We start from the raw sequence: 114,195 nt of genomic DNA, 5'->3' as shown, positions 1-114,195 counted from the left end.
TTGATAGGCCAGATCTGGAAGCCCGGTAACGGGTGGAGGTGACTGGTACTAATAGGCCGAGGGCTTGTCCTCAGTTGCTCGCGTCCACTGTGTTGGTTCTGAAACCACGAACAACCCCGTCATGCCACATGGCGGTGCGGTTGACAGTTTCATAGTGTTTCGGTGGTCATAGCATGAGGGAAACGCCCGGTTACATTCCGAACCCGGAAGCTAAGCCTCATAGCGCCGATGGTACTGCAGGGGGGACCCTGTGGGAGAGTAGGACGCCGCCGAACTAATCTTGATGAAGAGCTGGTCCCTGAACTTCGGTTCAGGGACCAGCTCTTTTTTGTTTTGCGTTACTTGCCGTTCACGTTGCGCGGCCAACATCCGGAGACATGAGGACAGTTGGGATGTTGCGCGCCGCCGGCATCGGTGCCGGTGACGAGGTCGTCGTGTCCGCGTACGGCGACGCCGAGGCCGCCGAAGCAGTGGTCCTCGCGGGAGCGATGCCGGTCTTCGCCGACATAGAGCCGGCGTCGTACTGCCTCGCCCCTGACGCCGTTGCCGCCGTGGTGAGCCCGCGTACGGCCGCCGTCATCGTCGAGCACCGCTTCGGGAACCAGGCCGACGTACGGCGCCTTCGTGACGTAGGAGAACGGCAGGGGCTGCTGGTACTGGAGCGGAACGAGTCGGAGGCTCCGGGGGACGGGCTCGCCCGTCGGCGGGCGCATGCCGCGTACCTCAGCGGACGGCTGAGCGGGGTCATGACACCCGAGGGCGGCGAGAAGCACAGCTATCAGCAGTACGTCGTGCGCGTGCCGGGGAACGGGCGGCCCGACCGGGACGCCTTCGCGCGGGCCGTGCGTGCCCGCGGCGTCAACTGCTGGGTGCCGGTGAAGACACCGGTGCACCGGCTGCCGCAGTACCGGCGGGACGTATGCCTGCCGCAGACCGAGAGGGCCGCCGACGAGACGCTGGCTCTGCCGGTCGACGCCTCCATGTCGCGCCGGGACCTACAGCGTGTCGTCTCCGCCTGCAACGCCCTCGGCGGCCTCCTGCAACCGGCCTTCTGAGGACACCCCGCAGCCCTATGACGGTGTCTTCAGGGTGTGCTTTTTGAAGAACCGCCACATTGCGTCAGTGGCGTTGACACCGGCCTTTGGATCGGACATGTCGCCGCCCGCGCCGTTCGGCCAGGAATGGCCCATCTTCGGCAGCCGGTGGACGACCACTTCGGAGCCGTCCCTGCATTCGGCCGTCGTCTTCTTGATGCCGTTCTTGAGCCGCTGCCGGTCGCTCGGCACGCAGGACAGGCGTTTCTGCCAGGTGTTGATGCCCGCGTCCATTCCGGCGTAGTGCTCGTCCAGGCCGCCGATGAAGGTCATCACCGACACCGGCGTCCTCGGCATGTAGGACTTCTTCTCCGCGTCCGTGCCCAGGTAGCCGCCGCTCACCGGGGCGATGGCCGCGAAGGTGCCGGGGAGTTCCACGGCGAGTTTGTACGCCATGTCGCCGCCGTTGGAGATGCCTGTGGCGTAGACGCGCTCGGGATCGGCTTGCCGGCTTCCGATCAGCCTCTTCGTGATCGTACGGATGAAGCCGACATCGTCCTCGGTGCCGCAGCAGATCGCGGCGTTGAAGCCGCGGTTGAGTCCGTCGGGGTAGGCGACGAGGAAGTTCTCGTCGTCGGCCTTGGAGTTCAGGCCGCTGATCTCCGCCATGGCTTTGCCGTCGGACGGATAGGGGTGCATGGCGATCACGAGGGGCAGTTTCCCGGCGCGGGCATGACCGGGCGGGGTGTGGACCCTGTAGACGCGCTTCTCGCCTTTCCAGAGGAGTGTGACCTTCTGGTCGCCGGGGCGGGGCGTGGGAGTGGACGTCGGCTTCTTGGCGGGCCCCGGTCTCGGGTCCGCGGAGCCGTTCGGTGAGCCGCAGGCCGCCAGAGGCACAAGCAGAGCCGAGGTCATGAGCAAGGACGCGAAGCGCGTACGGAGTCGGGGCGACATGCGCGCAGGGTGGCAGCGAAGGCGAGGGTGGTCCAGAGGAATGGGCGGTTCGAACGGGTGCGGAATTCAGGTATGATCTATTCCGTTGCCGCGGGGAAAACCCCCGAGCGCAGCAGGCCCCTATAGCTCAGTCGGTAGAGCGTCTCCATGGTAAGGAGAAGGTCAGCGGTTCGATTCCGCTTGGGGGCTCAATTGATGAAGGCCTCTGCCCTGTTGGGCGGGGGCCTTCAGTGCGTTCAAGGTCGATCGCGGCCGGGGCCGGGGCACCCGGAGGTGCCCCGGGCGCGGTCAGTCCTTCTGGAGGCCGGGGACGCGCATCGCGAGGATCGCCATGTCGTCGGACGGGGCGTCGGAGGCGAAGCGCTCCACCGCGCGCATGATGCGGGCCGCCACCGCGCCGGCCGTCAGGCCCGTGCACGTCGTGAGAACGTCCGCGAGGCCGTCGTCGCCGAGCATGCGGGTGCCCTCACGGCGCTCGGTGACGCCGTCGGTGACGCAGAGGAGGACGTCGCCGGGGTCGAGCGTCATCGTCTGCTCGTACAGTTCGAGGTCCTCCATGACACCGAGCAGCGGCTGCGGTTCCGCGTACGGCTCGACCGTGCCGTCCTGGCGCAGGCGGAGCGGGAGGGGGTGTCCCGCGCAGACGATCTTGAGGATGGCCGAGCCGTCCTCCTGGGGCCACAGCTCGCCGTACAGGAGCGTCAGGAAGCGGCTGCGGGCGCCCTCGTCGAGGATCGCGGCGTTCAGGCGCTCCAGGACCGCGGGGCCGCCGAAGCCCTCGCGGGCGAGCAGGCGCAGCGCGTGCCGGGCCAGGCCCGTGACGGCGGCGGCCTCCGGGCCCGTGCCGCAGACGTCGCCGATCGCGAAGCCGTAGGCCCCGTCGCGGATGGGGAAGAGGTCGTAGAAGTCGCCGCCGACTTCGTTGCCCTCGCCGGCCGCGCGGTAGATGACGTCGACCTCGACGCCCGGGACCTGCGGGAGACCGGGCGGCAGCAGGCTGCGCTGGAGGGACTGGCTGATGGCGGTGCGCTCGGAGTAGAGCCGGGCGTTGTCGAGGGCGAGGGCGGCCCGGCGGGAGAGATCTTCGGCCAATTCCAGGATCTCCTGGCGGAAGTGCTCGTCGGAGGGCTTACCGAGAGTGAGCATACCGATGACGCGGTTGCGGGCCACCAGGGGCAGGACGACCGTCTCGCCGCCCACCGCGGACGCCGTGGAGAGGGTGGTGCCGATGCCCGAGCCCACGGTCATGGGTTCGCCGAGGCCAAGGCTGCGCATGGAGGTACGGAGCGCCGCTTGGTGCGCGGCCTCGGAGGGGGCCGCCCAGATGCGGGCGCCGGGGGTGGGGACCGGGTCGGGCGGGGCGATCTTGGAGAGGAGGGCCTTGAGGCCGTCGATGCGATCCTCGTCCTCGTGCAGGACGTACGAGAGATAGGGCTCGGCCGACTGGTCGGCGATGGTGTAGACGGCGCACCAGGTGGCGAGCGTGGGGACCGTCATCTGGGCCATGAGGGCCAGGGTCTGGTCGCGGTCCAGGGTGCCCGCGAGGAGGTCGGAGGCCTCGACGAGGAACGAGAGCGAGCCGCGGCGGAGCCGTTCGAGCTCGCCGAGGCGCGCGGACTCCACGGCCAGGGCGATGCGGTCGGCGGCGAACTGGAGGCGCAGGGCCTCTTCGTTCGAGTACCGGTCGGGGGACTCGGCGGCGACGCCGAGGGAGCCGGTGAGGCGGCCCTCGACCTTGAGGGGGACGGTGACGACGGAGCGCATGCCCGTGCCGCTGAGGAGCGGGACGGCCCCGGGGACGACCGTGAGGTCCTCGTGGACGGCCGGCATGCGGGCCGAGCCGTAGCGTCCGGGGCCCGCCTCTACGGGGACGCGGGCGAAGCGCTGGGTGGCCGACGGCAGGCCCGTGGAGGCGCGGACCTCCAGCTCGGTCTCGTCGTCGGTGGCGAGGAGGAGGAAGGCGGCGTCGCCGTCGAGCATGTCGCGGGCGCGCTCGACGGTGCGCTGGAGCAGGCCGTCGAGGTCGTCGGGGGCGGGGGAGCCGATGAAGACCTCGAAGGGGTCCGTGGCGTTCGGCTCGTTGAGGGTGGCCTGCTCGGGTGCCGCGCCGCGCAGGGGCGTCTGGAGCACGGCGCGCTCGTCGTCCCGTACGAGGAGGCAGACCGTGGACGGCTCGCCGTCGGTGTCGCGGACCCGCAGGTGGGAGGCGTATACGGGGATCACGCGGCCGTGGGAGCCGCGGATGCCGTAGCTGCCCTCCCAGCGTGAGAGCTGGAGGGCCTCGGCGATGCCGGTGCTGGTGCCGGGGGTGTGCGGCCAGGCCGCGAGGTCGTTCAGCGGTTTGCCGAGGATCTTGTCGGCGGCGTAACCGAAGAGGTCCTCGGCGTCCTCGTTCCAGGCGGAGACCGCGCCGGCGCTGTCGATCTGGATGACGGCGACGCGGACCCTGCCGTCGGCGACGGGGAGCAGCTCGGCGGGGAGCGCGGGGCCCGCGGTGCGGGTGCCCACGCGGCGGTGGGGGAGGTCGAGTTGGAACCAGACCTGCTTGTGCGTGGGCGTGTACTCGACGCCCCAGCGGGTGGCGAGCGCGGCGCAGAGCTGGAGGCCGCGGCCGCCCTCGCGGTCGGGGCTGCCCATGTTCACGGAGGACTGCTGGAGCGGGATCTCGCGTTCCGGATAGCGGTCGGAGACCTCGATGCGCGCGGCGTCCTCGGTGCGCAGGCAGAGGACGTCGGCCGCGGTGCCCGCGTGCACGACGGCGTTGGTGACCAGCTCGCTGGTGAGGACGACGGCGTCGTCGACGATGTCGGTGAAACCCCAGCCCTGCAAGGTGTCACGGACGAAGGCGCGGGCCGTCGCGACGGAACGCCCGACGGGGTCGAAAGTCGCAGCCGCGCGTGCGGTGATCACAGCACTCCTCGTACGAGTATCGACGCCCAGTTCTCCCGAACTCATGGTGCGGCCGCCCCTCCGATGCCCGCTTGTTCGTGTACCACCGCCCTGGCCGGGCAGGACCGGGGTGGTTGGACAGCCGGATGCAAGGTTACTTACCTTCGCCGTCCATGCTGATGCCGGTCGTCAGTGTTTTCCGCCCGGAGGGTGTGCGGACGGTGTGCGAAGCTGCCGAACTGTTATGGCCTGGTTCGGCCATGGTGAAACACTGGGCAAGCTTCATGGAGACAGCCCGAGCAGCTCAAGCAGTAGGTCGACCCTTGCGGGAGGGACACAGTGGAGTCTGGCGCAGCGACGCGGGGCACTGACACGCGCGCGAAAGACGGACAGTCCCTGAACAAACAGCGCAAACCGCGCCAGGGAGCACAGGCCTCCGTTGACGCGGCGGCCCTGAACAGGCTGCTCGCGGCCCTGGCGGCGATGCGGGACGGCAACTTCCGTAAGCGGCTCACGGTCTCCGGCGACGACGTCATGTCGGAGATCGCCGCGGTCTTCAACGAGGTGGCCGACCGGAATCTGCACCTGACGGGTGAGCTTTCGCGGGTGCGGCGCATGGTCGGACGTGAGGGAAAACTCACGGAACGACTGGAGAGCGGAGCGAGCGAGGGCTCGTGGGCGACCGCCATCGACGCGTCGAACGCCCTCGTGGACGATCTCGTACGTCCTGTCTCCGAGGTCGGCCGTGTCCTGTCCGCGGTGGCGGACGGCGACCTGGAGCAGCGCATGGAGCTGCGGGCGCAGGGGGCCGACGGGAACGGGCATCCGCTGCGGGGCGAGTTCCTGAAGGTCGGGCGTACGGTCAACAACCTCGTCGACCAGCTCTCCACCTTCACCGACGAGGTCACGCGTGTGGCCAGTGAGGTCGGTACGGAGGGCAAGCTCGGCGGGCAGGCCAGGGTGCGCGGGATGTCCGGTTCGTGGAAGGACCTCACGGACTCCGTCAACACGATGGCGTACCGCTTGACCGCACAGGTGCGCGACATCGCGCTCGTGACGACGGCCGTGGCGAAGGGTGATCTGTCCCGAAAGGTCACGGTTCATGTCGCCGGCGAGATGCTGGAGCTGAAGAACACCGTCAACACGATGGTGGACCAGCTCTCCTCGTTCTCGTCAGAGGTGACGCGCGTCGCCCGCGAGGTGGGCACGGAGGGCGAGCTCGGCGGCCAGGCGCAGGTGCCGGGTGTGGCGGGCGTGTGGAAGGACCTCACCGATTCGGTGAACCTCATGGCCGGCAATCTCACCGCTCAGGTGCGCGGGATCGCGCAGGTCACGACGGCGGTCGCGAACGGCGACCTGTCGCGGAAGGTCACGGTCTCCGCGCGCGGCGAGGTCGCGCAGCTCGCCGAGACCATCAACCAGATGACCGAGACGCTGCGGACCTTCGCGGACGAGGTCACGCGCGTGGCCAACGAAGTGGGCGCGGAGGGGCAGCTCGGCGGCCAGGCGAACGTGCCGGGTGCGGCGGGCACCTGGAAGGACCTCACCGACTCGGTCAACACGGTCTTCCGCAACCTCACCACGCAGGTGCGCGACATCGCGCAGGTGACGACGGCGGTCGCGAACGGCGATCTGTCGCAGAAGGTCACCGTCGACGTCGCGGGCGAGATGCTCGAACTGAAGAACACCGTGAACACGATGGTGGACCAGCTCTCCGCCTTCGGATCGGAAGTCACGCGCGTGGCGCGGGAGATCGGCGTCGAGGGCGAGCTCGGCGGCCAGGCACAGGTGCAGGGCGCGGCCGGTACGTGGAAGGACCTCACCGACTCGGTGAACACCGCGTTCCGCAACCTCACGGGCCAGGTCCGCAACATCGCGCAGGTGACGACGGCGGTCGCGAACGGCGATCTGTCGCAGAAGGTCACCGTCGACGTGTCCGGCGAGATGCTCCAGCTGAAGAACACCGTGAACACGATGGTGGACCAGCTGTCGTCCTTCGCCGACCAGGTCACGCGGATGGCGCGGGACGTGGGCACCGAGGGACGGCTCGGCGGTCAGGCGCGCGTGGACGGCGTGAGCGGCACCTGGAAGGACCTCACCGACTCCGTCAACTTCATGGCGGGGAACCTGACGTCGCAGGTACGGCAGATCGCCCAGGTCACCACGGCGGTGGCGCGCGGTGACCTGTCCCAGAAGATCGAGGTCGACGCCCGGGGCGAGATCCTGGAGCTGAAGAACACCATCAACACGATGGTCGACCAGCTCTCCGCCTTCGCCGATCAGGTGACGCGGGTGGCCCGCGAGGTGGGCACGGAGGGGCGCCTCGGCGGTCAGGCGCAGGTGCCGGGCGTGGCCGGTGTGTGGCGCGACCTGACGGACTCCGTGAACGGCATGGCGGGCAACCTCACCGCCCAGGTGCGCAACATCGCGCAGGTCGCCACGGCGGTGGCCCGCGGTGACCTGTCCCAGAAGATCGACGTGGACGCCCGCGGCGAGATCCTTGAGTTGAAGAACACCCTGAACACGATGGTGGACCAGCTCTCCGCCTTCGCGGAGCAGGTCACGCGGGTCTCCCGCGAGGTGGGTACGGACGGCATCCTCGGCGGCCAGGCCGAGGTCCAGGGCGTCTCGGGCACCTGGAAGGACCTCACGCAGTCCGTGAACGGCATGGCGAACAACCTCACCCTCCAGGTGCGGAACATCGCCGAGGTCACGACGGCCGTCGCCATGGGAGACCTCTCCAAGAAGATCACCGTCGACGCCAAGGGCGAGATCCTCGAACTCGTCACGACCGTGAACACGATGGTCGACCAGCTCTCCTCGTTCGCGGAGCAGGTCACGCGCGTGGCCCGCGAAGTGGGCACCGAGGGGCAGCTCGGCGGCCAGGCGCGGGTGCCGGGCGTCACCGGCATCTGGAAGGACCTGAGCGACAACGTCAACCTGATGGCCAACAACCTGACCAGCCAGGTGCGGAACATCTCCCAGGTCTCGGCGGCGGTCGCCAACGGAGACCTCACCAAGAAGGTCACGGTCGAGGCGCGCGGCGAGGTGGCGCAGCTCGCCGACACGGTCAACACCATGGTGACGACGCTGAGTTCGTTCGCGGACGAGGTCACGCGCGTGGCCCGCGAGGTGGGCACCGACGGCATTCTGGGCGGCCAGGCGCGCGTCCCTGGCGTCTCCGGTACGTGGAAGGACCTCACCGAGTCCGTGAACTCGATGGCGTCGAACCTGACCGGACAGGTCCGCAACATCGCGATGGTCACCACCGCGATCGCCAAGGGCGACCTCACCAAGAAGATCGACATCGACGCCCGGGGCGAGATCCTGGAGCTCAAGACCACCATCAACACGATGGTCGACCAGCTCTCGTCCTTCGCCGAACAGGTCACCAGGGTCGCCCGCGAGGTGGGCACCGAAGGCCAGCTCGGCGGGCAGGCACGCGTGCGTGACGTGGACGGGACCTGGCGCGACCTCACCGAGTCGGTCAACGAGATGGCCGGAAACCTCACGCGTCAGGTGCGGGCCATCGCGAAGGTCGCGACCGCGGTGACCCGCGGCGACCTGAACCTGAAGATCGAGGTCGACGCGGCGGGCGAGATCCAGGCCCTCCAGGACAACATCAACACCATGATCGCGAACCTCCGCGACACCACTCTCGCCAACAAGGAACAGGACTGGCTCAAGGGCAACCTGGCCCGGATCTCCGGTCTGATGCAGGGCCGCCGCGACCTGGAGGACGTCGCCTCGCTGATCATGAGCGAGCTGACGCCCGTGGTCTCCGCGCAGCACGGCGCGTTCTTCCTGGCGCTGCCCACGGACGACGCCAAGGACCTGGGGGCCGACCAGGAGGACGCGTACGAGCTGCGCATGCTGGGCAGCTACGGCTACTCCATGGGGTCCATGCCGACGTCGTTCCGGCCCGGCGAGACCCTGATCGGCACGGCGGCGAAGGAGCGGCGCACGATCCTCGTGGAGAACGCGCCCTCGGGCTATCTGCGGATCGCCTCCGGCCTCGGCGAGGCGCCGCCCGCGCAGGTCATCGTGTTGCCGGTGCTCTTCGAGGGAACCGTCCTCGGTGTGATCGAGCTGGCCGCGTTCCAGCCCTTCACACAGATCCAGAAGGACTTCCTCAGCCAGATCGCCGAGATGATCGCGACGAGCGTCAACACCATCAGCGTCAACACGAAGACCGAGGTGCTGCTCAAGCAGTCGCAGGAACTGACCGAGCAACTGCGCGAGCGCTCGGCGGAGTTGGAGAGCCGGCAGAAGGCGCTCCAGGACTCCAACGCGGAGCTGGAGGAGAAGGCCGAGCTGCTCGCCCAGCAGAACCGCGACATCGAGGTCAAGAACACCGAGATCGAGGAGGCGCGGCAGGTCCTGGAGGAGCGCGCCGAGCAGCTCGCGGTCTCGATGCGCTACAAGTCCGAGTTCCTGGCGAACATGTCGCACGAGCTGCGCACGCCGCTCAACTCCCTGCTGATCCTCGCCAAGTTGCTGGCCGACAACGCGGACTCGAACCTCACTCCCAAGCAGGTGGAGTTCGCCGAGACCATCCATGGAGCGGGTTCGGACCTGCTCCAGCTGATCAACGACATCCTCGACCTGTCGAAGGTCGAGGCGGGCAAGATGGACGTCTCCCCGACGCGCATCGCCCTGGTCCAACTCGTCGACTACGTAGAGGCCACTTTCCGGCCGTTGACCGCGGAGAAGGGGCTCGACTTCTCCGTACGGGTGTCCCCGGAACTGTCGGCGACCCTGCACACGGACGAGCAGCGGCTGCTCCAGGTGCTGCGCAACCTCCTCTCCAACGCGGTGAAGTTCACCGACTCCGGAGCGGTCGAACTGGTCATCCGGCACGCCAACCGCGATGTGCCCGACGCCATCAGGGAGCAGCTCCTGGAGGCGGGGTCGCTGCGGGACGCGGGGGCCGATCTCATCGCCTTCTCGGTGATGGACACCGGCATCGGCATCGCGGCCAGCAAGATGCGCGTGATCTTCGAGGCGTTCAAGCAGGCCGACGGCACGACCAGCCGCAAGTACGGCGGCACGGGGCTCGGCCTGTCCATCAGCCGGGAGATCGCACGGCTGCTCGGCGGTGAGATCTACGCTCAGAGCGAACCGGGCCGCGGCTCGACCTTCACGCTGTATTTGCCCCTGCACCCCAGCGAACTGCCTCCGCAGGGCTACTCCCAGCTGGCCCCCGTACCCGGCGCGCCGGAGCTCCCGGCCCTGGAGGAGGGCGCCGGAGCCGAGGCCACGGCTCAGGCCGAGGGGACCCGGCCGCGGCCTGAGGCGCCCGCCCCGCCCGCTTCGCTCTTCCGGCGGCGCAGGCGAACCGCGTCCGCCCCGGAGCAGCAGCCGGCACTGCCGGGCAAGCAGCCCGGGGCCCCCGCGCCGGAGGAGCACGCGCAGGAGCCGTGGCCCGCGGCGAGCCAGGAGACGGCTCCCGGCAGGCCCAGCTTCCGCTTCGGCGGCGAGAAGGTGCTGATCGTCGACGACGACATCCGCAACGTCTTCGCGCTCACCAGCGTCCTGGAGCAGCACGGCCTGTCGGTGCTGTACGCGGAGAACGGCCGCGAGGGCATCGAGGTGCTCGAACAGCACGACGACGTCACCGTCGTCCTGATGGACATCATGATGCCGGAGATGGACGGGTACGCGACGACGACGGCGATCCGCAGGATGCCGCAGTTCGCCGGGCTCCCGATCATCGCGCTCACCGCGAAGGCGATGAAGGGCGACCGGGAGAAGGCGATCGACTCCGGCGCGTCGGACTACGTGACGAAGCCGGTCGACCCGGATCATCTGTTGTCGGTGATGGAGCAGTGGATGCGCGGTCAATGACCGAGAACCGGCTTCGTCACGCGGAGTTGCTGACACAGTGTGGTGGAGGTCGTGTAGAACGGCGGTATTCGGGGAACCTTCTGGTCTCCCACCGCGTTTCTGCTACGTGCACAGTGACATCGCGGTGACAGGGTGTGGCGACAGGCGGGGTGCGGCTACCATGACCGGCACAAGGACGGGCGGCGCAAGGGAGTCGTCCTCTGGGGCGGCACCCGGTGTTTCGCCGGGGCGAGGAGGGCGGGCCATGGTGCAGAAGGCCAAGATCCTCCTGGTCGATGACCGGCCGGAGAATCTGCTGGCGCTGGAGGCCATCCTCTCTGCGCTCGATCAGACACTGGTGAGGGCATCGTCCGGGGAGGAAGCGCTCAAAGCACTGCTGACGGACGACTTCGCCGTCATCCTGCTGGACGTGCAGATGCCAGGAATGGACGGTTTCGAAACCGCGGCGCACATCAAGCGGCGGGAGCGGACCCGGGACATCCCGATCATCTTCCTCACCGCCATCAACCACGGACCGCACCACACCTTCCGCGGTTACGCTGCGGGTGCGGTGGACTACATCTCCAAGCCGTTCGACCCGTGGGTGCTGCGCGCGAAGGTCTCGGTCTTCGTCGAGCTGTACATGAAGAACTGTCAACTGCGCGAGCAGGCGGCGCTGCTGCGCCTCCAGCTGGAGGGCGGCGGCAAGCCCGCGGCGGGTGACGCGAAGGAACCGGCCGGACTGCTCGCCGAGCTGTCGGCGCGGCTCGCGGCCGTCGAGGAGCAGGCCGAGGCGCTCTCCAAGCAGCTCGACGACGAGTCGGCGGACGCGGCGGCGGTCGCCACCGCGGCTCATCTCGAACGCAAACTGACCGGCCTGCGCCGCGCCCTTGACGCCCTGGAGCCCGGTACCGGCAGCGGCGCCCCTTCCGTCCCCTCGCAGAACTGAGGCGGCGCGTCGCCCGGCGGGCCCGGTGAGCTTCCGTCAGTTCCCCGCCGCCGCAGGGCGACACAGACGGGTGAAGCAGTAGGCACACGTGTCCACAGAGGTCGACAAAGGTAACCTCACACACATGGCCTCACGTCAGCCCGCAGCCAAGAAGACGCCCGCGAAGAAGGCGGCAGCGCCGACGAAGGCTTTGGCGAAGAGGCCCGCCGCCAAACCGCCCGCCAAGAAGGCGGCAGCGAAGAAGGCGCCGGCGAAGAAAGCCGCCGCGAAGAAGCCCGCGCCCAAGCCGGCACCCAGCCCCACGGGGGGCGTGTACCGCATGGCGCGCGCCGTCTGGCTCGGCATCGCGCACGCGGTCGGAGCGATGTTCCGCGGCATAGGGCGCGGCGCCAAGGGGCTCGACCCCGCGCACCGCAAGGACGGCCTCGCGCTGCTGCTGCTCGGCGTCGCGCTGATCGTCGCCGCGGGCACCTGGTCGAATCTTCGGGGCCCGGTCGGTGACCTGGTGGAGATCCTGGTGACCGGCGCCTTCGGCCGTCTCGACCTGCTCGTGCCGCTGCTGCTCGGCGCCATCGCCGTACGGCTCATCCGCCACCCCGAGCGGCCCGAGGCGAACGGCCGGATCGTGATCGGCCTCTCCGCCCTGGTCATCGGCGTCCTCGGCCAGGTCCACATCGCGTGCGGCTCACCCGCCCGCAGCTCCGGCATGCAGGCGATAAGGGACGCGGGCGGCCTCATCGGCTGGGGCTCGGCCACGCCCCTGATCTTCACCATGGGCGAGATCCTCGCGGTGCCGCTCCTTGTGCTCCTCACCGTCTTCGGGCTGCTCGTCGTCACGGCGACGCCGGTCAACGCCATCCCGCAGCGGCTGCGGACCCTCGGCGTCAGGCTCGGCGTGGTCCATCCGGAGCCCGAGGCCGAGCTGTACGGCGACGACGAGGAGCGCTACGAGGAGCAGTGGCGCGAGGCGCTGCCCGCGCGGTCGCGGCGCCGCGCTCCGGCGCCCGACGCGTACGCCCCCGACCAGGCCGAGGAAGAGGCGCTCACCAAGCGCCGCAGGCCGCGCAGGGCCCCCGTACAGCCGGACATGAACCGGCCGATGGACGCCGTGGACGTGGCGGCAGCGGCGGCCGCCTCGCTCGACGGTGCCGTGCTGCACGGGATGCCGCCCTCGCCCCTGGTCGCCGACCTGACGCAGGGCGTGTCCGGGGAGCGCGAGGACCGGCGGGAGGAGCAAGCGCAGCCCGACGAGCGGGAGCGCACGGCGCCCGTGCCGAGCGCGCGCGCCACGGAGGCGCCGGCGCGCGACGCGGACGCCCCGGTGCCCGGCAAGCTGAAGAAGAAGCGGCAGAACGCGCAGGGAGCAGCCGAGAGCGCCGTTCCCGACCTCACCAAGTCCGCGCCCGACGCCCCCCGCGACCTGCCGCCGCGCGCCGAGCAGCTCCAGCTCGCCGGGGACATCACGTACTCACTGCCCGCGCTCGACCTGCTTGAGCGCGGTGGCCCCGGCAAGTCCCGCAGCGCCGCCAATGACGCGGTCGTGAGCTCCCTGTCGAACGTCTTTACGGAGTTCAAGGTCGACGCCAACGTCACCGGCTTCACCCGGGGGCCGACGGTCACGCGCTACGAGATCGAGCTGGGCCCCGCCGTGAAGGTCGAGAAGATCACGGCGCTCGCCAAGAACATCGCGTACGCCGTCGCGTCCCCGGACGTGCGGATCATCTCGCCCATCCCCGGGAAGTCCGCGGTCGGCATCGAGATCCCGAACTCCGACCGCGAGATGGTCAACGTGGGGGACGTGCTGCGGCTCGCGGACGCGGCCGAGGACGATCACCCGATGCTGGTGGCGCTCGGCAAGGACGTCGAGGGCGGCTTCGTCATGGCGAACATGGCGAAGATGCCGCACATCCTGGTCGCCGGTGCCACCGGCTCCGGCAAGTCCTCGTGCATCAACTGCCTGATCACCTCGATCATGATGCGGGCGACCCCCGAGGACGTACGGATGGTCCTGGTCGACCCCAAGCGCGTCGAGCTCACCGCGTACGAGGGCATCCCGCACCTGATCACGCCCATCATCACCAACCCGAAGAAGGCCGCGGAGGCGCTCCAGTGGGTCGTGCGCGAGATGGACCTGCGCTACGACGACCTCGCGGCCTTCGGCTACCGCCACATCGACGACTTCAACCGGGCCGTCCGCGAGGGCAAGCTCAAGACGCCGGAGGGCAGCGAGCGGGAGCTGCACGCCTATCCGTACCTGCTGGTGATCGTCGATGAGCTCGCCGACCTCATGATGGTCGCGCCGCGCGACGTGGAGGACTCCATCGTCCGCATCACCCAGCTCGCGCGCGCGGCCGGCATCCACCTGGTGCTCGCCACGCAGCGCCCCTCGGTCGACGTCGTGACCGGTCTGATCAAGGCGAACGTGCCCTCGCGGCTCGCCTTCGCGACCTCCTCGCTCGCCGACAGCCGGGTCATCCTCGACCAGCCGGGCGCGGAGAAGCTCATCGGCAAGGGCGACGGTCTGTTCCTGCCCATGGGGGCGAACAAGCCCACCCGTATGCAGGGCGCCTTCGTCACCGAGGACGAGATCCACGCGGTGGTCCAGCACTGCAAGGACCAGATGGCGCCCGTCTTCCGCGACGACGTGACCGTCGGCACCAAGCAGAAGAAGGAGATCGACGAGGACATCGGCGATGACCTCGATCTCCTCTGCCAGGCCGCTGAGCTGGTGGTTTCCACCCAGTTCGGGTCCACGTCGATGCTCCAGCGCAAGCTGCGCGTCGGTTTCGCCAAGGCCGGGCGGCTGATGGACCTCATGGAGTCGCGCAGCATCGTGGGCCCGAGCGAGGGCTCCAAGGCGCGTGACGTTCTCGTGAAACCCGACGAACTGGATGGCGTGCTCGCCGTGATCCGCGGGGAGGCTCACCCGTAAGGGTGTGGCAGGCAACCGTTTCCCCTCGACACACGTCAAGTTGAGGGAGAGAAGAGCATGATGTCGCACCATCGGTATGTCAGGCCATTCTGATGGCGTACAAAGTCCGTCCGTCCGGTTGCCCCACCCTTTCCGGGCCCCCCTAAACTGAACCTCCGGCAGGTGGCTACACGCTCGAAAGGCGCCCCCGTGTCCATCGGCAACTCCCCTGAAGACGACCGACCTTCAGACGACCGCCTCGACCGCCCCGACCGCCGGGCCGACGAGCCCTCCATCGGCCACGTCCTGCGCCAGGCACGCGTCAATGCCAGGTTGACGGTGGACGAAGTCAGTACGTCAACCCGGGTGCGTGTCCCGATCGTGCTCGCGATCGAAGAGGACGACTTCTCCCGGTGCGGCGGCGACGTGTACGCGCGCGGGCACATCAGGGCCCTGGCGCGCGCCGCCGGCCTCGATCCCGCCCCGCTGATCGCCCAGTACGACGCCGGGCACGGCGGCCACCCGCCCGCGCCCACACCGGCCGCGCCCCTGTTCGAGGCCGAGCGCATCCGCTCCGAACCGCGCAGGCCGAACTGGACCGCCGCCATGGTCGCCGCGATCGTCGCGGTGGTCGGCTTCGTCGGCTTCACCGCGTTCACCGGCGGCGACGACGAGAGCGGCGGCAAGAGGTCGATGGCCGAGGGTGCCGCCCCCGCCACCAGCAAGGCCGCCGAGAAGCCCAAGCCGAACAAGCCCGCCGACCCCAAGCCCGACCCCTCGGACAGCGCCATCGCCGGCGTCCCGCGCGACAAGGTCACGGTCAAGGTCACCGCCGCGGACGGCCGTAGCTGGATCTCCGCCAAGGACCACAGCGGCCGCACCCTCTTCGACGGCGTACTGGAAGCGGGCCAGGCCAAGACGTTCCAGGACAAGCAGAAGATCGACCTCATCCTGGGCGACGCGGGCGCGATCGAGCTGTACGTGAACGGCAAGCAGGTCGACAACGAATTCGAGCCCGGCCAGGTGGAGCGCCTCACGTACACGAAGGGCGACCCGGAGGTCGGCTGACCAGCCCCTCGCAGCCCGTGACCTGGGGCGTCGACCGGGCTGCGGTGACGGGCGGGTGAAGCGGCGCCGACCGGCGGCCGACCGCCCGGTAACCCTGGCGGCCGGGGTCGCGGCGCGGACAAAGTAGTCTTGAGAGCATGCCCGAACGCCGCACCGTCGCCCTTGTCACTCTTGGCTGCGCCCGTAACGAGGTGGACTCGGAGGAGCTCGCAGGCCGCTTGGAGGCGGATGGCTGGCAGCTCGTCGAGGACGCCGCGAACGCCGAAGTCGCCGTCGTCAACACCTGCGGCTTCGTCGAAGCCGCCAAGAAGGACTCCGTAGACGCCCTCCTCGAAGCGAATGATCTCAAGGGCCACGGCAAGACCCAGGCCGTCGTCGCGGTCGGCTGCATGGCCGAGCGGTACGGCAAGGAGCTCGCCGACGCGCTGCCCGAGGCCGACGGAGTGCTCGGGTTCGACGACTACTCCGACATCTCCAGCCGCCTCCAGACCATCCTGAACGGCGGCAGCGTCGAGGCCCACACCCCCCGCGACCGGCGCAAGCTCCTGCCGATCAGCCCGGCCGAGCGCCAGCTGGCCAAGGCGGACGTCGCGCTTCCGGGCCACGCGGACGCCGAGGCCCCCAAGGATCTGCCCGAGGGTGTCGCGCCCGCCTCCGGGCCGCGCGCGCCGCTGCGCCGCCGTCTCGGCTCCAACCCCGTCGCCTCCGTGAAGCTGGCCTCCGGCTGCGACCGGCGCTGCTCCTTCTGCGCCATCCCGTCCTTCCGCGGCTCCTTCATCTCGCGGCGGCCCTCCGACGTGCTCGGCGAGACCCGCTGGCTGGCCGAGCAGGGCGTCAAGGAGGTCATGCTCGTCTCCGAGAACAACACCTCGTACGGCAAGGACCTCGGCGACATCCGGCTCCTGGAGACGCTGCTGCCCGAGCTGGCGGCCGTCGACGGCATCGAGCGGGTCCGCGTCAGCTACCTCCAGCCCGCCGAGATGCGGCCCGGCCTCATCGACGTACTCACCTCCACGGAGAAGGTCGCCCCGTACTTCGACCTCTCCTTCCAGCACTCCGCGCCCGGCGTGCTGCGCGCCATGCGGCGCTTCGGGGACACCGACCGCTTCCTGGAGCTCCTCGGGACGATCCGCGCCAAGGCGCCGCAGGCCGGCGTCCGGTCCAACTTCATCGTCGGCTTCCCCGGCGAGAGCGAGGGCGACCTCGCCGAGCTGGAGCGTTTCCTCACCGGCGCGCGGCTGGACGCCATCGGCGTCTTCGGGTACTCCGACGAGGAGGGCACCGAAGCGGCCACGTACGCCGAGAAGCTGCCCCAGGACGTCGTCGACGAGCGGCTCGCGCACATCGCGCGGCTGGCCGAGGAGCTCACCTCGCAGCGTGCGGAGGAGCGGCTCGGGGAGACCGTAGAGGTCATGGTCGAGTCCCTCGACGAGGAGGACGGCCCGCTCGGCCGGGCCGCGCACCAGGCCCCGGAGACCGACGGCCAGATCCGCCTGACCGGCGCCGCGGCCGCCGACGGCGGGGCAGGCCTTGAGGTCGGCCGTATGGTCGTGGCAAAGGTCGTCGGCACGGAGGGCGTGGATTTGGTGGCCGAGTGTCTCGGGGAGGCCGGCAGATGACCGGAGTCCCGGCATCCGCGTCAGGCGGCTCCGGCGCCCAGGGCGCCGCGGGCGCCACGCCGGTGCGGGGCGGAAAGCTGGGGGCCGCGGCCGTCAACCAGGCCAGCCTCTGGAACGTGGCCAACCTGCTGACCATGGCCAGGCTCCTTCTCGTGCCCGGCTTCGTGATGCTGCTGCTCGGCAACGGCGGGTACGACCCGGCCTGGCGGTCGTTCGCCTGGGCCGCCTTCGCCGTCGCCATGATCACCGATCTCTTCGACGGACACCTGGCACGCACGTACAACCTGGTCACGGACTTCGGGAAGATCGCCGACCCGATCGCCGACAAGGCGATCATGGGCGCCGCGCTGATCTGCCTTTCCTGGCTCGGTGACCTGCCCTGGTGGGTGACCGGGGTGATCCTCGGCCGCGAGCTCGGGATCACGCTGCTGCGCTTCTGGGTGATCCGTTACGGAGTGATCCCGGCCAGCCGCGGCGGCAAGATGAAGACGCTGGCGCAGGGCACGGCCGTCGGGATGTACGTCCTGGCGCTGACCGGGCCGCTCGCCACGCTGCGGTTCTGGGTCATGGGCGTCGCCGTGCTGCTGACCGTGGTGACCGGCCTGGACTATGTGAAGCAGGCGATCGTGCTGCGCAGGCAGGGCCGGGCCGAGGAGCGCCTGGCGGCGTCGTCGGCGGAGGCCGGGCAGTGACGTCGGGAATGTCAGGAACGTCGGGAACCCGGCCTGCGGTCGCCGCGAGCGAGCTGGTGCGGCTTCTGGCCGCACGCGGCGAGACGCTGGTCGTCGCCGAGTCGCTCACGGGCGGTCTGGTGGCGGCCGAGCTCACGGCCGTTCCGGGAGCCTCCAAGGTCTTCCGGGGATCCGTGACGGCGTACGCCACGGACCTGAAGCGGGATGTACTCGGCGTCGACGGCAAGCTCCTCGACGAGCGCGGAGCCGTGGACGCGGAGGTCGCGCGGCAGATGGCCCACGGCGTACGCGGGATGCTCGGGGCCGACTGGGGGATCGCCACCACCGGGGTCGCGGGCCCTGAGCCACAGGACGGCCAGGCCGTGGGGACCGTCTTCGTGGCGGTCGCCGGACCGGCGACCGTCGCGGACAGTGGCCAAACGCGACCGGAAGTCACCGCTGCGGGGCTGGATCAAGCCGTAGGCGAGCCCGGGAAGGCGCCGACGGGCGGTTACGCCCTTGGCGGACCCGGCGGGAATGTGGCCGCCCTGCGGTTGAACGGTGACCGGGCGGAAATCCGTAGGGAGAGTGTACGGAGCGTGCTCACGCTGCTCCTTGAGCGGCTCTCGGGCGAACGGGCCGGGTACGGGCGGGCACAGGATACGGAACAGAACGGGGGGAATTGATGTTTGCAGCCCTGAGTGAACACGACATCGCTCCCCGCACGGCCGCCGCGCAAGGCGGTACGGTGGGGCGTGAAGGATGCGGCTACGCGGTCCGAGGAGGGAGCCACCGATGATTCTGCTCCGTCGCCTGCTTGGTGACGTGCTGCGTCGGCAGCGCCAGCGCCAGGGCCGTACTCTGCGCGAAGTCTCCTCGTCCGCCCGAGTCTCGCTCGGCTATCTCTCCGAGGTGGAGCGGGGGCAGAAGGAGGCATCCTCCGAGCTGCTTTCCGCGATCTGCGACGCGCTTGACGTACGGATGTCCGAGCTCATGCGTGAAGTGAGCGATGAACTGTCGCTCGCCGAGCTGGCTGAGTCTGCTGCGGCGGAACCGGTGCGCGCGCCGGTTCGCCCGATGCTCAATTCCGTCTCCGTGGCCGGTGTGCCACCGGAACGGGTGACGATCAAGGCGCCCGCCGAGGCGGTGGACGTCGTCGCGGCATGACGCCGAGCGCCATGTGCGTGTGAAGGTCCCGACCGGGTACCCGGTCGGGACCTTTCTCTTTCCCGGGGACCAAGGTCCTGTGTGGATTTCTCCTGACGGGATAGGAGATACCTCGAACGGTCGAATTGGCCTACTCAGCCGAATTGGCCTACTTATGCCATGGTGGCCATGGTTGTGACAGTTTCTCTCGATCGCTGATGATCTCGTTCGTCGATGATCTCTCGATCGCTGATGACTTGGAGGAGACAGATGTACGTCACCAAGAGCCCGCTGTCCGACGCGGATCAGAAGACGGTCGCGGAGGCGCTGCAGGGCGCGCTGGTGGACCTGGTGGACCTGTCCCTCGTGGCCAAGCAGGTGCACTGGAACGTGATCGGTCCGCGCTTCCGTTCGGTACATCTGCAGCTCGACGAGGTCGTGGACACCGCCAGGCAGCACTCCGACACCGTGGCGGAGCGCGCCTCGACGCTCGGCATCTCGCCCGACGGGCGTGCGGCGACGGTGGCGCAGAGCAGCGGTATCGGCAAGATCCCCGAGGGCTGGGTCAAGGACTCGGACGCCATCGGGGTGCTCGTGGACGCCCTCGGCGCGGTGATCACGCGATTCCGTGAGCGGGTCGAGACGACGGACAAGCCCGACCCCGTCACGCAGGACATCTTCATCTCCATCACGGCGGACCTGGAGAAGCATCACTGGATGTTCCAGGCCGAGAACAGCTGAGGCCTGGTGACGTCTTGGGTGGTGCGCCGTCGTGAACATGAGGTCGGCGGCGCGCCCTCCCAAGGGTGAGGCCGGCGGTACGCCCTCGCGAGGGGTGGTCCCGGGGGCTAGCGTCGGTCTCGCGCCGAGCGGGAGGTGGCAGCCGTGATATCCGTGAGCGGGACCGTCGCGTGGCGGGCGATACGTTGGGTGCCCGCTCTGGGGTTCGGTGCGCTGTGGTGGTGGGGCGTGCTGCGCCTCGCCCTCGCCCCCGACGCCGGGGCCCTTGAGGGAGTGGTCGCCGCCGGGGGGTGGGGGTTGAGCCTGCTTCCGGTCCACTGTGTGCCGGAGGCCAAGGCCGTGGGGGCACGGGCCTGGCGACGGCGTGAGCGGGGGCGCGGGCGGGGGTTCGGGGGGTCGGAATCACCACGGCATGGCGACGCCGCCGTTGGGGCGGAGGATCTGGCCGGTCGTGAAGGCTGAGGCGTCGGACGCCAGGTACAGCACCGCGTGCGCGATGTCCTCCGCTTCCCCCACACGGCCCAGCGGGGCCATACGTTTCATGATCTTCTCGGTACTTGCCTGGGCCTCGCGGTCGTGGCGATCGGTCATGGGGGTACGGATCCAGCCCGGCGCCACGGCGTTGACGCGGATGCCGTGCGGGCCGACTTCCGTGGCCAGGGTCTTGGTGAGCTGCACCACCGCCGCCTTCGCCACGCCGTAACAGAGGAGGCCGGGGGCGCCGGTGTCTATGGCTCCTGAGGCCATGGTGACGATGCTGGGGCCGACAGGAGCGGCGGGGCCGGCGGGGCTGGCGGGGGCGCCTTCGGCGGGGGTTCTGGTGGCCGCTTCGGAGGTTGCCCCGATCATGGTGCGGGCCGCGGCCTGGCAGGCGTACAGGACGCCCTTGAAGTTGATGTCCAGGACGCGGTCGAGGTCCTCGACGCGGGTCTCCAGGACCGGGCTGCTGTGCATGACACCGGCGATGGCCGCCATGATGTCGAGCCCGCCGCGGGGCGCGTTGGCCGCGGCGCTCGCGACGGCCTGATCGACCTGGGCCTTGTCGGAGACGTCGAGCTGGTGGGTGTGGGCGGAGCCGCCCGCAGCCTTGATGAGCGTGGCGGTCTCATGGAGTCCCTGCGGGTCGACGTCGGCGCAGTGGACGGTGGCGCCCGCCTCCGCGAGGAGCAGGGCCGACGCCCGGCCGATGCCGCTGGCGGCGCCGGTGACGAATGCGGTGCGTCCGGTGAGGTCGTACGCCGTGACGGGCATGACGGGACGGTACGACTGGACCTGACGGGGCGTCAACTACCGGTTCGGGCGGTTCCTTCCGGGGCCGGACCCCGTTGGCAGGTGGGGCACCAGTACGTGGGGCGGCTGCGGGAGCCGTCGCCCTGCTCGGCCAGGCGGATGGGGGTGCCGCACCGCAGGCAGGGGCGGCGCGCGCGGCCGTAGACGTAGAGGCGGTGGCCGGGGCGCGCGCGGCCGGTGGTGGTACGGCTCGGCTGGTTGCGGTTCACCTCGAGGAGCTTCTTCGACAGGGCGGGAACGTGGTGCGCGACCTCCTCCGTCAGCTCGCCCACCGTGGTCCACGGGGTGACGCCCAGGAGGAAGCAGAGCTCGCACTTGAACACATTGCCCACGCCCGCGAGGACCCGCTGGTCGAGAACCGCCTCGCCGAGGGCGCGCTCCGGTTCCGCCAAGAGGTTGGCCAGCGCCAGCTCGGGGTCCCAGTCCGGCCCGAGCAGGTCGGGGCCCAGGTGGCCCACGGCCTTCTCCTCCTCGGCGGTGCGGAGCAGTTCGAGTACGGGCAGGCGGTACCCGACGGCGGTGTGCTCGGCGTTGCCCACGATGGCCCGGATCTGGTGCGCAGGGCCGCCGCTCCACCGCTCGCCCGGGGCGAAGACCCGCCAGGAACCGTCCATGCGGAGGTGGGAGTGCAGGGTGAGCCCACCCTCGATACGAGTCAGGAGGTGCTTGCCACGCGGCGTCACGTCGAGGACGGTGCGCCCCGTGAGGTCGACGGTCGCGAGCTTGGGCACGCGGAGATCGGACCGCGTGATGGCACGCCCCGCGAGGGCGGCATGCAGCCGCTGAGCTGCCATGTAGACGGTATCTCCTTCGGGCATGCGTCATCTCCTTCGGGCATGCGTCAAGGGTGGCATGGCGGGGGCGGTGGGGCGTGGGAGGCGTGAGGGCGGCCGCGGGGATGGTCCGGGCGGTCATCGTGTGGGGCTGTGGGGCTGTGGTGCTGTGGTGCCGTAGAGCCGTAGAGCCGTAGAGCCGTAGAGCCGTAGAGCCGTAGAGCCGTGGTGCTGTGGAGCCGTGGCGTGGGCGAGTGACCCTTGTGGCGGCACGTGGCCTCCGGGTGCGTTGCCCCCCCGGCACACCGCCCCCGCGCCTCCTCTATGCCCGCAGCCGCAGCCCCCGGGGTGTGGCGTGGAAGCCTGCTCCTTCCAGGAGGGGGGCGAAGGGGGAGGTCAGGGCGGCTTCGGCGTTGATCCGCTCCACCGTGACCGTGCCGAGGGCGCCCGCTCGGGCGGCCGATGCCAGGGCCTCGGTGGCGGCCTGGAGGCGCTGGTCCCGTGTGACCGGTTCCTCGGGTGAGGCGGGCCAGGCCAGGAGGGTCTTGCCGCCGCGCTCCATGTAGAGCGTCAGGTCGCCGTCGACCAGGACGACGAGGGAACCCGCCTTGCGGCCGGGCTTGTGGCTCGAACCCGTCGGAGGCTCGGGCCAGGGAAGGGCGGCCCCGTACGCGTTGGCGGGGTCGGCGGCGGCGAGGACCACGGCTGACCGGGCGTCGGAGGGGCGTGTGCCGTCCACGCTCTCCCGGGAGTTCGCCGTGGCGCGCAGGCGGTCCACCGCGCCGTCCATCGCGAACTGGGCGGCGCCGAGTCCCTCCACCACATAACCCCGCCGGGCCTGCCCGCTGTCCTCGAAGGCGGACAGCACGCGGTACGTGGCCGAGAAGCCGCCCTCGACACCCTCGGCCGCCACGGCACCCCGCGTGACCACACCGTGCCGGTCCAGAAGGGTGCGCGCCAGGGCGTGCGCGCGCAGCGTCCGGTCGGGCTCGCGCGGGGGCAGCAGCGACCAGCGGCCCGCCACTGTCGGGGGGCCGGAACGGGAGACCGCACGGGCCGCCCCGAGGCCACCGGAGCGGGCGGCGGCGGTGAGGCTGCCGTAGCGTCCACGCGGGACGTTGCGCTTGGCGCGGTGAGCGGTGGCGCCCGCGGTACGGCCCGAACCGAGCAGGGAGCGCATCGGCGTGAGCGTGTCGTTCGTGAGCAGGCCCGACCAGGCCAGCTCCCAGATCGTGTCGGCCAGTTGCGGGTCGGACGCCTCCGGATGCGTGGTGGCGCGGATCTGGTCGGCGATCTGGCGGAAGAAGAGGCCGTACCCCCCGGAGAGGGTGTCAAGGACCGACTGATGCAGGGCGGTGAGCTCCAGCGGGTGCGGCGGCGGCAGGAGCAGCGGCGCCGCGTCGGCCAGGTAGAGGGAGACCCACCCGTCCTTGCCCGGCAGCGAACCCGCCCCGGCCCAGATCACCTCGCCGGCCGTGGTCAGCTCGTCGAGCATGGCCGCGTGGTACCCCGAAACGCGTGACGGCAGCACGAGCTTCTCCAGCGCGGACGCGGGCACGGTCGCGCCCTGCAGTTGCTCGATGGCACGGACCAGACCGTCGATGCCGCGCAGGCCGTGCCCGCTCAGGTGCTGCCACTGGGGCAGGAACTGGGCGAGCGCGGAGGGCGGCACCGGTTCCAGCTCGTGCCGCAGGGCCGCCAGGGAGCGGCGGCGCAGACGGCGCAGCACCGCGGCGTCGCACCACTCCTGGCCGATGCCCGCCGGGTGGAACTCTCCCTGTACGACACGCCCGTTCGCCGCGAGGCGTTGCAGCGCGCCCTCCGTGACCGCGGCTCCGAGGCCGAAGCGGGCGGCGGCGGCCGCGGTCGTGAACGGGCCGTGCGTGCGCGCGAAGCGGGCCAGAAGGTCCCCGAGCGGGTCCTTGACCGGCTCGGTGAACGCTTCGGGGACGCCCACGGGCAGGGCCGTGCCGAGGGCGTCGCGCAGCCGGCCCGCGTCCTCGATCGCCGCCCAGTGGTCGGCCCCCGCGACCCGGACCCGGATGGCCCGGCGGGCGGAGGCCAGCTCCTCGGTCCACTCCGGCTCGGCGCCGCGCTCGGCAAGCTCGGCCGCGGTGAGCGGACCGAGGAGACGCAGCAGGTCCGCCACGCCCTCGGAGTCCTTGATCCGGCGGTCCTCCGTACGCCACTGAAGCTCCTGCTCCAGCTCCGCGAGGACGTCCGCGTCGAGGAGCTCGCGCAGCTCCGCCTGGCCGAGGAGCTCCGCCAGCAGGTGGGAGTCCAGGGACAGGGCCGCCGCGCGCCGCTCGGCGAGGGGGGAGTCGCCCTCGTACAGGAACTGCGCCACGTACCCGAACAGGAGTGAGCGGGCGAAGGGGGAGGGCTCGGGGGTGGTGACCTCGACGAGGCGGACGCTGCGGGACTCGATGTCGCCCATCAGTTCCGTGAGACCCGGTACGTCGAAGACGTCCTGGAGGCATTCTCTGACCGCCTCGAGGACGATCGGGAAGGAGCCGAACTCGCTCGCCACCTCGAGCAGCTGCGCGGCCCGCTGCCGCTGCTGCCACAGCGGCGTGCGCTTGCCCGGGCTGCGGCGGGGCAGCAGCAGCGCGCGGGCGGCGCACTCACGGAAGCGCGCGGCGAACAGGGCGGACCCGCCGACCTGATCGGTGACGATCTGGTTGACCTCGCCCTTGTCGAAGACGACGTCGCCCGCGCCGACCGGGGCCTTCTCCGCGTCGTACTCGACGGAGGGCTCGGAGGGGTCCTGGTCGAGCAGGTCGAGGCTCATCAGGTCGGCGTCCGGCAGCCGCAGCACGATGCCGTCGTCGGCGTGCATGACCTGCGCGTCCATGCCGTACCGCTCGGTCAGACGGGCGGCCAGGGCGAGGGCCCACGGAGCGTGCACCTGGGCGCCGAAGGGGGAGTGCACGACGACCCGCCAGTCGCCCAGCTCGTCCCGGAACCGCTCGACGACGATCGTGCGGTCGTCCGGGATGTGCCCGCAGGCCTCGCGCTGCTCGGCGAGGTACGCCAGGACGTTGTCGGCGGCCCAGTCGTCGAGTCCCGCGGCGAGCAGCCGCACGCGCGCGTCCTCCTTGGAGAGGGCGCCGACCTCCCTGAGGAAGGCGCCGAGCGCGCGGCCCAGCTCCAGCGGGCGGCCCAGCTGATCCCCCTTCCAGAAGGGCAGTCGGCCGGGGACGCCGGGGGCGGGGGAGACGAGGACGCGGTCCCGGGTGATGTCCTCGATGCGCCAGGAGCTGGTGCCGAGCGTGAAGACGTCGCCCACCCGGGACTCGTACACCATCTCCTCGTCGAGCTCCCCGACGCGGCCGCCGCCCTTCTTCGGGTCGGCGCCGGCGAGGAAGACGCCGAAGAGACCGCGGTCGGGGATCGTGCCTCCGGAGGTGACCGCGAGGCGCTGCGCGCCCGGCCGCCCGGTGATGGTGCCCGCGACACGGTCCCACACCACGCGCGGACGCAGCTCCGCGAAGGCGTCCGAGGGATAGCGGCCCGCGAGCATGTCCAGGACGGCCGTGAACGCGGACTCCGGCAGCGAGGCGAAGGAGGCGGACCTGCGCACCACGGCGAGGAGATCGTCGACCTGCCAGGTGTCGAGCGCGACCATCGCCACCAACTGCTGCGCGAGCACGTCCAGGGGATTGGCCGGGATGCGCAGCGACTCGATGGAGCCGGTCCGCATCCGCTCCGTGACGACGGCGGCCTGCACCAGGTCGCCCCGGTACTTGGGGAAGACGACGCCGGTGGAGACCGCGCCCACTTGGTGACCCGCCCGGCCGACGCGCTGCAGCCCGGAGGCGACGGACGGCGGCGACTCCACCTGGATGACCAGGTCGACGGCGCCCATGTCGATGCCGAGCTCCAGGCTGGAGGTGGCGACCACGGCCGGCAGCCTGCCGGCCTTCAAGTCCTCCTCGACCTGCGAGCGCTGCTCCTTGGAGACCGAGCCGTGGTGGGCACGGGCAAGGACGGGCGGGGCACCCTTGGCCGCGCCGGCCTCGGCCATCAGCTCCGCGGGGGAGTGGTCCTCGGGGAGGGACTCACCGGTCGCTCTCTCGTACGCGATTTCGTTGAGGCGGTTGCACAGGCGCTCGGCAAGGCGGCGGGAGTTGGCGAAGACGATCGTCGAGCGGTGCGCCTGGACGAGGTCGGTGATGCGCTCCTCGACATGCGGCCAGATCGACGGGCGCTCCGCCTGCCCGCTCCCGCCCGTGCCGTCGCCCGCGTCGGCCGCCGGGGAGCCGCCCAACTCGCCGAGGTCCTCGACCGGAACGACCACGGAGAGGTCGAACTCCTTGCCCGAGGGCGGCTGAACGATCTCCACCTTGCGTTTCGGGGAGAGATAGCGGGCCACCTCGTCCACCGGCCGCACCGTCGCCGACAGGCCGATCCGGCGCGCGGGCTTCGGCAGCAGCTCGTCGAGCCGCTCCAGGGACAGTGCCAGGTGGGCGCCGCGCTTGGTGCCCGCCACCGCGTGCACCTCGTCGAGGATGATCGTCTCGATGCCGGTGAGCGCTTCCCGCGTGGCCGACGTGAGCATCAGGAAGAGCGATTCGGGTGTCGTGATCAGGATGTCCGGCGGGCGGGTCGCCAGGGCCCGGCGCTCGGCGGCCGGGGTGTCGCCCGACCGGATGCCCACCCGCACCTCGGGTTCGGGCCGGCCGAGGCGCACGGACTCCTGGCGGATACCGGTCAGCGGACTGCGCAGATTGCGCTCGACGTCGACCGCGAGCGCCTTCAGGGGTGAGACGTACAGGACGCGGCAGCGCTTCTTCGGGTCCGCGGGCGGCCGGACCGAGGCGAGCTGGTCGAGCGCGGCCAGGAACGCGGCCAGGGTCTTGCCGGAGCCCGTGGGCGCGACGACCAGCACGTCGGAGCCCTCGGCGATGGCCTTCCACGCGCCGGCCTGGGCGGAGGTGGGCGCGGAGAAGGCCCCCGCGAACCAACTGCGGGTCGCGGGGGAGAAACCGTCGAGGGCGCCGTCGGCGCCGGACGCAGAGCTGACCATGCCCCCCATCGTGCACCCCGCCACTGACAACGGCGCTGACCTGCGCGATCGGCGTTCCGCGGCGGTGCGGTCGCCCCGGCGAGAGAACCGCGCTTGCCGCAGCGGTTCTCCGCGTACACCCCGCCGCGGCCGGGCCCCGCCCGTTGCCGGGCTGCCCCCCGTTGCCACCGCCGCGGGCGGGCACCGCGTCCGCCGCTACCGCCGCAATCACCTGGCGGAAGACCGTCGAGCGGACGCCGAGAACGCTCCGTCAGCCGATGGCCCGTCCATACGCCCGGAGCGTGAGCAGGGCCTCGATGGTCACGATCGGGCGGGACTCCAGAGCCGTGCCCGGCGCCCACTGGCGCCACCGGACGGGCCAGCCGCCGTCCTCCTGCTGCTCCCGCTCCAGGAAGTCCAGCGAGCGTCGCATCTCGGCGTCCGTGAACCACGCGCGTGCCAGCGATTCGGGCGTCCTCGCGAAATCGTGCGCGAAGTGGTGCTCGCCCGGCGCGTACCCCGAAGACACCGGGTACGCGTCGAGGTCCGACGGATCGAGCGCCACGAGGCGCTGCTCGCGTACGAGACGGCCGAGCCGGTCGGCGGCCACCCGCGCGCGCGGGCGGTCGGGTACGCCGTCGAGGAAGGCGACGGCGGCATGGACCTCGTAGGGATGGGTCTTCTCCAGCGACTCGACGGCCGCCCAGCAGAAGTCCGTGGCCCGGAAGAGCCATGCGTGCCACACGTCGTTGCGGTGCAGGAGACCGACCACGGGTCCGGTGGCGAGCAGCTCGCCGGGCGGGTCGTCGACGATGGGAACGAACGGTGCCGCCGGGTAGCCCCGTTGGCTGGGATGGATCGCCGGGAGCGCGCCCTCGGGCGTCGAGACCGAGGTGAGGTAGCGGCACACGCGGTCCGCCCGCTGCCCGCCGCAGCGCCGGATGGAGTCCAGGACGCGCAGCGCGTGGCCGGCGTGCAGCGGCTGGCTGACGGGGCCGCGCAGGTCGGGTTCGAGCCCGTGGGCGTAGCCCCCGTCCGCGGTGCCGTACGCGTTCAGAGCGGCTTCCACGGCATCCGCGGTCTGTTTGCTGTCCCCACCGGCCGCCCCCGGGGCGAAGTGGTGTGTGAACCGTCGCTGCTCGAGGACGCGCGCGGTGAGCCAGACGAAGTGCTCGGCCCGGGCGACCGGGGGGAGTGCCGCATCGGGGTGTGGCACTGAGTCGGGGGATGCTCCGGTTTCAGCCATGGACCGACCGTAGGGCGGAAAGCGTTCTCGGTGAGCCCCCTGCGCCGGGCTGCACTCCCAGAGCGGGATACTGGAGGCATGCGGTTGACGGTCTTCTGGCAGCGGATGGCGGAGCACTTCGGAGCGGGGTACGCCGATTCCTTCGCGCGCGACCACGTGATGGCGGAGCTCGGCGGCCGTACGGTCCACGAGGCGTTGGACACGGGCTGGGACGCGAAGGATGTCTGGCGTGCGGTCTGCGCGGCCATGGACGTACCGCCCGAAAAGCGCTGAACACGGACGGTTCCGTGCCGCCGAGAGGCGCCACGCGCGCGTGAGCCCGTACCAAGATGCGGGGGTGGCGTCCGATCCCCCACGGCGTGGGCGAGACTGACCCCGTGGCACCCACAGACGAGACCGCGCAGGTCACCAAGGACACCGCTTCCCCCGGCACGACGCCGCCCGCACAGCCCCCCGGCGGGGCCGAGGCAGGGTTTGGCGCCCGCATGCCGCGGTGGCTGCCGCGTGCCATGGTGCTCGCCCTCGCGCTCATCGCCTGCTTCCAACTGGGCAGCTGGGCCTTCCACCAGCTCACCGGGTTGTTGATCAACGTGTTGATCGCGTTCTTCCTGGCGCTCGCGGTAGAGCCCGCGGTGAGCTGGATGGCGGCCCGCGGACTGCGCAGGGGCTTCGCGACGTTCATCGTCTTCATGGGTGTCGTGATCGCGAGCGCCGGCTTCGTCACCTTGATGGGCTCGATGCTCGCCAGCCAGATCGTGGACATGGTGGAGGACTTCCCCGACTACCTCGACAAGGTCATCAGCTGGACGAACCAGACGTTCCACACGGACCTCTCCCGTTTCGAGGTCCAGGACAGCCTCGTCCACTCCGACTGGCTGCGTAAGTACGTGCAGAACAGCGCCAGCGGTGTCCTCGACGTCTCCGCGCAGGTCCTCGGTGGCCTCTTCCAGCTCCTGACGATCCTGCTGTTCTCGTTCTACTTCGCGGCCGACGGACCGCGGCTGCGGCGCGCGCTGTGCTCGGTGCTGCCGCCGGCCAAGCAGGCCGAGGTGCTGCGTGCCTGGGAGATCGCGGTCGACAAGACCGGCGGCTATCTCTACTCCCGCGGTCTGATGGCACTGATCTCCGGGATCGCGCACTACATCCTGCTCCAGGCGCTGGACGTGCCCTACGCGCCCGTGCTGGCCGTGTGGGTGGGTCTGGTCTCCCAGTTCATCCCCACGATCGGCACGTATCTGGCGGGCGCCCTGCCGATGCTGATCGCCTTCACGGTCAACCCCTGGTACTCGCTCTGGGTGCTGATCTTCGTCGTGGTCTACCAGCAGTTCGAGAACTATCTGCTCCAGCCCAAGCTCACCGCCAAGAGCGTGGACATCCATCCGGCGGTCGCCTTCGGCTCGGTCGTCGCGGGGACGGCGCTCCTCGGAGCGGTGGGCGCCCTCGTCGCCATCCCGGCCATCGCGACTCTTCAGGCCTTCCTCGGTGCGTACGTGAAGAGGTACGACGTCACGGACGACCCCCGGGTGCACGGGCACCGGCGCCGGGGCGGGCCGCCCCTCGTCGAGCGCGTGCGGCGCGCCCTGCGGGGGCCGAACCGACCGGGGGCGGCGGCGGAGTCCGAGACGCGGCCGAAGCCGGACGAGCGGCGGTAGATCCCCGCTGCACGGGCACGCCGGCCCCTGCGGGAGGGGCGGCGTGCCACGCTTGACACCGAAATCGAACATCCATTCTCATGGGTTGTCCGACGGCGATTTTCCGCAGGTGGGCAGGGAGAACCCTGGCAGGCTCCGGAGGATTTCGGCGAGAGATGGCCTTCAGTTATCCACAGGCTGGACGGGCGTCGGGGCGGATTGTCAGTGGCAGGCGTTAGCGTCTTTGACGTGAAGCGATCGACTCAAGCAAATCGGGTGGAACCCATGGCAGGAACCGACCGCGAGAAGGCGCTGGACGCCGCGCTCGCACAGATTGAACGGCAATTCGGCAAGGGCGCAGTGATGCGCATGGGCGAGCGGCCGAACGAGCCCATCGAGGTCATCCCCACCGGGTCGACCGCGCTCGACGTCGCGCTCGGCGTCGGCGGCATCCCGCGCGGCCGTGTGGTGGAGGTGTACGGCCCGGAGTCCTCCGGTAAGACGACCCTCACGCTGCACGCCGTGGCCAACGCCCAGCGGGCGGGCGGCGCGGTGGCGTTCGTGGACGCGGAGCACGCCCTCGACCCCGAGTACGCGAAGAAGCTCGGCGTCGACATCGACAACCTCATCCTGTCCCAGCCGGACAACGGCGAGCAGGCTCTCGAGATCGTCGACATGCTGGTCCGCTCCGGCGCCCTCGACCTCATCGTCATCGACTCCGTCGCCGCCCTGGTGCCGCGCGCGGAGATCGAGGGCGAGATGGGTGACTCGCACGTGGGTCTCCAGGCCCGCCTGATGAGCCAGGCGCTCCGGAAGATCACCAGCGCGCTCAACCAGTCCAAGACCACCGCGATCTTCATCAACCAGCTCCGCGAGAAGATCGGCGTCATGTTCGGCTCCCCGGAGACCACGACCGGTGGCCGCGCGCTGAAGTTCTACGCCTCGGTGCGGCTCGACATCCGGCGTATCGAGACCCTGAAGGACGGCACGGACGCGGTGGGCAACCGCACCCGCGTCAAGGTCGTCAAGAACAAGGTCGCGCCGCCCTTCAAGCAGGCCGAGTTCGACATCCTCTACGGCCATGGCATCAGCCGCGAGGGCGGCCTGATCGACATGGGCGTGGAGAACGGCTTCGTCCGCAAGGCGGGCGCCTGGTACACGTACGAGGGCGACCAGCTCGGCCAGGGCAAGGAGAACGCCCGCAACTTCCTCAAGGACAACCCCGACCTCGCCAACGAGATCGAGAGGAAGATCAAGGAGAAGCTGGGCGTCGGTGTGAAGCCCGAGGCTCCGGCCGAGGAGCCGAAGCCGAGCGCGGACGCGGCGGGTGCGGCACCTGCCGACGACGCCGCCAAGACGGTTCCCGCGACGGCGGCCAAGGCCACCAAGTCCAAGACCGCGGCGGCCAAGAGCTAGGCCGTGACGCGACGAACCGACTGGGCGGACCACACCGCCCCCGAAAGCCGCCCCGGAGCCGCGGGGCGGGACCACGGGGACGGTGTGGAGCAGGAACGCGACGGCCGGGACGGAACCGGCACCCGCGAGGGTGGCGGGCGCGGCGGCGGGCGCCGGCGGCGGCGCGGCGGCTTCGGCGAGCACCAGGACAGCGGCCCCCCTTCCTCTTCGAGGGCCGAGAAGGGGGAGCCGTCGACCGCAGATCCTGCCGAGCGGGCGAGAGCGATCTGTCTGCGCCTGCTCACCGGCACCCCGCGCACGCGCAAGCAGCTCGCCGACGCGCTGCGCAAGCGGGAGATCCCCGACGAGGTGGCGGAGGAAGTGCTCTCCCGCTTCGAGGAGGTCGGTCTGATCAACGACAGCGCCTTCGCGGATGCCTGGGTGGAGTCCAGGCACCACGGCCGGGGCCTGGCCCGGCGTGCGCTCGCGCGGGAGCTGCGCACCAAGGGCGTGGAGTCCACGCTCATCGACGAAGCCGTGGGACAGCTCGACTCGGAGCAGGAAGAGGCGACGGCGCGCGAGCTCGTCGCCCGCAAGCTCCGCTCCACACGCGGCCTCGACCGTGACAAGCGCCTGCGCCGCCTTGCGGGCATGCTCGCCCGCAAGGGTTATGGCGAGGGCATGGCGCTCAGGGTGGTGCGGCAGGCCCTGGAGGAAGAGGGCGAAGACACGGAAGACCTGGGATACGAGGCGTTCTGAGCGCGCCGCCCCGACGGGGGTGGGGCGGCACGCTCAGCGACCCACGCATCCCGGCCCGCGCTCCGCGGGGTGGGGTTAACCCCCCTGCGGAGACGCGGGACCACCGCAGTGCACAGGTCCCTGTGCACAGGCGACTGTGTACGCATGGCACAGGAACCCGGCACATCCGAGGAGACGCGGGCCTCCGGCGCCGCAGTCGAGCGAACCACAGACGCGGCCCCGGCCCCGGCCCCGACCCCGGCCCGGGCTTCGGCCCCGGACTCGGCCCCGGCCCCGGACTCGGCCCCGGCCCCGGACTCGGCCCCGGCCCCGAACTCGGCCCCGGCTCCGGAGGAGCTGAGTGATCTCCGTGTATTGAAGGCGCTCGCGCAGCCGCGGCGGCGGCAGATGTTGCAGCACCTCACCGTGCATGGCCCAGCGACCTCGGCGACGCTCGCCAGAGCCCTCGGCCTCAACACCGGAGCTACCAGCTACCACCTGCGTGAACTCGCCCGCCACGGCTTCGTCGAAGAGACACCGGGCGGCCCCGGAGGAGAGCGTCCGGGTTCGGGCCACGGCCGCGAGCGCTGGTGGCGGGCCGTCCCCGGCGACCGGCGCTTTCCGCCACGCAGCCGGCAGACCCCTGAGACGCGGCTCGTCATCGACGAGCTCAACCGCCAGTCGTACGCCGCCGACCTGGACCTCTTCGAGCAGGCGCGGCGGGAAGGCGGAGCCGAACCGGGTGAGTGGGCCGACGCGTTCCCCTCCTCACAGGGCACGATCCGGCTGAGTCTCCCCGAACTCCACGAGTTCTTCGAGGAGTACATCGCGCTGCTCAACCGCTACAAACGGCCCGACCGCGACACCCCAGCCGACGCGCGCACCGTACTCACGCGCTTCTGGGCCTTCCCCGCACCCCGCGACAGCCGAGAAGAGACGGACACCCCATGATGCTGCGCTACGCCCTGCAGACGGTCCGGGACCGGAAGGGTGGATTCCTGGGTGCCTTCCTCGCATTGATGTGTGCCGCCGCGCTCATCACGGCCTGCGGCACACTCCTGGAGACCGGACTGCGCGGCACCGTCAAGACCGAGCGTTACGCCGCCGCGCCGGTGATCGTCTCCGCCGACCAGAACGTCCACCAGACCACCGTCAAGCACAAGAAGGGCAAGACCAAGGTCAAGCACAAGGCGAAACCGATCGCGGAACGGGCTTGGCTGTCGGCACGTGACATCGACAGACGCCTCAAGGAGACACCGGGCGTCGGCGCGGTGGTGCCGGAACTGACCTTCCTGGCCCAGCCCTTGACGGCTGGCGACGGAAGCGACGCCGACCGGCCCTCGTACGGTCACGCCTGGGAGTCCGCCGCGCTCACGCCGTTCCGGCTCGTCGAGGGCAGCCGGCCGCGCCACGCCGACGATCTCGTCATCGACCGGGACCTCGCCGACCGCGCCGGGCTGAGGCCCGGCGACCGTCTCACCGTCCAGTCGACGCAGAGCCCCCGCGGCTACCGCATCACCGGCATCGCCGCCCCCGCGCACGGAACCCTCGCCCACCAGACCTCGCTCTTCTTCTCCTCGGCAGAGGCCGAGCGGCTCGCGGCGCACCCGGGCAAGGTCACCGCCTTCGGCGTCGTGCCGAACGAGGGCACCAGCGTCGCCGACCTGGAGCAGGCCGTCACGAAGGCACTCGACGGGACGACCGCGCAGGTCAGTGCGGGTGACGACCGCGGGCCCGTCGAGTTCCTCGATGCGGCGGGCGCCCGCGTCAAGCTCGTCAGCATGGGCGGTGCCATGGGAGGCACGTCCTTGCTCGTCGGCGTCCTCGTGGTGGTCGGCACCTTCACGCTCTCCGTCCAGCAGCGCCACCGTGAACTCGCCCTGCTGCGTGCCGTCGCCGCGACACCGAAGCAGATCCGCAGGCTCCTGGGGCGTGAGGCGCTGCTCATCGGCGCCGTGGCGGGTGGCATCGGCGCGCTGGCCGGAATCCCGCTCGGCGGCGAGCTGCACGGACGGTTCGTGGACACGGGTGCCGTGCCCGCCACCCTCGAACGCACCGTCAGCGCTTTCCCGCCTCTCGTCGCCGTCGGCGTGACCCTGCTCGGCGCTCTGGCCGCGGCCCACATCGCCGGGCGCAGGATCGCCCGCATCCGCCCCGCCGAGGCACTCGCCGAAGCGCGCGTCGAGCGCACCCGGCTGGGCCGGGGCCGCCTCGTCGCCGGTCTCGTCCTGCTGACCGGCGGCATCGTCCTGATCGCCGTGCTGAGCATGCTGCGCACCGAAGCCGCGTCGACCCCGGTGACGTTCCTGGCCGTGGTGGTCCTCGCCTGCGCCATCGCCGCCCTCGGCCCGCTCGTCGTCCGCGCGGCGGCCGCCCTCCTGCGCGGCCCGCTCCGGCTGGCCGGCCCCGGCGGCAAGCTCGCCCACGCCAACCTTCGCGGCAACGCGGCCCGGATGGCCGCCGCCGTCACCCCTCTCGCCCTCCTCACCGGCATGACCTGCACCGTCCTCTTCGTCCAGCCCACCCTTGGCGACGCGGCCCGGGCCCAGGCCCGCGACGGCATCCGTGCGGACTGGGTGCTCGCCGGACAAGGCCCCGGCATCCCGGCGCAGGCCGCGCGGAAGCTGCGTACGGCCGAGGGTGTCGAGGCCGTCACCGAGGTGGTCCGCACCACCGTCCGCGTGGGGCTCGACAAATACCCGGCGCAGGGCGTCACTCCGGCAGGGCTCACCCGGACCTGGGATCCGGACGTCACCGCCGGATCCCTGGAGGGCTTCGACGGGAACAGCGTGGCCGTCAGCGAACTGGCCGCCGACCAGCTCGGTCTGCGGCCGGGCAGCACGCTCGGGCTCACCCTCGGAGACGGGACGAGGGCGAAACTGACCGTCCGTGCCGTGTATGCGCGCGGGCTCGGTTTCGGGGATGTGACCATGGCGCACGACCGAGTCGCCCGTCACGTCGACAACCCACTCGCCGCCACGGTCCTCGTCAAGAGCGACCGTACGAAGGAACAACTCGCGGCGGTCATCGGGAAGTTCCCGGGTTCAGGCCTCGACGTTCTCGCACCGGACGCGTTCGACGGTCTGGAGGCGAAGCGTCAGCAGGCGAATGCCGAGGTGAACCACCTGGCCATGGGGCTCGTCCTCGCCTTCACCGCGATCGCGGTGGTCAACACCCTCGCGATGTCGGTCTCCGAGCGCATCCGGGAGTTCGCGCTGCTGCGGCTCGTGGGCGCCACGCGGCGGCAGGTGCTGCGCATGCTGCGCATCGAGGCGCTGGCTGTCCTGTTCATCGGCACGGCGCTCGGCAGCGGGGTGGCGCTCGCCGTCCTGAGCGCGTTCAGCGTGGGCATGACGGGCAGCGCGGCGCCGACGGTGACGCCGTTGGTGTACGTCTCCGTGGTCGCTGTTGCCGGTCTCCTGGCCCTGACCGCCACCGCGCTGCCGGGCCGGGCCGCGCTCAGGCCGCTGCCGGTGAGCGTGGCGACGGCCAAGGAGTAGGAAGCGGGGAGGTCCAAGAAGTAGGAAGCGGGGAGGTAAGAGGCAGTACGCAATGGTGGGCGCCCCTTACCAAGGTGCGCCCACCCGTGTTCAGACGGTGACCGGAAGCCCCGCCGAGCGCCAGGCCTGGAAGCCGCCGTCGAGGTCGGTCGCGTACCGCATTCCCAACTGCCGCAGCGACACTGCCGCGAGGCTCGACGCGTACCCCTCGTTGCAGATGACGACGACACGCAGATCGTGGCCGGTGGCCTCGGGGGCACGGTGGCTGCCCTGCGGATCGAGACGCCACTCCAGTTCATTGCGCTCGACGACCAGCGCCCCGGGGATCAGCCCGTCGCGCTCCCGCAGGGCCGCGTACCGGATGTCGACGAGGAGACCCCCGGACCCGGCGATGTCGTACGCCTCATGAGGGGTCACGCGGTCCAGGCCGAGCCGTACGCGTTCGAGCAGTTCATCGATGCCGATCGGCCGCTCGCTCACTGCCAGTCCTCCGGGCGCTCCACGGACTCCAGGCGGAGCACGTCACCGGTGCGGGAGTAGCGGCGGATGCGCGGCAGGGGCGGGTAGTAGGCGTGCACGGACACGGCGTGTCCGGTCGTGGACTCGTTCAGCACCTCGTGCACGTGGTTGCGGCCGAAGGCGCGGCCCTCGCCGGCGGTGAGCTCCCGTTCCCGGTCTACGCCGTCCGAGAGCTCCAGGGTCTTCCAGCCGTCGGTGGGCAGCCTGGCGGCGAGGGAGTTCTCCTTGAGGGTGCCCGCCGCGGCGAGGAAGGCGCCGACCGACTCGGCATGGTCGTGCCAACCGGTTCCGGTGCCGGGCGGCCAGCCGATCAGCCATGCCTCGCTGCCGCCGGGGCCGTCGAGGCGCACCCAGGTGCGGCCCTCCGGGTCGAGCGGCAGCGAGGCGATGAGCGCGGTGTCGGCGGCGGTGCGGCGTACGAAGTCGAGGAGCTCGGCCGAGGTGGGACCGGCGGTGCGCGAGGGCGCGGGCGCGGTGGGGGAAGGTGCGGAGGAAGACACGGATACCGTCCTGAAGGTTCGCGAAAGGGCGCGCGAGCCGACCGGAGGGCGGCGTTCAGCGCGCGAGGGAGAAAGGCGAAGTCAGAGGGACGGGTGACACACGCAGCCCGCATAGCGGACGAGGTCCATATGGACCCTCCGCCACAGGCGCACATCGGTGTCGGTCACGATGCGGAGTAGACCACGGAGGTGCAGAGCGGTCAACTTCCGCCCAGCATGCGGTCCGATCGCGCGCCGCCCTGGCCGCGCCCCCTCGCGATGCACTCCCGCACGCCCCTCACTCGGCCCGCCGCACCGCCCCCGCCGCACTCTCCGGCTCCCCAGAGCCGTCCCGCTCGCCCGAACTGGCTTGCTCGCCCAGGCCGGACCCCTCCCCAGAGCCGGCCCGCTCGCCCGAGCCGGCCCCCGAGCCCCCGCCCCCGGCGGCCTCACGCTCCGCAGGCGCCTCCCGCCCCGCAGGCTTCGCCGGCCCGGCGCGCTTCGCAGGCCTCGCCCCGCCCACCGCCGACTGCGCGGCCGCGTACAGCTCCGCCGGGCGTACTCCGGCCAGCGCGGTCACCAGGTGGCCGTCGGGCCGTACGAGCAGGACCGAGTGCGCGGGCGCCCCGGGGTAGCTCTCCGCCACGAGCAGCTCGGCGTGGTGCGGCAGTGCCGTGACAGCGGCGGCGAGCCTCGGCATGAGCCCGGCCGACATCCAGTGCCGCCGCTCCCACACACCGGTCCCCGGGGCGACGAGTACGACGAGCAGATGGCCGCGCCCGAGCCGTTCCCGCAATTGGACGGAGGTGCCGTCGGGAGCCGTCACCCGCACGTCGGCCACCGACATGCCCGGCTCGGTGGCCACCACGACCTCGGACTCTGAAGGCGCGGGCGCCAGCGGAGAATCCGCGTACGACGCGGGCGCGCCGAGCGGACCGCGCCCCACGTGGCCGTCCGTGAGCAGCGCGTCGTGCCCGCGCGCGGCCCCCGGCACGAGCGAACGCAGGCCCTTGCCGCCGCGCAGTACCGGCAGCGACTGGTCGGCGGCGCGCAGCCGCGCGGTCACGCAGGCCCGCCGCTCGGCCTGGTAACTGTCGAGCAGCGCGTCGTGCGTTCCGTGGTGCCAGGCGAGCGCCAGCTTCCACGCGAGGTTGTCCGCGTCCCGCAGCCCCTCGTCGAGCCCCTGCGTGCCGAGCGCGCCGAGCAGATGCGCGGCGTCACCGGCGAGGAAGGCACGGCCTACCCGCCACCGCCGGGCCAGGCGGTGGTGGACGGTGTGCACGCCCGTGTCGAGGAGTTCGTACGGCGGTGTGGGGCCCTCGCACCAGCCCGCGAGGGTGGCCCGGATCCGCTGCACGAGGGCCTCGGGGGTCACGAGGTCGCCGCGCGGCGGAAGCAGCCAGTCGAGCCGCCACGCCCCCTCGGCGAGCGGGCGGCCCGTCACTTCCGGACCTCCGCCGCGCCACGGAGGCATCCGATGCAACAACGCCTCGCCCGGCCACGGAAGTTCCGTGCGCAGCGCCGCCACGGCGTGTCGCTCCACCGCCGTGCGCCCCGGAAAGCGGATGTCGAGCAGTTTGCGCACCGTCGAGCGTGACCCGTCGCAGCCCACCAGATAACTTCCGCGCCACCACGTGGCCTTGGGCCCGCGCGTGTGGGCGGTCACTCCGGAGGAGTCCTGCTCCAGGGAGTCGAGCTTGCTGTCCACCGCGACCTTGATGAGCCGCTCGGTGGAGATGGCCTCGCGCAGCGCCCCGGTGAGGACGTGCTGCGGCACATGCAGCGGGGTGGGGATCTCCTCGTCGAAGGAGATCTCGAGCATCACCTGTTTGCGCCGTACGGAGCGCCAGCGCGTCCAGCGCGCACCCAGTTCCAGGCCGCCCAGCGAGCGGCCCGCGAGCCGTTCCACGAAGGCGGCGGTGTCCTCGCGCAGAACGACCGTACGAGCCAGGCGCTGATCGTCCTTGCCGGGCCCTTCGTCCAGGACGACGGTGGGCACCGAGTGGCGGGCGAGCGCGAGGGCGAGGGCGAGCCCGACGGGGCCCGCGCCGACGACGATCACCGGGTCCACGGCGCACACCCTCCGGCCCGAAGGGCTCCGAGGTTCCGGGCTGCCCGGAGGCGCTGGACGTACGTACAGGAACTGACAGTTGGAGCCCGGTGCACGATCACAGAACGTATGCAACCCATTGCCGCTGCTTGCGTCAAGTGACGATGGCAATGGTGTGCACCGGGAAGCGGCAGCGCGGCCGGTGCCGGCAGAGGCAGCCGGGCCCGGACGGACGAGAGGGGGGCGGCCGAAGGGCCGCCCCCACACTCACCTGCGCCTACGAAGTGTCAGTTCGATTTACCGACCGGTCCGTCGGAGTCGCCGTGCGGCTTGCCGGAGTCGTTCCCCGGTCCCTCGGGGCCCTCCGGGTCACGCGCCGGCGTGGCCATGGGCGCGTCACCGGTCTCACCCGCGGCCGCGGCCGCGGGAGCGGACGGCGTGGCCGTGTCGAGGACGCTGGGCGCCTCGGCGGGCTCGGCGGCGGCAGCCACCGCGATGCCGGTCTTGGTACGGCGCCCGCGCTTCTCGATCCAGGTGGCGAGCGCGGAGAGCGCCAGACACATCGCCACGTAGATCGTGCCGACGACCATGATCACGGGGACGTAGATGTACTGGCCGTTGACAAGGGTGGTGTTGGCCAGCTGCCGGCCCGCGTAGAGCAGCTCCGAGTACGTGATGATGTAGCCGAGGGAGGTGTCCTTCAGCGTGACGACCAACTGGCTGATGATCGTCGGCAGCATGGACCTGACCGCCTGCGGCAGCAGCAGCATCGTCATCACCTGGGACTTGCGCAGTCCCAGGGCGTAGGCCGCCTCCACCTGCCCGCGCGGGACGGCGTTGAAGCCCGCCCGCAACACCTCCGCCTGCACCGCGCCGTTGTAGACGGCGAGGCCGATGACGAGGGCCCAGAAGCCGTTGTTCTCGCCGATGGCGCCCAGGTCGCCCTTGTAGGTGAGGAAGAGCACCCAGAGGGCGTAGATCGTGATCAGCAGCGGGATGGCGCGGAACAGCTCGATGAAACCGGTGGCCAGCCAGCGGACCGGCCGGTGGTCCGACGCGCGGGCGACCGCGAGCAGCACCCCGAGCGCCAGGGACAGCACGCCCGCGAACGCGAAGACCTTCAGCGTCGTGAGGATGCCGTCACGGATGGTCAGCCGGACGTTGGAGTAGTTGAAGGTGTTCCAGACCTCGGACGCGAAGTGGCCCCGGTCGGCGAGCCGCATGACCACGAAGACGACGAGGCCGATGATGGCGGCCGTGCCGACGACGGAGTAGACGCGGTTGCGCATCCGGGCCTTGGGGCCCGGAGAGTCGTAGAGAACGCTGGAGCTCATCGTGCGACCTCCAGGCTCCGCTCGAGCAGCCGGAAGAGGCCGCTGATGGTGAACGTGATCGCCAGGTAGCCGAGCGCCACCCAGAGGAAGAGCCAGGCGATGGCGAAGCCCTGGTCACTGAGGATCTTCTGCCACCCGAAGAGTTCCGTCACGCTGAAGGCGCCCGCGATGGCGGAGTTCTTCGTCAACGCGATGAAGATGCTGCTCAGCGGCGGCAGTACGGTCCGCACCGCCTGGGGCAGCACGATCGTGCCGAGGGTCTGGAAGAACGTCATGCCGATCGATCGGGCGGCCTCCGCCTGCCCGAGCGGCACGGTGTTGATGCCGGACCGCACGGCCTCGCAGACGAACGACGAGGTGTAGACGCTGAGCACGATCAGCGCCTTGGTCCACGGGTCGAGGCCGAAGTCGAAGACCTGCGGCACCGCGAACCAGATGGTGAGGAAGAGCAGCGTCAGGGGGGTGTTCCGGAACAGGGTGACCCAGGCGGTGCCGAAGAACCGCAGCGGCGGAACCGGCGAGACGCGGAAACCGGCGAGCACGACGCCAAGGAACAGCGCCAGCACGCTGCTGGCCACGGTCAGCCAGACCGTGCCTATGAAACCCTCGCGGAATTCCGCCAGATGGTCGAGCAGTACATTCACGGGGATGTCCTCGTGGGCGGCAGTGGTCGGGCAGGGGACGCCGGCCCCCGCACACACCACGATGCGTACGGGGGCCCGGTCGACTCACTGCCGGGGAGTGGAACGGAAGGTCGGCGGTCAGTAGCGCTCGAGGGCCGGCGGCTCGGTGAACTCCGAACCGGAGAGGCCGAGCGTCGCGTCGTACGCCTTCTTGTAGTCGCCGTTCTTCTGGTGCGCCTCGACGGCGTCCGCGACGGCGTCGCGCAGAGCCTTGTCGTTCTTGCTCATGCCGATGCCGTACGGCTCCTTGGTGAAGGGCTTGCCGACGACCTTCAGCGCCTTCGGCTGCTGCGCGGCGTAGCCCTTGAGGATGGCGTCGTCCGTGGTGACGGCGTCGACTTCCTTGTTGATGAGCTGCTGCACGCACTCGGAGTACTTGGCGAGCTCGACGGTGTCGGCGCCGTACTTCGACTTCTTGATCTCCTGGAGCGGCGTGGAGCCGACGATCGAGCAGACCTTCTTGCCCTTGACGGAGTCAGGACCGGTGATGCTCTTGTCATCCTGACGGATGAGAAGGTCGGCGCCGGCGACGAGGTAGGGACCGGCGAAACCGACCTGCTTCTTGCGCTCGTCGTTGATCGTGTAAGTACCGACGTACAGGTCGACGTCGCCCTTGGAGATGGTGGTCTCGCGGACGCCGGAGTCGATCGTCTTGAACTCGATCTGGTCGGGCTTGAAGCCGAGGTCGGCCGCGACCATCTTGGCGATCTCGATGTCGAAGCCGGAGCGCTTGCCGGCGCTGTCCTTGAAGCCCAGGTACGGCTGGTCGTCCTTGGCGCCAATGACGATCTTGCCGGCCTTCTGCGCCTTCTTCAGCACCGCGGAGTCGACCTTGACGCCCGACTTCACGTCGTACGTGGGCAGCTTGGGCGCGTTCTTGCCGCCGGTCGGGTCCTTCGGCTTGTCACCGGCCGTGCCCTCCTCGCCACCACAGGCCGTGGCGGTCAGCGAGAGGGCGGCGACAACGGCCGCGGCGGCTGCGGTCTTGCGGAACTTCATGGTGAACATCCTTTGCTTCGGCTGGTCGTGAGTGGACGCGGTGGCCAGGGTTGCCGTAAGCGTCAGTGCTTGAGGATCTTCGACAGGAAGTCCTTCGCCCGGTCGCTGCGCGGGTTGCTGAAGAACTGGTCCGGCACGGCCTCTTCGACGATCCGCCCGTCCGCCATGAAGACGACACGGTTGGCGGCGGAGCGGGCGAAGCCCATCTCATGGGTGACGACGATCATCGTCATGCCGTCGCGGGCGAGCTGCTGCATGACCTCGAGGACCTCGTTGATCATCTCCGGGTCGAGCGCCGACGTGGGCTCGTCGAAGAGCATCACCTTGGGGTCCATCGCCAACGCGCGGGCGATGGCCACGCGTTGCTGCTGGCCGCCGGAGAGCTGCGCGGGGTACTTGTCGGCCTGGGTGGCGACGCCCACGCGGTCCAGCAGCTGGCGCGCCTTCGCCTCGGCCTCCGCCTTGCCGATCTTGCGCACCTTGGTCTGGCCCAGCGTCACGTTCTCGAGCACGGTCTTGTGCGCGAAGAGGTTGAACGACTGGAAGACCATGCCCACGTCCGCACGGAGGCGGGCCAGCTCCTTGCCCTCCTGGGGCAGCGGTTTGCCGTCGATCGAGATGTCTCCCGAGTCGATCGTCTCAAGGCGGTTGATGGCGCGGCACAGTGTCGACTTTCCGGAGCCGGAGGGGCCGATCACCACGACGACCTCGCCTCGGGCGATGGTCAGGTCGATGTCCTGGAGGACGTGCAAAGCGCCGAAGTGCTTGTTGACGTTCTTCAGCACGACCAGGTCGTCCGCCCCGGGCGGTATGGCGTCCTTGGTCACCGATACTTCGGTCACGGCTTGTTGCTCCATCCTCCTCGGTTGGGAGGACAGTAATAACCCAGTGCGACCAGCGTCATTACATCTGAGGGGAAATTGAGCATAACGATCCGGCCGCAACCGGACACACCGTGTGAAGAGGGTCCACGATGTGCGTACCGGCTGGATAACGGAACGTGTCCGTGACCCGAACGCTCTTGACGTGGTCCTCGTCCATCGGCGTGGATGCGTTGGGGCGTACGCGCGAGTACCGGCCATGAAGGAACGACGGATGAACTGGAGGGGACCCATATGCGACTGCTTCTCGTAGAGGACGACGATCATGTGGCCGCCGCCCTCTCCGCCATCCTGGCCCGCCACGGCTTCGACGTCGTGCACGCCCGCAGTGGCGAGGAGGCCCTACAGGCGCTGCTCCCCGCGGAAACGGAAACGCCCCCCTTCGGAGTGGTGCTTCTCGACCTCGGGCTGCCGGACCAGGACGGCTACGAAGTCTGCGGCAAGATCCGCAAGCGCGGCTCGATACCGGTGATCATGGTGACGGCCCGCTCGGACGTGCGCTCGCGCATACACGGCCTCAACCTCGGAGCCGACGACTACGTGGTGAAGCCGTACGACACGGGGGAGCTCATCGCCCGTATCCACGCGGTCATCCGGCGCCCCGCCCCCGGCAGCGCCGCGGAGACCGGCGACAGCAAGCTGCGGCTCGGCACCGTGCACATCGAACTGCCCACCCGGCAGGTCAGCGTGGGCGGCTCGGTCATCCAGCTGACCCGCAAGGAGTTCGACCTGCTCGCCCTCCTCGCCCAGCGTCCCGGAGTGGTGTTCCGCCGCGAGCAGATCATCAGCGAGGTCTGGCGCACCAGCTGGGAGGGGACCGGCCGCACGCTGGAGGTGCACGTGGCCTCGCTGCGCTCCAAGCTGCACATGCCGGCCCTGATCGAGACGGTGCGCGGCGTCGGCTACCGGCTCGTCGCCCCGTCCACGTAGCCGGAACGGGCACAGGTGCGCTCTCGACTCCTCCCGCTGCTGATCGTCCTGATGGCGGGCGTACTGCTCGCGCTCGGTCTGCCGCTGGCCGTCAGCGTCGCCGCGGCGCAGCAGCAGAAGGTGGTCGTCGACCGCATCGACGACACGGCGCGCTTCGCGTCCCTCGCCCAGTTCGTGACCAAGCGCCCGACGGGCTCACGCGTGCGTGGAGGCACCGACGAGCGCCGCGAGACGCTGCAGAAGGAGCTCGACGACTACTACGAGGTCTACGGGATCAGGGCGGGCGTCTTCTACCGCGACGACGGCCCCATGGCCAGCGCGCCGGCCTCCTGGTACCTGCCCGCCAGGGGTGAGGTCCGCGAGGCCTTCCAGGAGGCGCTGCGCTCCCGCGGCAGCCACGACCCCGAGCAGGTGTGGCCCTGGCAGCGCGGACGCCTCGCCGTCGCCTCCCCGGTGATCAGGGACGGGGACGTCGTCGCCGTCGTCGTCACGGACTCACCGACGGGGCGCATGCGGTCCAAGACAGTGTACGGCTGGCTGCTCATCGCCGCGGGCGAGTCGGCGGCCATGCTCCTGGCGGTCGGCGCGGCCCTGCGGCTCACCGGCTGGGTGCTGCGGCCGGTGCGGGTCCTGGACGCCACCACGCACGACATCGCGACCGGACGGCTCAAATCACGTGTCGCCGCCGCGGGAGGGCCGCCGGAACTCAGACGGCTGGCCCGCTCGTTCAACGAGATGGCCGACAACGTCCAGGACGTGCTCGAACAGCAGCGCGCTTTCGTCGCCGACGCCTCGCACCAACTGCGCAACCCGCTCTCCGCCCTGCTGCTGCGCATCGAACTGCTCGCCCTCGAACTGCCCGAGGGCAATGAGGAGATCGCCTCGGTCCGCACCGAGGGCAAGCGCCTGGCCCAGGTCCTCGACGATCTGCTCGACCTGGCGCTCGCCGAGCACGCCGCGCCCGACCTGTGCCTCACCGACGTCGGCGCCCTGGCGGCCGAGCGGGTCGCGTCCTGGCGGCCGCTCGCCGCCGAGCGAGGTGTACGGCTCGTTGGCGAATGCCCGGCCACCACCGGCTGGGCCGACCCGGTCGCCCTCTCCAGCGCACTGGACGCGGTGATCGACAACGCCCTGAAGTTCACGCCCGAGGGAGGGTCGGTCCAGGTGACGGTCGCATCGAGCAACGGGACGACGACCGTCGTGGTCGGAGACGAAGGACCCGGCCTGACCGAGGACGAACTCGCGCGCGTGGGCGACCGCTTCTGGCGCAGCAACCGCCACCAGAACGTCAAGGGCTCCGGACTCGGCCTGTCCATCTCCCGGGCCCTGCTCGCGGCGGGCGGCGGCTCCATCACGTACGGGCGGAACGAACCGCACGGCCTGAAGGTGACCGTCGGCCTGCCCCGCAGCGAGCCTGCCACGGGCCTCTGAGGCCTTCTCAGGGCCTCAGGGCTTGACCGAGCGGTAGTAGCTGCGGGCGCCGTCGTGGAGCCGCAGAGGGTCCGTGAAGAGTGCTGTGCGCAGATCCACCAGTTGCGCGGCGTGCACCTCGTCGCCGATGTGGTCGCGGCTGTCGATCACGGTGCGGGTCAGACCGGAGGTGAGGTCGTCGTCGGCCCCGTCCGTGGTCACCAGGAGGTTCGCCACCGCTAGGGTGGGCACGGCGGAGCCCTGCTGGGCGTAGGGGTAGGCGTCGGCGGGCATCGTGGCGGCGCGGTAGTAGCGGGAGGCGCCGCCCTGCTTGTGCAGCTTGTCGACGAGATAACCGAGCTCGACGAGCCGGATCTCCGTCCTCTGTGAGAGGTCGCCCACAGAGTTGGTCGGCAGTCCGCCCGACCAGAAGAAAGCGTCGATCTTGTCGCGCTCCAGCAGCTCGGGCATGGTGTCGATGCCCGCGGACACCGGCTCGATGTCAGCGGAAGGGTCGAGCCCCGCGGCCTCCAGCACCCTGTCCGCTATCAGCCGCACGCCCGAGCGGCCCTGGCCCACCGCCACGCGCTTGCCCCGCAGGTCCGCCACGGAGTGGATGTCGGAGGAACGGTCCACCACGAGCTGTACGTAGTCGTCGTAGAGGCGCGCACACCCCCGCAGGCTCTCGGCGCCAGGGGCGTCGTCGAGGCGGTACTTCTCGACGGCGTCGGCGGCCGCGATGGTGAAATCGGCCTTGCCCGTGGCCACCCGCTCGATGTTCTGCTGCGACCCCTGGCTGTTGCGGAGGTCGACGTCCACCTCCGGCATGTCCTCGGAGACCGCGGTGCGCAGCAGCTTCCCGTACTTCTCGTACACGCCGTTCTGTACGCCGGTACTGAACCTCATCCGGCCGCTCGGCGAGTCCTCGTGCACGGGAAGCAGCCACCACAGGAGCAGCCCGAACACCACCAGTGCCGCGACGGAAGCCTGGAGCGCGCGTCGTCTGCCGATGTGGGGGAGTGCCTGGAGCATGCGCGCGATCCTGCCAGCCGCTCACGGTGGTGACCAGGGGCGAGGCCCACACCGCGCCCCTTCGGCGAGCACCCCGGGGCACCCTGTTCACGATCCCCGGACACGCGCGCGTGGCGACCCCGTACCCTGGGGGGCGAGATGAGCGCGAAGACTTACGAGGTGCGCACCTACGGGTGCCAGATGAACGTCCATGACTCCGAGCGGCTCTCCGGGCTGCTGGAGGACGCCGGGTACGAACGTGCGCCGGAAGGAGCCGACGGCGACGCCGACGTCGTCGTCTTCAACACGTGCGCCGTGCGCGAGAACGCCGACAACCGTCTGTACGGCAATCTCGGCCGCCTGGCGCCGATGAAGACCAAGCGTCCAGGGATGCAGATTGCCGTCGGCGGCTGCCTCGCCCAGAAGGACCGGGACACCATCGTCAAGAAGGCGCCCTGGGTCGACGTCGTCTTCGGCACGCACAACATCGGCAAGCTGCCGGTGCTCCTGGAGCGTGCCCGCGTCCAGGAAGAGGCGCAGGTCGAGATCGCCGAGTCCCTTGAGGCGTTCCCCTCGACGCTGCCCACGCGCCGCGAGAGCGCGTATGCCGCGTGGGTCTCCATCTCCGTCGGCTGCAACAACACCTGCACCTTCTGCATCGTGCCCGCTCTGCGCGGCAAGGAGAAGGACCGCAGGACCGGCGACATCCTCGCGGAGATCGAGGCGCTCGTCGGCGAGGGCGTCTCCGAGGTCACCCTCCTCGGGCAGAACGTGAACGCGTACGGCTCCGACATCGGCGACCGCGAGGCGTTCAGCAAGCTTCTGCGGGCCTGCGGGAAGATCGACGGCCTTGAGCGCGTGCGCTTCACCTCGCCGCACCCGCGCGACTTCACCGACGACGTGATCGCCGCCATGGCCGAGACGCCGAACGTGATGCCGCAGCTCCACATGCCACTTCAGTCGGGGTCGGACCCCATCCTGAAGGCGATGCGCCGCTCCTACCGCCAGGACCGCTTCCTGGGGATCATCGAGAAGGTCCGCGCCGCCATGCCGGACGCGGCGATCTCCACCGACATCATCGTGGGCTTCCCCGGCGAGACCGAGGAGGACTTCGAGCAGACCATGCACGTGGTCCGCGAGGCCCGCTTCGCCAACGCCTTCACCTTCCAGTACTCCAAGCGCCCCGGGACTCCGGCGGCCACCATGGAGGGCCAGATCCCCAAGGAGGTCGTCCAGTCGCGTTACGAGCGTCTGGTGGCCCTCCAGGAGGAGATCTCCTGGGAGGAGAACAAGAAGCAGGTCGGCCGCACCCTGGAGCTGATGGTCGCCGAGGGCGAGGGCCGCAAGGACGGCGCCACGCACCGCCTCTCCGGCCGCGCCGCCGACAACCGCCTGGTGCACTTCACCAAGCCGGACACCGAGGTCCGCCCCGGTGACGTCGTGACGGTCGAGATCACCTACGCCGCCCCGCACCACCTCCTCGCCGAGGGCGCCGTGCTGAACGTCCGCCCCACGCGCGCGGGCGACGCCTGGGAGAAGCGCAACACCGAGGCCGCCGCGAAGCCCGCCGGCGTCATGCTGGGCCTGCCGAAGATCGGCGCCCCGGCGCCGCTGCCGGTTGCCACGGGCAGCGGCTGCGGTTGCGACTGATCCGCGCGCGTGACCGATCCGGGCGACGCGTGACCTGACCTGGGCGCGTGACCTGGGGCCGGTGACTCATGCGCGCGTGGGACGGCTCCCACGCGCGCGTGCGTGCCGGGGCATTACGCTGCGGATCATGCTTGTCGCCGCAGCCGTCTGTCCCTGCCCGCCGCTGCTCGTTCCCGAGGTCGCGTCGGGCGCCGCCCCTGAACTGGACGCGGCCCGCGCGGCGTGCACGGACGCCATCGGGGTCCTTGCCGCGGCCAGGCCCGACCTCCTGGTCGTGGTCGGCCCCGCCGAGCCGGAGGGCCGCGGCCCGCATCCGCAGGGCGCCCGTGGCTCGTTCCGGGGCTTCGGCGTGGACCTGGAAGTGAACTTGGGCGCGCGGACCGGCGAGGCCCTCCCGGAGCGCGAGCTGCCCCCGTCCCTCGCCGTCGCCGGCTGGCTGCTCGGGCGTACGGGATGGTCGACCGCCCCGGTGGAGGGCCTGGGCGTGGGAGAAGCTCTCACCACCGAGGGCTGCCTCCAGGCCGGGCGGGACGTCGGCGCACGGGCGGCCCGCGTCGCCCTCCTGGTGATGGGTGACGCCAGCGCGTGCCGCACCCTGAAGGCCCCCGGCTACCTCGACGAGCGGGCGGCGGGCTTCGACGCGCAGATCGCACGGGCCCTCGCCACGGCCGACGTGGCGGCCCTGCGGGCGCTGGACGAGAACCTCGGTCACGAACTGAAGGCGGCGGGCCGCGCCCCCTGGCAGGTCCTCGCAGGCGCGGCCGAGAGCGCGCGGCTGGGCGGAGAACTCCTCTACGAAGACGCGCCCTACGGGGTGGGGTACCTGGTGGCCACCTGGTCGTAGGGCGTGAACCGGCGGGGGCCGAGGAGCATGCGGCGACGGCCGCGAAGCGGGATGCTTCGCGGCCGTTCGCCGATGTGGTGCGGGTGCGGGTGCCGTCCGGCGACGCCCTTCGAAGGCGGGCGGCCAAACCGCTCAAGAGCGGCCCACGGCGCCGTTCAGGAGGCCGGGGGCGGCGGTGGAGGCGGGGTGGCGGCGCCACCGGTGCCCTTGCCGTCGTGCGGTGCGGCGAGGCGGTCGACGGCTTCCTTCGCCTTGCCCGTGCCCGTCCGGATCTTGTCGCTGTACTTGCCCTTGGTCTTCTCGTCGACCACCTTGGCGGCCTTCTCGAGGCCATGGTCGATCTTGTCCCCGTGCTGCTGCGCGAGATGCGAGACCTTGCTCCGGGCAGGGGCGAGCTTGGCTTTGAGTTGCTCCAGGAAGCCCATGGATGCACCTTCCCTCGCGAGGGTCAGTTGCGGGCACCCTCGTCCGCCTCGTTGTCGGCCGCTTCGCCGGCCGACTGCTGCTTCGGGATCTCCACGCCGTCCGCAGAGTCCGCAGAGTCGTCCGCCGCGTCCGTCCCGGCGGTCTCGGCGGCCTGTGTGACCTTGCCATCGGCGGCGGCGCTCTTCGTGTCCTCGCCGGCCCCCTCGGCAGGCTTCTCCTCGGCCGAGGCGGCCTCCGGGGAGGCGGTAGCGGGAGTGGCGGCGGAAACCTCGGCGCCCTCCGACTCGGCCGTCGGTGTGGCAGCGCCCGACCCGGTGGTTGACTCCTCGTCGCCGTCCTTGGCCTTCCGACGGAAACGTGCAAAAACGCCCATATCTGCTCCATATGTTACTCGTGTGGGCGAAATCCCGCGCCGCCCGGAGCGTCTCATTGCTTCGCGCCGGGCCCTCGGTTCTCGAAACCGGCGGCTGGAACCTCGCAACAGGCAACGACCTCAAAGCCGTGCCGTCACGTAACTCGTTCGGGAAGTGGTCGCGGGGTTTGCGAGACTGGGGCGGTGAGTAGTGCAGCTCCCGCCCCGCGGGTCATCGCCGTCGTCGGTCCCACCGCGGCAGGAAAGTCGGATCTCGGCGTCTTTCTTGCCCAACATCTCGGCGGCGAAGTCGTCAACGCCGACTCCATGCAGCTCTACCGGGGGATGGACATCGGCACCGCCAAGCTGACGCCCGAGGAGCGCGGCGGCGTCCCCCACCACCTTCTCGACATCTGGGACGTGACGGAGGCGGCGAGCGTCGCCGAGTACCAGAAGCTGGCCCGCGCGGAGATCGACCGCCTCCTGGCCGAGGGGCGCTGGCCGATCCTGGTCGGTGGCTCAGGGCTCTACGTACGGGGCGCCGTCGACCACCTGGAGTTCCCCGGTACGGATCCCGCGGTGCGGGCCCGGCTGGAGGAGGAGCTCACGCTGCGCGGCCCCGGAGCGCTGCACGCGCGCCTGGCCGCCGCCGACCCGGGAGCGGGCCAGGCGATCCTGCCGAGCAACGGCCGCCGGATCGTTCGCGCCCTGGAGGTCATCGAGATCACGGGCAAGCCCTTCACCGCCAACCTCCCGGGCCACGACTCGGTGTACGACACGGTTCAGATCGGCGTGGACGTGGCCCGCCCCGAGCTCGACGAACGCATCGCCACGCGCGTGGACCGCATGTGGGAGGCGGGCCTGGTCGACGAGGTCCGCACGCTGGCCGCACAGGGCCTGCGGGAGGGGCGTACGGCGTCGCGCGCCCTGGGCTACCAGCAGGTGCTCGATGCGCTCGCCGGAGAGCGCACCGAGGACGAGGCGCGCGCCGAGACCGTGCGCGCCACCAAACGCTTCGCGCGGCGCCAGGACTCGTGGTTCCGGAGGGACCCGCGGGTGCACTGGCTGAGCGGTGCCGCGGCCGATCGCGCGGAACTTCCCGGACACGCGATGGCGCTGATCGAACGACCGGTCACAGCCTGATCACGTGATGGCATCGGGACGCTCCGGCGGTCATCCGCCCCCCTGCCGACGTGCCATCATCGACCATCGATCGATCGGTGGAGTCCGAAGTGGGAGGGCGCGTGGCGATGGAGGCCGGCCCTCGTGACACCGCGCATGACGGCGGAGAGCAGCTGAGCCCCGACGGACCCGACGAGGTTCCCGGCGGCGTGACGGACGACGGTCCCTCCGCGGACGAGCTGTCCCCGGAGGCCGAGGTCGAGGTCGAGCTGCGTCCGCAGCGGCGGCTGCGCATCTGGCAGCTCGCGCCCATCGTGATCCTGGCCGCCGTCGGTTCCCTGATGTTCGCCTTCCCGCTGGCCTTCGAGTTCGGTGACGGCGGTGCCGTGGTCGCCATGCTCGGACTGCTCCTCAGCTGCTGCGCGGCAGGCTGGGGCATGATGGCCGCCCGCCGGGTGGGCCACACCTGGCCGGGGCTGCCCGAGCGCGGCTCGGGCAGCCGCCCTGACTGGCGGGTCGTCGCCGCGTACGCCCTGCTCTTCGTCGGTGTGGCCGTCCTCGCCGTCTGGCGCGTGGCCCGGCTCCGCTGAGCCGAGAGCCGTAGCGGACGGCCGAGGCCCGGAGCGGCGAGCCGGAGCAGCACCGTCCGGCCGGAATGTCGTACCCACTGTGTACGACCGTCCGGCCGGAATGTCGTACCCACCCCGTACGATCGAGGAATGAGCACGCGGATCGCCTTCCTCAAGGGGCACGGGACCGAGAACGACTTCGTGATCATCCCGGACCCGGACAACGCCATCGAGCTGCCCCCGGCCGCCGTCGCCGCCCTGTGCGACCGGCGCGCGGGCATCGGCGGCGACGGCCTCCTGCATGTCGTCCGCTCCGCCGCCCACCCGGAGGCGCGTCACCTCGCGGACCGGGCCGAGTGGTTCATGGACTACCGCAACGGCGACGGCTCGGTCGCCGAGATGTGCGGCAATGGAGTGCGGGTCTTCGCGCGGTATCTCCAGCACGCGGGGCACGTCGGCGAGGGCGACCTGGCGGTGGCCACGCGCGGCGGCGTCAAGACCGTGCACATCGCCAAGGCGGAGTCCGGCGGAGAGATCACCGTCGGCATGGGCAAGGCACTGCTCCCCGAGGGGGACGTCACGGTCACCGTGGCGGACCACCGGTGGCCCGCGCGCAACGTGAACATGGGCAATCCGCACGCCGTCGCCTTCGTCGACGACCTCGCGGACGCGGGCAACCTCTACGACCCGCCCCCCTTCAGCCCCGCCTCCGCCTACCCGGACGGGGTGAACGTGGAGTTCGTCGTGGAGCGCGCCCCCCGCCACGTCGCCATGCGCGTGCACGAGCGCGGCGTGGGGGAGACCCGCTCGTGCGGCACGGGCGCGTGCGCCGTGGCCGTGGCGGCCGCCCGCAGGGACGGCGCGGACCCGGCCGTGACCGGTGCCCCGGTCACGTACACGGTCGACCTGCCCGGCGGCCGTGTGGTGATCACCGAGCGGCCCGACGGTGAGATCGAGATGACGGGGCCCGCCGTGATCCTCGCCGAGGGCGAGATCATGTCCGAATGGCTCGAAACGGCAAGCGCATGAACTGTCGCTCGAATGGGTGATCCGTTTCACGCTCGGCGAGAGGCGGTCAGCGCCTCGTGATGGGCTCGGTAGCATCAAGCACCGGCCCGGACGGAGTACGCCAGCGTCCGTCCACCGCCGGTCGACGCAGCCGGAGGTGCCCATGAGTGCGGAGGCCACGAACCCAGCCACGCCCGGCCCCGTGACGCCCGGGGCCCAGCGCAGGCGCGGCCGGGCCCGGCTCGACCTGCGCAGGCTCGGCAGGGCCGCCCTGCTGGGCTCGGACACCCGGGACCGTCTGCCCGACGCGATCGGCCATGTGGTGGAGGCCCACCGGGCCCACTACCCCGACGCGGACCTCGAGCCGCTGCGCCGCGCCTATGTGCTCGCGGAGTCCTCGCACCGTGGCCAGACGCGCAAGAGCGGTGAGCCCTACATCACACACCCCCTCGCCGTCACGCTGATCCTGGCCCAGCTCGGCGCCGAGATCACGACCCTGACCGCATCCTTGCTGCACGACACCGTCGAGGACACGGAGGTGACGCTCGACCAGGTGCGCGCCGAGTTCGGCGACGACGTGTGTTACCTGGTGGACGGCGTCACCAAGCTGGAAAAGGTGGACTACGGAGCCGCCGCCGAGCCGGAGACCTTCCGCAAGATGCTGGTCGCCACGGGCAACGACGTACGCGTCATGTCGATCAAGCTGGCCGACCGGCTGCACAACATGCGCACGCTCGGTGTGATGCGCCCCGAGAAGCAGGCCCGCATCGCCAAGGTGACCAGGGACGTGCTGATTCCGCTCGCCGAGCGGCTGGGGGTCCAGGCGCTCAAGACCGAGCTGGAGGACCTCGTCTTCGCGATCCTCCACCCGGAGGAGTATGCCGAGGTCAAGGCCCTGATCACGGCGAACGCCGAGGCGGAGGCCAACTCCCTCGGGGACATCGCGGGCGAGGTGCGCGGCGTGCTGCGCGAGGCGGGCATCGCGGCCGAAGTCCTCATCAGGCCGCGGCACTTCGTCTCCGTCCACCGTGTGCACCGCAAACGCGGCGAGATGCGGGCGTCGGACTACGGCCGCCTTCTGGTGCTCGTCACCGAGGACGCCGACTGCTATGGCGTCCTCGGAGAGCTGCACACCTGCTTCACCCCGGTCGTGTCGGAGTTCAAGGACTTCATCGCCGTACCGAAGTTCAACCTCTACCAGTCGCTGCACACCGCCGTGGCACGGCCGGACGGAGAGGTCGCCGAAGTCCTCATCCGTACGCACCAGATGCACCAGGTCGCCGAGGCGGGCGTCGTCGCCCTGCGCAACCCCTACGCCCCGCCCACGGAGGAGTCGGCCGACGGCGCCGACGACGAGCGCGTGGACCCGACCAGGCCCGGCTGGCTCTCCCGGCTCCTGGACTGGCAGCAGGCCGCACCCGACCCTGACACCTTCTGGTCGACGCTGCGCGAGGACCTCGCCCAGGACCGCGAGATCGCCGTGTTCCGGCCCGACGGCGGCACACTCGGCCTGCCCGCCGGCGCCAGCTGCGTGGACGCGGCCTACGCCCAGTACGGCGAGGACGCGCACGCCTGCATCGGCGCGCGGGTCAACGGCCGCCTCGCGACGCTCAGCACGGTGCTGCGCGACGGCGACACCGTCCAGCTGCTCATGGGCCAGGACACGGCATCCGGGCCGTCCCGCGACTGGCTCGACCATGTCCGCACACCCGCCGCGCGGATCGCCATCCGGCGCTGGCTGGCCTCGCATCCGGCGCCCGCCCCGGCGCCCTCCGGACAGACCAAGAAGGCGCCGGTCGCCGCCCCGCGCCCCGAGGCCGCCGAGATCCCGCGCCCCGCCGCCGCCAACGCCGTGGTGGACCGCGAGGGCGCCAGCGTGCGGCTCGCCGGATGTTGTACGCCGGTGCCGCCCGACGCCGTCACCGCCTTCGCCGTACGCGGGGGAGCCGTGACCGTCCACCGGGTCGGATGCCCCTCGGTGGAGCGCATGAAGGAAATGGGGCGCACGGAGGTCGGCGTGCGCTGGGGGGACACCGCCGAGTGCCGTGTCACGCTGACCGCCGAATCGTTCGGCCGCGCGCATCTGCTCGCCGACCTCACCGAAGCGATCGCTCTTGAGGGGGTGGCGATCATCTCCGCCACCGTGGAGCCGCCGACCCAGCAGCGCGTCCGGCACACGTACACGCTGCAACTTCCCGACGCCGCGCACCTTCCGGGGCTGATGCGGGCGATGCGCGCGGTGCCAGGGGTGTACGACGTGAGCCGCGCCCAGCATCCGGCGGCAGCGGCCCACTGAAGCGGCCGACGGGAACCCGTGGCTCGGCCCTCGGGGGCGGACCACGCGCGGGTCCGGTCGGCGACTCGTTCGAGTGGCCCGGCGCGCGCCACCACCGTGCGGGGGCGCCCACGCTGGTAGCGGTAAGTCCATGCTGCTCACTGCCCGGGCCACGGCCGCACGGCCGAAGGTCCTCCGCACCCCCCGCGTGGCCGCCCTCGTCACGGCCGCCGTCTCCGCCGCCCTCGTCGCGGCGAGCGCTCCGTCGCCGGCCACGCCGCTCGGCATCGGCGATCCGCTCTTCCCGTACCTGGGGAACCCCGGGTACGACGTGGCGTCGTACGACATCGCCTTCACCTATCGCGGTGACAACCGCAAGCCGCTGGATGCCGTCACCAAGATCGATGCCCGCGCCACGCAGGCCCTGAAGCACCTGAATCTGGACTTCACGCACAGCAAGGTCCGCTCCGCCGCGATCAACGGCAGGGCCGCCCGCTTCGCGATCAGCGGTGAGGACCTGGTCCTCACGCCGGCCAAGCCGATCAGGCCCGGCGAGCGGCTGCGGATCACCGTTCGGCACACCAGCGACCCCGTCTCCCGCAAGGGCCCGCACGGCGGCTGGCTCCGCACCGCGGACGGGCTCGCCATGGCCAACCAGGCCGCCGCCGCCCACCGGGTCTTCCCCTGCAATGACCACCCCGCCGACAAGGCGATGTTCACCTTCCGCATCACCACCCCCAAGGGACTCACGGCCGTCGCCAACGGGCTGCCGATCGCCAAGCCCCGCCACCGAGGCTCCGCCACCACCTGGGCCTACCGCACCCACCACCCCATGGCGACCGAACTGGCCCAGGTGTCGATCGGCCGGTCCACCGTGCTGCACCGCCAGGGCCCGCACGGCCTGCCCGTACGCGACGTGGTGCCCACCAAGGACCGCGAGACCCTGGAGCGCTGGCTGAAGAAGACGCCCGGCCAGATCGAGTGGATGGAGAAGAAGGTCGGGCGCTACCCCTTCGAGACCTACGGACTCCTCGTCGCCCCGACGAAGACCGGCTTCGAGCTGGAGACACAGACACTGTCCCTCTTCGAACAGCAGCTCTTCACCCACCCCGACATCCCCGAGTGGAGCGTCGACGCGCTCATGGTGCACGAGCTGGCGCACCAGTGGTTCGGTGACAGTGTGAGCCCGCAGACATGGTCGGACCTCTGGCTCAACGAGGGCCACGCCACCTGGTACGAGGCAGTCTTCACCGAGGAGACGACGAAGCGGTCCCTGAAGGACCGCATGCGCGAGGCCTACCGCAAGTCGGACGGCTGGCGTGCCGACGGCGGGCCGCCCGCGAGGCCGACGAGGCCCGCCCCCGGCAAGAAGGTCAGGCTCTTCCGGCCCGTGGTCTACGACGGCGGCGCCCTGGTGCTCTACGCACTGCGCCAGGAGATCGGCCACGAGGCCTTCGAGCGCCTGGAGCGCCAGTGGGTCCGCGTCCACCGCGACGGCAACGCGACGACCGCCGATTTCGTGCGGCTCGCCTCCCGGACCGCCGGGCGTGACCTGGGCGGATTCCTCGACGCCTGGCTGTACGGGGAGAAGACGCCGCCCATGCCGGGGCACCCGGACTGGCGTAAGGCGCCCACGGGCGGGAAATAGCCCGACGGGCGGGAGAATAACCCGGATGACGAGACGGGCCGTGTCGTGCAACCATCTTCAGGTCGACGGCACGGCGGGTCGGTCCTCGGTCCGGCTCGGTCCGGGCTCCGGGACATCCCCTCGGGGGTATCTCAGGGCCCGCCAGGCCCGGCCTCGGGAATGTCCGGGCCGCCTCGGGCGTTGTCGACTGTGACGGATCCCGCGATCCGTCCGCACTTTCACCGGCGAATCGACGAATCGACGTAAGGATCCAATGACCTCCTCTTCTTCCCCTTCCCAGGACGCACAGAGCTTCGCGCAGAACTACCCCGAAGGTCTTCGGGCCGATGCCCTGATGGAAGAGGACGTCGCCTGGAGCCACGAGATCGACGGAGAGCGTGACGGCGAGCAGCTCGACCGCTCCGAGCGTGCGGCCCTGCGCCGCGTCGCAGGCCTCTCCACCGAGCTCGAGGACGTCACCGAGGTCGAGTACCGACAGCTCCGTCTGGAGCGTGTGGTCCTCGTCGGCGTGTGGACGTCCGGGACCGTGGACGACGCGGAGAACTCCCTCGCCGAGCTGTCCGCTCTCGCCGAGACCGCGGGCGCGCTCGTGCTCGACGGCGTCATCCAGCGCCGGGACAAGCCGGACCCGGCGACGTACATCGGTTCCGGCAAGGCCCTTGAGCTGCGTGACATCGTGCTCGAGACCGGCGCCGACACCGTCGTCTGCGACGGTGAGCTGAGCCCCGGCCAGCTCATCCACCTCGAAGACGTCGTCAAGGTCAAGGTGGTCGACAGGACCGCCCTGATCCTCGACATCTTCGCCCAGCACGCCAAGTCCCGAGAGGGCAAGGCGCAGGTCGCCCTGGCCCAGATGCAGTACATGCTGCCGAGGCTCCGCGGCTGGGGCCAGTCGCTCTCCCGGCAGATGGGTGGCGGCGGCGGTGGCGGCATGGCCACGCGTGGTCCCGGTGAGACCAAGATCGAGACGGACCGGCGGCGCATCCGCGAGAAGATGGCGAAGATGCGCCGGGAGATCGCGGAGATGAAGACGGGCCGCGACATCAAGCGCCAGGAGCGTCGGCGCAACAAGGTGCCCTCGGTCGCCATCGCCGGCTATACGAACGCGGGCAAGTCCTCGCTCCTGAACCGCCTCACGGGCGCGGGCGTGCTGGTGGAGAACTCACTGTTCGCCACCCTCGACCCGACCGTGCGCCGGGCCGAGACGCCGGGCGGCAGGCTCTACACCCTGGCCGACACCGTCGGGTTCGTGCGGCACCTGCCGCACCACCTGGTCGAGGCGTTCCGCTCCACGATGGAGGAGGTCGCCGACTCCGACCTGATCCTGCACGTGGTGGACGGTTCGCACCCCGTGCCGGAGGAGCAGCTCGCCGCCGTGCGGGAAGTCATCCGTGACGTGGGCGCGACCGAGGTACGCGAGATCGTGGTGATCAACAAGGCGGACGCCGCGGACCCGCTGGTCCTGCAGCGGCTGATGCGCAACGAGAAGCACGCGATCGCGGTCTCCGCGCGCACCGGTGCCGGCATCGGTGAGCTCCTGGCGCTCATCGACGTCGAGCTGCCGCGGCCCGAGGTCGAGATCGAGGCCCTCGTTCCGTACACCCACGGCCAGCTCGTCTCGCGCGCGCACGCCGAGGGTGAGGTGCTCTCCGAGGAGCACACCGCCGAGGGCACGCTGCTCAAGGCACGGGTGCACGAAGAGTTCGCCGCGGAGCTCAACCCGTACGTTCCGGCAGCGCATTGAGCGCATTGAGCGCGTTTGGCGCACGGAGCTGACTGAACGCGCCGAAGGCCCGCCCCTCTCGTGGGGGCGGGCCTTCGCCGTATCAGGTGTGACGCGCGGCTACTTCGAGCCGTACTTCTCGCTCATCATGTCGTAGACCTGTTCGGCGCCCTTGCCGAGCTGTGGTCCGGCAAGCCAGGTGTTCTCGGCCGGGCCGATCGAGGTGTTCGACACGAGCTGCGACTTGCCGTTGACGACGCGGAACCAGCCGCCGCCGGAGGAACCGCCGGTCATCGTGCAGCCGATGCGGTACATCGTCGGCAGGGACGGCGACAGCGAGAGGCGGCCCGGCTTGTCCACGCACTTGTGCATCATCAGGCCGTTGTAGGGCGGAGCGGCCGGGTAGCCCCAAGCGCCCATCGAACTCACGCTCTGCGTGGCCGGGGCCGAGAAGTCGACGGCGAGCGCGTTGCCGACGGTCTCCTCGAGGGACTTGCCGCCCTGCTCCGGCTTCACGTGCATGACGGCGTAGTCGTACGTCGCTCCGGCGCCGCCCGTGGGGCCGCCATCGTTGATCCACTCGTTGGAGGTCGAGACCCAGTCCGCCCAGTACTGGCCGTAGGGTGCGATCTCCTGCGGGGCCGCGTTGCCCAGTTCGGCCTCGGACTTGCCCAGGTCGTTGTACGAGGGCACGAAGGCGATGTTGCGGTACCAGCCGCCGTTCTTGCCCGCGTGCACGCAGTGGCCGGCGGTCCAGACCAGGTTGGACTTGCCGGGGTTGCGCGGGTCCTTCACGACGGTGCCGGAGCAGACCATCGAGCCCCCGGGGGCGTCGAAGAAGATCTTGCCGACCGGTGCGGCGTTCTCGTGGTACGGCGTCTTCTCGGGCTTCGCCCGGACCGGCGTCGGCTCGGGATCGGTGGCACCCTGGCCGGCGGCCGCGTCCTTCGAGGCGATCGTCTTGTTCGGGTCCTTCGCGTCCTTCATCCGCTCGGGCTTCCACAGGCCCTCGATGACCGGGTTGACGAAGTCGCTCGCCTCGCGAAGCCACTTGTCCTTGTTGAAGTTCTTCCAGCCGCCGTTCTCCCAATCGGCCGGGTCGATGCCGTGCTTCTTGAGCTTGTCGGCGAGCCCGCCCGGCAGCTCGGAGTCGGAACCGGAACCGGCGTCGGACCCGTTGGACTCAGCGGCGCTCGACCGGTCAGCGGCCTTGTCTTCGCTCGGACCGCAGGCCGTGGCGGTGAGCGCCAGGGTCGCGGCGAGCCCGGTGGCGGCGAGTGCGACGCGCCGCCCACGGCTGCGCGCGAACGGCGCACGAGTGGAACGCATGGTGCAGGTACCCCCGTTGGAACGTGTAATTGCCATGTACGTGTCATATGCCGGTCCGGAGTCCCGGGCCAGCGCAACACCTCACTATGCCTGTGAGGTTGGGGATGAACAGCGGCGGGGTCGTGAAGGTTTCCGGCGACCCCGCCGACGTACGACGTGCGAGAAGGGGGCGGCCCCGCGGAGCGGATACCGACCGCTCCACAGGGCCGATACGGACCGCTCCACAGGGCCGATACGGTCCGCTCCGCAGCGGCTACCGGTCGCTTCCCCAGTGCTTACTGATCAGCTCTCCAGTGCTTGCCTACTGGTCGGCGAACTTCTTGCTGACCGCGCTGTAGACGCCCTTGGCCTCCTTGCCGAGGCGCGGGCCGGCCAGCCAGCCGGCCGTCACCGGGCCGATGGAGGTGTTCGACACCAGGGCCGGCTTGCCGTCCTGGCCCGGGGCGACCCATCCGCCGCCGGAAGAACCGCCGGTCATGGTGCAGCCCACGCGGTACATCGTCGGCTCGGACTTGTTCAGCGAGAGCCGTCCGGGCTTGTCGGCGCACTGGAACAGCTTCTGGCCGTCGAAGGGCGGCGCCGCCGGGTAGCCGGTCGCCGTCAGGGACTTGACCTGCGGCACGGCCGGGGCGTCGAAGTCCACCGGGAGCGCCGAACCGACGGTCTCCTCGAGCGACTTGCCCTCGCTGCCCTTCTCGGGCTTCACGTGCATGACCGCGAAGTCGTAGGGGGCACCGGCGCCGCCCGTCGGGCCGCCACCCTCGATCCACTGGTCGGAGGTCTGCGCCCAGTCGCCCCACCAGACGCCGTACGGGGCGACCTCTTCCTTGGGCGCGTTCTGCAGCTCGGCGGCCGACTTGCCGCTGTCGTTGTACGAGGGGACGAAGATCATGTTGCGGTACCAGCCGCCCTTGGCGCCCGCGTGCACGCAGTGACCCGCGGTCCACACCATGTTGGACTTGCCGGGGTTGGCCGGGTCCTTCACCACGGTCGCGGAGCAGACCATCGAACCGTCGGGGCCGTCGAAGAAGAGCTTGCCCGACGCGGGGGCCTGGTCGTGGTACGGCGTCTTCACCGCGGCCGCTTCCACGGGTTCGGGCGTCGGGTCGGTGACGCCCTGGTCACCGGAGATGTCGTTGTCGTCGACGCCCCGGTCCGGGTTCTTGTCGGTGTCCCGCATCCGCTCCGGGTCCCAGAGGTCCTTGATGACCGGGTTGACGAACTCGCCGGCCTCGCGCAGCCACTTGTCCTTGTCGAAGTTCTTCCAGCCCCCGTCCTTCCACTTGTCCAGGTCGATCCCGTGCTCCTTGAGCTTGTCCTTGAGATCGGCCGGAATCTCGAACTTGTCGCCGTTGCTTCCGTCGGGCTGCGACGACGACGAGTCACCGCCGGCGTTGTCCTCGCTGGGACCACAGGCCGTTGCGGTCAGCACGAGCGCCGCGCCGAGCGCCACAGCGGCCGCCACGGGGGAGGTGCGGTTGCGCGTGCTCCTCCCGCTCCGTGCGGTGAAGAGCGGACGTATGGGTCGCATCGAGAGATTCCCCCTGGGCTTCGTGAATCAGTACGGAAGTGCTGGTCATCGGGGTGTGCAGACACCCGTCGCCGCTGCTGCGAGCGCCCCCGTGGCCGGGAAACGTCGCGCGCCTTGGCCGATGAACGGCCCCCACACTATGCCGGTGCCATGGGGGACTGCCGACAGAAGGGCAACGGTTCCGCAACGGCAAGATCTTCGGATTTCCCCCGTGCCTCAACCAGGGGCACCGTCGTTGGTACGTACGGGGGAGCGGCGGCCTGCGTTCATCCCTCTGCCAACTCGTGTGCTCGTCCGGCCTCTTGGGGCTCCCTGGAGTCGCCCGGTCGGGACGCGCTCGTCCCCAGCGGGAGGACCAACAGTCGTGGCCGTGATCGAGCCTGCGCCCGCGGCGGCGTCCGCAGCACTCTCCGGAGCGCAAGCCCCCTCAGGATCGCACGCCCCCTCGGAAGCGCATGCACCCTTTGTGACGCAGTCACCACCGCACCCTGCTGGTCCGGCTCGTCGGGAAGCCGTGCAGGAAAGCATTCTGCGGCGGCAGTCCGCGCGTGAATCGGCCGCGCGGACGTACGCGCGTGCCCTGCCGATCGTGCCGGTGCGGGCGCGCGGCATGACCATCGAGGGCGCCGACGGGCGCCGCTACCTCGACTGCCTCTCGGGCGCCGGGACCCTGGCGCTCGGCCACAACCACCCCGTGGTGCTCGAAGCGATCAGGCAGGTCCTCGACTCGGGGGCGCCGCTGCACGTCCTGGACCTGGCGACGCCCGTCAAGGACGACTTCACCACCGAACTCTTCCGCACGCTGCCGCCCGGCCTCGCCGAGCGCGCCCGCATCCAGTTCTGCGGACCCGCCGGGACGGACGCGGTGGAGGCGGCGCTGAAACTGGTCCGCGCGGCCACGGGCCGCGACGGCATGCTGGCTTTCACCGGCGGCTACCACGGAATGACGGCCGGAGCGCTCGAGGTGTCCGGCGGCGCGCCCAGCGTCCGCGTCGCCCGACTGCCCTACCCGCAGGACTACCGCTGCCCGTTCGGCCTCGGCGGGGCGGGCGGCGCGGAACTCTCCGCGCGCTGGATCCAGAACCTCCTCGACGACCCCAAATCGGGCGTACCGACCCCCGCGGGCATGATCCTCGAACCCGTCCAGGGCGAGGGCGGAGTCCTCCCCGCGCCGGACGGCTGGCTGCGCCGCATGCGCGAGATCACCGCCGCGCGCGACATCCCGCTGATCGTGGACGAGGTGCAGACGGGGGTCGGGCGCACCGGGGCCTTCTGGGCCGTCGAGCACAGCGGCGTCGTGCCGGACGTGATGGTGCTCTCGAAGGCGATCGGCGGCAGTCTGCCGCTGGCCGTCGTGGTCTACCGCGACGACCTCGACCTCTGGCCGCCCGGCGCCCACGCGGGCACGTTCCGCGGCAACCAGCTCGCCATGGCCGCGGGCGCGGCGACCCTCGCGTATGTACGGGAACACGGCCTCGCCGAGCGCGCCGCCACCCTCGGCGCCCGCATGCTGGCCCAGCTCCGGTCCCTGGCCGTGGACCACCCGTGCGTCGGCGAGGTCCGCGGCCGGGGGCTGATGATCGGCGTCGAACTGGTGGATCCGGGGCGCGACCGCGGCCTGCCCGAAGACACGGCCGAGGCCGCGGCCGAGCACGGCTCGCCCGCTGCGGCCTTCGACGGGTTGCCGTCCGCCGCCCGGCCCAGCCCGCCGGCACCGGAGTCGGCTGCCGCCGTGCAGCGTGAATGCCTGCGCCGCGGGCTCATCGTCGAGCTGGGCGGCCGGCACTCCAGTGTCGTACGGCTCCTTCCTCCCCTGACCATCACGGATGAACAGGCGTCCGCGGTCCTCGACCGCCTCGCCGACGCGCTGGCCGCCGTGGCACGCCACGACCACGGATAGCCGAGAAGGGCCCGGGCCGTTCCGGCTGCCACGACCCCCGGGCCCCTCTCGGCCCCGTCGCCCCTGGAGTTCGAACCACTTCCCAAGGAACCTCTCTTGAATGCCACTCCCGCTTCCGAAGGCCGCTCCCACCCTCAGGGCACAGGTGCGTGCGGCACTCCGTCCTCACTGGTGGCGGAGTCCTGTACGGTCCCCCGGCAGAAGGGCGGCGGCCAAGAAGCCGAGCATCTGCACGGCACGTCGACCGATCCGCTGGAGCACCCCTCCCCGTACGTCGCCGCGCAGGCCGCTGCCGTGGAGAACCTGCTGCGCTGCTGGGTACGGGAGAACGGCCTCCCCGCGCCCGACCAGGGCACCCTGCGCGTACCGCTGGCCGCGAGCGGCACGGCCCTGCTCGTCCCCGTGCGCTACTGGTCGGCCACCGGCTTGCACCGCTTCGGCCTGCCGCGGCTGGAGGACGGCCCCGCCGGCGCCCCTCCCGCCGACGCGGTCACCGTCGCCGCGCTGCTCGGGCGCGAGACGGCTCGCCGGGAGCAGGAGGCTTCGACCCCCCGAGCGCACGACGCCACGCCAACCGCCCAAACGGGCCCCGCCACCACGGCAGTCCCGAGCGCCACCGCCGCACACCCCGTCACAGCTGAACCGGCAGCCGCCCCCGGCGTCATGCCCGTAGCCACAGAGACCGACGGCGCTGATCTGGTCGGCCGGGTCGCCGACTCTGTGCGCCGTACCGCACAGTTCATCGCCGACCGGCGCGACAGCCCGAGCGATGAGCCCGACCTCTTCCTCTCCGCGGAACAGTCCCTGCTCCTCGGTCACCCCCTGCATCCGACCCCCAAGAGCCGCGAGGGTCTGTCCGACACCGAATCCCGCCTGTACTCGCCGGAGTTGCGCGGCGCCTTCGCGCTGCACTGGCTCGCCGTCGACCGGTCCGTGCTCGCCTCGGACTCGGCCTGGACCGAGCGGGGCCGCACCGTCCCCGCCGATCAGCTCACCGCACGGCTCGCGGGGCCGGGGCTGCCGCTGCCGGACGGCCGCGCCGCTCTGCCCGTGCACCCCTGGCAGATCCGCGAGCTGCGCCACCGCCCCGCCGCCGCGGACCTCCTCGACGCCGGGCTCCTCCAGGACCTCGGCCCGCACGGCACACCCTGGCGACCCACCTCCTCCGTGCGCACCCTCTACCGCTCCGACGCGGCCGCCATGCTCAAGCTCTCGCTGGGCCTGCGCATCACCAACTCCCGTCGTGAGAACCTCCGCAAGGAACTCCATCGCGGCGTCGAGGTCCACCGCCTGCTCCGCACCGGTCTGGCCGAGCAGTGGCAGGCGGCCCACCCCGGCTTCGACGTGATCCGCGACCCCGCGTGGCTCGCCGCCACCGGACCGGACGGCGCGCCCGTCCCCGGGCTCGACGTCATGATCCGGCACAACCCCTTCGGCCCCGGCGACGACGCCACCTGCGTCGCCGGACTCGTCTCGCCCCGGCCATCGGACCGGCGCGCGGACCACGACCACCAGCCGATGCGCTCGCGGCTTGCCGAGATCGTCACCAAGCTCGCCGGACAGACGGGCCACCCGCGCGGGGCCGTCGCCGCCGAGTGGTTCCTGCGCTACCTCAAGACCGTCGTCCGCCCCGTGCTCTGGCTGGACAGCGAGGCGGGCGTCGCCCTGGAGGCACACCAGCAGAACACGATCATCCTGCTCGATCCCGAGGGCTGGCCCGTGGGCGGCCGCTACCGCGACAACCAGGGCTACTACTTCCGCGAGTCCCGGCGCGCCGAACTGGAGAAGCGGCTTCCCGGCATCGGCCGGCACAGCGACACGTTCGTCTCCGACGAGGTGACGGACGAGCGGTTCGCCTACTACCTCGGCATCAACAACGTCCTCGGACTCATCGGAGCCTTCGGCGCCGAACGCCTCGCGGACGAACGCCTGTTGCTCGCCGCCTTCCGCCGCTTCCTCGGCGACCTCGCGTCAGGACCCGACAGCCTGCGCACCTCCCTGCCCGCGACGCTGCTCGACTCACCCGTACTGCGCTGCAAGGCCAACCTCCTGACCCGGCTGCACGGCCTCGACGAGCTCGTCGGCCCCGTCGACACACAGTCCGTCTACGTCACCATCGCCAACCCCCTCCACCCCCTTCATTCCTGAGGAACATGCCCCACTTCTTCTGATCTCCTGACAGGAGCGATGCCGTGCCTCCTCCCGATGCGCCCACCGACCCGGGAGTCGGATCCGCAGCCGCCGCTGCCGATGCCGCGGACACCCTCGATCTGCGGCTGCCCGAAGAGCTGACCTCCCTGCCGGCCGACACCGGCGAGCGAACTCGACTGGCCTCCGGCATCGGCCACGGATGGTGCGCGGCGGACGGCCTCGCCGGCATCCTCGCGGCGGACGACCTGCTCGACCGGGTCGCCGACTGGGGCCCGACCGCCACTGACGCCGGTGTCTTCGAGCTCGTACCCGTCCGCCTCGAACGCGATCTCCCGTTGATCAGCCGGTGGATGAACGACCCCGCCGTCTCGGCCTTCTGGGAACTGGCGGGCCCCGAGGCCGTGACGGAGGCGCACCTGCGTCCCCAGCTCGAAGGAGACGGGCGCAGCGTCCCCTGCCTCGGAGTCCTTCACGGCACACCGATGAGCTACTGGGAGATCTACCGGGCGGACCTCGACCCGCTGGCACGTCACTACCCCGCGCGCCCGCACGACACCGGGATCCACCTCCTCATCGGTGGTGTCGCCGACCGCGGCCAAGGCCTCGGCACTTCGCTGCTCAGGGCCGTCGCGGACCTGGTACTCGAAAACCGTCCCGCCTGCGCACGCGTCGTGGCGGAACCAGACCTGCGCAACACCCCCTCCGTCTCCGCGTTCCTCAGCGCCGGCTTCCGCTTCTCCGCCGAAGTCGATCTTCCCGACAAGCGTGCGGCGCTGATGATTTCCGACCGGGCCCTGCGCGCAGTGCTACGACCCGATCACACTTAGTACAACTCCGCCCGACCCGATCCGGTTCCCCTCCCTGAGGAGTCTCCGTGCCGAATCCGTCCGATCCGTCCGGCAGTCCGAGTTCCCGCCCCGCCGCGGCGCTGTACGACCCACCCGAGCTGACCCAGGACAGATGGCGGGGGGTCGGACGCCGACTGCTGGCGAAGATGATCGGCGAGTTCGCGTACGAGGAGATCATCCGGCCGGAGCCGGTCGAGGAGATCACGCGGCCCATGCCGGTCGAGGAGGGCGGGTCGGCTCGCGGCGTAGGCCGCGGAACCTCCTCCTACCTCCTCCGCATCGACCCGGCCGAGGCGGAGGAGCCCGTAGCGGCGGCCAAAGCCGCCGCCCAGGCCGATGTCACGGCCCGGGCCGAGGTCACCGAACCGCCCGAGGCTCCTGCGGCGAAGGGCGGGGACCGCGGCAGCCGGCTCTCCTTCCGGGCCCGGCGGGGCTCGTACGGCAGCTGGTACGTGGACCCGGACAGCCTGACCCTGGCCGAGGGCGGCGGCGATGCCCGTCCCTTCGGCGACCCCCTCAAGTTCCTCGTGCTCGCCCGCCGCACGCTGGGGCTCGACGGCGCCACGCTCGGCCACCTCGTACGCGAGCTCAGCTTCACGCTCTGCTCCGACACGCGGATAGATGGCACCGCGCTCCCCGCGGCGCGGCTCGCCGACCTGGGATACGCGGAGCTCGAAGGGCACCAGACCGGCCACCCCTGGCTGGTCCTCAACAAGGGGCGCATCGGATTCTCGGCCAGTGACACCGACCGCTGGGCGCCCGAGGCCCGCCGTCCCACCACGCTTCCCTGGATAGCGGTCCGCACCGACCTCGCCGTCTACCGGGGCGTCACCGGCCTGGACACCGCCCCGCAGCTCTACGCCCGCGAGCTCACCGCAGTCACCCAGGAGTCCTTCGAGGAGTTACTCCGCGCGCGTGGGCTCGATCCGCGCGAATATCTCTACCTGCCCGTGCACCCCTGGCAGTGGGACGAGATCGTGCTGCCGCTCTTCGCCCCGTCCGTCGCCGCCGACGCCATCGTCCCCCTGGGCAGCGACGGCGACCTGCGCCTTCCCCAGCAGTCCATCCGGACATTCCTGAACATGTCCCGCCCGGACCGCCACTCCGTGAAACTGCCGCTGTCGGTTCTGAACACGCTGGTGTGGCGCGGCCTGCCCACCGAACGCACGGTCGCCGCCCCCGCCGTCACGGCGTGGATGCACGCCCTGCGCGACGCCGACCCCTTCCTGCGCGACGAGTGCGGGGTGATCCTGCTCGGCGAGGTGGCGTCCGTCGCCGTCGAGCACCCGGTATACGACGGGCTGCCCGAGGTCCCGTACCAGTACAGAGAGCTGCTCGGCGCCATCTGGCGCGAACCGATCAGCCGGTACCTCGCCCCGGACGAACGCGCGCGTACGCTCGCCTCCCTTCTGCACACCGACCCCGAGGGCAGGGCCTTCGTGGCGGAACTCGTCGAACGCTCGGGGCTGACCCCCGCCGCCTGGCTGCGCCGGCTCTTCGCCGCCCTGCTGCCCCCGCTGCTGCACTTCCTCTACCGCTACGGCACCGTCTTCTCGCCCCACGGGGAGAACGCCATCGTCGTTTTCGACGACAAGGATGTGCCCGTCCGGCTCGCGGTGAAGGACTTCGTGGACGACGTCAACGTGAGCGCCGTGCCGCTGCCCGAGCACGACTCGATGCCCGAGGACGTGCGTGAGGTCCTGCTCACCGAGCCGCCCGAGTTCCTCACCCAGTTCATCCATTCCGGTCTTTTCGTGGGGGTCTTCCGCTATCTCGCGCCGCTGTGCGAGGAGCAACTGGGCGTCAGCGAGGCCGACTTCTGGCACGGCGTGCGTACCGAGATCCTGCGGCACCAGGCGCGCGCCCCGGAGATGAAGGAGCGGTACGCGATGTTCGACCTGCTCACACCGCGTATCGAGCGGCTGTGCCTCAACCGGAACCGGCTCCACCTCGACGGCTACCGCGACCGTCCGCAGCGCCCGCACGCCGCCGTGCACGGAACGGTGCCCAACCCTCTGCACCAGCCGTGACCGCGGGATTGTCAGTGGGGCACCGTAGGGTGGTCGGGCTATGACGAAGCCCTCCCTCCCCGAGCTCCTGCACGCCGCCGTCGCCGCTGTCGGCGGCACGGAGCGGCCTGGCCAGGTGTCCATGGCCGAGACCGTCGCCGCGGCGATCGACGACGGCTCCCACCTGCTGGTCCAGGCCGGCACCGGCACGGGTAAATCCCTCGGCTATCTGGTCCCCGCACTGGCGCACGGGGAGCGGGTGGTGGTCGCCACGGCCACGCTCGCCCTCCAGCGCCAGCTCGTGGAGCGGGACCTGCCGCGCACGGTGGACGCGCTGCACCCGCTGCTGCGCCGCCGCCCGCAGTTCGCGATGCTCAAGGGCCGCTCGAACTACCTGTGTCTGCACCGGCTGCACGAGGGCATGCCGCAGGACGAGGAGGAGGGCCTCTTCGACCAGTTCGAGGCGGCCGCCCCCACCAGCAAGCTGGGCCAGGACCTGCTCAGGATGCGGGACTGGGCGGACGAGACCGAGACGGGCGACCGCGACGACCTCACCCCAGGTGTCTCCGACCGGGCCTGGGCCCAGATCTCGGTCTCCTCCCGGGAGTGCCTCGGCGCCTCGAAGTGTGCCTACGGAGCGGAGTGCTTCGCGGAGGCGGCCCGCGAGCGCGCCAAGCTCGCCGATGTCGTCGTCACCAACCACGCGCTGCTCGCGATCGACGCCATCGAAGGCGCCCCCGTGCTGCCCCAGCACGAAGTCCTGATCGTGGACGAGGCCCACGAGCTGGTCTCCCGGGTCACCGGCGTCGCCACGGGCGAGCTCACGCCCGGACAGGTCAACCGGGCGGTGCGGCGCGCGGCCAAGCTCGTCAACGAAAAAGCGGCCGACCAGCTCCAGACCGCCTCCGAAGGCTTCGAGCGGTTGATGGAGCTGGCCCTGCCCGGCCGCCTGGAGGAGATCCCCGAGGACCTCGGCTATGCCCTGATGGCCCTGCGGGACGCCGCGCGCACGGTGATCACGGCGCTCGGCTCCACCAGGGACAAGTCGGTCCAGGACGAGGACGCCGTCCGTAAGCAGGCGCTCGCCTCGGTGGAGTCGATTCACGACGTGGCGGAGCGGATCACCAACGGCTCCGAGTGGGACGTCGTCTGGTACGAGCGGCACGACCGCTTCGGCGCCTCGCTGCGGGTGGCCCCGATGTCCGTGTCCGGTCTCCTGCGGGAAAAGCTGTTCAGTGACCGCTCGGTGACCCTGACGTCGGCCACGCTCAAGCTCGGCGGCGACTTCAACGGCGTGGGGGCGTCCCTCGGGCTCGCCCCGGAGGGCACCGAAGCCGAGGACGCGCCCGCATGGAAGGGCCTGGACGTCGGCTCACCGTTCGACTACGGCAAGCAGGGCATCCTCTACGTGGCGAAGCACCTGGCCCGCCCGGGGCGTGAGGGAACCCGCGACGACATGCTCGATGAGCTGGCCGAGCTGATCGAGGCGTCCGGTGGCCGCACGCTGGGCCTGTTCTCCTCCATGCGGGCGGCCCAGGGCGCCGCGGAGGAGCTGCGCGGCCGCCTGGACATGCCCATCCTGCTTCAGGGCGAGGAAACGCTCGGCGAGCTGATCAAGGGCTTCGCCGCGGACGCGCGGACCTGCCTCTTCGGGACGCTCTCGCTCTGGCAGGGCGTGGACGTGCCGGGCCCGAGCTGTCAGCTCGTGGTCATGGACAAGATCCCGTTCCCGCGGCCGGACGACCCGCTGATGAGCGCCCGCCAGAAGGCGGTCGACGAGGCCGGGGGCAACGGCTTCATGGCGGTCGCGGCCACGCACGCCGCACTGCTGATGGCGCAGGGCGCCGGCCGTCTCGTACGGGCGACGGGGGACCGCGGTGTGGTCGCCGTCCTGGACCCCCGGCTGGCGACCGCGCGGTACGGCAGCTATCTGCGGGCCTCGCTGCCCGACTTCTGGTACACGACCGACCGCAATCAGGTGCGCCGCTCCCTGGCCGCGATCGACGCCGTGGCGAAGGCGGACGAGGCGTAGCTCCCGGCCCGGCCCGGCCCCGCGACGCGGGCGCGGTGCGCCTTCCGACGTAGCAGGACCCCAGACACAGCAGGACCCCAGACACAGCAGGACCCCGGAACCGGCGCAGTTGGTTCCGGGGTCCGGTCAGAGGCGGATGCTCACACCCGCCGCAGCACCGCCACGACCTTGCCGAGGATGGTGGCCTCGTCGCCGGGGATCGGCTGGTACGCGGAGTTGTGAGGGAGCAGCCACACGTGCCCGTCCTCGCGCTTGAAGCGCTTGACCGTGGCTTCGCCGTCGAGCATGGCCGCCACGATGTCGCCGTTCTCCGCGACGGGCTGACGGCGGACGGTGACCCAGTCGCCGTCGCAGATCGCGGCCTCGATCATCGAGTCACCGACGACCTTGAGCACGAAGAGCTCGCCGTCGCCGACCAGCTGTCGGGGGAGGGGGAAGACGTCCTCCACCGACTCCTCGGCCAGGATCGGACCACCGGCGGCGATGCGGCCGACCAGCGGGACATACGAAGCGGCCGGCTTGCCGGTGGTGTCGGTGGGCTGGCTGCTCGGCTGGTCCGAGCCGCGCACCTCGTACGCCCGGGGGCGGTGGGGGTCGCGGCGCAGGAAGCCCTTGCGCTCCAGGGCCATCAGCTGATGGGCGACCGATGAGGTGCTGGAAAGACCGACGGCCTGCCCGATCTCCCGCATCGACGGTGGGTATCCGCGCCGCTGCACTGAGTCCCTGATGACCTCGATGACCCTGCGCTGCCGGTCCGTGAGGCCCGAGCTGTCGGCGCGGATGCCTGGAGGTCGGCCCGGCAGGGAGCGAGAGGGCGTGGGCCCCTCCTGGTTCGTGGCTGCGTCATTCATGGCATGCACCGGCTCGAGTCGGCTCTGGGCAGTGATGGTGGCGCTGTCTGCGGTGGTGGTCACTTCGGTCGGCCCCTCTCGAGATGTTCTCTCCCTAGCTAGCCAACGGTAGTTGCTTTCGAAAGGTTGCGCCAAACACACGTTCGAGTGAAAAATCGGCGATTACCTGCCGTGATCATGCGTCCGGGTGTATGGCTCACATTCGGGTCGAAGGGCAATTCGGCTCATTACGGTACGCTTCACCGCTGTGGTCGCGAGCTCCTCCGCAGGGCTCCCATACTGCCATCCAGTGCCCCGCCGGCCCGGCACCGGGCCCCCGCCGCGAGCGCCGCGTCCGAGGCTTTCGGCTGTCCGCCGACCGTCCGGCCGGTACGACACGCTCGGGGCGCCAGGTGTAGCCGAACCCCACATGTAGTGGCTAGTTTGCATCCGCAGCCCAGAACTAGTGGTCCCGGGGCTTTCGGGGCTCCTGGGATCGCCTATGCTTGGGGCTGCTTCGAGGGGCTCAACAGCCCACTGAGGCGTACGAGTCATGCCATGAAGGAGGGTTGGGAGTTCCATGCACTGCCCCTTCTGCAGGCACCCCGACAGCCGTGTAGTCGACAGTCGCACCACCGACGACGGCACGTCGATCCGTAGGCGCCGTCAGTGCCCGGACTGCTCCCGTCGTTTCACGACCGTGGAGACATGCTCACTGATGGTGGTCAAGCGCAGCGGGGTGACCGAGCCCTTCAGCCGTACGAAGGTCATCAACGGCGTTCGCAAGGCGTGCCAGGGGCGGCCGGTCACCGAGGACGCACTCGCCGTGCTCGGCCAGCGGGTCGAAGAGGCGGTGCGGGCCACCGGCAGCGCGGAGCTCACCACTCACGACGTCGGCCTGGCCATACTGGGCCCGCTGCAGGAGCTCGACCTCGTCGCCTACCTGCGTTTCGCGTCCGTGTACCGCGCCTTCGACTCGCTCGAGGACTTCGAAGCCGCCATCGGGGAGCTCAGGGAACAGCGGCTCGACGCGGAGCCGTGCGACGCGGGCGGAGAGCGCGTCGTGAATGACCGCGGGCCCGGCGGGACTGTCGAAGTCCCCGTGCCCGCCACCGCCGCCGACTGACCGGCCGAGCGGCGGCAAACAGACCTGTCGAGGGCGTCCTTCGTGATGCCCGCGACATCAGACACACATCCGTGCCATGGGAAGAACGTGGCACTTCAGGGCGTTTTAGCCTGAAACAGGGAGGCGGCATGACCGAGACGACGAGCGGCCCGGCACGAGGTTCCCGCGCCAAGGGGTCCAAGGCCAGCAAGGGTCTGCGTATCGAGCGCATCCACACGACCCCCGGCGTGCACCCGTACGACGAGGTGGCCTGGGAGCGCCGTGACGTCGTCATGACCAATTGGCGCGACGGCTCGATCAACTTCGAGCAGCGTGGCGTCGAGTTCCCCGACTTCTGGTCGGTGAACGCGGTCAACATCGTCACCAGCAAGTACTTCAGGGGCGCCGTGGGCACCCCGCAGCGCGAGACCGGCCTCAAGCAGCTGATCGACCGCATCGTGAAGACCTACCGCAAGGCAGGCGAGGACCACAGCTACTTCGCCTCGCCCGCTGACGCCGAGATCTTCGAGCACGAGCTGGCCTACGCCCTCCTGCACCAGATCTTCAGCTTCAACTCCCCGGTCTGGTTCAACGTCGGTACGCCCCAGCCGCAGCAGGTCTCCGCCTGCTTCATCCTGGCCGTCGACGACTCCATGGAGTCGATCCTCGACTGGTACAAGGAAGAGGGCATGATCTTCAAGGGCGGCTCCGGCGCCGGCCTGAACCTCTCCCGCATCCGCTCCTCCAAGGAGCTGCTGTCCTCCGGCGGCAACGCCTCGGGTCCCGTCTCCTTCATGCGCGGTGCCGACGCCTCCGCGGGAACCATCAAGTCCGGTGGCGCCACGCGCCGCGCGGCCAAGATGGTCATCCTCGACGTCGACCACCCCGACATCGAGGGCTTCATCGAGACCAAGGTGAAGGAAGAGGAGAAGATCCGCGCCCTGCGCGACGCGGGCTTCGACATGGACCTGGGCGGCGACGACATCACGTCCGTCCAGTACCAGAACGCCAACAACTCGGTCCGCGTGAACGACACGTTCATGAAGGCGGTCGAGGAGGGCGGCAAGTTCGGCCTCACGTCCCGCATGACGGGCGACGTCATCGAGGAGGTCGACGCCAAGTCGCTCTTCCGCAAGATGGCCGAGGCCGCCTGGGCCTGCGCCGACCCGGGCATCCAGTACGACGACACCATCAACGCCTGGCACACCTGCCCGGAGTCCGGCCGTATCAACGGCTCGAACCCGTGCAGCGAGTACATGCACCTGGACAACACGTCCTGCAACCTCGCCTCGCTGAACCTGATGAAGTTCCTGAAGGACGACAGCAAGGGCAACCAGTCCTTCGACGCCGAGCGCTTCTCCAAGGTCGTCGAGCTGGTCATCACCGCGATGGACATCTCCATCTGCTTCGCGGACTTCCCGACGCAGAAGATCGGCGAGAACACCCGCGCCTTCCGTCAGCTCGGCATCGGCTACGCCAACCTCGGCGCCCTCCTGATGGCCACCGGTCACGCCTACGACTCCGACGGCGGCCGCTCCCTGGCCGGCGCCATCACGTCGCTGATGACGGGTACGTCGTACAAGCGTTCCGCCGAGCTCGCCGCGGTCGTCGGCCCCTACGACGGCTACGCCAAGAACGCCACGCCGCACAAGCGCGTCATGAAGCAGCACTCCGACGCCAACGCCACGGCGCCTCGCGTGGACGACCTGGACACGCCGATCTGGGCCGCCGCCACGGAGGCCTGGCAGGACGTGCTCCGCCTCGGCGAGAAGAACGGCTTCCGCAACTCGCAGGCTTCCGTCATCGCCCCGACCGGCACCATCGGTCTCGCGATGTCCTGCGACACCACCGGCCTTGAGCCCGACCTCGCCCTGGTCAAGTTCAAGAAGCTGGTCGGCGGCGGCTCGATGCAGATCGTCAACGGCACCGTGCCGCAGGCCCTGCGCCGCCTGGGCTACCAGGAGGAGCAGATCGAGGCGATCGTCGCCCACATCGCCGACCACGGCAATGTGATCGACGCCCCGGGCCTGAAGACCGAGCACTACGAGGTCTTCGACTGCGCGATGGGCGAGCGTTCCATCTCCGCGATGGGCCACGTCCGCATGATGGCCGCGATCCAGCCGTGGATCTCGGGCGCCCTCTCCAAGACGGTCAACCTCCCGGAGACCGCCACCGTCGAGGACGTCGAAGAGGTCTACTACGAGGCGTGGAAGATGGGCGTCAAGGCGCTCGCCATCTACCGCGACAACTGCAAGGTCGGCCAGCCCCTCTCCGCCAAGACGAAGGAGAAGGAGAAGGCCGAGGTCACCGAGAAGACCGAGGACACGATCCGTGCCGCGGTCGAGAAGGTGGTCGAGTACCGCCCCGTCCGCAAGCGCCTTCCCAAGGGCCGTCCGGGGATCACCACCTCCTTCACCGTGGGTGGCGCCGAGGGCTACATGACCGCCAACTCCTACCCGGACGACGGTCTCGGCGAGGTCTTCCTGAAGATGTCCAAGCAGGGCTCGACCCTCGCGGGCATGATGGACGCCTTCTCCATCGCCGTCTCGGTCGGTCTGCAGTACGGCGTGCCGCTGGAGACGTACGTCTCCAAGTTCACGAACATGCGCTTCGAGCCGGCCGGCATGACGGACGACCCGGACGTGCGGATGGCGCAGTCGATCGTCGACTACATCTTCCGCCGCCTGGCGCTGGACTTCCTGCCCTTCGAGACGCGCTCCGCGCTCGGCATCCACTCCGCCGAGGAGCGCCAGCGTCACCTGGAGACCGGTTCGTACGAGCCGTCCCTGGACGAGTCCGAGGTCGAGGTCGAGACGCTCGCGCAGTCCGCTCCGCGGCAGCCCGAGTCGCTGAAGGCGGTCGCCACGCCGAAGGCCGAGGCCGAGTCGGCCAAGGCCGCCCCGCAGCAGGCGCACACCAGCGCCGAGCTGGTCGAGATGCAGCTGGGCATCCAGGCCGACGCGCCGCTGTGCTTCTCCTGCGGCACGAAGATGCAGCGGGCGGGCTCCTGCTACATCTGCGAGGGCTGCGGGTCCACCAGCGGCTGCAGCTGATGACGGGAACCGTCGCTGAGTGAGCGGCGGTCAGGGCGGCGGAGCCGGGATATCGGCTCCGCCGCCTCGTCAGTGTTCGGCCCCCATCAGGGACGCGAAGGACGTCGGGTCGGCGTCGAAGCCGCGGATGGCCTCGCGGAACGACCAGGCGCCCGACTCGTCCCTGGTGAACTCGGCGACGGTCGCCGCCGTGCTGCCCGAGACGGGGGACAGGTCGCTCTCCGCCAGGGCCGTGTGGTCCTCGCGGATGCGGACGGCGGTGTTGGGGATGTCGCCGAGGACCTTGCCGCCGTCCTGCTGCTGTATGGCCACGCCCACCACGACGCGGACGTACCGGGCCGCGAGGCGGTCCAGTTCGAGCACCATGACCTCGTCGAAGCCGAAGCCCTGGCCCGTGCGGCTGTCGCGGTTGAGGTGGATCGTGCCGTCGGGCGAACGGCTGTCGAAGTGCACCAGGTACACGGGGGCTCCGTACGGAGCGTCCGCCTCATACGTCGCCGCGATGATGTCGAGGTCGTTGGGCGGCTCGCCCGCCGGGCTCGGGTCCCACTTGAGACCGACCTCGACCTTCTTGATCCCCTTGCTGACACTGCTCACGTGACCCGCCCCTCTTCGTGACCTGGACGCTGCCGACCGGCCAGGCTCTGACCCCGCACACGCTACGACGTGCGACTGACAACGTCGTAGCGCCGCTGGTCACAGGCGCGCAACTGGGCCGGACGGCGCGCGGTGAAGTGTGTCCGCCGGTGACGCGGCGGCCGAACGGGCCGTTCCTGTGAGCGAATTGGCGGACGTTTCTCGTGCGGGAGTTCGGCGTCGAACTGGATTCCGCCGACATTGCCGGGCTGATCAGGGTGCACTGCACCGGAGCGTGACCCCTGCCGCGCTCCGCGCCGTACGATGGCGCGGTGCTGGTCAAGTGGATTCGCTGCACTGTGGTGGACCGTCGTGGGTTCGAACGCGGGCAGCGGAAGTGGGCGGGGCTTTTGGGGGAGCCGGGATTCCGGGGGCAGGGCGGGGGGTGGAGCCGGGGGCGGCCTGGCATCGCGCACGTCTTCACCTTCTGGGAGAGCCGGGCCTTCTACGACTCCTTCATGGCCCGTTCCCATGACCGGCTCGCCGCCGCGCAGGGAGGCACGTACACGAACGCGCAGGCCAAGCTCTTCGACCACCGGTTCGACGTGAAGACCGGGTTCGAACCGCGTTTCACGGACGCCGACGTGGTGCGTGTCGCGCACTGCCGGATCCACGAGGCGCGGGTGGAGCACTTCGCCCTGATGCAGCAGAAGGTCTGGAACCCCGCGATGGCCGGCTCGCCGGGCATGCTGCGCGGGCTCTTCGGCGAGGCACCGGGCCATGAGTTCCTGGTGCTCTCCATGTGGCAGTCCGCCGCCGAGCGCGGGAAATACCGCGTCGAGCGGGTGGAGCGGCTCTCGCTGCGGGCCCAGACGGAGGCGGATGTCGCCGCGCTCGCGGGGGACGTCGTCGACCTCGAACCGTCGTGGACGGTGTGATCCCCGTCCGCGGGCCGGCCCCGCGGCCGTGCGGCGTGGAGTACGCCGGATGGAGTCCGGACGGCGACCCGGTTGAGCCGTCCGGCACCGGTCCGATCTAGGGTTTCCGCATGGCACGCCCGCGGCGCATCATCCTGGTCCGGCACGGCGAGTCGGCGGGGAACGCCGACGACACCGTGTACGAGCGCGAACCCGATCACGCGCTCGCCCTCACCGAGACGGGGTGGTCCCAGGCGGCAGACGCGGGAAAACGCCTCCATGAGGTGATCGGCCGGGAGCGGGTGAGCGTGTACGTCTCGCCGTACCGGCGTACGCACGAGACGCTCCAGGCGTTCCGGCTCGACCCCGATCTCATACGGGTGCGGGAGGAGCCCCGGCTGCGGGAGCAGGACTGGGGCAACTGGCAGGACCGGGACGACGTGCGCCTCCAGAAGGCGTACCGGGACGCGTACGGGCACTTCTTCTACCGCTTCGCGCAGGGCGAGTCGGGCGCGGACGTGTACGACAGGGTGGGGGCGTTCCTGGAGAGCCTCTACCGGAGCTTCGAGGCCCCGGACCATCCGCCGAACGTCCTCCTTGTCACGCACGGGCTCACCATGCGGCTGTTCTGCATGCGCTGGTTCCACTGGTCGGTGGCCGCGTTCGAGTCGCTGGCGAACCCCGGGAACGGCGACATGAGGATGCTGGTGCTCGGCGACGACGGCAAGTACGCACTTGACCGGCCGTTCGAGCGCTGGCGTGAGCCGGAGCCGTACGGCATCACCGGATAGAGTGGCTGAGCGATGACCGCTGACTCCTCCTTCGACCGGCGCATGGAGCGCGCTCTCGCCAGCCTGCGCGGACTGGCGGTGGGAGACGCGCTGGGTTCTCAGTTCTTCGTGCCCGCGCACTACCCGCTGCTCAAGAAGCGGCAGCTGCCGGACGCTCCGTGGCAGTGGACCGACGACACCGAGATGGCCTGCTCCGTGCTCGCCATCCTCATCGGGCACCGGCGGATCGACCAGGACGCGCTCGCCCTGTCGTTCGCCGAGCACCATGACTTCGACCGAGGCTACGGCCCGGCCGTCAACCGTCTGCTGCGGCTGGTCCGCGAGGGCGGGGACTGGCGGGAGCTGGCCTCCGCGCTCTTCAAGGGGCAGGGCTCCTGGGGGAACGGCGCCGCGATGCGGATCGCGCCCCTCGGCGCCTGGTACGCGGACGACCCCGAGCAGGCGACGCACCAGGCGGAGATCTCGGCCTACCCCACGCACCAGCACCGGGAGGCCGTGGTCGGCGCCATGGCGGTGGCCGCGGCGGCGGCGCTGGTTGCCGCGCCCTCCGGGCCGCCCACGCCGAAGGATCTCCTCGACGGAGTCATCGCGCTGGTGCCGCGCAGTGCCGTGGGGGCGGGGCTGCGCAGGGCGCGGGACATGCTCGACTACGGAGACGCGGCCACTGTCGCGGCGGTCCTGGGATGCGGGCGCCGTACGACGGCCCATGACACGGTGCCGTTCGCGCTCTGGTCGGCGGCCCGTGGTCTCGGGGCGTACGAGCGGGCCATCTGGGACACCGCTCAGGTCGGCGGCGACATGGACACGACCTGCGCCATCGTTGGCGGAGTGGTTGCTTCCGGCGAGGGCGGGGCGCCGCCGGGGGAGTGGCTGGAGCGCACGGAGGAACTGCCCGGCTGGCTTCCCGCGGGCGCGCGAGGCCGCTCTTAGCTCTCCCGAAGCCGTCCAGGGGGGCTGCGGCCTCATGACTGCGGTTACGGCTCGGCCTCGCGGCTGCGGGCACGGCTGGGTCTCACACGGCTGAGGGCACGGGCTGCGGTCTCACATGGCTGCGGGCAGGGCCGCTGTCACGGTCATGACACAGGGGGGTGCGGGCCGGGGGCGTACGACGGTCGCGCGGTTACTGTGGTCCGCGCCGCCCGTTGATCTTGCCGGCGCGCACTGAACGAGATGCCGGTCCCCGGCAGCCCCGCGGCCCTCTGCACCGCCGCGTGCCGCGCCGGGCGCGCCGGCCGGGAGGGGGTCCCGTGTCCGACACACCAGCCGAAGGCTCCGGCGAACCAGCAGCCGACTCCGGCGCGCCAACGGCCGACTCCGGCGCACCAGCCGAAGGCTCCGGCACATCAGCCGCGGGCTCCGGCGCATCAGCCGGGGGCTCCGGCACGCCGGCCGAAGGCTCCGGCGCATCAGCCGCGGGCTCCGGCACGCCGGCCGCAGGCGACAGACCGCCGGCCGCGGGCGAGAGACCGCCGGGTGGTGATCCGCCGCCGAGTGGCGGTACGGCACCCGGCGGCGGCAAGAGGACGGCCGCCTGGGAGCACCCCGGGGCCGACGACGCCCCCCTGCTCGCCGATCTGCGGGCCGAGCCGCCTCGGCCCGTGCGGACGGCCACGCTCTGCTCCGTGCTCGCCACCGGCGTACTGGCCATGCTGCTCCTGGGGGACGGTCTGGCGCTGAACCTGCTGATCGTCGCCCTTCCGGCCACACTGGCCGCCTACTACGCCGCTCGGCCGACCGGGCGCAGGCCACGCGCGTGGTCGCTGACATGGGCGGTCGGCGGGCTCGCCCTGCTGATCGTGCCCGCCCTGCGTGACGCGGGATGGCCGTCGTTCCTCGCGGTGGTCTCCTCGGTCGCGCTCGGCTCGTTCGCGCTGCACGGCTGCCGGACCTGGCTCGGCGTGCTCTTGAGCCCCCTGGGCCTGTTCGACGGCATCGTGAAGGGCCTCGGCTGGGGATGGCGCGGGGCGCGCGGGCAGTTGGGCGGCGCACGGGGCGCCGGGCCCGCGCTGCGGGCGGTCGCGGTCACCGCCGCGCTGCTCGTCGTCTTCGGCGCGCTGTTCGCCGGGGCGGACGCCGCCTTCGCCGGACTGCTGGGCGACCTGACGCCCGACGTCTCCGTGGCCGAGGGCCCGTGGCGCGTCCTGCTGCTGGCCGTCGGGGTGGCCGGCGCGCTCGCCGCGGCGCACACGGCGGCCTCCCCCATCCGCTGGGACCGGCTCGTGGTGCACCCGGGGCGGCCCAGGAGCCGGGTGGAGTGGGCGCTGCCGCTCATCGTGCTCAATGCCCTGTTCGCGGCGTTCAACGCCGTCCAGCTCGCGGTCCTCTTCGGCGGTCACGACGCCGTCCTCGACAAGACCGGACTCTCGCACTCCGATTACGCGCGGCAAGGCTTCTGGCAGCTCCTGCTCGCCACGGTCCTCACGCTCGTCGTCATCGTGTTCGCGCTGCGCTGGGCCCCGCGCGGTGGTGCCAAGGACCGCGTGCTGGTGCGCTCGGTGCTCGGCGCGCTCTGCGCGCTGACGCTCGTCGTGGTGGCGTCGGCGGTGCGCAGGATGGACATGTACGTGGAGGCGTACGGCCTGACCAGGCTGCGGATATCGGTCGTCGCCGTGGAGCTGTGGCTCGGCGTGATCATCCTGCTCATCATGGCCGCCGGGGTCTGGGGCGCCCGATGGCTGCCGCGCGCCGTGGCCGCGAGCGCGGCCGCCGGGGTGCTGGCCTTCGGGCTGCTCTCGCCGGACGCGCTGATCGCGGAGCGCAACGTGCAGCGGTACGAGAAGACCGGCAAGTTCGACCTCGACTACGCGCGGCAGCTCTCGGCGGACGCGGTGCCCGCGCTGGACGGGCTGCCCGAGCCGCGGCGCTCCTGCGCCATCGAGGACATCGCCGACGGCCTCGGGGCCGAGCGCCCGCCCTGGTACGCCTTGAGCCTGGGCGAGGCCCGGGCCCGGGCGATCATCGAGGACCGGCCGCCCACGCCGGACCCCGTCGTCTGCGGCCGAACGCGGACCGACCCGCCGTCCACTCCGTACAGCTCGGTCCCCTGACGCGGACGGTGCCGGGCCGCCAGGGTGGCGTGGCGGCCCAGCACCTCCGGGAGCGACCCGGCACCTCCAGGAGAGGTGCGGTCAGCCGCCCACGGGCCCCGCCGCGCTCGCGGTACCGGAGAGCGCGTCCAGGTCGCTCTTGCGTACGCGGATCACCAGTACCGCGGTGGCCAGGGCGAGCAGGGCCATCGCGACCGCCGGTATGAAGGCCGTCGAGATGCCCTCGGAGAGCACCTCGTGGCTCCAGGGAGCGGGCAGTTCGTGCGTCTTCGCGAACTCGGCCTTCTGCTCCGGGGACGCGTGGGCCATGAAGTCCGCCACCTGGTCCTCGGCCTCGTTCCGGTTGGCCGTGCCGAACACCGTGGTGAGGATGGAGAGGCCGAGCGAGCCACCGACCTGCTGGGTGACGTTGAGCAGCCCGGACGCCGCGCCCGCCTCGTGGGGGGCGACTCCGGAGACCGCGGTCAGTGTCAGGGTCACGAAGTTCAGGCCCATGCCGAACCCGAAGAGCAGCATCGGGCCGAGCACTCCGCCCGCGTACGAACTGTCGGGGCTGATCAGGGTCTGCCAGCCCAGTCCGACGGCGACGATGGCCGAACCCGTCACCATGAACGGCTTGGGGCCGAGCACCGGGAGGAACTTCTGCGACAGACCGGCACCGAGCGCGATCACGGCCGTGACGGGCAGGAAGGCGAGGCCCGCCTCGATCGGGGTGTAGTCCAGGACGTTCTGCACGAAGAGCACGATGAAGAAGAACATCCCGAACATCGCCGCGGCGAGGCTGAGCATGATCACGTACGAGCCGGAGCGGTTGCGGTCGGCGAACATGCGGAGCGGGGTGATCGGCTCCTTGGCGCGGCTCTCGATGAACGCGAACGCCGCGAGGAGGACGACCGCCGCCACGAACGACGCCACGGTGAGCCCGTCGCGCCAGCCCTCCTCGGCGGACCTGATGAAGCCGTAGACGAGCGAGGCCATGCCGAGCGTCGAGGTGAGCGCGCCCGGCAGGTCGAAGCGGCCGGGGTGACGCTCGGACTCGTTGATGTAGAGCGGGGTGAGGACGGCGATCAGGATGCCGATGGGCACGTTCACGAACAGCACCCAGCGCCAGTCGAGCCACTCGGTGAGCATGCCGCCCGCGAGGAGCCCTATCGCGCCGCCACCGGCGGATACGGCGGCGAAGACGCCGAACGCGCGGTTCCGCTCCGGTCCTTCGGGGAAGGTCGTCGTGATGAGGGCCAGCGAGGTCGGCGAGGCTATCGCGCCGCCGACGCCCTGCAGGGCCCGCGCGGCGAGCAGTTGCCAGGGCTCCTGCGCGAAGCCGCCGAGCAGCGAGGCGGCCGTGAACAGAAGGATGCCGGCCATGAAGACGCGGCGGCGTCCCAGGATGTCCCCGGCTCGACCGCCGAGCAGGAGGAGGCCGCCGAACGTGAGGGTGTACGCGCTGACGACCCATGTCAGGTCGGTCGTCGAGAAGTTGAGGGCCCCCTGGATGTGGGGCAACGCGATGTTCACAATCGTCGCGTCCAGGACCACCATGAGCTGGCAGGCCGCGATGATGGTGAGCGCGAGGCCGGGATGTCCCTCCCGGCGAGCTTTGTCCGGCTTGTGGTCGCGCGTCAGTTGAGAGGTTGGCACCATGATCCCCCGCAAGTGCTTTAGTGAACGGTCCCGTTCACTGTCCCGAACGAAGGTAGTGACTCTCCTACAGTGAACGCAAGCGTTCACTGACCCCAATCACGGTCGCTCGCAGGCTCGTTGGCCGATGGAAAGAAGACACATGGTTACTTCGCGCTGGACCGCCGTCCCCGCTCGGACGGCTTCCCCACGGCGCCGGGGACCTGTCCTGGAGCAGGCGATCCTGGAGGCCGCCCTGGAGCAGCTCAGTACGGTCGGCTGGGGCGGTCTGACGATGGAGGGCGTGGCCGCGGCCGCGCAGACGGGCAAGGCGGCGGTCTACCGCCGCTGGCCGTCGAAGGAGGACCTGGTGGTGCACGCCCTGCGGGCCGGCCTGCCGCGCCTCGACAGCGTGCCCGAGCTCGGAAGCGTCCGGGACGATCTTCTTGAGCTGTGCGGGCGGATGCGGGAGGCGATGTATTCACGCCCCGGATTCGCGCTGCGTGCGGTGCTTCACGAATGCGACACGACAACGGCCGAACGCTTCCATGACGTGATCTTCGAGGGCGTCGTGAATCCGGGCGTTCAGTTGATCAAGGAAGTCATACGGCGTGGAATTGAGCGCGGAGAGGTCCGTTCCGGCGCTACGGGCGCCTATGTCTGCGACGTCATTCCCGCCATGCTGATGTACCGCTCCAAGGTGTGCGGGAGCGAATGGACGGACGAGGAGTTCGAGGCGTTCATCGACCAGGTGATGGTGCCGCTGCTGCGCCGCTGAGCCGCGCCGGGACGGTTTCTCGCAGGCACTCCGCGGGCTTACGGGGAGCCGGGTGTCACCGGCGGCCCCGGGCGGCGTAGGCTTGCTAGCGCCATGCCGTACGAAGCACCCACCCACACCGTCGAGCGCTCCCTGCGCGCCACCACCGGAGCGAAGATCGTCGCCGGTGTCGACGAAGTCGGGCGCGGTGCGTGGGCAGGACCGGTCACCGTCTGCGCGGCGGTCACGGGCCTGCGCAGGCCTCCCGAGGGCCTCACCGACTCCAAGCTGATCAGCCCCAAGCGGCGCACCGCGCTCGCCCAGGAGCTGGAGGGCTGGGTCACCTCGCACGCCCTCGGTCACGCCTCGCACGAGGAGATCGACGAGATGGGCATGACGGCGGCGCTTCGGCTCGCCGCGGTGCGCGCTCTCGAGGGGCTGCCGGTCCGTCCGGACGCGATCATCCTCGACGGCAAGCACGACTACCTCGGAACTCCCTGGCGGGTCCGTACGGTGATCAAGGGGGACCAGTCCTGCGTGGCCGTCGCCGCGGCTTCGGTGATCGCCAAGGTCCGGCGCGACAAAATGATGGCCGAACTGGGCATCGACCATGCAGACTTCGGTTTCGCGGCCAATGCCGGCTATCCGTCGCCGGTGCACAAGGCCGCGCTGGCGGAGCGGGGCCCCACCCCGTACCACCGGCTTACGTGGGCGTATCTTGATGCGCTGCCCCAGTGGCGGCACCTCAAGAAGGCCCGCAGCTGGGCGGACGGAAATGTTCCGGAAATCGAGGGCCAGCTCGGCTTTGAGTTCTGACCCTTTACCGGCGCTTCCGGCCGCACTTTTGTGCCACCCGCCGACGCGATTCGCGTCGGCGTTTGATAGACAACACTTCATGCCTCTCCTGCCCGAGGAGCCTCAGATTCCCGAGAGTGCCCAGGGTCCCAGCGCCACGCCGGCCAGCGGCCGCACAGCGCCGACCCCCCGCCCCGTACCCGGTCCGCGTCCCGCGGCACCGCCGCGCCCCGGCCGTCCGGGCCCTGCCCGGCCGATGCCGTCGGCGCAGCGCGCGCCGCACGCCGCGGCCGCCAAGCCGGGACCCGCGGCCCCGGCCGCCCCGGCTCCGGCCGCACCCGCACCCGCCCCCGCCACGAGCAGCGCGGCCCCGGTGGCCGCCGCGGCTCCCGCCGACGGTGCCACCGCTTCGGCCCCGCAGATCCAGCTCATCCCGGCCTCGGCCGAGGGCGCGCTGGACGCGGCCGAAGAGGCGGTCGACCTGCTCCTGGACGCCGGTCGGGCGCCCGGGGACGTCCTGGTGATCACCACCGGCGACCCGCACCCGTGGGCCACGCACGAGCTGTCCTTCGGCGAGGCCGCCTACTGGGCCCAGCACGACGCGGGCGACGACGTCTTCTACGCGGACGCCGCCGCCCTCGACCGTGCCGCGGCCCGGCCCGTGGTCGTCGTCGCCGTCAACGGCGGCGAGGAGAGCGCGCTCGCCGCGCTCCCCGAGGCCGTCACCCGGGCAGGCGTCCTGCTGATCGTGTGCGGGGACCCGCAGCGGATCAACTCGACGCTGGGCGCGGGCGTCTGACGCTCACGCCCGGCCGCCGCGGTCCGCTGCGGAGTCCGCGCTGACCGGTACGTGACCACGTGCCGTTCGGCGCGGCCTTGCCGTGTCCGCACACCGGCCGTCGGCCCCCGCGGCCACCGCGTACGAACGCTGTCGTACGTGGCGTGGCCTCAGCGTGCCGCCGTCCGGCGGAGCATCTCCGACGCCGCGCCTCCGGTGCGGTTCGCCGGAGGATCGGCTCCGGTCAGGGGCTCGGGGCGCGAACCGGCGCTGGGTCGGCGGCCGCCGCGTCCCTCGCCGAACACCTGCCAGCCGTCGCGGGTCAGGGTGATGTAGGCCCCGCAGCGCAGTCCGTGCAGTGTGCAGGCGTCCCGTAGGCCCCACATCCAGGCACCGTCCTCCGGGGTCCAACGCGCGTCGCCGTCACGGCAGTAGAGCAGCACGGCCGTGCGCACCGGGGTGCGGCGCCGCAGGTCGTGCGGGATGACCCGGCGCAACTGCGACAGCAGTGCGTTGCGGAAGACCCAGCCGTCGGTCGCCGTCGCGCGCCGGGTGAACGAGGCGCTCGCACAGAGCCGTTCGTCGGCGTCGAGCACGGCCACGACCGCCGTCGCGGGGCCGGGCCGGTGCCGGAAGTGCAGGCCGTTCACGACCTCGCGCGGATTGCGCAGCAGCGGGATGCCCGCGGCGGCCCACTCCTCCGGTTCGAGCATGCGGGCCAGCCGGTGCGCGGAGTCGACGGGCATCTCGGCCGCGGTGGAGGGCAGCCAGGCGCCCGGGAGCTCGGACGCCTCACGCGCCTTCTTGGCCCCGGGCGTCTCATCGGCCCTGTGCGTCTCCTCGAACGAGGCGAATCCGAAGGTCACGGTCCTCCCTTCGGCTGCGCCCGCACGGAGGGCGGGATGGGTCTGCGGGAGCGCGCCACGACATGGCTTCCGCGGGTCGCGGACCGCGCGGGGGAGCGGTTCCAATTCTTCCCGCCGCACCGGCTCGCGGCAATGAACAATTGGGGCCGCACGCCGGTATCGGACGATGCGTCGTGTATATCCTTCCCCACTTCACGGCCCTCGACGCTCACCGCGGTTGTGTACAGAGCCGTGTTCAGAGGCCCGCCGCCCCCGTACGGACGGCCCGTGATCACCGAGGTCCGGGCGGGCGGCGGCGGTGAAGTGGCCGATTGTCAGTGGCATCGGGTTGCATGGGGGCATGGACGATCTGGAGCTCCGCGCCGAAGCCGATGCAATCCTCGCCGATCTCGTCGGCGACCCGAGCGGTGCGGCGCGGCTGCGCGAGGACCAGTGGCAGGCCGTGACCGCCCTGGTGAAGGAGCGCAGACGCGCCCTGGTGGTGCAGCGCACCGGCTGGGGCAAGTCGGCGGTGTACTTCGTCGCGACCGCCCTGCTGCGCCGCCGCGGCGCGGGCCCCACGGTGATCATCTCGCCGCTGCTCGCGCTCATGCGCAACCAGGTGGAATCGGCGGCGCGGGCCGGAATCCAGGCCAGGACCATCAACTCCGCCAACCCCGAGGAGTGGGGGACCATCTACGGAGAGGTCGAGCGCGGCGAGACCGACGTCCTCCTGGTCAGCCCCGAGCGGCTCAACTCGGTGGACTTCCGCGAGCAGGTGCTCCCCGAGCTCGCGGCCACGACCGGTCTGCTCGTGGTCGACGAGGCGCACTGCATCTCCGACTGGGGCCATGACTTCCGCCCCGACTACCGCCGGCTGCGCGCGATGCTCGCCGAGCTGTCGGAGGGCGTCCCGGTGCTCGCCACCACCGCGACGGCGAACGCACGGGTGACCGCGGACGTGGCCGAGCAGCTCGGCACGGGCGCGGGCGAGGCCCTGGTGCTGCGCGGCACGCTGGAGAGGGAGAGCCTGCGCCTCGGCGTGGTCCGGCTGCCGGACGCCGCGCACCGCCTGGGCTGGCTGGCCGAGCACCTGTCGGAGCTGAAGGGTTCCGGGATCATCTACGCGCTCACGGTGGCCGCGGCCGAGGAGGCCACCGCCTTCCTGCGGCAGCGCGGCTTCGACGTGGCCTCCTACACGGGGCGCACGGAGAACGCCGACCGGCTCCAGGCCGAGACCGACCTCCAGGAGAACCGCGTCAAGGCGCTGGTCGCGACGTCGGCGCTCGGCATGGGCTTCGACAAGCCGGACCTGGGCTTCGTGGTCCACCTCGGTTCGCCGTCCTCGCCGATCGCGTACTACCAGCAGGTCGGGCGCGCGGGCCGCGGCGTCGAGCACGCCGACGTACTGCTCCTGCCCGGCAAGGAGGACGAGGCCATCTGGCGCTACTTCGCCGATACGGCCTTCCCGCCCGAGACGCAGGTGCGGCAGACCCTCGCGGCCCTCGCGGACGCGGGCAGACCGCTGTCCGTACCGGCCCTGGAGGCGTCGGTGGACCTCAGGCGCACCCGCCTGGAGACCATGCTGAAGGTTCTCGACGTCGACGGCGCGGTCAAGCGGGTCAAGGGCGGCTGGACGGCCACGGGCGCCGACTGGATGTACGACGCCGAGCGCTATGCCTGGGTGGCGAAGCAGCGGGCGGCCGAGCAGCAGGCCATGCGGGACTACGTGAGCACGACCGAGTGCCGCATGGAGTTCCTGCGCCGGCAGCTCGACGACGAGGGGGCGGTTCCCTGCGGCCGCTGCGACAACTGCGCGGGCCCGTGGGCGGATTCGGCCGTGTCGGCCGAGACGCTGACGGGGGCGGCCAAGGAGCTGGACCGCCCTGGCGTGGAGGTCGAGCCGCGCCGCATGTGGCCGACGGGCATGCCCGCCCTCGGCGTCGATCTCAAGGGGCGCATCCCGGCGAAGGAGCAGTGCTCCACCGGACGTGCCATCGGACGGCTCTCGGACATCGGCTGGGGCAACCGCCTGCGGCCGCTGCTCGCGGAGAACGCGTCTGACGGCCCTGTCCCTGACGACGTCCTGCGCGCGGCGGTGGACGTCCTCGCCGACTGGGCGCGCTCCGGCGGGGGATGGGCCTCGGGGGCCGATGACGCTCCGGCGCGGCCGGTGGGCGTCGTCGCCGTGCCGTCGATGTCCCGGCCGCAACTGGTCGGTTCGCTCGCCCAGGGCATCGCGTCCGTCGGCCGCCTGCCCTTCCTGGGCACGCTGACGTACACCGGGGCACAGGGCGCGCACGCGGCCCGCCGCAGCAATTCCGCCCAGCGTCTCAGAGCCCTGTCCGGTGCCTTCGCCGTCTCCGACGAGCTCGCCGATGCCCTGGCCGCCGCTCCGGGGCCCGTGCTGCTCGTGGACGACAGCACGGACTCCGGCTGGACCCTGGCGGTCGCCGCCCGCCTGCTGCGCAGAGCGGGCGCCGGCCAGGTCCTTCCGCTGGTGCTCGCGGCGGCGGGGTGAGCCGGGCCGCGGGCACGGTGTCGGAGGCGGAGGCTCAGGGGCGGCTGGTGAGGTAGCCGCCCATGGAGGTGAAGTACTCCGTGGCGGGCAGCTCCCGGCCGTCCTCGGTCCGTACGCGCGTGATGGCCAGGCCGTGGTTGCGGCCGGTGCGGGCGTCGGCTCCGGCGACGACCACCACGCCGTCGCCCTCGCGGTAGAAGATGCGGCCGGGCGTACCGCCGTAGCGGCCTTCGGAGACCACCGCGGTGACGATTTCGAGCCGCTTGCCCTTGTGGAAGGCGTAGGCGCTGGGGTACGGCGCGGACTGGGCGCGGACCAGGCGCTCCAGGTCCTCGGCCGGCCAGGTCCAGTCGACGCGGATGTCCTCGGCGGAGCGCTTGTGGAAGAAGCTGGCCTGGGAGCGGTCCTGCTTGGTGAACTCCGTCCGCCCGGACGCGATGAGGTCGAGCGCGCCGATGGTGACGGGGGCGATCAGGTCGACCGTCTTGTGGAAGAGGTCGGTCGCGGTGTCCGTCGGACCGACCGGGACGGCTTCCTGCCGGACGATGTCACCGGCGTCCAGCTCGTCGTCCATCATGTGCGCGGTCACGCCCACTTCGGACTCACCGTTGATCATCGCCCAGATGATCGGGGAGAAGCCCGCGTACTTCGGCAGCAGCGAGTCGTGGACGTTCAGGGTGCCGTGGCGCGGCAGGCCGAAGATCCGCGGGGGAATCCACGTACGCCAGTTGTTGGCCACGATGATGTCCGGGTCGGCCTCCTTGAGGCGCGCGAACAGCTCCTCGTCGTCGGGCCGGTTGCGGATCAGCACCGGGACACCGTGCTCCTCGGCGAGGTCGGCGACGGAGTCGCTCCAGATCTTCTCGTACGCGTGCTCGCTCTTGGGATGCGTCACGACAAGGACCACGTCGTGCTCGGACTCCAGCAGGGCTTGCAGGGTGCGGTGGCCCCAGGTCTGGTAACCGAACATGACGACCCGCATGGGGGTTCCTCCTCTGGGCAGGGGTTTGGCCAGTAATAAGTTAAGCAAGGCTCACCTTAGTTTGCAACAAGCGCGCGCGAAGCCGCAGTTGACCGGGGCCCGCTCGCGGTCGCTCGCCTTGCCTATCGACAGGGTGATGCGATTAGCTTAGGCTCACCTAAGTTTGGTGGCGCCACTCCGTCGGCGTGCCCGCTCCACGTACCTTCCCCACGCCTGACAGGCGGCTTCCCCGCACGATTGGGAGAGACATGTCACAGGTTCTTCCTGACGACGCACCACTGGTCCACGACCTCATCGGAATCGGTTTCGGACCGTCCAATGTGGCCATGGCGATCGCGCTCAACGAGCACAACGCAGGCGTCGGCAGGCAGGAGGCGGTCACCGCTCACTTCTTCGAGCAGCAGCCGCGCTTCGGCTGGCACCGCGGCATGCTCATCGACGACGCGACCATGCAGGTGTCCTTCCTGAAGGACCTGGTGACGCAGCGGAACCCCACGAGCGAGTTCAGCTTCCTCTGCTACCTGAAGGCCAAGGGGCGGCTGACCGACTTCATCAACCACAAGAACCTCTTCCCGCTGCGCGTGGAGTTCCACGACTACCTCGAGTGGGCCGCGGCCAAGGTCGACGACATGGTCTCCTACGGCCACGAGGTCGTCGGCGTCACGCCGCACGTCCGCGACGGAGCCGTCGAGTTCCTCGACGTGACGGTCCGGTCGGCGGAGGGCCTCGCGGTCCACCGCGCCCGCAACCTGGTCATCGGCACCGGCCTGCGTCCCCTCGTGCCGGAGGGTGTCGAGCGCGGCGACCGCGTCTGGCACAACTCCGAACTGCTCATGAAGGTCGACGAGATCGAGGGCACGAACCCCACGCGGTTCGTCGTCGTGGGCGCCGGGCAGAGCGCCGCGGAGAACGTGGCCTACCTGCACCGCCGCTTCCCCGAGGCCGAGATCTGCGCCGTCTTCTCGCGCTACGGCTACAGCCCCGCCGACGACAGCAGCTTCGCCAACCGGATCTTCGACCCGGGGGCGGTCGACGAGTACTACGCCGCTCCGGAGGGCGTGAAGAGCCGGCTGATGGACTACCACGGGAACACCAACTACTCCGTGGTGGACATCGACCTGATCGACGACCTGTACCGGCAGATGTACCAGGAGAAGGTCCTCGGCACCGAGCGGCTGCGCTTCCTCAACGTCTCCCGGCTCTCCGAGGTCAAGGAGGCGCAGGACACGGTCCGCGCCACCGTGACGTCCCTCGTCACGGGCGAGGAGACCCACCTCGACGCCGACGTCGTGGTGTGCGCCACCGGCTACAGCCCCGCCGACCCGCTCGGCCTGCTCGGCGACGTCGCCGACCGCTGCCTGCGCGACGAGGCGGGCCGCGTCCGCGTCGAGCGCGACTACCGCGTGACGACCGACCCCGAACTGGCCTGCGGCATCTACCTCCAGGGCGGCACCGAGCACACCCACGGCATCACCTCGTCCCTGCTGTCCAACATCGCGATCCGGGTCGGCGAGATACTGGACTCGGTGCTCGACCGGCGTGCCGCGCCCGCCTCCGACGGGGCCACGGCGGTCGCCGACGGCACCGGCAGCACCACCCGATAACGTACGTCGTCATGAGCACGACTGCGGTGAAGCGCCCCGCGGCCACGGCCGGGGGCACAACGGGAGGCCGACGGCGGCGGCTTGCGGGGCTCGGCGCGCTCGCCGTGCTCCTCGTCGTCGCGGCGGCGGTGTCGCTGGCCGTCGGCGCGCGAGCGCTGACCCCCGGTGAGGTGTGGCACGGGCTCTTCGCCGAGCCGGACACCGACCGGCGGCTCACCGAGATCAGGCTCATCGTGGAGACCGTCCGCGTGCCCCGGACGGTGCTGGCGATCGTGGCGGGCATCGCCCTCGGGGTCGGCGGAGCCCTGATCCAGGGCTACACGCGCAACCCCATCGCGGACACCGGACTGCTCGGCGTGAACGCGGGGGCGTCGTTCGCCGTCGTCTTCGTGACCGCGGTGTTCGGGTTCTCCAACCCCTTCCAGTACGTCTGGTTCGCCTTCCTGGGGGCGGCGGTCGCCGGGGTCGTCGTGTTCGGCCTCGCGAGCATCGGCCGCGGGGCGGGGAACCCGCTGACGCTCGCGCTGGCCGGGCAGGGCATCACCGTGTTCCTCGCGGCGATGACCACCGCGGTCGCGCTCTCCGACCAGAAGTCGCTCAACGCGCTGCGGTTCTGGAACGCGGGCTCCGTGACCGGCGTGACGTTCGACGTCATCTGGCCGGTGACCGGCTTCATCTTCGCGGGGCTCGTCCTCGCCCTCACCACGCTGCCCGCCCTCAACCTGCTCAACCTGGGCGAGGACGTGGCGCGCGGACTCGGCGTGAACATCGCGCTGAGCCGGACCGTCGGCATCGTCGCCATCACCCTGCTCGCGGGAGCGGCCACCGCGGCGTGCGGCCCCATCGCCTTCGTCGGCCTCATGGTCGCCCACGTGGCCCGGTACCTGACGGGCCCCGACTACCGCTGGCTCGTGCCGTACGCGGGTCTGCTCGGCGCCGTCGTCCTGCTGGTCTGCGACATCGTGGGGCGCCTGGTGGTGCGCCCCGGCGAGCTCGACGCCGGAGTCGTCGTCGCCCTCCTGGGCGCCCCGTTCTTCGCGGCCCTGGTCTGGCGCGGAAAGTTCAAGAGCGCATGAACGAGACACGGGAACGCGTGAACGAGACGGACGTGAGTACGGGTATGGGCGGTACGGGCGTGAAGTCATCGGTGACGCCGGGCGTGCGGTTCGGCCCGGTGTCGTTCGTCTGGCGGCCCTACGTCCTCCTCGTCACGCTGCTCCTCGCGGCGGCGACCTTCCTGGTGTTCTGCCTCTCCATCAGCATCGGCGACTTCCCCATCGGTCTCTCCCGGGTGATGGCCACGATCGTCGGCAGGGGCGAGCAGGTCGACGAGTTCGTGGTCATGGACCTGCGGATGCCGCGGGCCATGGCCGGGCTCGTCGTGGGCGTCGCGCTCGGTGTCTCCGGGGCGCTCACCCAGTCCATCGCCCGCAACCCCCTGGCCAGCCCGGACATTCTGGGCGTCACCGGCGGCGCGAGCGCGGTCGCCGTCTGCCTCGTGACGGTGTCGGGCGGGGCCACCGCGGCGGTCGTCAGCTCCGTGGGGCTCTCCGCGGCGGCGCTCGCGGGCGGCCTCGGCACGGGCCTGCTGGTCTACTTCATGGCCTGGCGGCGCGGGATCGACGGATTCCGGCTCATCCTCATCGGCATCTCGGTGAGCGCCGTGATGCAGGCGATCACGACCTGGCTCCTCGTCATGGCCGACATCCGCGACGTGGCCCGCGCGCAGGCCTGGCTGGTCGGCTCGCTGGACAACCGGTCCTGGGACGAGGTGTGGGTGGCGCTGTGGTGCTCGCTCGCTCTCCTGGCGATCGTGACGGCCGTCGCGTTCCAGTTCAAGCCCCTGCACCTGGGCGACGACGTCGCCGCCGGCCTCGGCGTACGGTACTCACGGGTGCGGGCGGTCCTGCTGCTCTGCGCCGTTCTCCTCGCCGCCGTCGCGGTGAGCGCGGCCGGCCCCGTGCCCTTCGTCGCGCTGGTCGCGCCGCAGGTGGCGATGCGTCTGGCGCGCTGCCCCACCCCGCCGTTGGCGGCTTCGGGCCTGGTCGGGGCGCTGCTCCTGATCGGCGCCGACCTGACCGCCCGTACGGCGCTGCCGATCACGCTGCCGGTCGGCGTGGTGACCGCCGCGATCGGCGGGCCGTTCCTCGTCTACCTGTTGGTGCGGGCGAACCTCAGAAGATAATGGCAAGGTTAGCCATACCTAATACAGCCATACCTAATACAGGGGGGCTCGTGGCCGCTCAGTACATCACCGAGGCCGAAACCGGGGTCGCTTCCCGGGCCGAAGCCGGGACCGACTCCGAAGCCGGGGCCGGCCCCGGGCCCGCCGTCGATTCCGGGCCCGCCGTCGACGCCGTGGCCGCCGACGTCCCACGGCTCGCCGCCAGAGGCGTCACGGTCGGATACGGCGGCCGTGACGTCATCGACGGCCTCGACGTGACGATCCCGCCCGGAGTGATCACCACGATCATCGGCCCCAACGGCTGCGGCAAATCGACCCTGTTGCGCACCCTGACGCGGCTGCTCAAACCGACCGCGGGCACGGTCGTCCTGGACGGCGAGGACATCGCCCGGCTCAAGACCAGGACCGTCGCGAAGAAGCTCGGGCTGCTGCCGCAGGCCCCGGTCGCGCCGGAGGGGCTCACGGTGGCCGACCTGGTCGCCAGGGGCCGCCACCCGCACCAGAGCTGGCTGCGGCAGTGGTCCTCGGACGACGCGGACGTCGTGGCGAAGGCCCTGGCCATGACCGGGGTCGCCGACCTCGCGGACCGCCCCGTCGACTCGCTCTCCGGCGGTCAGCGACAGCGCGTCTGGATCTCGATGACCCTGGCCCAGGGCACCGATCTGCTGCTCCTCGACGAGCCGACGACCTATCTGGACCTGGCGCACGCCATCGACGTGCTCGACCTGGTGGACGACCTGCACGAGTCGGGCCGCACGGTGGTCATGGTGCTGCACGACCTCAACCTCGCCACGCGCTACAGCGACAACCTCGTCGTGATGCGCGAGGGGGCGATCCTGGCGCAGGGGCACCCGCGCGACGTCATCACCGCGGAGCTGCTCGAAGAGGCCTTCGGGCTGCGCGCCAGGGTGGTCGACGACCCGGTGGGCGACCGCCCGCTCATCGTGCCGATCGGCCGTACACACGTACAACTCGACTGAGCCGCCACGTCACCGCGACGGTTCACCACGGACAACTCGACCGGCCCGCCCCCGGAATGAGAGAGTAAGGCTAGGCTAACCTCATCACCTCGGGTTAAGGTTGGCTGCCCTTACTCGGGGCGTAGCGGACAGCGCGAAAGCAAGGGATTCCGGATGCTCCTCCATCGAACGACGCTCACGAAGCCGTGGCGGCGACTGGCGGCGACCGTGACCGCCGCGACCCTCGGCGTCGGTCTCCTCGCCGGGTGCGGCTCCGACTCGGGGGACAAGGAGGGTGACAAGGCGCCGGCCGCCGCCTCGGGCGGCTCGTTCCCCGTCAGCGTGGAGCACGCGTTCGGAACCACGAAGGTCACCGAGGCGCCGAAGCGGGTCGTCACCGTGGGCTACACGGACGACCAGGCCGTCCTCGCGCTCGGCACCAAGCCGGTCGGCATGGTCGACCAGTACCCGAACCCCGCGGGCAAGTCCCCCGACATCAACACCCAGTGGCCCTGGGTGAAGGACAAGTGGGGCGACACCAAGCCCGAGGTCGTCATGGCGAACGGTGACTCCGGTCCCAACTACGAGAAGATCGCCGCCCTGCGGCCCGATCTGATCGTCGCGGTCTACTCCGAGATCGACAAGGCGGGCTACGACAAGCTCTCCAAGATCGCTCCGACGGTCGGCCGCACCAAGGGCGAGAAGGAGCTGTTCAGCGCCCCCTGGCAGGACAACGTGGTGCACATCGCCAAGGCGCTCGGCCAGGAGGACAAGGGCAAGGACCTCGTCCAGGGCGTCGAGGACAAGCTCGCCGCGGCCAAGAAGGCGCACCCGAAGTTCGCGGACCAGACCGCCGTGGCGCTGTCCTGGTACAAGGACTCCGTGAACCCCTTCACCTCCACCGACGTGCGCGGACGGCTCCTGACGGGCATGGGCTTCAAGTACCAGACGAAGATCGACAAGATCGCCGGCGGCAAGTTCTCCACCGAACTCTCGCCCGAGCGCATCGATCTGGTCGACGTCGACCGCGTCATCGTCATCAACGACGCCGCGGACACGAAGGCGATCAAGAAGGACAAGCTCTTCGCCAACCTCGACGCCGTCAAGAAGGGCAAGGTCTCCTACCTGCTCGACAGTGAGGGCCCGGCGGTCGGCGCGGCCATGTCCCAGGGCACCGCGCTCTCCCTGCCGTACGCCATCGACGAGCTCGTGAAGTCGGTCGACTGAGTGTGAGCATCACGGACACGCGCGTCGCCCCGGCGACCCTGCGCACGGCGGGCGGACGCGAGGCGAGCCGCTGGGTCGGGACGCACTGCCGCCGGATGCCGTGGCTGACCGCGGCCACCGTGCTCACCACGGTGGCCGGGGCGGCGCTCCAAGTGCTCCCCGTACTGCTGCTCGGCCGGGTGGTCGACGCGGTGGTCGAGGGCGAGTCGCGCTCGGTCCTGGTCACGATCGCGGTCCTGCTCGGCTCCGCCGCGCTGCTCGGCGCGGCGGCCACCGCCGTGTCGACGTACCTGATCGGACGGCTCGGCGCCGACCTGCTCGCGCGGCTGCGGGAAGGCGCCGTCCGCGCGGTGCTCGGGATGCCGAGCGCGCGGATAGAGCAGGTCGGCCGGGGGGATGTCCTCTCCCGGGTCGGCGACGACGTGGCCGTCCTGTCCAAGGGCATCCGTACGGCCATCCCCACGGTGTTCTCCGCGGGGGTGCTCGTCGTCATCGCCACGTTCGGCATGTTCGGCCTGGACTGGCGGCTCGGCCTCGCGGGCGCCGCCGCGCTGCCCGCGTACGGTTTCGCCCTGCGCTGGTACCTGCCCCGCTCCGCCCCGCTCTACCGCAAGCAGCGGGTGGCCCAGGCCGACCGGGCGCAGGCGCTGATCAGCGGTCTGGACGGGATCGACACGGTACGGGCGTACCGCCTGGAGGGCGCCTTCCGCGAGAAGGTCACCCAGGAGTCGTGGCGGGTGCGGGACCTCGGTGTCGACGTGTTCCGGTTCTTCGGACGGTTCGTCGGCAGGGAGAACCGGGCCGAGTTCATCGGCCTCGTCCTCATCCTCGTAGTGGGATATGCCCTGTTGGAGGCCGACGCGGCCACCCTGGGCGAGGTGTCGGCGGCGCCGCTGATGTTCCACCGGCTCTTCACGCCGCTGGGCGCCATCATGTTCACCTTCGACGAGGCGCAGAAGTCGGGCGCCAGCCTGACCCGGCTCGTCGGCGTGCTGGGGGAGTCCGCGGAGGACCGGCTCGTGGGCGACGCGTCCGTGGAGCCGGCGAAGGCCCTGGCGTACCCGGTGACGGTCGAGGGGCTGACGTTCAGCTATCCGGACACCGACGAGCCGGTCCTCAAGGACGTCGGCCTGACGATCCCGGCAGGCGGTTCGCTCGCCCTGGTGGGCGCGACGGGGGCCGGGAAGTCGACCCTTGCCGCGCTGATCGCGGGCATCGGCACCCCGCAGGCCGGTTCCGTGCGCATCGGGTCGCAGGACCTGGCGGAGCTGGACGAGGCCGCGGCGCGGGCTTTGGTGAGCATCCTGACGCAGGAGACGCACGTGTTCTCCGGGCCGCTCGCGGACGACCTGCGCCTGGCCGCGCCGGACGCGGCCGACGCCGAACTGATGGACGCGTTGCGCACCGTCGGCGCCGGGGACTGGGTCGAGGCGCTGCCCGAGGGGCTGAACACCATGGTCGGCGAGGGCGGTGAACGCCTGGACGTCACCAAGGTCGCCCAGATCGCCCTGGCCAGGCTGGTGCTCGGCCGGGCGCCGGTGGTGGTGCTCGACGAGTCGACCGCGGAGGCGGGCAGCGAGGGCGCCGCGGAGCTGGAACGTGCGGTGCTCGCAGCGTGCGTGGGGCGCACCACGCTGTTCGTGGCCCACCGGCTGACGCAGGCGATGGCCGCGGACCGGATCGCCGTCCTCGACGCGGGCCGCGTGGTGGAGCAGGGCACGCACGACGACCTCGTGGCCCTGGGCGGCCGTTACGCCCGGCTGTGGCGGGCCTGGCGTGAGGGCAGCTAGCCCCGGCCGGGCAGTGTGGTCGAACGCGCCCTCACCAGGGGTGTTAGGTGATCCTAAGTTAGGTTAACCTAACTTCTATGCTGTGGAAGGACGCTGAGTCTTCGATGACCGAACCGAGCGCTCGCCTCGTACTGCTTGCCCCCGAGCGTCTGGCGGCGGTGCGCCGGCGGACCGGTGACCACTCCGACCGGGCCATCGCCGAAGCGTGCGCGATAGCCCTGTCGTACTGGGCGACGGGTCTCTCTCCCGACGGCATCGACCTCACTCCCGGCACCCTCTTCGCCGACGTCCTGGCCTGGGCCGGCAACGGAGGTACCGGGGCCGGTGACTGGACGGTCGGTGACGGGGCGGTCGGTGACTGGGCGGTCGGTGACGGCGACCGGAGCATCGGCGTCCCCGAGGGCGTCGACCTCGCCGACGCGCAGCTCGCCCTCGACGACCTGGCCGACTTCCCCGACAGGACCCTCGGCACCATCGGCCCGTCCGGCCCCGCGGCCAGGCTCGCCGCCCTCGCCGAGTGGAACGACACCGACGCCGAGCGGGTCCGCCCGACCATCGTCGAGATGTTCCGCGAGCAGGCGCGGACCAGGCCCGACGCCATCGCCGTCGTCGACGAGCACCGGTCCCTGACGTACCGCCAGGCGGCCGAGCGCTCCGCCCAGCTCGCCCACCACCTGATCGCGCGCGGGCTCACCGCCGAGCAGGTCGTCGGCATCTCCCTCGGCCGCTCGGCCGACATGGTGATCGGGCTCCTCGGCGTCCTCCAGGCGGGCTGCGCGTTCGTCCCGCTCGACCCGCTGTGGCCCGCCGCGCGCCGCGCCGTCGTCATCGAGGACGCCCGCGTCGTCCTCCAGCTCAACTCCTCGGGCGAGCACGCCCCCGACGAACCGGAAGCCGTGGCCGTCGACCTCGGCGACTGGCGGTTCGGCGACCACCCCACCGAGGAGACCGGGATCACCGCCCCCGGCGACTCCCTCGCCTACGTCATCTTCACGTCGGGCTCGACCGGACGCCCCAAGGGCGCCATGATCCGGCACGAGGCGATCAGCGAGCGCCTGCTCTGGCAGGTCGACGAGATCCTCCGCTTCGGCCCCGACGACGCCTCGCTGTTCAAGGCGCCGCTCTCCTTCGACATCTCCATCAACGAGATCTTCCTGCCCCTGGTCAGCGGCGGCAGGCTCGTGGTCCTGCGGCCCGGCGGCGAGCGCGACCCGCACCATCTCCTCGCCGTCATCGCCGAGCAGCGCGTCACGTTCACGTACCTCGTGTCGTCGATGCTGGACGTACTCCTGGAGATCGCCGGAGACTCCGACGCGCTCGGCAGCCTGCGGCACGTGTGGTGCGGCGGCGAGGTCCTCACCTCGGAGCTGTACGACCGGTTCCGCACCCGCCTCGACATACCGATGTACCACGGCTACGGCCCCGCGGAGACGACCATCGGCGTCTCCCACGTCATCTACCGCGGCGCGGCGGAACGCCTGTCGACCTCGATCGGCAGGGCCAACCCCAACACGCAGCTGTACGTACTCGACGACGAGCTGCGCCCGGTCCCGGTCGGGGTCGGCGGCGAGCTGTACGCGGGCGGCCTCCTGCTGGGGCGCGGTTACGTCAACGCGCCCGGCCTGACGGCCTCCCGGTTCGTGGCCAACCCCTTCGCCGACGACGGCTCCCGGCTCTACCGCACCGGTGACCTCGCCCGGTTCGCCCCCGACGGTTCCCTCGACTTCCTCGGCCGGGCCGACAACCAGATCAAGATCCGCGGCATGCGCCTGGAGATCGAGGACGTCGAGGTCGGCCTCGCCGAACACCCCGCGGTACGGCACACCTGCGTCGTCGCCAAGAAGAACGCGGCGGGCGGCACCTACCTCGTGGGGTACGTGATCCCGGCCGCCGGGAGCGAGGACCTGCGGGCGGACGCGGTCAAGGCATGGGCCGCCGAGCACATGGTCGAGTACATGGTGCCCGCTCACGTCGTCGTCGTACCGGAGTTCCCGCTCACCGCCAACGGCAAGGTCGACCGGCGCGCCCTGCCCGAGCCGGTCACCGGAACGGCCGCGCTCGCACCCCCGTCCACCGAGAACGAACGCGTGGTCTGCGCGGTGGTCGCGGAACTGCTCCAACTGGACGAAGTCGGCGTCGACCAGGACTTCTTCGCACTCGGCGGCGACAGCATCCTGGCCATCTCGCTGCTCAGCGCGTTGCGCGAGGCGGGTCTCTACGTCACCGCCCGGCAGATCTTCACCCACGGCGTCGTCGGCGCCCTCGCGGCCGTGGCGAGCCGCGAGGACGTCGCCACGGTCGACCACGGCGACGTCGCGACAGGCCCCGTCATCGGATCGCCCGTCGTGCAGTGGCTCGGTGAGACCACGGACGCGATCGACGGCTTCGTGCAGTCGGTGGTCCTGAACACCCCCGCGGACCTCACGGCGAACGCCCTCGACGACATCCTCGCCGCGGTCGTCCGCCGCCACGACATGCTCCGCGCCGAACTGGTGCGCGGCGAGCGCTGGAGCTTCGTCATCCCGTCCGCGGAACGGGCCACGGCGAGCTGGCAGGAGAGCGGCCTGCCGCTGGAGGAGTGCGTCGAGCTCGCCACCGAGGGGCTCGACCCGGAGGGCGGCGTGATGCTCCGCGCCGTCTGGCGCCGCGCGGCCCGTGAACTCGTCGTGGTCGTGCACCACGTGGTCGTCGACGGTGTCTCCTGGCGGGTCCTGATGGAGGACCTGGCCACGGCGTGGCGGCAGGTCACCGCGGGCGAGACGGTCGAACTGCCCCCGGTCACCACGTCGTTCCGGCGCTGGACGCAGCTCCTCGAACGCGCCCCGTTCGACGCGGACCGCGACCACTGGCTCCGCCCCCTGCCCGGCGCGGACGAGCCGCTGGGCAGGCGCCCGCTGACCGGCGCCGACACCGTCGCGAGCGAGCGGCTGCGTACCGTCTCCGTGGGCCCCGAGGTCACCGCGGCACTCCTCGGCGAGATCCCCGCGAAGTTCCACGCGGGCGTCAACGACGTCCTGCTCACCGCGCTGGCCGTCACCCTCGCCCGGTGGCGCCGCGACCTCGGCCAGGACCAGACGTTCGCACACATCGAACTGGAGGGGCACGGCCGCGAAGGGCGGTTCGTGGCCGACGCCGCGGGCTTCGAGCCGGAGCTCTCACGGACCGTGGGCTGGTTCACCACGCTGTTCCCTGTGACCGTGGACCCCGGCGCGACGGACGACTTCCGCGCGCCCGCGTACCTGGCGGCCGCGCTCAAGGCGGTCAAGGAAGACCTCGCCCGCGTGCCCGCCAACGGTCTCTCCCACGGCGCCCTGCGGTACCTCCACGGGGCCGGCTTCGGCACGCCCGCACCGCAGGTGCTCTTCAACTACCTGGGCCGCTTCGACGCGGGCGCCTCGGGGGAGTGGCAGCTCACGGGTCCCACCGGGCAGTTGGGCGAGAAGCGCGACCCGAGGATGCGGCTGCCGCGCGCCCTGGAGTTCAACGCGATCGCCGAACCCGGTGCGGACGGCGGCGAGTACGAACTGGTCACCACCGTCTCCTGGCCCGACGGCATGTTCACCGACGACGACATCACGGTCCTCGGCGGCTACTTCCGCGAGACCCTGGCCGCCCTCGCCACGCTCGACCAGGGCGGTCACACCCCCAGCGACTTTCCCCTCGTACCCCTCACCCAGGCCGACGTCGACGACCTGGACGGGCCCGCCCTGCGGGACATCCTGCCGCTGACGCCGCTCCAGGAAGGCCTGTACTTCCACTCCGTCTTCGACGACGAATCGGCGGGCGCTTACGTCGAGCAGCAGCTCCTCACGCTCGGCACACCGGACGGCGAGGTGGACGCCGACCGGCTCGCCGCCGCGGCCACCCGGCTGCTCACGCTCTACCCGAACCTGGCCGCCCGCTTCGTGGCCCTGGCCGACGGCCGCGTCGTCTCCGTACTCGACGGCGGGGTCCAGGCGCCCTTCACCACGCTGGAGCGCCCCGGCATCACCGACGACGAGATACGCGCGTACGCAGAGAACGACCGCCGCGCCGGGTTCGACCTGGCCACAGGCCCGCTGATGCGGTACACGCTGATCCGCGCGGGAGCCGGCAGGAACGTCCTGGTGCAGACCGTGCATCACATCATCGCCGACGGCTGGTCGGTGCCGCCGATGCTCCGCGCGCTCCTCGCCGAATACCACGCGCCGGGCAGCGTGTACGCGCTGCGCGGCTTCCCCGACTACGTGAAGTGGCTCGCCGGACGCGACGACGAAGAGAGCGACCGGGTCTGGGGCGAGGAACTCGCCGAACTGCCCGGACCCTCCCTGGTCGCCGAGGGCCACACCCCCTCCGACCGGTTCGCCGACACCGCCGTGGAGCCCGCCGACGACATCGACGCGGCCGTACGCGCGGCCGGTGTCCCGCTCAGCGTCGCCGTGCACAGCGCCTGGGCGGTGACGCTCGGCGGCATCCTGCGCGGCACGGACGTCGTCTTCGGCTCCACGGTGTCCGGCCGCGACGCGGACGTGCCCGGCATCGGCGACATGGTGGGCCTGTTCATCAACACGGTCCCCGTGCGCGCCCGCTGGACGACCGGCACCACCGCACGCGACCTGCTCGCCTCGGTGCGCGCACACCAGAGCGCGGTCCTGCCCCACCAGCACGTCTCGCTGGCACGCATCGGCCGCCGGGCCGGCGCGGGCAACCTCTTCGACACCCTGGTGGTGTTCGACGTGGCGACCGACGTCACCGACCTGCGCACGCCCGACGCCGAACTCGCCGTCACCGACATCGTCAACGAAGGCGCCCCGCACTACCCGCTGACCCTGGTCGTGGAGCGCACGGCCGACGGCAGGCCGCGCTTCAACCTCATCTACGACGGTGAACTCCTGCGGGAGACGGCCGCCCAGGAGATCCTGCGGACGTTCACCGAGACCCTCACCGGCCTGCTCACCCGGCAGGACGCCCTGGTCACAGAGGTGGTGCCCGAGGACGCCCGGCGCCCCGCGCCCGTCACCCACACCACCCTGGGCGCACTGTTCGACGCCGCCGCCCGCCGCGACCCGGCCGCCACGGCCGTCACCCAGTGCGCCCTCGACGGGACCACGCGGTCGTTGACGTACGGCGAACTGGCGGCCGACGCCGCCGCGTTGGCGTCGGTGCTGCGCGCGGCCGGGGCCGGCCCCGGCAAGCGGGTCGCCGTCGCCGTGCCCCGCTCGCTCGAACAGGTCGTCGCCCTGGTCGCGATCGTCGCCGCGGGCGGCGCGTACGTACCGCTCGACCTGGCCTACCCGGACGAACGCCTGGAGTACATCCTGACCGACGCGGCCCCGCAGGTCGTGCTCGTCGAACGCGAGCAGCGGGACCGGTTCACCGGACTCCTGGCCAAGGCCGGCGTACCGGCGCGCGTGCTCGTGCGCGGCGAGGAGCTGCCCGAGGCCGCCGACGAGACGGCCGGACCCGACGCCACGTGGCACGACCCCGCCTACGTGATCTACACCTCCGGGTCGACCGGGCGCCCCAAGGGCGTCGCCGTGCCGCACTCCAGCGTGGTGACGCTGCTCGCGAACACGCGGCCCGACATGGGCTTCGGGCCGTCCGACGTGTGGGTCCAGTTCCACTCCTTCTCCTTCGACTTCGCGGTCTGGGAGCTGTGGGGCGCCCTGACGCACGGCGGCGAGCTGCTCGTCCCGGAGTACGCGCTCACCCGCTCACCCGTCGACTTCCACCGCCTCGTCCGTGAGCGCGGGGTGACGGTGCTCAACCAGACCCCGTCGGCGTTCCACCGGTTCATCGAGGCCGACCGGCACGCGGACGAGCCGGTCACCTCCCTGCGCCGGATCATCTTCGGCGGCGAGGCGCTCGACCTCGGGCGGCTGCGCGGCTGGGTCGAGCGGCACGGCACCGCGTCGCCCGAGCTGGTCAACATGTACGGCATCACCGAGACCACCGTCCACGTCACCCACCGGCTCCTCACGGACGCCGACTTCGCGCCCGGCGACGACGTCAGCCCGATCGGCGGCCCGATCCCTGGCCTGGTCACCCACCTGCTCGACGACCGGCTGCGGCCGGTGGCGCCGGGGCGGACCGGCGCCATCTACGTCGCGGGCGACCAGGTGGCGCTCGGCTACCTGGGCAGGCCCGGTCTCACGGCAGGCCGGTTCGTGGCGAACCCCTTCACGGGCGACGGATCGCGGATGTACCACACGGGCGACCTGGCCCGCCGCACGCTCGACGGCGAGCTGGAGTTCGCGGGACGCGCCGACGACCAGGTACAGCTCAAGGGCTTCCGCATCGAGCTCGGCGAGGTCGAGTCCGCGATACGGGAACTCGACGGCGTGGTCGACGTGGCCGTCACCGTGGCGGACAGCGGCGATCACCTGGTCGCGCATGTCGTGGGCCGGGCGCCCGGCGACCTCACGGCCCTGCTGGCCGCGAAGCTGCCGGTGCACATGGTGCCGGGGCGCGTCCTGCCCATCGACGTACTGCCGTTGACGGTCAACGGCAAGCTGGACCGCGAGGCGCTGGCCGCGCGGGCGGCGGAGGACGACGTTCCGCAGGGCGCTGCCTCGCCGGGCGGAGCTTCGGGTGCGGTTGGCGGCTCCGCGCTCGCCGTCGGGGAGTCGGCGCTCGCCGCGCTCGTCGGGGTCTTCGCCGAGGCCCTGCCCGGCGCCTCGGTCGACGACGACACCGACTTCTTCGCGGCCGGGGGCGACAGCATCGTCGCCATCACCGTGATCAACCGGGCCAGGGCGCTCGGCCTGCCGATCGCGCCACGGGACGTGTTCCTGTGCCGGACGCCGCGCGCGCTCGCCGAGCGGCTGGCGTCGAGCGCGCCCCGGTCCGCGACGCCCGCCCCCGTACACCGCCGCGAGGACGGGCCCCTGACGCCCACGCCCATCATGCTGCGCCAGCGTGAACTGGGCGGCACGCTGGACCGGTTCGCCCAGGCCAGAGCGGTGCGTGCCCCCGAGGGCGCCGGGTACGCCGACGCCATGCGCGCCGCGAACGCCGTCGTGGCCGCCCATCCCGCGCTCCGGCTGCGGCTGCGCGTCGAGCACGGCGTGTGGTCCCTCCGTACGGAACCCGCCGGCGAGGTCACGGTCGTACGAGCGGCATCCGCCGATGTGACGTCCGCCGCGAATGAGGCGGCCGGGCGGCTCGACCCCGAGGCCGGGGACGTCGTCGCGTTCTCGTGGCTGGAGGCGAGCGGCACCCTGGTGGTGACCGCGCACCACCTCGCGGTCGACGCGGTCTCCTGGCTGATCCTGCTCGACGACCTCGCCGCCGCCCTGCGCGGCGACGACCTGGCGCCGCCGACCACGTCGTACGCCGAGTACGCCGAGGCCCTGGCGGTAGCGTCCACGCAGGTCACCGAGGGCCTCGGGGAGTGGATCAGCACGCTCGGGGCGCCCGCGCCGCTGCCCGTGCCGGGCTCGCTCCGCGAGACCACGGCCGTGCTCGCGCCCGAGGTGAGCGACCGCGTGACGCGCACCGCGCCCGCCGCGCTCGGCCTCGGCCTCACCGAACTGCTGTGCGGCGCGTTGCGGACCGCACTGACCCACGTACAGGAGGCACCCACCGACCTCGCCGTCGATCTCGAACGGCACGGCCGGGTCCCGGCACTCGACCACCACGACTACACGCGCACCATCGGCTGGTTCACCGCCATCGCGCCCGTGCGGCTGACCCCGCACACCGACCCCGTCGCGGCGGCCCGCGAGGTCGCCGAACGCCAGCCCGACGAGCGCGGTCACGTGGCGTACGGCCGGCTCAGGTACCTCAACCCGCAGACGGCCCCGCTGCTCACCGCCCACCCGCAGGTGCTGTTCAACTACCTCGGCAGAGGCGGCGAGTCCGACGTGCCGCGCATCACCGGCGGCGACCGGAACAGCCCGTACGCCGTCGAGGTCAACGCCTGGACCGACGAGGCGACCGGCAGCCTGCACGCCGAATTCACCCTCGCCGACGGCGTGCCCGACGAGATCGTCCAGCACTGGCTGAGCGCGCTCGAACACCTCGCGGACACCGCGGAGACGACCGAGCGCACGGCGCCGGTCACCCCGCTCCAGCGCGGCCTGTTCTTCCAGGCCCAGATGGCGGGCACGGCGGGACACTACGTCGCGCAGAGCTGGTTCACCTTCGACCGGCGTCTCGACACCGGCGCGCTGGCCGAAGCCATGGCGCACGTCATCGCCCGTCACCCCGTCGTGGGCGCCGGCTTCGCGACGGACGACGACGGCAATCCCGTACAGCTCATCAAGGCGGGCCGACGCGTCGACGTCCGTACGGTGTCGCTGTCCACCGAAGCCGAGACCGAAGCCGAGGTCGAAGCCGAGGTCGACGCGCTGCGCGCCCGGGACCGCGACACGGGCTTCGACCCGGCCGAGCCGCCGCTGATCCGGCTGACCGTCGTCCGCCTGCCCGAAGGACGCGACGGCCTGCTGCTCAGCTACCACCTGCTGCTCTGGGACGGCTGGTCCCGCGAGATCGTGCTGCGGGACCTCTTCGACGCGTACGAGGCCGTCGTCGCGGGCGAGCCGCTCGACGCCTCCCCGGCCACGCCGGGCTTCGAGGATTACGCCCGCACGCTGGACGCCAAGGACTCCGCCGCGTCGGAGCGCTTCTGGGCGGAGCACCTGGCGGGGCTCCCCGGCCCGACGCTGCTCGCCGGGCCCACGCCGTCCCTCTCGGACGACCTGCCCGACGCGCTCGTCCACACGCTCTCCGCGGAGCAGTCGCAACTGCTGCGGGAAGCGGCCAGGACGCACGGCGTCACGCTCAACTCCGTGCTGACCGGCGCCTTCGGGCTGCTGCTCGGCGCCCGTACCGGACGCGGTGACGCCGTGTTCGGCGTGACGGTCTCGGGCCGCGAGGGCGAGGGCCTCTCCGAGGTCGTCGGCGTACTCCTCAACACCGTGCCCATGTGGACCCGGGCCCGGCCCGGGGACACGGTCGGCGCGTACCTGTCGGCCGTGCAGAGCGCCAGGGTCGAGGCGATGGAGCACGAGCACCTCGGCCTCGGCGAGATCCAGCGGGCCAGCGGCCACGACACGCTCTTCGATAACCTGTTCGTACTCCAGAACTTCCTGGACATGGACGCGTTCGCCGCGATGAACGCCCGGCACGGCATCACGTCCGTCAAGGCCGACGACTCCACGCACTACCCCTACACCTGGGTCGTCACCCCTGGCGAGCGGCTCACGGTCAAGCTGGAGCACCGCGACGGCGACACCGCGAGCGCCCGGCGGCTCCTCGACGACTACCTGCGCGTACTTCAGGACCTCGCCTCGGCGGCCGGCCCCCTCGGCGCGCTGCCCGGGCTCGCCCCACGGCCCGAGCCCGGCGAGCGCACGGACGTCGGCACGGACACCGTGGTCGACCGGTTCGACCTGGCGGCGGACCGCGATCCCGGGCGGACCGCGCTCGTCGCGCAGGGCGCGACCATGACCTTCGCGGAGCTGCGCGACCGCAGCCGGGCGGTGGCGGGCGTGCTGGCCGGGCGCGGCGTCGGGCCCGAGACGACCGTGGGCCTCGCGGTCCCGCGCTCGCTCGACTCGATCGTGGCGCTCTTCGCCGTGCTGCGCGTCGGCGCCGCGTACGTACCGCTGGAGCTCGACCACCCCGACGAGCGGATCGCGGCGATCGTCGCGGACGCCCGGCCGGACGTGATCCTCACGGTGAGCGGCGTCGCGCCCCGGCTCGCGGGCGGTTCGGGCCATGACCTGATCGAGCTCGACCGGCCGCTGCCGGACGCCGAGCCCCATGTGACGTTCGCGCCCGACGATCCGGACCGGCTGCGCCACCCCGCGTACACGATCTACACCTCGGGGTCGACCGGGAAGCCCAAGGGCGTCGTGACCGAGTACGCGGGCCTCACCAACATGCTGGTCAACCACCAGCGGCGGATCTTCGAGCCGGTCCTCGCGGAACACCCGGACCGGGTGTTCCGGATCGCGCACACCGTGTCGTTCGCCTTCGACATGTCGTGGGAGGAGCTGCTCTGGCTCGCCGACGGCCACGAGGTGCACATCTGCGACGAGGAACTGCGCCGCGACGCGCCCCGCCTGGTCGAGTACTGCCTCGAACACGGCATCGACGTCATCAACGTGACCCCGACCTACGCCCAGCAACTGGTCGCCGAGGGCCTCCTCGACAACCCCGCGCGGCGGCCCGCGCTGGTCCTGCTCGGCGGCGAGGCCGTCACCCCGACGCTGTGGCGGCGCCTCGCCGAGACCGAGGGAACGGTCGGCTACAACCTCTACGGGCCCACCGAATACACCATCAACACCCTCGGCGTCGGCACCTTCGAGTGCCAGGACCCGGTGGTGGGCGTGGCGATCGACAACACCGACGCGTACGTGCTCGACCCCTGGCTGCGGCCCCTGCCGGACGGCGTGCCGGGCGAGCTGTACGTGGCGGGCATCGGCATCGCGCGCGGCTACCTCGGGCAGCCCGCCCAGACCGCGCACCGCTTCGTCGCCTGCCCGTTCGGCGCACCGGGCGAGCGCATGTACCGCACCGGCGACCTCGTGGTCCGGCGGCCCGACGGCAACCTGATGTACCTGGGCCGCACCGACCAGCAGGTCAAGATCCGGGGCCACCGGGTCGAACTGGGCGAGGTGGAGGCCGCGTTCGCGGCGCACCCGGCCGTCCGGTTCGTCGCGGCCGTCGCGCAGCCCGATCCGCAGGTCGACGGCGCGTACCGGCTCGCCGCCTACCTCGTGCTCGACGGCCTCGACCTCGCGGCGGTCGCCGCCGAGGTGGGCGCGGGGCTCCCGGACTTCCTGCGCCCGACGCACTACGCCCAGGTCGACGGCATCCCGCTGACCGTGAACGGAAAGGCCGACACGAAGGCCCTGCCGGAGGCCAAGCCGCTCGGCGCGCTGACCACGGCGGTGGAGCGCCGCCCGGAGACCGAGACGGAAGAGCTGGTCTGCGAGTTCTTCGCCGAAGCCCTGGACCTGGACGACGACGAGGTCAGCGCGGTGAGCGACTTCGTCTCCCTCGGCGGCCACTCGATGCTCGCCGTACGGCTGATCGGCCTGCTCCGACGCGAGTACGGTCCTGTGGTCACCATCCGAGACCTGTTCACCCTGCGAACCCCGGAAGCGATAGCGCGCCACCTCGATGACAACGCAGACACCCGTCACCCCGATGACAACGACAACTGACGCGCGGCGGCCCGGCGTGGGGTCCCCCCACATCCTGCGGACCGCGCTGCGCCGCAACCGCGCCGCCATGCTCTGGGGCACCGTCCTCATGGGCCTCTACCAGGCCGGCGAGACCGCCTTCCCCATCGCGCTCGGCCTGATCGTGGAGCACACGATGCAGGGCGAGCGGAGCCTCGGCGCGCTCGCCGTGTCGATCGGCGCGCTCGCCGTGATCATCACGACGGTCTCGCTGTCGTGGCGGTTCGGCATGCGCATCCTCCAGAAGGCCAACACGACCGAGGCGCACCGCTGGCGCGTGCGGGTGGCGGCCTGCGGGCTCCAGCCGGTGGCCAGGGACGTCGACCTCAAGTCCGGCGAGATCCTGACCATCGCCACCGAGGACGCCGACCAGACAGCCGACATCATCGAAGTCGTGCCGCTGCTGATCAGCTCGCTCGTCGCGGTGGTCGTCGCGGCGGTCGCGCTCGGCCTCGCCGACCTCAGGCTCGGCGCGCTGGTGATCGCCGGAACCGTCGCCATCCTCTCGATCCTCAGCGTGATGTCGCGGCGGATCGGCGCCAGCACGAAGGAACAGCAGGCCCGCGTGGCACGGGCGGGCGCCAAGGTCGCCGACCTGATCACCGGCCTGCGCCCGCTGCACGGCTTCGGCGGCAACCACGCGGCCTTCCGCTCCTACCGCAAGGTCAGCGCGGAGGCGAAGCACCAGTCGATCACCGTCGCCAAGGTGAACGGCGTCTACGCGGGCACCGCCCTCGCCCTCAACGCGGTGCTCGCCGCCGCGGTGACCCTGACGGCGGGCTGGCTCGCCTTCGAGGGCCAGATCACCATCGGCGAACTCGTCATGGCCGTGGGCCTCGCGCAGTTCATCATCGAGCCGCTCAAGCTGTTCTCCGAGATGCCCAAGTACGTGATGATCGCGCGCGCCTCGGCCGAGCGGATGGCGCTGGTCCTGTCCGCACCGCCGGTGGCGGCACCGGGGGAGGAGCGCCCGGCCCCGGGCGGGGACCTCGACATCGACGGCGTCGAGTACGGGACCCTGCGCAAGCTGCGGTTCAAGGTGGCCGCGGGCGAGTTCGTGGCCATCGCCGTCTACCAGCCGCGGGCCGCGGCCGACCTCGCGTCGGTCCTCGCCCTGCGCGTACCGCCGGAATCGTACGAGGGTGCCGTGCGGGTCAGCGGCCAGGAGCTCACGGAACTCTCGGTCGAGGCGGTCCGCGAACACCTGCTCGTGAACCCCTACGACGGGGAGATCTTCGCCGGCACGCTCCGCACGAACATCGACCCCTCCGGCACCAGCGGCATGGTCCCCGAAGCCGTCGAGGCCTCCATGCTGACGGACGTCGTCGCCCTCCATCGCGAAGGCCTCGACCACGGTGTCCGCGACCGTGGCGCGAACCTCTCCGGCGGGCAGCGCCAACGTCTCTCCCTGGCCCGCGCCCTTGCCGCCGACACCGACGTCCTGGTCCTGCACGACCCGACAACGGCCGTCGACGCCGTCACCGAGCAGCTCATCGCGCGCAATGTCGCGAAGCTGCGGAGGGGGCGGACGACCGTGGTGCTCACCAGCAGCCCGGCGCTGCTGGACGTGGCCGACCGTGTCCTCGTACTCGATGACGGTGCCATCACCGCCGAGGACACTCATCGCAATCTTCTCGCGTCGGACGAGGAGTACTGCTCGGCGGTGGCGCGGTGACTTCCCTCAGCTGAGAGCCCAGGCGACGTCTCTCAGCAGGGCGTGCCGCCAGCCGGCGCGGTCGTGTCCGGACGCCGACCGCGAGACACGCACGGTGGCCCCGGCCCGCCGGGTCAGGTCCTCGATCAGCTCGCAGTGGGGGACCATACGGGGCTCGTGCTCTCCCAGGTCGAAGGCTATCCGCAGGCCCGACAGGTCCCGGCCTTCGAGCCGCGCAGCGATGGCACCGCCGGTGCGGCCGCCCAGGGGGTCGGGTGTGGGGGCGGCTTGGGGGGTGGCCTGGGAGCCGTCCGCGGGGGTGGCTTGGGTGCCGCCGTCCGCGGGGGTGGCCGAGGGGTCGGCCGGAGGGGCATCCACGGGGGCGGTCTGGCGGTCGGCCAGAGGGTCATCCAGTTGCATGGCCTCGGGCGACCACCAGAACGACCCGGACTGGCAGGCGACGCGCGAGACCAGCTCCGGGAACTCGAGCGCCGCGTACATCGCGCTCAGCCCGCCGAGGCTCTGCCCGGCCACCACGAGCCGGCCCGCGTCGGCGGGCACGCCGGACTCCGCCACCAGCGGCAGCAGTTCGTCCCGTACCGCCTCCCACAGCTCGGGCCGGCAGCCGAACTCGGCCTCCCGGTCCTTGCTCGGCAGGAAGACCAGGGTGACGGGCGGCATCTCACCGGCCGCGAAGGCCGAGTCGAACGCGGTCATGGCCGGGTGCAGATACAGCCAGTCGTCCCCGTCGAGCAGCAGCACCACCGGACCACCACCGCCCACCGGATGCACGCGTACGGTGCGCCGGCCCCCGAGCCGTTCGCTCGCCCAGCGAATCCGGGCGCGCGGCACGGGCAGGACGTCGTCGGGGCCGACGGCCGGCCAGTGCGGCTGGGCCGGGGCGTCCGGCGTCGCGGCGATGGACCGGTCACCGCCGGCACCGACCGGATTGAGCGGATCGGCGTACGCCTCGCCGCCGACGAGGACCCGATAGGTCACGCGAAGCCGCGCCGGCATGCGCACTTCGGCATACCAGCAGTCCGTGCCGCCCCACTGGCGCAGGGGGACGGGCTCCAGCAGGCTCTCGAAGTCGATGAGCGCCGGGGAGGCGGCCTGTGTGGGTTGGGAGGGACGTCCACGCCACAGGAAGAGGCTTCTCCAACCGCCGTCGTCATCAGATGCGGGGATCGAGACGGGTGTACGCGCGGCCGCCCAGAATTCCTCGGTGCCGGGGGCACCGGGCAACCCGAAGTCGGCGAAGGCGGGCTCCGTGGCGGGACACATGAACGTCTCCTTGTGAGCGGGAAAGGGGAGAGGCTAAGCTCGCTTTAATTAGGGGAGCCTAACCTAATATGCTCATCATAAAGCTGGCCATGCCGTGAGCATGTCGGCGATCAATGGCTTGCCTCCGCGGGCAGGTTCGGCCATGGTCGCTCTTCAGCGGAAGCTGAGCACAGCACACACAGGCACAGGCACACGCATACGCGCGCGCTCAGGCACAGGCAGAACGAACGCATACGCATAACGTCGGCGAGGCCGCAGGGCCCCGTCGGACCCGAGGAGGAACCGACGCATGAGCACCAACCCCTTCGATGACCCCGAAGGCCGTTTCCTGGTCCTGGTGAACGACGAGGGGCAGCACTCGATCTGGCCTTCCTTCGCCGAGGTGCCCGGAGGCTGGACGGTCGCCTTCGAGGAGAACACCAGGGACGCGTGCCTCGAATACGTCGAGACCCACTGGACGGACCTGCGTCCCCGATCCCTCGCGGCATCCATGGACAGCTGAGCGCCTGAGTCCTCCCCGGCGCGGGGTGGGGCGGCTGGGCGGGCGTCAGTGGCGTCGCGCCGGCCCGCGGGTCGTGACATACCGGCCCACGGGCCGGCCGATATTTCGGAGGCACCCCGTTGATGCTCTGCACCAGACTGACGAACGCCCGCTTCCTCACCATGGACCCGGACCATCCCGTAGCGCATGACCTGGGCATCTGGCGGGGCCGTGTCGCGGGGCTCGACGAGGCCGTGACCTCGATGCCCGCGCGCGAGGTGATCGACCTGCAAGGCGCGACCGTGCTGCCCGGGTTCATCGACGCCCATGTGCACCTGGCCTGGACCGGGCTCAAGCAGAACACGCCGAGCATCGCGGGCCGCACGCGCGTGGACGATGTGCTCGCCGTGGTGGAGGAAGCCGCGTCCGCGACGCATGCGCCGGCCGGTGCCTGGCTGAACCTCGTCGGCTACGACCAGCGGGCCCTCGGCCGTCACCTGACCGCCGCCGAACTGGACCGGGTCAGCCACGGGCGCAAAGTGTACATACTGCACGACTCCGGCCACGGTTGCGTCGTCAACTCCGCCGTCCTGGACCTCCTCCCCGCGGACCTCCCGCACGAGAACGGCTTCCTCGCCGAGGGTGCCATGGGCGCCGCCCGAGCGCTGCGGCTGCCGTACTCCCAGCAGGAGTTGGCGGAGGCGATCGGCGCCGCCGCCCGCACATGCCTGTCCGAGGGCGTCACCGCCTGCGCCGAGGCCGGCATCGGCGGCACTCTCTTCGGCCACAGCCCGGTCGAGCTGGGCGCCTATCAGCTCGCCCGCGAGCAGGGCCTGCTTCCACTGCGGACGCAACTCATGGTCTCCGCCGAGTGCCTGCGCCCGGTCGCCGCACACGAGGCCGACGGCATCCCGCGAGCCCTCGGCCTCGGCTTGCGCTCCGGCTTCGGCGACGACCGACTCTCCGTGGGCGCCCTGAAGATCTACACCGACGGCGGCATGATGGCCAGGACCGCGGCGCTCAGCGGCCCGTACGAAGGCCTCGGTCATACGGGCCAGTTGCAGGACGACCCGGACGTGCTCGCGGACATGATCGTGGACGGGCACCTGGCCGGATGGCAGCTCGCCATCCACGCGATCGGCGACCGCGCGGCCGACATCGCCCTGGACGCCCTGGAACGGGCCCAGCGCCTCCGGCCGCGCCCCGAGGCCCGGCACCGCATCGAACACGCGGGCCTGATCCGTCCCGACCAACTGCCCCGCTTCGCACAGCTCGGCGTCAGCGCGGTCGTCCAGCCCAACTTCCTGCGCTACTTCGGCGATGACTATGCGGCGATCATGGGCGAAGCGCGGGCGCCATGGCTCTATCGGGGCAAGGGGTTCCTCGACCACGGCATCCCGGTCGTCGGCAGCTCCGACCGTCCGGTCGCCGACGGTTCCCCTCTCCGCGCCATCCAGTTCATGGTCGAGCGCGCTTCGGAGTCCGGACAGGTGATCGGCCCGGCCGAGGCCATGACCGTGGACGAGGCCCTGCACGCCTACACGGTCGCCGGCGCCTACGCCTGCCACTGGGAGAACAACCTCGGCACCCTCACCCCCGGCAAGCGAGCCGACCTGGCGGTACTCGGCGACGACCCCCGGTCCGTGGACGTGTCCCGCATCGGGGACATCGAGGTGGCCGCGACGTATGTCGATGGGCGGGAGATGGCGAACTCTGGTTCGCACTAGCTTCCGAAATTCCGCCCACAGCTGCGTCCACAGCCGCATCCACAGCTGCGTCCATAGCTGCATCCAAAGCCGCATCCACAGTCTCACTTGGACCCCCATGTGAATCTCTAACTTAGGCAAGGCTAACCTTGCTTCGATTCTGCTCGTGGAACCGAGGAAGGAAAGCCTTGATCACGGCTATGCCGCGCCCCGCCCCGACATCCTTCGTACGTTCGGCCCGCGAGGAAGATGCCCCCGCGCTCGCCGCCCTGTCCGAGCCCTTCGCGCGCTCAGGGGCACTCCGATCCCGGCCCGCATCGCTCTACGCCGCGCAGGCGACCGACTTCCTCATACTGCAAACCCCCGCGGGCGAGATCGAAGGCTGCGTGGGCTTGAGCATCCATGCCTCCGGCTCTGCGTCCGGCTCTGCGTCCGGCTCTGTATCGGGTTCCGCCTCTGGGTCTGTATCCGGTTCCACATTCGGTTCCGCCTCCGACTCCGTATTCGCCTCCGACTCCGTATTCGGTTCCGGCTCCGGGCTCGCATCCGGCTCCGCCGAGAACCGCAAGCTGGCCGGAGTCCTGTACAACTTCTGCGTGGCCGACCACCGGCAAGGCCGCGGAGTGGGCGCCGAACTCCTTCGCGCCGCATTGCACGTGGCGCATGCCCAGTCCCTCGACGCCCTGTTCACGGCCACGACCGGCGACGGCAACCTCTTCATCCGCCACGGCTTCACCCCCACGTCCGCACCGCTGGCCCCACCCTCCTGGGCAAAGTCACTCGACCCTCGGCGCAACGCGCAGGTTCTTGTACGGGCGTTGTGATGCCGTGACGCGGTGACGCCGCGATGCGGTGACGGTGTGGCGCCGCGATGCGGTGATGCGGTGATGCCGTGGCGCCGCGATGGGCGGTGACGGCGGTGCTTGCGGGTGATCGCGGCGGCTGGTGCTGGTCGTCAGCGGCTGACGGTGGCGGCGTCGGCGGGGCTGGCGGGGTTGGCGGCGTTAACCGGGGCGTTGCCTATCAGGGTGGTGACGTCGCCCCGGAGGTCGGGGACCACAGTGGTGCCGGGGCTGGTCTCGTCGAGAACACCCCGCAGCACCGCGTGCGGCACACGCCCATCGAGCACATGCGCCTTGCGTACGCCCCCGCGCACTGCCCGCAAGCAACCCTCCATCTTGGGTAGCATCCCGCTGGCCAACCCCGGCAGCATCGCGTCCAGCGCGTCGGCCGTCAGGTGCTTGATGACGTCGGTGCTGTGCGGCCAGTTCGCATACAGGCCCTCCACGTCGGTGAGCATGACCAGCCGCTCGGCATCAAGAGCCACGGCCAGGGCCGACGCGGCGAGATCTGCGTTGACGTTGTAGACCTGCCCGTCCTCACCGCGAGCCACGGGGGAGACCACCGGTATGTGCCCCTGCTCCAGGAGCGTGCGCACCATGCCCGGGTTCACGTCCACGATGTCGCCGACGAGGCCGAGGTCGACGGGCCGGCCGTCCACCCAGGCCGCCCTCCGCACCGCCGTCATCGTGTGCGCGTCCTCGCCCGTCATGCCTACGGCGAAGGGCCCGTGAGCGTTGATGTGCCCGACCAAATCCCTCTGCACTCGGCCGGTCAGGACCATCCGCACGACCTCCATGGTCTCCGGAGTGGTCACCCGCAGGCCCGCCTCGAAACGGGTCTCCAGGTCGAGCCGGTCAAGCATCGCGTTGATCTGCGGCCCGCCACCGTGCACGACCACCGGACGCAGGCCCGCGTGCCACAGATCCACGATGTCCTGGGCGAACGACCGCTGAGAAGCCTCGTCCACCATGGCGTGACCGCCGAACTTCACGACGACCGCGCCGCCTTGCAGCTCCTCCGGTCGAAGAGATGCATCGTTCTGCCGGAGACGTGTCTCCGCGGAGAGATTCGAGTCCGGATGTGACACCAGCAGGCGGAAGCTCTCTCCGGCGGCGTCGGCGGTGGCGTCGGCGTCGGTGTCGGCATGGTCACTTAGTCCGGCCGTCGTGGCCTGTTCGGTCATGGTCTCCGTCTTCTCTCGTGGTTTCTGTGCGTTGCCTGGTGGCGATGCGTAGTGGACACAACCGACATGGCTTCTTAGGTAAGCCTAACCTAGCTAACGGGAGCTCTGGCGGATCTTCTCTCTCTCGTGACGTGTGCGGATATGACGTGCGGGGGCACGGCGCTGGATGTGGCTCGGACATGAGCGGGTGGAAGCAAGCAGCCGAACAGCGGACGAAGATGGCGGTGATGTCGCCTGCCATGCCCCCATGCAACACGACGGGTCTGACATCCGGTTGGGGGTGTGGGTAAACCCTGGTGGGGTTCCTTCCAGGGGTATTCACAGCCCCAAACGGAATATCAAACTCCTGGGGAGAGGTGGCGAAGGGCGAAGCAAAAATAAAAAGACGG

78 protein-coding genes, 1 tRNA gene and 1 rRNA gene are annotated in these 114,195 nt (G+C 71.0%); 54 read left to right on the top strand and 26 right to left on the bottom strand.

Going from position 1 to position 114,195, the window contains the following annotated elements; translation table 11 throughout:
• The first annotated feature begins 158 nt into the window (after positions 1–158).
• Positions 159–275, top strand: a 5S ribosomal RNA gene (gene rrf / locus ACZ6JY_RS09430).
• A 117-nt stretch (positions 276–392) separates the two neighbouring features.
• On the top strand, positions 393–1,055 hold the full coding sequence (locus ACZ6JY_RS09425) for a DegT/DnrJ/EryC1/StrS family aminotransferase (protein WP_469193884.1): 663 nt from the start codon (positions 393–395) through the stop codon (positions 1,053–1,055).
• Between the two features lie 15 nt (positions 1,056–1,070).
• On the opposite strand, the gene ACZ6JY_RS09420 is transcribed toward ACZ6JY_RS09425, so the two are convergent.
• Positions 1,071–1,988, bottom strand: a complete 918-nt coding sequence (locus ACZ6JY_RS09420; protein WP_469193882.1) for a CE1 family esterase — start codon at positions 1,986–1,988, stop codon at positions 1,071–1,073.
• Positions 1,989–2,104: 116 nt separating this feature from the next.
• Here ACZ6JY_RS09420 and ACZ6JY_RS09415 point away from each other — a divergent pair.
• Positions 2,105–2,177 (top strand) — tRNA-Thr (locus ACZ6JY_RS09415).
• A 99-nt stretch (positions 2,178–2,276) separates the two neighbouring features.
• Here ACZ6JY_RS09415 and ACZ6JY_RS09410 read toward each other — a convergent pair.
• Complete coding sequence (locus tag ACZ6JY_RS09410; protein ID WP_469193880.1) at positions 2,277–4,898, bottom strand: SpoIIE family protein phosphatase; 2,622 nt, start codon at positions 4,896–4,898, stop codon at positions 2,277–2,279.
• Between the two features lie 318 nt (positions 4,899–5,216).
• On the opposite strand from ACZ6JY_RS09410, the gene ACZ6JY_RS09405 reads away from it, so the two are divergent.
• The 9 genes from ACZ6JY_RS09405 to ACZ6JY_RS09365 all read left to right on the top strand — a co-directional run bounded on the left by ACZ6JY_RS09405 (position 5,217) and on the right by ACZ6JY_RS09365 (position 19,808).
• Complete coding sequence (locus tag ACZ6JY_RS09405) at positions 5,217–10,724, top strand: HAMP domain-containing protein (protein WP_469193878.1); 5,508 nt, start codon at positions 5,217–5,219, stop codon at positions 10,722–10,724.
• A gap of 244 nt (positions 10,725–10,968) precedes the next feature.
• Entirely contained in the window at positions 10,969–11,652 is a 684-nt protein-coding gene (locus ACZ6JY_RS09400) for a response regulator (RefSeq protein ID WP_369213789.1), read from the top strand.
• 124 nt (positions 11,653–11,776) lie between these two features.
• The gene (locus ACZ6JY_RS09395; RefSeq protein WP_469193875.1) at positions 11,777–14,584 is read left to right on the top strand and encodes a DNA translocase FtsK; all 2,808 of its coding nucleotides are present in this window, start codon (positions 11,777–11,779) and stop codon (positions 14,582–14,584) included.
• Between the two features lie 189 nt (positions 14,585–14,773).
• Positions 14,774–15,631, top strand: a complete 858-nt coding sequence (locus ACZ6JY_RS09390; RefSeq protein WP_469193873.1) for a helix-turn-helix domain-containing protein — start codon at positions 14,774–14,776, stop codon at positions 15,629–15,631.
• 137 nt (positions 15,632–15,768) lie between these two features.
• Entirely contained in the window at positions 15,769–17,250 is a 1,482-nt protein-coding gene (rimO, locus tag ACZ6JY_RS09385) for a 30S ribosomal protein S12 methylthiotransferase RimO (protein ID WP_469193871.1), read from the top strand.
• Entirely contained in the window at positions 17,247–17,942 is a 696-nt protein-coding gene (gene pgsA / locus ACZ6JY_RS09380) for a CDP-diacylglycerol--glycerol-3-phosphate 3-phosphatidyltransferase (RefSeq protein WP_469193869.1), read from the top strand. The genes rimO and pgsA overlap by 4 nt, the downstream gene beginning before the upstream one ends.
• A gap of 8 nt (positions 17,943–17,950) precedes the next feature.
• On the top strand, positions 17,951–18,607 hold the full coding sequence (locus ACZ6JY_RS09375) for a CinA family protein (RefSeq protein ID WP_469193867.1): 657 nt from the start codon (positions 17,951–17,953) through the stop codon (positions 18,605–18,607).
• 109 nt (positions 18,608–18,716) lie between these two features.
• The gene (locus ACZ6JY_RS09370; protein ID WP_062782970.1) at positions 18,717–19,088 is read left to right on the top strand and encodes a helix-turn-helix domain-containing protein; all 372 of its coding nucleotides are present in this window, start codon (positions 18,717–18,719) and stop codon (positions 19,086–19,088) included.
• Positions 19,089–19,337: 249 nt separating this feature from the next.
• A complete protein-coding gene (locus tag ACZ6JY_RS09365; protein WP_469193865.1) occupies positions 19,338–19,808 on the top strand; it encodes a Dps family protein in 471 nt (156 codons plus the stop codon).
• 402 nt (positions 19,809–20,210) lie between these two features.
• Here ACZ6JY_RS09365 and ACZ6JY_RS09360 read toward each other — a convergent pair whose 3' ends face one another.
• The 4 genes from ACZ6JY_RS09360 to ACZ6JY_RS09345 all read right to left on the bottom strand — a co-directional run bounded on the left by ACZ6JY_RS09360 (position 20,211) and on the right by ACZ6JY_RS09345 (position 28,125).
• Complete coding sequence (locus ACZ6JY_RS09360; protein ID WP_469193863.1) at positions 20,211–21,059, bottom strand: SDR family NAD(P)-dependent oxidoreductase; 849 nt, start codon at positions 21,057–21,059, stop codon at positions 20,211–20,213.
• 32 nt (positions 21,060–21,091) lie between these two features.
• The gene (locus ACZ6JY_RS09355) at positions 21,092–21,916 is read right to left on the bottom strand and encodes a DNA-formamidopyrimidine glycosylase family protein (protein ID WP_469193861.1); all 825 of its coding nucleotides are present in this window, start codon (positions 21,914–21,916) and stop codon (positions 21,092–21,094) included.
• A gap of 277 nt (positions 21,917–22,193) precedes the next feature.
• Positions 22,194–26,900 (bottom strand): ATP-dependent helicase, encoded by a 4,707-nt coding sequence (locus tag ACZ6JY_RS09350; protein ID WP_469193859.1) that lies wholly within the window; start codon positions 26,898–26,900, stop codon positions 22,194–22,196.
• Positions 26,901–27,150: 250 nt separating this feature from the next.
• A complete protein-coding gene (locus ACZ6JY_RS09345) occupies positions 27,151–28,125 on the bottom strand; it encodes a hypothetical protein (protein ID WP_469193857.1) in 975 nt (324 codons plus the stop codon).
• Between the two features lie 78 nt (positions 28,126–28,203).
• Here ACZ6JY_RS09345 and ACZ6JY_RS09340 point away from each other — a divergent pair, with 78 nt between their 5' ends.
• From ACZ6JY_RS09340 to ACZ6JY_RS09315, 6 genes are all read left to right on the top strand, one after another.
• Entirely contained in the window at positions 28,204–28,398 is a 195-nt protein-coding gene (locus ACZ6JY_RS09340; RefSeq protein ID WP_447040357.1) for a DUF3046 domain-containing protein, read from the top strand.
• Positions 28,399–28,502: 104 nt separating this feature from the next.
• On the top strand, positions 28,503–29,777 hold the full coding sequence (locus tag ACZ6JY_RS09335; protein ID WP_469193855.1) for an AI-2E family transporter: 1,275 nt from the start codon (positions 28,503–28,505) through the stop codon (positions 29,775–29,777).
• Between the two features lie 264 nt (positions 29,778–30,041).
• Entirely contained in the window at positions 30,042–31,172 is a 1,131-nt protein-coding gene (gene recA, locus ACZ6JY_RS09330) for a recombinase RecA (protein WP_469193853.1), read from the top strand.
• A gap of 3 nt (positions 31,173–31,175) precedes the next feature.
• Complete coding sequence (recX, locus tag ACZ6JY_RS09325; RefSeq protein ID WP_469193851.1) at positions 31,176–31,910, top strand: recombination regulator RecX; 735 nt, start codon at positions 31,176–31,178, stop codon at positions 31,908–31,910.
• A gap of 144 nt (positions 31,911–32,054) precedes the next feature.
• Positions 32,055–32,840 (top strand): ArsR/SmtB family transcription factor, encoded by a 786-nt coding sequence (locus ACZ6JY_RS09320; RefSeq protein ID WP_469193849.1) that lies wholly within the window; start codon positions 32,055–32,057, stop codon positions 32,838–32,840.
• A complete protein-coding gene (locus tag ACZ6JY_RS09315) occupies positions 32,837–35,389 on the top strand; it encodes an FtsX-like permease family protein (protein WP_469193847.1) in 2,553 nt (850 codons plus the stop codon). The genes ACZ6JY_RS09320 and ACZ6JY_RS09315 overlap by 4 nt, the downstream gene beginning before the upstream one ends.
• Before the next feature lie 90 nt (positions 35,390–35,479).
• On the opposite strand, the gene ACZ6JY_RS09310 is transcribed toward ACZ6JY_RS09315, so the two are convergent.
• The 8 genes from ACZ6JY_RS09310 to ACZ6JY_RS09275 all read right to left on the bottom strand — a co-directional run bounded on the left by ACZ6JY_RS09310 (position 35,480) and on the right by ACZ6JY_RS09275 (position 42,295).
• The gene (locus ACZ6JY_RS09310; RefSeq protein ID WP_469193932.1) at positions 35,480–35,875 is read right to left on the bottom strand and encodes a rhodanese-like domain-containing protein; all 396 of its coding nucleotides are present in this window, start codon (positions 35,873–35,875) and stop codon (positions 35,480–35,482) included.
• A complete protein-coding gene (locus ACZ6JY_RS09305; protein WP_469193845.1) occupies positions 35,866–36,408 on the bottom strand; it encodes a cupin domain-containing protein in 543 nt (180 codons plus the stop codon). The genes ACZ6JY_RS09310 and ACZ6JY_RS09305 overlap by 10 nt, the downstream gene beginning before the upstream one ends.
• A gap of 81 nt (positions 36,409–36,489) precedes the next feature.
• Positions 36,490–36,561, bottom strand: a complete 72-nt coding sequence (locus ACZ6JY_RS09300; protein WP_335755797.1) for a putative leader peptide — start codon at positions 36,559–36,561, stop codon at positions 36,490–36,492.
• 124 nt (positions 36,562–36,685) lie between these two features.
• Positions 36,686–38,458 (bottom strand): FAD-dependent monooxygenase, encoded by a 1,773-nt coding sequence (locus ACZ6JY_RS09295; protein WP_469193843.1) that lies wholly within the window; start codon positions 38,456–38,458, stop codon positions 36,686–36,688.
• A gap of 266 nt (positions 38,459–38,724) precedes the next feature.
• Entirely contained in the window at positions 38,725–39,771 is a 1,047-nt protein-coding gene (locus ACZ6JY_RS09290) for an amino acid ABC transporter permease (protein WP_469193841.1), read from the bottom strand.
• The gene (locus ACZ6JY_RS09285; RefSeq protein WP_469193840.1) at positions 39,768–40,415 is read right to left on the bottom strand and encodes an amino acid ABC transporter permease; all 648 of its coding nucleotides are present in this window, start codon (positions 40,413–40,415) and stop codon (positions 39,768–39,770) included. Before ACZ6JY_RS09285 ends, ACZ6JY_RS09290 begins: the two co-directional genes overlap by 4 nt.
• A 117-nt stretch (positions 40,416–40,532) precedes the next feature.
• The gene (locus tag ACZ6JY_RS09280) at positions 40,533–41,453 is read right to left on the bottom strand and encodes a glutamate ABC transporter substrate-binding protein (RefSeq protein ID WP_469193838.1); all 921 of its coding nucleotides are present in this window, start codon (positions 41,451–41,453) and stop codon (positions 40,533–40,535) included.
• 62 nt (positions 41,454–41,515) lie between these two features.
• Complete coding sequence (locus tag ACZ6JY_RS09275; protein WP_469193836.1) at positions 41,516–42,295, bottom strand: amino acid ABC transporter ATP-binding protein; 780 nt, start codon at positions 42,293–42,295, stop codon at positions 41,516–41,518.
• 273 nt (positions 42,296–42,568) lie between these two features.
• On the opposite strand from ACZ6JY_RS09275, the gene ACZ6JY_RS09270 reads away from it, so the two are divergent.
• Complete coding sequence (locus tag ACZ6JY_RS09270) at positions 42,569–43,264, top strand: response regulator transcription factor (protein WP_469193834.1); 696 nt, start codon at positions 42,569–42,571, stop codon at positions 43,262–43,264.
• 15 nt (positions 43,265–43,279) lie between these two features.
• On the top strand, positions 43,280–44,695 hold the full coding sequence (locus tag ACZ6JY_RS09265; protein ID WP_469193832.1) for a HAMP domain-containing sensor histidine kinase: 1,416 nt from the start codon (positions 43,280–43,282) through the stop codon (positions 44,693–44,695).
• Between the two features lie 15 nt (positions 44,696–44,710).
• Here the strand turns inward: ACZ6JY_RS09265 and ACZ6JY_RS09260 are convergent, their stop codons facing one another.
• Positions 44,711–45,706 carry a TAXI family TRAP transporter solute-binding subunit gene (locus tag ACZ6JY_RS09260; RefSeq protein WP_469193830.1) on the bottom strand — a complete coding sequence of 332 codons (996 nt, stop codon included), beginning with the start codon at positions 45,704–45,706 and terminating at the stop codon, positions 44,711–44,713.
• Positions 45,707–45,844: 138 nt separating this feature from the next.
• Between ACZ6JY_RS09260 and miaB the strand changes: the two genes are divergently transcribed.
• Together miaB and ACZ6JY_RS09250 are read left to right on the top strand one after the other, a co-directional pair.
• Positions 45,845–47,335 (top strand): tRNA (N6-isopentenyl adenosine(37)-C2)-methylthiotransferase MiaB, encoded by a 1,491-nt coding sequence (gene miaB / locus ACZ6JY_RS09255; RefSeq protein ID WP_469193828.1) that lies wholly within the window; start codon positions 45,845–45,847, stop codon positions 47,333–47,335.
• Between the two features lie 127 nt (positions 47,336–47,462).
• Positions 47,463–48,179, top strand: coding sequence for a class III extradiol dioxygenase subunit B-like domain-containing protein (locus ACZ6JY_RS09250; protein WP_469193826.1), 717 nt, complete (start codon positions 47,463–47,465; stop codon positions 48,177–48,179).
• 155 nt (positions 48,180–48,334) lie between these two features.
• Here the strand turns inward: ACZ6JY_RS09250 and ACZ6JY_RS09245 are convergent, their stop codons facing one another.
• Together ACZ6JY_RS09245 and ACZ6JY_RS09240 are read right to left on the bottom strand one after the other, a co-directional pair.
• Complete coding sequence (locus ACZ6JY_RS09245) at positions 48,335–48,604, bottom strand: antitoxin (RefSeq protein WP_469193825.1); 270 nt, start codon at positions 48,602–48,604, stop codon at positions 48,335–48,337.
• A 23-nt stretch (positions 48,605–48,627) separates the two neighbouring features.
• Complete coding sequence (locus ACZ6JY_RS09240; RefSeq protein WP_469193823.1) at positions 48,628–48,978, bottom strand: hypothetical protein; 351 nt, start codon at positions 48,976–48,978, stop codon at positions 48,628–48,630.
• Positions 48,979–49,161: 183 nt separating this feature from the next.
• Here ACZ6JY_RS09240 and miaA point away from each other — a divergent pair, with 183 nt between their 5' ends.
• The 6 genes from miaA (at position 49,162) to hflX (ending at position 57,323) form a co-directional block, all read left to right on the top strand.
• Positions 49,162–50,100, top strand: a complete 939-nt coding sequence (gene miaA, locus ACZ6JY_RS09235) for a tRNA (adenosine(37)-N6)-dimethylallyltransferase MiaA (protein ID WP_469193821.1) — start codon at positions 49,162–49,164, stop codon at positions 50,098–50,100.
• Between the two features lie 107 nt (positions 50,101–50,207).
• Complete coding sequence (locus ACZ6JY_RS09230; RefSeq protein ID WP_469193931.1) at positions 50,208–50,669, top strand: hypothetical protein; 462 nt, start codon at positions 50,208–50,210, stop codon at positions 50,667–50,669.
• A 129-nt stretch (positions 50,670–50,798) separates the two neighbouring features.
• Entirely contained in the window at positions 50,799–51,677 is an 879-nt protein-coding gene (gene dapF, locus ACZ6JY_RS09225) for a diaminopimelate epimerase (RefSeq protein WP_469193819.1), read from the top strand.
• Positions 51,678–51,819: 142 nt separating this feature from the next.
• A complete protein-coding gene (locus tag ACZ6JY_RS09220; RefSeq protein WP_469193817.1) occupies positions 51,820–53,952 on the top strand; it encodes a RelA/SpoT family protein in 2,133 nt (710 codons plus the stop codon).
• 130 nt (positions 53,953–54,082) lie between these two features.
• Complete coding sequence (locus ACZ6JY_RS09215; protein WP_469193815.1) at positions 54,083–55,579, top strand: M1 family metallopeptidase; 1,497 nt, start codon at positions 54,083–54,085, stop codon at positions 55,577–55,579.
• A gap of 253 nt (positions 55,580–55,832) precedes the next feature.
• A complete protein-coding gene (gene hflX, locus ACZ6JY_RS09210; protein ID WP_469193813.1) occupies positions 55,833–57,323 on the top strand; it encodes a GTPase HflX in 1,491 nt (496 codons plus the stop codon).
• A gap of 99 nt (positions 57,324–57,422) precedes the next feature.
• Here the strand turns inward: hflX and ACZ6JY_RS09205 are convergent, their stop codons facing one another.
• A complete protein-coding gene (locus ACZ6JY_RS09205) occupies positions 57,423–58,631 on the bottom strand; it encodes a trypsin-like serine peptidase (RefSeq protein WP_469193811.1) in 1,209 nt (402 codons plus the stop codon).
• A gap of 301 nt (positions 58,632–58,932) precedes the next feature.
• Positions 58,933–60,162: a trypsin-like serine peptidase gene (locus tag ACZ6JY_RS09200; RefSeq protein WP_469193809.1), complete on the bottom strand. Its 1,230-nt coding sequence runs from the start codon at positions 60,160–60,162 to the stop codon at positions 58,933–58,935.
• A gap of 514 nt (positions 60,163–60,676) precedes the next feature.
• Between ACZ6JY_RS09200 and ACZ6JY_RS09195 the strand changes: the two genes are divergently transcribed.
• The 5 genes from ACZ6JY_RS09195 to ACZ6JY_RS09175 all read left to right on the top strand — a co-directional run bounded on the left by ACZ6JY_RS09195 (position 60,677) and on the right by ACZ6JY_RS09175 (position 69,102).
• Positions 60,677–62,062: a diaminobutyrate--2-oxoglutarate transaminase family protein gene (locus tag ACZ6JY_RS09195; RefSeq protein WP_469193807.1), complete on the top strand. Its 1,386-nt coding sequence runs from the start codon at positions 60,677–60,679 to the stop codon at positions 62,060–62,062.
• Between the two features lie 96 nt (positions 62,063–62,158).
• Positions 62,159–64,210 carry an IucA/IucC family protein gene (locus tag ACZ6JY_RS09190; protein ID WP_469193805.1) on the top strand — a complete coding sequence of 684 codons (2,052 nt, stop codon included), beginning with the start codon at positions 62,159–62,161 and terminating at the stop codon, positions 64,208–64,210.
• 44 nt (positions 64,211–64,254) lie between these two features.
• Entirely contained in the window at positions 64,255–65,040 is a 786-nt protein-coding gene (locus ACZ6JY_RS09185) for a GNAT family N-acetyltransferase (protein ID WP_469193803.1), read from the top strand.
• 47 nt (positions 65,041–65,087) lie between these two features.
• Complete coding sequence (locus ACZ6JY_RS09180) at positions 65,088–67,091, top strand: IucA/IucC family protein (RefSeq protein ID WP_469193801.1); 2,004 nt, start codon at positions 65,088–65,090, stop codon at positions 67,089–67,091.
• 40 nt (positions 67,092–67,131) lie between these two features.
• Entirely contained in the window at positions 67,132–69,102 is a 1,971-nt protein-coding gene (locus ACZ6JY_RS09175; RefSeq protein ID WP_469193799.1) for an ATP-dependent DNA helicase, read from the top strand.
• A 140-nt stretch (positions 69,103–69,242) separates the two neighbouring features.
• Here ACZ6JY_RS09175 and lexA read toward each other — a convergent pair whose 3' ends face one another.
• Positions 69,243–70,016 carry a transcriptional repressor LexA gene (lexA, locus tag ACZ6JY_RS09170; RefSeq protein ID WP_447040392.1) on the bottom strand — a complete coding sequence of 258 codons (774 nt, stop codon included), beginning with the start codon at positions 70,014–70,016 and terminating at the stop codon, positions 69,243–69,245.
• 496 nt (positions 70,017–70,512) lie between these two features.
• On the opposite strand from lexA, the gene nrdR reads away from it, so the two are divergent.
• The gene (gene nrdR / locus ACZ6JY_RS09165; protein WP_469193797.1) at positions 70,513–71,058 is read left to right on the top strand and encodes a transcriptional regulator NrdR; all 546 of its coding nucleotides are present in this window, start codon (positions 70,513–70,515) and stop codon (positions 71,056–71,058) included.
• 128 nt (positions 71,059–71,186) lie between these two features.
• Positions 71,187–74,090 carry a vitamin B12-dependent ribonucleotide reductase gene (locus ACZ6JY_RS09160; RefSeq protein ID WP_469193795.1) on the top strand — a complete coding sequence of 968 codons (2,904 nt, stop codon included), beginning with the start codon at positions 71,187–71,189 and terminating at the stop codon, positions 74,088–74,090.
• 69 nt (positions 74,091–74,159) lie between these two features.
• Here the strand turns inward: ACZ6JY_RS09160 and ACZ6JY_RS09155 are convergent, their stop codons facing one another.
• Positions 74,160–74,687 carry a TerD family protein gene (locus tag ACZ6JY_RS09155; protein ID WP_469193793.1) on the bottom strand — a complete coding sequence of 176 codons (528 nt, stop codon included), beginning with the start codon at positions 74,685–74,687 and terminating at the stop codon, positions 74,160–74,162.
• A 311-nt stretch (positions 74,688–74,998) separates the two neighbouring features.
• Here ACZ6JY_RS09155 and ACZ6JY_RS09150 point away from each other — a divergent pair, with 311 nt between their 5' ends.
• The 4 genes from ACZ6JY_RS09150 to ACZ6JY_RS09135 all read left to right on the top strand — a co-directional run bounded on the left by ACZ6JY_RS09150 (position 74,999) and on the right by ACZ6JY_RS09135 (position 79,421).
• The gene (locus ACZ6JY_RS09150; RefSeq protein WP_469193791.1) at positions 74,999–75,604 is read left to right on the top strand and encodes a YdbC family protein; all 606 of its coding nucleotides are present in this window, start codon (positions 74,999–75,001) and stop codon (positions 75,602–75,604) included.
• 110 nt (positions 75,605–75,714) lie between these two features.
• The gene (locus tag ACZ6JY_RS09145; protein WP_469193789.1) at positions 75,715–76,374 is read left to right on the top strand and encodes a histidine phosphatase family protein; all 660 of its coding nucleotides are present in this window, start codon (positions 75,715–75,717) and stop codon (positions 76,372–76,374) included.
• 12 nt (positions 76,375–76,386) lie between these two features.
• Complete coding sequence (locus ACZ6JY_RS09140) at positions 76,387–77,304, top strand: ADP-ribosylglycohydrolase family protein (protein WP_469193787.1); 918 nt, start codon at positions 76,387–76,389, stop codon at positions 77,302–77,304.
• A gap of 317 nt (positions 77,305–77,621) precedes the next feature.
• Complete coding sequence (locus ACZ6JY_RS09135) at positions 77,622–79,421, top strand: DUF4153 domain-containing protein (protein ID WP_469193785.1); 1,800 nt, start codon at positions 77,622–77,624, stop codon at positions 79,419–79,421.
• A gap of 81 nt (positions 79,422–79,502) precedes the next feature.
• Here ACZ6JY_RS09135 and ACZ6JY_RS09130 read toward each other — a convergent pair whose 3' ends face one another.
• The gene (locus tag ACZ6JY_RS09130; protein ID WP_469193929.1) at positions 79,503–81,059 is read right to left on the bottom strand and encodes an MFS transporter; all 1,557 of its coding nucleotides are present in this window, start codon (positions 81,057–81,059) and stop codon (positions 79,503–79,505) included.
• A gap of 142 nt (positions 81,060–81,201) precedes the next feature.
• On the opposite strand from ACZ6JY_RS09130, the gene ACZ6JY_RS09125 reads away from it, so the two are divergent.
• From ACZ6JY_RS09125 to ACZ6JY_RS09115, 3 genes are all read left to right on the top strand, one after another.
• Complete coding sequence (locus ACZ6JY_RS09125; RefSeq protein ID WP_469193783.1) at positions 81,202–81,816, top strand: TetR/AcrR family transcriptional regulator; 615 nt, start codon at positions 81,202–81,204, stop codon at positions 81,814–81,816.
• Between the two features lie 93 nt (positions 81,817–81,909).
• Positions 81,910–82,611, top strand: a complete 702-nt coding sequence (locus ACZ6JY_RS09120) for a ribonuclease HII (protein ID WP_469193781.1) — start codon at positions 81,910–81,912, stop codon at positions 82,609–82,611.
• 79 nt (positions 82,612–82,690) lie between these two features.
• On the top strand, positions 82,691–83,389 hold the full coding sequence (locus tag ACZ6JY_RS09115) for a hypothetical protein (protein ID WP_469193779.1): 699 nt from the start codon (positions 82,691–82,693) through the stop codon (positions 83,387–83,389).
• Between the two features lie 149 nt (positions 83,390–83,538).
• Here ACZ6JY_RS09115 and ACZ6JY_RS09110 read toward each other — a convergent pair whose 3' ends face one another.
• Positions 83,539–84,114, bottom strand: coding sequence for a hypothetical protein (locus tag ACZ6JY_RS09110; protein WP_469193927.1), 576 nt, complete (start codon positions 84,112–84,114; stop codon positions 83,539–83,541).
• Positions 84,115–84,574: 460 nt separating this feature from the next.
• Here ACZ6JY_RS09110 and ACZ6JY_RS09105 point away from each other — a divergent pair, with 460 nt between their 5' ends.
• A complete protein-coding gene (locus ACZ6JY_RS09105; protein ID WP_469193777.1) occupies positions 84,575–86,734 on the top strand; it encodes a RecQ family ATP-dependent DNA helicase in 2,160 nt (719 codons plus the stop codon).
• Between the two features lie 34 nt (positions 86,735–86,768).
• Here the strand turns inward: ACZ6JY_RS09105 and ACZ6JY_RS09100 are convergent, their stop codons facing one another.
• Complete coding sequence (locus tag ACZ6JY_RS09100; RefSeq protein WP_469193775.1) at positions 86,769–87,716, bottom strand: methionyl-tRNA formyltransferase; 948 nt, start codon at positions 87,714–87,716, stop codon at positions 86,769–86,771.
• Between the two features lie 248 nt (positions 87,717–87,964).
• On the opposite strand from ACZ6JY_RS09100, the gene ACZ6JY_RS09095 reads away from it, so the two are divergent.
• The 8 genes from ACZ6JY_RS09095 to ACZ6JY_RS09060 all read left to right on the top strand — a co-directional run bounded on the left by ACZ6JY_RS09095 (position 87,965) and on the right by ACZ6JY_RS09060 (position 108,330).
• Entirely contained in the window at positions 87,965–89,320 is a 1,356-nt protein-coding gene (locus ACZ6JY_RS09095; RefSeq protein ID WP_469193773.1) for a lysine N(6)-hydroxylase/L-ornithine N(5)-oxygenase family protein, read from the top strand.
• Between the two features lie 11 nt (positions 89,321–89,331).
• Positions 89,332–90,396 (top strand): FecCD family ABC transporter permease, encoded by a 1,065-nt coding sequence (locus ACZ6JY_RS09090; RefSeq protein WP_469193771.1) that lies wholly within the window; start codon positions 89,332–89,334, stop codon positions 90,394–90,396.
• A gap of 44 nt (positions 90,397–90,440) precedes the next feature.
• Complete coding sequence (locus ACZ6JY_RS09085) at positions 90,441–91,505, top strand: FecCD family ABC transporter permease (protein WP_469193925.1); 1,065 nt, start codon at positions 90,441–90,443, stop codon at positions 91,503–91,505.
• Positions 91,506–91,555: 50 nt separating this feature from the next.
• A complete protein-coding gene (locus tag ACZ6JY_RS09080; RefSeq protein WP_469193769.1) occupies positions 91,556–92,485 on the top strand; it encodes an ABC transporter ATP-binding protein in 930 nt (309 codons plus the stop codon).
• Between the two features lie 153 nt (positions 92,486–92,638).
• Positions 92,639–93,691: an iron-siderophore ABC transporter substrate-binding protein gene (locus ACZ6JY_RS09075; RefSeq protein ID WP_469193767.1), complete on the top strand. Its 1,053-nt coding sequence runs from the start codon at positions 92,639–92,641 to the stop codon at positions 93,689–93,691.
• A 2-nt stretch (positions 93,692–93,693) separates the two neighbouring features.
• Positions 93,694–95,481 (top strand): ABC transporter ATP-binding protein, encoded by a 1,788-nt coding sequence (locus ACZ6JY_RS09070; protein ID WP_469193765.1) that lies wholly within the window; start codon positions 93,694–93,696, stop codon positions 95,479–95,481.
• Positions 95,482–95,585: 104 nt separating this feature from the next.
• Entirely contained in the window at positions 95,586–106,637 is an 11,052-nt protein-coding gene (locus ACZ6JY_RS09065) for a non-ribosomal peptide synthetase (protein ID WP_469193763.1), read from the top strand.
• Complete coding sequence (locus tag ACZ6JY_RS09060) at positions 106,621–108,330, top strand: ABC transporter ATP-binding protein (RefSeq protein ID WP_469193761.1); 1,710 nt, start codon at positions 106,621–106,623, stop codon at positions 108,328–108,330. Before ACZ6JY_RS09065 ends, ACZ6JY_RS09060 begins: the two co-directional genes overlap by 17 nt.
• Before the next feature lie 6 nt (positions 108,331–108,336).
• On the opposite strand, the gene ACZ6JY_RS09055 is transcribed toward ACZ6JY_RS09060, so the two are convergent.
• A complete protein-coding gene (locus ACZ6JY_RS09055; protein WP_469193759.1) occupies positions 108,337–109,593 on the bottom strand; it encodes an alpha/beta hydrolase-fold protein in 1,257 nt (418 codons plus the stop codon).
• A gap of 289 nt (positions 109,594–109,882) precedes the next feature.
• On the opposite strand from ACZ6JY_RS09055, the gene ACZ6JY_RS09050 reads away from it, so the two are divergent.
• From ACZ6JY_RS09050 to ACZ6JY_RS09040, 3 genes are all read left to right on the top strand, one after another.
• Complete coding sequence (locus ACZ6JY_RS09050; protein WP_469193757.1) at positions 109,883–110,095, top strand: MbtH family protein; 213 nt, start codon at positions 109,883–109,885, stop codon at positions 110,093–110,095.
• A gap of 122 nt (positions 110,096–110,217) precedes the next feature.
• The gene (locus tag ACZ6JY_RS09045; protein ID WP_469193755.1) at positions 110,218–111,801 is read left to right on the top strand and encodes an amidohydrolase; all 1,584 of its coding nucleotides are present in this window, start codon (positions 110,218–110,220) and stop codon (positions 111,799–111,801) included.
• A gap of 167 nt (positions 111,802–111,968) precedes the next feature.
• Positions 111,969–112,604, top strand: coding sequence for a GNAT family N-acetyltransferase (locus ACZ6JY_RS09040; RefSeq protein WP_469193753.1), 636 nt, complete (start codon positions 111,969–111,971; stop codon positions 112,602–112,604).
• Between the two features lie 131 nt (positions 112,605–112,735).
• Here the strand turns inward: ACZ6JY_RS09040 and argB are convergent, their stop codons facing one another.
• On the bottom strand, positions 112,736–113,806 hold the full coding sequence (argB, locus tag ACZ6JY_RS09035) for an acetylglutamate kinase (protein ID WP_469193751.1): 1,071 nt from the start codon (positions 113,804–113,806) through the stop codon (positions 112,736–112,738).
• Positions 113,807–114,195: the final 389 nt, after the last annotated feature.

The organism is Streptomyces sp. NPDC046335 (assembly GCF_055587985.1).
The sequence above is the reverse complement of the archived record's forward strand: the minus strand, read 5'-3'. Positions and strand labels throughout refer to the sequence as shown.

Bases quoted from the DNA above. Each gene is read 5' to 3' on its own strand.
- hflX (WP_469193813.1), top strand. From the start codon at position 55,833: ATGACCTCCTCTTCTTCCCCTTCCCAGGACGCACAGAGCTTCGCGCAG.
- ACZ6JY_RS09290 (WP_469193841.1), bottom strand. From the start codon at position 39,771: ATGAGCTCCAGCGTTCTCTACGACTCTCCGGGCCCCAAGGCCCGGATG.
- ACZ6JY_RS09140 (WP_469193787.1), top strand. From the start codon at position 76,387: ATGACCGCTGACTCCTCCTTCGACCGGCGCATGGAGCGCGCTCTCGCC.
- ACZ6JY_RS09250 (WP_469193826.1), top strand. From the start codon at position 47,463: ATGCTTGTCGCCGCAGCCGTCTGTCCCTGCCCGCCGCTGCTCGTTCCC.
- ACZ6JY_RS09365 (WP_469193865.1), top strand. From the start codon at position 19,338: ATGTACGTCACCAAGAGCCCGCTGTCCGACGCGGATCAGAAGACGGTC.
- ACZ6JY_RS09060 (WP_469193761.1), top strand. From the start codon at position 106,621: ATGACAACGACAACTGACGCGCGGCGGCCCGGCGTGGGGTCCCCCCAC.
- recA (WP_469193853.1), top strand. From the start codon at position 30,042: ATGGCAGGAACCGACCGCGAGAAGGCGCTGGACGCCGCGCTCGCACAG.
- ACZ6JY_RS09045 (WP_469193755.1), top strand. From the start codon at position 110,218: ATGCTCTGCACCAGACTGACGAACGCCCGCTTCCTCACCATGGACCCG.
- ACZ6JY_RS09260 (WP_469193830.1), bottom strand. From the start codon at position 45,706: ATGCTCCAGGCACTCCCCCACATCGGCAGACGACGCGCGCTCCAGGCT.
- rimO (WP_469193871.1), top strand. From the start codon at position 15,769: ATGCCCGAACGCCGCACCGTCGCCCTTGTCACTCTTGGCTGCGCCCGT.
- ACZ6JY_RS09230 (WP_469193931.1), top strand. From the start codon at position 50,208: ATGGAGGCCGGCCCTCGTGACACCGCGCATGACGGCGGAGAGCAGCTG.
- ACZ6JY_RS09420 (WP_469193882.1), bottom strand. From the start codon at position 1,988: ATGTCGCCCCGACTCCGTACGCGCTTCGCGTCCTTGCTCATGACCTCG.
- ACZ6JY_RS09085 (WP_469193925.1), top strand. From the start codon at position 90,441: ATGGGCGGTACGGGCGTGAAGTCATCGGTGACGCCGGGCGTGCGGTTC.
- ACZ6JY_RS09200 (WP_469193809.1), bottom strand. From the start codon at position 60,162: ATGCGACCCATACGTCCGCTCTTCACCGCACGGAGCGGGAGGAGCACG.
- ACZ6JY_RS09090 (WP_469193771.1), top strand. From the start codon at position 89,332: ATGAGCACGACTGCGGTGAAGCGCCCCGCGGCCACGGCCGGGGGCACA.
- ACZ6JY_RS09055 (WP_469193759.1), bottom strand. From the start codon at position 109,593: ATGTGTCCCGCCACGGAGCCCGCCTTCGCCGACTTCGGGTTGCCCGGT.
- ACZ6JY_RS09425 (WP_469193884.1), top strand. From the start codon at position 393: ATGTTGCGCGCCGCCGGCATCGGTGCCGGTGACGAGGTCGTCGTGTCC.
- ACZ6JY_RS09095 (WP_469193773.1), top strand. From the start codon at position 87,965: ATGTCACAGGTTCTTCCTGACGACGCACCACTGGTCCACGACCTCATC.
- ACZ6JY_RS09320 (WP_469193849.1), top strand. From the start codon at position 32,055: ATGGCACAGGAACCCGGCACATCCGAGGAGACGCGGGCCTCCGGCGCC.
- dapF (WP_469193819.1), top strand. From the start codon at position 50,799: ATGAGCACGCGGATCGCCTTCCTCAAGGGGCACGGGACCGAGAACGAC.
- ACZ6JY_RS09245 (WP_469193825.1), bottom strand. From the start codon at position 48,604: ATGGGCTTCCTGGAGCAACTCAAAGCCAAGCTCGCCCCTGCCCGGAGC.
- ACZ6JY_RS09075 (WP_469193767.1), top strand. From the start codon at position 92,639: ATGCTCCTCCATCGAACGACGCTCACGAAGCCGTGGCGGCGACTGGCG.
- ACZ6JY_RS09400 (WP_369213789.1), top strand. From the start codon at position 10,969: ATGGTGCAGAAGGCCAAGATCCTCCTGGTCGATGACCGGCCGGAGAAT.
- ACZ6JY_RS09370 (WP_062782970.1), top strand. From the start codon at position 18,717: ATGATTCTGCTCCGTCGCCTGCTTGGTGACGTGCTGCGTCGGCAGCGC.
- miaB (WP_469193828.1), top strand. From the start codon at position 45,845: ATGAGCGCGAAGACTTACGAGGTGCGCACCTACGGGTGCCAGATGAAC.
- ACZ6JY_RS09270 (WP_469193834.1), top strand. From the start codon at position 42,569: ATGCGACTGCTTCTCGTAGAGGACGACGATCATGTGGCCGCCGCCCTC.
- ACZ6JY_RS09355 (WP_469193861.1), bottom strand. From the start codon at position 21,916: ATGCCCGAAGGAGATACCGTCTACATGGCAGCTCAGCGGCTGCATGCC.
- ACZ6JY_RS09350 (WP_469193859.1), bottom strand. From the start codon at position 26,900: ATGGTCAGCTCTGCGTCCGGCGCCGACGGCGCCCTCGACGGTTTCTCC.
- ACZ6JY_RS09375 (WP_469193867.1), top strand. From the start codon at position 17,951: ATGTCAGGAACGTCGGGAACCCGGCCTGCGGTCGCCGCGAGCGAGCTG.
- ACZ6JY_RS09345 (WP_469193857.1), bottom strand. From the start codon at position 28,125: ATGGCTGAAACCGGAGCATCCCCCGACTCAGTGCCACACCCCGATGCG.
- ACZ6JY_RS09050 (WP_469193757.1), top strand. From the start codon at position 109,883: ATGAGCACCAACCCCTTCGATGACCCCGAAGGCCGTTTCCTGGTCCTG.
- ACZ6JY_RS09280 (WP_469193838.1), bottom strand. From the start codon at position 41,453: ATGAAGTTCCGCAAGACCGCAGCCGCCGCGGCCGTTGTCGCCGCCCTC.
- ACZ6JY_RS09215 (WP_469193815.1), top strand. From the start codon at position 54,083: ATGCTGCTCACTGCCCGGGCCACGGCCGCACGGCCGAAGGTCCTCCGC.
- ACZ6JY_RS09120 (WP_469193781.1), top strand. From the start codon at position 81,910: ATGCCGTACGAAGCACCCACCCACACCGTCGAGCGCTCCCTGCGCGCC.
- ACZ6JY_RS09340 (WP_447040357.1), top strand. From the start codon at position 28,204: ATGCGGTTGACGGTCTTCTGGCAGCGGATGGCGGAGCACTTCGGAGCG.
- pgsA (WP_469193869.1), top strand. From the start codon at position 17,247: ATGACCGGAGTCCCGGCATCCGCGTCAGGCGGCTCCGGCGCCCAGGGC.
- ACZ6JY_RS09205 (WP_469193811.1), bottom strand. From the start codon at position 58,631: ATGCGTTCCACTCGTGCGCCGTTCGCGCGCAGCCGTGGGCGGCGCGTC.
- ACZ6JY_RS09125 (WP_469193783.1), top strand. From the start codon at position 81,202: ATGGTTACTTCGCGCTGGACCGCCGTCCCCGCTCGGACGGCTTCCCCA.
- ACZ6JY_RS09105 (WP_469193777.1), top strand. From the start codon at position 84,575: ATGGACGATCTGGAGCTCCGCGCCGAAGCCGATGCAATCCTCGCCGAT.
- ACZ6JY_RS09240 (WP_469193823.1), bottom strand. From the start codon at position 48,978: ATGGGCGTTTTTGCACGTTTCCGTCGGAAGGCCAAGGACGGCGACGAG.
- ACZ6JY_RS09145 (WP_469193789.1), top strand. From the start codon at position 75,715: ATGGCACGCCCGCGGCGCATCATCCTGGTCCGGCACGGCGAGTCGGCG.
- nrdR (WP_469193797.1), top strand. From the start codon at position 70,513: ATGCACTGCCCCTTCTGCAGGCACCCCGACAGCCGTGTAGTCGACAGT.
- argB (WP_469193751.1), bottom strand. From the start codon at position 113,806: ATGACCGAACAGGCCACGACGGCCGGACTAAGTGACCATGCCGACACC.
- ACZ6JY_RS09160 (WP_469193795.1), top strand. From the start codon at position 71,187: ATGACCGAGACGACGAGCGGCCCGGCACGAGGTTCCCGCGCCAAGGGG.
- ACZ6JY_RS09360 (WP_469193863.1), bottom strand. From the start codon at position 21,059: ATGCCCGTCACGGCGTACGACCTCACCGGACGCACCGCATTCGTCACC.
- ACZ6JY_RS09315 (WP_469193847.1), top strand. From the start codon at position 32,837: ATGATGCTGCGCTACGCCCTGCAGACGGTCCGGGACCGGAAGGGTGGA.
- ACZ6JY_RS09395 (WP_469193875.1), top strand. From the start codon at position 11,777: ATGGCCTCACGTCAGCCCGCAGCCAAGAAGACGCCCGCGAAGAAGGCG.
- ACZ6JY_RS09065 (WP_469193763.1), top strand. From the start codon at position 95,586: ATGACCGAACCGAGCGCTCGCCTCGTACTGCTTGCCCCCGAGCGTCTG.
- ACZ6JY_RS09115 (WP_469193779.1), top strand. From the start codon at position 82,691: ATGCCTCTCCTGCCCGAGGAGCCTCAGATTCCCGAGAGTGCCCAGGGT.
- ACZ6JY_RS09100 (WP_469193775.1), bottom strand. From the start codon at position 87,716: ATGCGGGTCGTCATGTTCGGTTACCAGACCTGGGGCCACCGCACCCTG.
- ACZ6JY_RS09220 (WP_469193817.1), top strand. From the start codon at position 51,820: ATGAGTGCGGAGGCCACGAACCCAGCCACGCCCGGCCCCGTGACGCCC.
- ACZ6JY_RS09175 (WP_469193799.1), top strand. From the start codon at position 67,132: ATGACGAAGCCCTCCCTCCCCGAGCTCCTGCACGCCGCCGTCGCCGCT.
- ACZ6JY_RS09110 (WP_469193927.1), bottom strand. From the start codon at position 84,114: ATGCCCGTCGACTCCGCGCACCGGCTGGCCCGCATGCTCGAACCGGAG.